Below are 115343 nucleotides of genomic sequence, written 5' to 3' on the forward strand. Positions count from 1 at the left end.
TGGACGCGGTAAAGGTTTACGTCGCTTATTTGATCACGGCGATTTGCACATTATGGTACTTTCTTTAGTGGCAAAAAAACCAAGCTACGGATACGAAATTATTAAAGATATCCAAGAAGCCTCCAGCGGTTTATATGTTCCAAGCCCTGGCGTTATCTATCCAACACTGACTTTGTTGGAAGAACAAGGTTTCTTGGAATCACAAATTGTTGAACGTAATCGCAAAAGCTTCACCATTACAGCCGAAGGTGCTGAACATTTAGCACAGAATAAAGACATTGAATCTGTCATTGCTCGTAAGTTGGCAAAAGCCCGTGAACTCCAACAAGGCAGTAATTTATCAGAAGATATTGAAGTGGCAGTAAGTCGATTTAAAGCCTTGCTACGCCATAAAATGGTTTTAAAGCAGCTGAGTGAAGAACAAACTCATCAAATTGCAACGATCATCAATGACGCAGTAAAACAGATTGAAGAAGTCAATGCGCTATTAACAGACAGCGATGATGAATAATCACGAGCATTGAATTAACTCATCCAATCATAAATACAAACAGCTTTGAGTCTGAAAATGGCGCAAAGCTGTTTTGTTCTCCTCTCCAGATAGATAATACGCACCATATTGGTGCAACAAATCTTTCTCTTGCACCAATCCAGCTCAATGATAGACTGTTTTTTAGTCGAATCGTTGCTATTCTTTTATAACAATCAGTATTTACTATGATTTAAAAAGTTGGCACGTTTTTCGCTTATAGTCCCTATAGAGAGCTTACTCAGTCATTAATGAATGAGTCATTAATGCAGTAAAGCCAGATAAACCAACCTGCGTATGACTTTAATTATCTACGTCTGTTGAATAGACCCGACCAGGAGAGCCGAGAATGTCCGCTGAACATGTTTTATCGTTGATCGAAGAGCACAATGTAAGATTTATTGATTTGCGTTTTACTGATACAAAAGGTAAAGAGCAACATATCACTATCCCTGCTCATCAAGTAGACGAAGACTTCTTTGAAGAAGGCCAAATGTTTGATGGTTCATCAATCGGTGGCTGGAAAGGGATCAATGAATCTGACATGGTGCTGATGCCAGACCCATCAACAGCGCTGTTAGACCCATTCTACGCAGATAATACCTTAATTATTCGTTGCGATATTTTAGAACCTGGCACTATGCAAGGTTACGATCGCGACCCACGTTCTATCTCTAAACGTGCGGAAGACTTCCTGCGTTCTAGCGGTATTGCAGATATCGTTCTGTTTGGACCAGAGCCAGAATTCTTTGTATTTGATGACATCCGTTTCGGTAACAGCATGCACAGCAGCTATTACCATATCGATGATATCGAAGCAGCATGGAATACTGGAACCAAATACGAAGGCGGCAACAAAGGCCACCGTCCTGCAGTTAAAGGCGGCTATTTCCCAGTACCACCCGTCGATTCTTCACAAGATTTGCGTTCCGCTATGTGTACAACAATGGAAGATATGGGCTTAGTCGTTGAAGCTCATCACCACGAAGTAGCGACCGCTGGTCAAAACGAAATCGCAACCCGCTTTAATACCATGACGAAAAAAGCGGATGAAACCCAAATTTATAAGTATGTCGTACATAACGTTGCGCACGCTTTTGGTAAAACAGCCACCTTTATGCCAAAACCATTAGTCGGTGATAATGGTTCCGGAATGCACTGCCATATGTCGTTATCTAAAGATGGCGTCAACCTATTTGCAGGTGATAAATACGGCGGTTTATCTGAAATGGCACTGTATTATATCGGCGGTATCATCAAGCACGCACGTGCTCTGAACGCATTTACTAACCCGACGACTAACTCATACAAGCGTTTAGTCCCAGGTTTTGAAGCTCCAGTGATGCTAGCTTACTCTGCGCGTAACCGTTCTGCGTCTATCCGTATCCCAGTGGTAGCTAGCACCAAAGCACGTCGTATCGAAGTGCGCTTCCCTGACCCAGCAGCAAACCCATACTTAGCGTTTGCCGCTCAGTTGATGGCAGGTCTTGATGGCATCATCAACAAGATCCACCCGGGCGATGCCATGGATAAAAACTTGTACGATTTACCACCAGAAGAAGCAAAAGAAATCCCAACGGTTGCGGGTTCTTTAGATGAAGCACTGGCAGAATTAGATAAAAATCGTGAGTTCTTGACCCGTGGTGGCGTATTTACTGACGACGCTATTGACGCTTACATTGAATTACTGCGTGCGGATATCCAACGCGTTCGCATGGCACCACACCCACTCGAATTTGAAATGTACTACAGTGCGTAACACGCCGTTCCACTGATAGTCTTTGTTGCCGTGAAGCACTTGCCCCATCTAAATGATGGGGCCTTTTCTCTACGAACTGAGTGGTGAACTGCAAATATTGGCGTCGACGTATCGGTTACTTCGTAAATAACGTATAATGCACCAAAATAGTGCAGGAGCAATATTACATGAAAACCGAGCATTTACCCGCCTCCGAATATCTTCTCGATTCTCTCATCAACAGTGTGTTAGTGCTGGATTATGACCTGATTATCCATTATGCCAACCATGCTGCTCTACAAGTTTTAGCCCAAAGCCCACGCAAACTGTATGGCACCCCGCTCCCTTTACTCTTTAATTATTGTTCATTAAATGATGAGCTGATGCTTAACAGCTTAAAAGAGGGGCACAGTTTTACCGAAAATGAAGTCACTCTGGTGGTTAACAGTCATTCTCATATGATGTCTCTTAGTGCTCAACCTCTATCCGACCAATTTATTCTCGTTGAGCTTTCTCAACTGGATAGCCAGCGACGTCTTAGCCAAGAGCTCGCGCAAAATGCCCAACAACTCGCAGCCCGAGAGCTGATTCGAGGGCTCGCCCACGAAATCAAAAATCCCCTTGGTGGATTACGTGGTGCTGCACAACTTTTGTCTAAGGCGCTGCCCGACCCGCAGCTTAATGAATATACCCAAGTGATTATCGAACAAGCGGATCGCTTACGCGCCCTTGTCGATAGATTACTTGGACCACAATATCCCGGCCCCAAAACCGAGCAAAGTATTCATCACAGCGTCGAAAATGTGGTGCGCTTAGTTTCCTTAGAAAAACCGGAGAATATCACCTTAATCCGTGACTATGATCCAAGCCTTCCTGACCTTGAATATTATCCGGATCAGGTAGAACAAGTACTCCTCAACATTACCCGTAATGCGCTGCAAGCGTTATCAGAATCCGGAGGGAATATTACCCTTCGTACCCGCACTGCATTTCAGGTTATGTTACAGGGGGAGCGCTATCGCCTAGCCGCACGAATTGATATTGAAGATAATGGTCCCGGTATTCCACTCACAATCCAAGATACCCTATTTTATCCAATGGTGAGTGGGCGCCCAGATGGAACAGGGCTAGGCCTATCCATTGCCCGTAGTTTGGTGGACCAACATTCAGGGAAAATTGAGTTTACCAGTTGGCCGGGACATACCGAGTTTTCTATTTATTTACCCATCAAAAAATAGGAGATAGCTATGCAGAAGGGAAAAGTTTGGGTTGTTGATGATGACAGTTCTATCCGCTGGGTACTTGAACGAGCATTAAATAATACGCAGCTCACCTGTACCTGCTTTGATAGCACCACAGCGGTACTTACCGCTCTCGAAAATGACTGTCCCGATGTATTGTTATCTGATATTCGCATGCCAGGTATGGATGGATTAGCTTTACTTTCTCAGTTAAAACAGTCCCATCCCCTGCTGCCCATTATTATTATGACAGCACATTCCGATCTCGACGCCGCCGTGAATGCTTACCAATCTGGTGCCTTTGATTATCTCCCAAAACCGTTTGATATTGATGAAACTGTTGCTCTTGTTGAGCGCGCTCTAAATCATAGCCGAGAACAAAACAGCGCAGCTGGCGGTAAACCGCAAGCAACAATAGTATCCTCCACCATGATTGGAGAAGCCCCAGCAATGCAGGAGGTGTACCGTATTATTGGTCGCCTTTCGCGCTCATCAATTAGTGTGTTGATTAATGGAGAATCTGGCACGGGAAAAGAGCTGGTTGCTCACGCGCTACACCAGCATAGTCCTCGAGCAAAAGAGCCGTTTATCGCGCTAAATATGGCCGCTATTCCTAAAGATTTGATTGAATCAGAGCTATTTGGTCATGAAAAAGGCGCGTTTACTGGCGCCTCCCAAGTTCGCCAAGGCCGATTTGAGCAAGCTAATCGCGGCTCATTATTTCTTGATGAAATTGGTGATATGCCCCTTGATGTGCAAACTCGATTATTACGTGTACTTGCTGAAGGGCAATTTTATCGGATCGGCGGATATACTCCTGTGAAGGTCGATGTGCGGATTATTGCCGCAACCCACCAAGACCTAGAAAAACGAGTCAAAGAGGGATTGTTCCGTGAGGATTTATTCCACCGACTGAATGTTATTCGAGTGCAATTACCGCCATTAAGAGAACGTACGGAAGATATTCCACGCCTTGCTCACTACTTTTTACAAAATACCGCCAAAGAACTGGGTGTTGAAAGTAAAATTCTCCATCCCGATAGTCTTAAGATTCTTCAACGTTATCACTGGTCAGGAAACGTTCGTCAATTAGAGAATGTATGTCGCTGGTTGACCGTTATGGCGGCTAGCCAAGAGGTTTTACCTCAAGACCTACCCGCGGATCTATTTAATAAGCAAGAAATAGTAAAATCGACCAAAACCTCTGAGGTCTCCCCCCAGAACATGGATGAACTCAATGTACCTTGGTTTAAATTGCTCGAACAATGGACAGATGCCTCTCTACAGCAAGGTAAGCAAGATTTATTTAATGAGGCAATGCCATTGCTAGAAAAAACCATGCTGAACTGTGCCCTGAAATATACGCATGGACATAAGCAAGAGGCCGCCCGCTTATTAGGCTGGGGAAGAAATACACTTACCCGTAAATTAAAAGAACTCGATATTGAATAATAGCCCTTATGGGCTATTATTATCTTTATTATAACTTCATAAATAGATCGTCGTTTAATTTTAAGCACCAAAACAATCAAATAAAATAGAATGATATAAATAAAACAAATCAAGTTCAGATTAAAAACAAAATCCAACACCATCATTATAAACACAAAAAGGATATAATATTTATTTTCTTAAATACAAATCAAATTAAGGGAATTAAAAAATGAACAAACAATATATTACGCACATTACCAATGACTCATTTTGACTGCAACAGAATATCCCACCAAATAATTAAAAATTATCAATAAATCATATCAAAACAAAAAATATAAAAATACGAAGTAAATAACTAAAAGTCTTCTAAAATTAATATAGCTCACAACAAAAGAGCCAAATAAATTATTTCAGGAGACGATAATATGAAAAAATACACATTCACAGTATTGATTGCTGGAATAACATTCCTTCCAAACTCTCTAACTTTTGCTGCTGATGGAACCATCGAGTTTATTGGTGATATTATTGATCAAGCTTGTGAAATAAAAACTGAATCAAAAAATATCCAAGTCCAATTAGGACGCATCCCAAAAGCAAACTTACCAAATGTTGGTAGTAAATCTATTCCCGTAAAATTTACGATTACACTCGTTAATTGCCCAGTATCAATAAATAGTGCGACAGTTTCATTCGATGCCACGTCTTTTCCCGGAGATAACTCAGTTATCGCGCTGAAAGCAATACCGAATGCTGCAAGTGGAGTTGGAGTCCAATTAACAGATAATAAAAGTGCCGTCATTACACTACTAACCCCCTCTAATGAGTATCCCATCCTACCAACAGTTGAAAATAGTTTAGATTTTACAGCCAATTATATTGCTAAGGCTATTCCGGTTGTCGCAGGATCAGCCAATGCTTCAGCGACCTTTTTAATTAGCTATAACTAAAACTAGTAGGGTTATACATAACTTGGATGGCAATAATATGAAGAATATTTGCACTTATTTTGTACTTTTTTTTACATTCATCACCACTTGCCATGCAGGAGTCATCATTGGAGGTACACGGGTTATTTATAATGAAGGAAGAAAAGATGCCAGTATTGACATTGAAAACCCAGATAATATCGCCTATTTAATTCAATCATGGATTGATGATGAAAATGGTAAGTCTCAATCAATTTTCTCCATAACTCCACCTTTATTTAAACTACCAAAAGAAAGCACTAATACTTTACGGATATTCTTGACTGAGGATATATTACCTAATAATAGAGAGTCTCTTTTTTGGTTAAACATTAAAAACATCCCCTCAGTAAAATTCAAAGAAAATTCATTACAAATCGCATTTAGAACTCAAATGAAACTCATTTATCGACCTCAAATATTAAAAGATGTCGATTTTAATCAAGAGCAGAATAAACTTATATGGTCAAAATCTAGCGATAAACTTACCGCTAAAAACCCAACCCCTTACTATATTAACTTTCAGCGTATAACATTCAATGGTAAGCAACTAAAAAATGTTTCTTATGTTGCACCTTTTTCAACAATCACATTTAGTGTTAATGACTTGATTCAACATGGCGTCGTCAAATGGGAATTAATCAATGATTTTGGTGCAACAACCAAAGCCTCAGAGAGAAAAATATAAACATTTATAATGAAAAATCTACCAATGGAATGTTATTTTTTAGTGCTGTTTTATTCATGCAGCATGACCATTTCATATGCTGAAAATAATTTCAATAACGATAAAAGTCAATCTTATGAGGATGATTCATATTTTGAATCTGATTTTTTAGAAGGGATAAATAAAGACAATATTGACCTATCTCAGTTTGATAATAACCAACAACTAGAGGGGAATTATTTTGTCTATATCTATATTAATAATGATTTCATGACGGCAAAAAAAATAATGTTTAAAAAAGAAAGCGACAATAAACTGCGCCCTTGCTTTTCTGCGGATGATCTTCGCAGTTTTGGTATCAAACTAAAACAATTTCCTGCATTACAGCGGGAGATCAACCACTGCATAAACTTAGCGACCATTCCTGATGCTAAAAGTGATTTTAACTTCAAAACACAACGCCTGTACTTAAGTATTCCACAAATAGCCTTAGAAAAAACACCTCGAGGTTTTATTGATTTAGCCAACATTGATAATGGCATAAATGCGACGTTTCTCAACTACAGTTATAGCGGGTCAAAAAATTACAGTCGTAAACATCAAGGAACCGCAACAGCAAACTATGCGAATTTACGCCCCGGAGTCAATTTAGGTGCTTGGCGTTTACGTAACTATTCTACATGGACTCATAGCGATAATAATGTGAATCAGTGGGATACGGTTTACACCTATGCCTCACGCAATATCAACAGTATCAAAAGCCAGCTCACCCTAGGGGATGGCGTTTCCCCTGCGATGGTTTTTGATACAGTTCCATTTCGTGGGATTCAATTATCGACCGATGATGATATGTACCCTGAAAGCTTACGAGGCTACGCACCAACTGTCAGAGGAATTGCACGCAGTAATGCCCAACTCACTATTCGTCAAAATGGCTATATTATCTACCAAACCGAAGTCCCTGCGGGTGCTTTTGAGATTAATGATCTCTATCCCACAGGCAGTAGCGGTGACTTGTATGTCACAATTAAAGAAACTGACGGAAGTGAACAACATCTCGTTGTTCCTTTTGCTTCACTTCCTATTCTACAAAGGGAAGGCTACCTATTTTACAGTGCAACTAGTGGGCAATACCGTTCTTATGATACCCATGTAGACAAAACTCATTTTACTCAACTTTCTTTAATTTATGGTCTATCTCATGGCGTTACTGCTTATGGTGGTTTGCAATACGCGGATCATTATAATGCTCAATCATTTGGGTTTGGCAAAAATCTAGGGGATTTTGGGGCATTATCTTTAGATATCACTTACGCAAATGCCTCACTCAATGACAATTCAAGCCATCAAGGGCAATCATACCGCTTCAGGTATAACAAAAATCTGAATGATATCGGTACCAATATCGCATTAGCTGGCTATCGCTACTCAACAGATGGTTACTATAGCTTATCGGAAACGTTAAATAGTTATCGAGATACCTACTATTTCCCAGAAATTGAACGGAAGCGAAATCGAGCTGAAACTACTGTAAGTCAAAATCTTGGAGACTCTTATGGTGCAATTTCTGGAAGCTATATTAATGAGGACTATTGGAATAGTCATCGAAAAACCCAATCAGCCAGTTTTAGCTATAACAACAGCTGGAATGCCATCAACTATAGTGCAAATTACACCTACAATAAAAATCGTGACTATTTTTCCTCAACGGACAGTGGCACAAGAGGAAAGATTAACCATCTATTATCGCTATCCATAAATATTCCTTTTAATTTTTTCGACAGTACCGCTTATATCAATATTAATACGACAAATAACAATCGCAGTTCTAGCTCCAGCAATATAGGCATTTCAGCATCGCAACTTAACAATCGTTTAAATTGGAGTATGCAGCAGGGCTTGATTAATGAAAACCATCAAAGCACAGGAAATATTAACGCCTCCTATAAAGGTCAAATGGGGATGGCATCTGGAGGAAGTAGCTACAGTAAAGATGATTACAACTTCTATTATGGTGTAAATGGTAGCTTGGTTGCTCACTCAGGCGGATTAGTTCTTGGACAGCAGCTAGGGGAAACAGCCGCTCTAATAGAGATCCCTGAAACCCCCAATGTATCTATTTTAAATAATGCCGGGGTCAGTACTAATCAACAGGGCTATGCCTTGGTCCCTTATGTTTCTCCTTATCATAAAAACACGCTAAGCATTGATGTTTCAGCACTACCAGATAATACAGAAATTGAACTTACTAGCCGAACCGTTATCCCAAGTCGAGGTGCATTAGTTAAAACTCAGTTTAATGCCAATTTAGGCTATCGAGCTTTTATGACCCTAACTATGGAAAATGGACATCCAGTTCCTTTTGGAGCGCAAGCAGTCTTTGCTGACAATAATCTGATAGATAGCATTGTTGATGATAAAGGAAAGGTATATCTCTCTGGACTCAGTGAACAAGGGGAATTTGATATTCAATTTAACAATCAATTTTTATGTCATGTTAAATATGATTTAACTGGTTTATCTGATTATCTCGGGCTTTATAAAACAGCTGCAACATGCCAATAAAGGAAGACATATGAACCGCACACAGATATTGAAAAAAATATGGCTACCAAGTGGTATATTTCTGTATTCCCAATATACAGCAGCCGCCTGTATTCAAAACCCTAATTTTATGAATCTCATGTTCAATATTCCCCCCCGAGTTTATAACATTCCTTATGATGATATAACGACACGAGATTTAGAAACTATCGTGATTCCGTATGGAACCGGCCCATTGGATACCAATTCACCTAGAGGGCGAGATTGTGGGGTGACTGATTTACATGGGCGATTTATTAATGGCTGGGTTCCGAATGCAAATTCTATAGCGCCCACAAATATTCCCGGTATCAGCATGTCGATTCGAACGGGTTCCGCACTTTGGTTTAACTCTTATGTCCCTGGTAGAAGCACACCAAACTGGAATATCATAGAAACCAGCTGGCATGTCATCATTAAAAAAACAGGCCGAGTTACACAACCGGGAACATTCACTCCGGGAAGGGCTGCTCAGTTATACCAGACCAATACAAAACCCGTGAATTCAACTTGGTATTTAACTACGCTCAATATTCCCAATAATGCCATTACCATTAATACTGTTAGCTGTTCATTAAAAAATCCAACTTATATTATTGATATGGGTGATTGGTATGACTCCCAATTTCAAAACATTGGGGATACCAGTACCTCAGTCAATATTCCTATTACCTTAAGTTGCAAGGCTGGAGCCAATATAAAAGCCACGATTACCAGCAGTGCTGGTTATGAAGACCCTCAAACAGGAAAACTAAAACTCGCAGGTGCAGACCAAGCCAGCGGTATCGCTATCCAACTGCTGGATAAAAATAATAATCCAATCCGTTTGAATAATAAAAATAACTTGCAAGATAATGTCCCTGCTGGGGATTATCTTTTTAATTGGAAAGCCCGTTACATAAAAACAGCTGCACCGGTCATACCGGGTACAGCAAATTCGAATGCCGTTGTTAATATTCGTTATGAATAGGACTCACAGATGAAAGTCATATTCCTAAAGTCATTATTGCTAAGTGGGCTAATAACTTGTTTCGATATCTATTCCGACGAGAATATTAACTTACTGTTTAATGGAAATATAAAAGCAACACCATGCCAGATTGAGCAGACAAACTATATCATTGACCTAAAAACAGTCAATATTGCAAATATCCGTAATAATCAAAAAGCTCCATGGGTCAACTTCAGTATCAATTTAAAAAATTGCCCTCTCAACACCCGTGAATCTGTCATGACTTTAACAGGAGTTCCAGAACCCACAAATTCAGACTATTTTCGTAATAGCGGGTCTGCCACTAACGTTGCTTTAGATTTAGCTTCTGGTTCTAGTCAAATTCGCGTCAAAAATGGCTCTCAAATTACAACGCCGATTAATCAACAAACCCATCGCGCAGAAATCCCATTCTCTGCACGAGTGACCAGCTTAAATACTGCGATGACTGCTGGGTCCTTTCGCAGCCATGTGGAATTTATTTTGACCTATAACTAACAAATTCTTAGTGGTGATCATTTTGAGAATAACGTATTTCTTAACAAGGCTTATTTTTAATGAGAGGTTCATATGAATAACAACCATACAATTTCTGAAATCATTGGGCATAAAATAAAATTTATTCGTGAACGAAAAAAATTACCCTTGCAAGAAGTTGCAGATGCAGTAGGTATTGATGAAATGCAACAGATTCGTTATGAAAAGGGGCAGTCTCGGATCCCAATTGATAAATTGAAACAATATGCTGACTATTTTGGCATTAACATGGTCACTTTTTTTATTTTTACTGAAGTTGAAAAGAAAAAAATTCGTGAACATGTCAAAAAAACAGAGAAATTTATTAGTTAACAAAATAAAAATAGAGCGGTACAGTCTATTTTAGAACGTGCACTAATGATTAATCTTATTTCAACATTGAAATAAGACAACAAAACACAATTATTATCCGGAACATTTTCATATACCATCTTATTTAGACCATTGATTTTCAAAAATCAACAATCATAAAAAATTCATCTAAGAACATTAAATCCCATAAATCTCTCATAACGTGTAATTATGCACAAAGTATTAATCAAATGTAAATATTAATATTTAATATTTATTTTTAATTAATGATTAAATGCAAATTATTAATATATTTGTTTATCGGAATTTTTCATTAAAAAATCCAACCTCTATGGTGAAATAGTAACAAAACAAGCCAATAAAAAACAATTTAATTATAATTAAATCTAAAAAACCAAAAACTTGTTTAAAGTTAAAATAAAAGACAAAATATCCATCAATTGAGTTAATCATTATTTCAATGAAGCTCAATTTATCAAATATAAATATCTCTTGGAGAAAATGAATGAAAAAGAATTTACTGGCATCATTAATTGCTGCATCTTCTATCTTTGCTGTAAATAGTGCATTAGCGGCAGATGGAACAATTGATTTCACGGGCGAGATCACTGACCAAGCATGTGAATTGGCATCAGGTTCTGATGCACTAAAAGTTAATTTAGGTAAAGTCTCTAAAAAAGCATTACCAAGTGCAGGAAGCACTGCAGCTGCAACTAAATTTACGATTAAATTAATTAATTGCCCAACAACGGTAACCTCTGCATCCGTTAAATTTGATGCAACCTCTTACCCTAATGATGACTCAGTTATTGAGCTTAAAGATGCCGGACAATCAGGCGTTGCTAAAGGCGTTGGTATCCAAATCACTGATGATGTAAACACAGTTATCCCTCTGTTCACCGCATCTAAAGCTTACCCACTAAAAGATGGCGTTGAAAATAATTTAGATTTCAGAGCTCGTTATATCGCTCAAACCGACAGTGTTGATGTCGGTTTAGCAAACGCTAATGCAACATTTACAATTAATTATAACTAATTAGCTATTAAGGTTTAAAAGGAATTAAACCTTAGTATTTATTCAATGGTGGTAATATGAAATTTATTGTTTATTCCCTTGTTACTTTATTTACAATAATTAATACGGCTTATGCAGGTGTTATTATTGGTGGAACTCGTGTTATTTATCCAGAGGGAAGTAAAGATGTGAGTATTTCTGTTGAGAACCCAGATAAGATTCCTTACTTAATCCAATCCTGGATTGATGGTATTGATGAAAAAAAACAATCTGATTTCACTATCACACCACCATTATTTAGATTAAACCCTGAAAAAACCAATGCATTGAGAATTTTTTTAACTGAGAACAAGCTCCCTACAGATAAAGAATCTTTATTCTGGTTAAATATAAAAACCATTCCTGCAACTGAACGTACTGAAAATTCATTACAGATTGCATTTAAAACTCAGATGAAATTAATTTATCGTCCTACAACGTTTAAAAATGTCAATTTTGAAGAAGAACAGAATAAGTTAACTTGGACAAAATCAGGAAAAAAACTTTCAGTTAAGAATCCAACACCTTATTACATGAATTTTCAGAGCGTCACTTTTAATGGTAAAAAAATTAATGATGTTTCCTACGCTGCACCATTAACAACGACAACATTTGAAGTTAATGATACCGCAACAAAAGGTACTGTTAAATGGGAAGTTATTAATGATTACGGCGCGGCCGAAAAAGCATCAGAAATAAAAATATAGACGATATAATTATTAGGTTACTTCTCAATGAAAATAAATAAAATATGCTTTGGCCTATTTTTATATTTAGGCTATACGGTATCATTGTATGCAGAAAAAAATACAGATAATAATGTCTATTTTGATCCGGATTTTTTAGAGCTTCCCAATAAAGATGCGGTTGATTTAACTCAGTTTGAAAATAACGAACAATTAGCAGGAAGTTACTATGTTGATATTTATGTTAATAGTAACCTAATTGGTGCCAAAAAATTAAATTTTGATAAAAACAACCAAAATAAACTAATTCCCTGTTTATCTCTGACAGATCTGAATGATTTCGGCGTAAAAACGACTGAATATCCAGAGCTACAAAGTGCAAGCAATGGTTGTGTGAATTTAGCCGTAATTCCTGACGCCACAAGTAGCTTTGAGTTTGATTCACAGCGGCTGTATTTAAGTATTCCTCAAATTGCATTAGACAAAAACCCGCGAGGCTATGTCAATTTAGCGGATATTGATAATGGAATTAATGCACTAATGCTGAATTACAGCTACAGCGGTTCTAAAAATTATGACCGCAAGAAAGGCGGCTCCGATAGCACCTCAAATTATGTGAATTTAAGACCTGGTTTAAATATCGGCGCTTGGCGTCTACGTAACTATACCACTTGGTCAAGCAGTGATAACCAATCTAGCAAATGGGATACCGTGTATACCTATGCTTCACGTGGCATTAATAGCATTAAAAGCCAGTTAACGCTTGGAGACAGTGTATCTCCATCGATGGTCTTTGATAGCGTACCGTTTCGTGGCGCTCAGTTAGCGACTGATGATGATATGTATCCAGAAAGTTTACGCGGTTACGCGCCGGTTGTTCGCGGAATTGCGCGCAGTAACGCACAAATTACTATTCGACAGAATGGCTATACGATTTACCAGACAGAAGTGGCCGCCGGTCCATTTGAAATCAATGATTTGTACCCTACAGGTGCCAGTGGTGACCTACATGTCACAATTAAAGAATCTAACGGTAGTGAGCAATACCAAATTGTTCCTTTTGCTTCTTTACCTGTATTACAGCGTGAGGGTTATTTATCCTACAGTGTAACGGGCGGGCAATATCGCGCCTATGATAGCCATGTAGATAAAACTCACTTTGGGCAATTTACACTTATTTATGGTCTTCCTTATGGGATCACCGCTTTCGGCGGAAGCCAGATCAGTGAAAACTACCAATCTTATTCTATTGGAGCAGGGCAAAACCTTGGACAATTTGGGGCGCTTTCTATTGACGTCACTCATGCGAGCTCAAAATTTACGGATGATACCAAAGAGCAAGGGCAATCTTACCGCTTCCGTTATAACAAAAACTTGAATGATATCGGAACCAATATCGCCTTAGCCGGATACCGTTATTCCACCAAAGGGTTTTACAGCTTATCGGAAGTTTTTGATACTTTTCGAGATACTCTCTATACCCCAGAAATTGAACGACGCCGTAACCGTGGTGAAATTACACTCAGCCAAAACTTAGGTGAAAACTACGGTTCTCTTTCAATAGGCTATGTAAATGAAGATTATTGGAATAGTGATAAGAAAACTCAATCGGCAACACTCGGGTATAGCAATAGCTGGCGAGGCATCAGTTATGGGATTAATTACACTTATAACCGTGATACCAGTACGTATGCCTACAATGGGAATAACCAAGGTCAAAATGAAGATGACCATCAACTCGCATTGAACGTCAGTATTCCAATTAACCTGTTTGATAGTACTTTTTACTACAACCTCAACACCAATAGCAGCAGTAACGGTCCTAACTCTGGAAATATGGGGCTTTCCGCAAGCCAATTGGATAATCGCTTAAACTGGAGTCTCCAGCAAGGTTATACCACCCAAGGGCAAGGATCGTCGGGCAATATGAATGCCACATATAAAGGACAATATGGCGAGGTTTCTGGAGGAAGCAGTTACGGTAAAGATAATTACAATCTCTATTATGGAACTAATGGCAGCTTAGTTGCTCATTCAGGTGGCATTGTGCTTGGGCAACAATTAGGTGAAACAGCAGCCATTGTGGATATTCCAGAAGCTGGCGATGTACCTATTCTGAACCAAGCTGGCGTAGTGACCAATAATCAAGGCTATGCTTTAGTGCCTTATGTTACCGCATACCGTAAAAATGCGATTGATATCGACACTTCAGCCCTACCTGATAATACAGAAATGGAGTTAACCAGCCAAACCGTTGCACCTAGCCGCGGGGCGTTAGTGAAAGCCAGCTTTGCCGCCAATGTGGGCTATCGCGCCATGATGGAGCTTAAATTTGCTGATGGAAAACCGGTACCATTTGGCGCTCAAGCCATCTTTAAAGATAGCAATCAATTAAATGGCATGGTCGGTAATGACGGTGAAATTTACTTATCCGGTTTAGCCGAAAGTGGCAGTTTTATTATCCAATATAACGATAAACAACAGTGTCAGGTTAATTATAACTTGGCGGATGTTTCGAATTATTTGGGGCTATATAAAACGACTACGGTATGCCAATAAGGGGGACTTATGAAAAAGAAATTAAAAAGATTCTATATACTCATCAGTAGTATGGTTGTTTTTTATTCTGCGTCAATTAATGCAGCCTGTGTCAAGAATCCTAATTTTAGTGGTGTAAATAGAACATTACCAAATGTCACATATACAATACAATTTGATAATACAAATTCATACACGCTTGGCTCATTAAAAACGAGTAGCTATGTGAGTGCAAGCACCAGCCTTGCTAGGACACCGAATGATGTTTACTGCCAAGGTCAAATGCGCACATATTATTTATCACCTTGGTCTGGGCGTTTCTCTGTAGATAAAGTATCAACTAATATACCTGGGATTTATTTAAAAACTTATGCTGGAGGGGCTGACAGGGTTCCATTTGCCGGTGCTATAGCTGAGACGTCATATATTATGCTTCCATCGTTTCTTTGGCAGGTAGATATTATAAAACAAGGTAATGTGACACAAAGTGCAGCAATCAATAGCGGTGCCCTAGCTGAGGTTTACCAATTTAATTATTCTAATAACTCCCGATTCAATGTATCAACCCTTTATATCCCTGCAAATGGAATAAGAATAAACGTTGTAAACTGCTCATTAAAAAATAGCCAATCTGTTTATAATATTGAACTCGGTGATTGGTATGATACTCAATTTAAAAATATTGGTGATACCAGTACCTCTGTCGATATCCCAATTGCATTAACCTGCATGGCTGGCGCGAATATCAAAGCAACAGTGACCAGTTCCGCTAGTTATGTGGATATCAATACCGGCAAGTTAGCATTATCTGGAGCGGATAAAGCGACCGGAATTGCGATTCAACTATTAGATAAAAATAATTCCCCAATAAAACTAAATACTACAAATAGTTTACAAAATAGCGTCCCTGCTGGTGACTATATGTTTAATTGGAAAGCACGTTATATTAAAACGGCAGATAAAATCACGCCCGGAAGTGCAAACTCAACTGCCACTGTCAATATTCGCTATGAATAGGAAAAATAATGAAAAAATTAATATTCTCTTTATTACTTGCGAATAGCTTATTAATTAATTTACCTGCATTCTCAGCAAGTACAGTAACACTAAATTTTAAAGGAAACATTAAAGCCGCAACCTGTAATATCTCGGGTGGGAATAATATTGATATTGATTTAAAAAGAATGCCCGTTGACTTATTTAGTCAACCTCAAAGTGGCTCAGATTGGAAGCAATTTAACATTGATATGAATAACTGTTCTTCTTATATTAATCAAATAGTACTGACCTTTAGCGGAACGGCTGACACCAATAATATCAATAGCCTATATAAAAATATGGGCACTGCTAAAAATATTGCAGTTCAACTTGAAAGTGGCAATGGAATAACCCCATTAGGTAATCAAAAAGTATTACAGGTACCTTTATCTGGACAAAATAGTCTCAGTATTCCTTTAAGAACCCGAGCATTTAGTGCATTAGGTAATGCGAGTACAGGTACTGTATCCGCCAATATTACAGCCACAATTACTTATTTATAAGGATGAGAATAATGAAAAAATTAGCACTCTCATTATTGCTTCTAGCGTCCCCTTTAACTGTCATAGCGCAAGCTGCCAATATCCACGTTCACGGTTATGTTACCGCACGACCCTGTGAGTTAGAGAAAGCCAATTATGTGGTTGACCTAAAAAAAGTGAATGTCTGGAATATTCGTGATACTCAAGCATCCCCATGGGTAGATTTTACGATTAAGTTAAAAAATTGCCCAGTGGATACCAAAGAGGCGATTATGGTCATTGATGGAACACCCGACCTTGTTGCAACAAATTATTTTATCAATAACGGTACTGCTAAAAATGTCGCTTTAAATTTAGCCCAGGGATTAAATAAAGCAACGGTAAAAAATGGCGATCAGATTTCCACTCCCGTTAACGAACAAACTCGCACCGTTGAAATTCCTCTTTCAGCTAGAATGGCTGGTTACGGTTCAGGAATGACGGGAGGCTCATTTAAAAGCCATCTTGATTTCACATTTATTTATCACTAAATATTCAACAAAAATCTTATCTCAATAATCCATATTAGATTAATTAGTTAAAGTTTATTCAGTTAATGAAAAGATCTCACAAAAAAATTGATTTTATATTAAATAGCCACCATGTAACCCGAGTAAATTTAAATTATGTGATTAAAATCAAGATATAAAATGCAATACCTGATAAATATATTATTGAAGTGACATTATTACTTTATCCTTGTTGATTATATTTAACAATCGAGTAGTAATGAATCATGGAGGTTAGATAATGAGCAATTACTACCCAGTATCTGCAATTATAGGTAATAAAATAAAATTACTGCGTAAAGAAAAAGGGTTATCCCTTATTGCTGTAGCTAAAGGCGTAGGGATTAGTGAGCAACAACAATTACGCTATGAACGTGGGAATAATCGAATATCGATAGATAGACTAAAACAATATGCCAACTATTTTAATATTAGCCTTAATCAATTTTTTTCATTCAATGAAAATGAAAAAGAAAAAATTAAATATGAAGTTAATAAAACATTAATATAGTTTGATTATCATTGAATAAACTTTGGTTATAAATATGCAGAAAAACATTTCAAGAATTGTTGGCGCTCGTATTCGAACATTGAGAAAGGATCGCCGCATGAGCATTCAGCAACTGAGTAAAAAACTGGGTATTAGTCAGCAACATCAGTCACGCCATGAACTCGGTGATATGCGTATCCATGTGGATACGATTTATTCTATTTCTGAAATATTAGAGCTTGATATTAATGAACTTATCAGCGATTTTACATCATCTAATTCCAATATCATTACAAATGATAAACGAGATAGAGAAAAAATACTTCAAGCTGAAATTTTATTATCACCAGAACAAAATTTTTCATTATATAAGTAAATTTTACATTTCACTGGAAGTTAATTAACTTCCAGAATGAAATGAATCGATTAATTTGGAATAAAAATGAATCCTTTTTTTATAAAACTAACGTCTATATTTATCTTTATTTATTCTGAATCAGCAATCTCTGCTTGTATCCAAAATCCGAGACTCAATAATCTCATAGTTAATGTTCCCTCGAGAACATACACAATTCAATATGATGATGCCTCAACAAAAGAACTGGGTCGACTTGTGGTTAAATTTGCTAATGGCAATATAAATACCTATTCAGGAACAAATGGTCAATGTGGCCGTGCACGCTTATATGCAAGTTATGTTAATGGTTGGGTGCCTAATGGAAATAAAGTTTCAGCAACCAATATACCGGGTATCAGTGTTGAAATTGTTGCAACAGCGATAGGAAGTATTAATGTCTACAGTCGCTATCCTATTCAAGGACGATTACCTTGGACAATTGTCGCCCCCCAATGGACCATGATTATCAGAAAAACAGGAGCAGTGACTCAATCCGGTAGCTTAAAAGCAGGTCATGTCGCTAAATTAATCCAAGATAATCCCAACCATATTAACTGGAATTTATCTTCATTAAATATCCCAGCAAATGCCATACGTATTAATGTTGCTAAATGCACAGTAAAATCTAGCAGCTACACTGTTAATTTAGGCACTTGGTATGATACCCAATTTAAGGGGATTGGCTCCGTCAGTAGCAATGTCAGCATTCCTGTTACCCTAAACTGCGCAGCCGGTACCAATATCAAAACGACGGTTACTAGCAGTGCTGGCTATGTCGATACTGCAACCGGAAAAATTAAACTTGCGGGAACGGGTTCCGCGACAGGGATTGCGATACAGTTACTGGATAGAAATAACTCACCGATCAGACTCAATACTAAAAATACCTTACAGAATGGGGTTGCTAGTGGCGACTATAATTTTAACTGGAAAGCTCGCTATATAAAAACCGCTGAAAAAGTGACTCCCGGTACGGCTAACGCCACCGCAACTGTCAATATTCGTTATGAATAATCTCCCCTAACTTCCTGCCATTATCATTATGACGTTAATAATGGCAGCCGCTTTTCCCACTCCTCATCTCAACTTTACCCTAATGAACTATTTAATTTAGACTATACTAAATAGACTTAATAAATATATTATTATTTTAAGATGATACATATTTGATGACCACTCCCTACCTCAAAAATCGATTTTAAAAATTTAACTCTAAATAATCACCATATCCGAGAGATATTGTTTAAAAAAAACATCCTAAATTTAACTTCAGGTTTATATTGTTATTTTAATATATTAATTATTAAATAAACAAACAAGCCAGAGTTAATCAACAAAATAAAACCGAAAAATAACCTATAGTGTGTTGATTTGAAATTTAATAAAAATAAATATAAATAATTAATATTTAAATTCAAAATTAGCAAAACTTGTTTATTTATTAAAATAGTCACAAAATATCCATCAGTTGAGTAAGCGTTTATTTTATTCGCTCTCAATTTTTGAAAAATACTTTATGGAGAGAAATGAATGAAAAAAAACTTACTCGCATCTTTAATTGCTGCAACCTCAATTTTCGCAATTAATAATGCACTAGCTGCCGATGGTACAATTGATTTTACGGGTGAAATTACTGATCAAGCCTGTGAATTGGCTGCTGGCTCAGATGCATTAAAAGTGAATTTAGGTAAAGTTTCTAAAAAAGCATTACCAAGTGCAGGAAGCACAGCTGCCGCAACTAAATTTACTATAAAATTAATTAACTGCCCAACAACAGTAACCGCAGCCTCAGTTAAATTTGATGCCGAATCTTATTTAGGTGATGACAGTGTTATTAAACTGAAGCAAGAAACTGGCGTAGCTACAGGTGTTGGAATTCAAATTACTGATGATGTAAATACTATTATTCCATTATTTACAGCTTCTAAGACATACCCGTTAAAAAATGGTGTTGAAAATAGCTTAGATTTCAGAGCACGTTATATTGCAAAATCAGATACGGTTACAACCGGTCCAGCAAATGGCACTGCAACATTTACAATTAATTATAACTAATTAAATTATGAGGTTTAAAAGGAATTAAACCTCATTTCTTTTACTTAATGGTGTTCGAATGAAATATATTATTAGTTTTTTCATCTCTTTATTTTTAATAACAAATATTGCTAATGCCGGCGTTATTATTGGTGGGACACGAGTAATTTATCATGAAGGAAATAAAGATGTTAGCATCAGCGTTGAAAACCCTGATAAAATCCCATATCTAATTCAGTCATGGATTGACAACATTGATGAAAAAAAACAATCAGATTTCACTATCACACCACCATTATTTCGGCTCAATGCTGATAAAACGAATGCACTACGTATTTTCTTAACTGAAAATAAATTACCCAATGATAAAGAGTCATTATTTTGGTTAAATGTAAAAACGATTCCTGCGACAGAACGTACAGAGAATTCATTACAGATTGCATTTAAAACACAGATGAAATTAATTTATCGTCCAAAATCATTAAAAAATGTCGACTTTGTTAAAGAACAAAAACAGCTGATTTGGTCAAAATCTGGCAATAAAATTACTGTGAAAAACCCAACGCCTTATTTTATGAATTTTCAAAGCATTACCTTTAATGGAAAAAAAGCTAATGACGTATCTTATGCTGCGCCTTTTTCTTCCACATCTTTTGAAATAAATGACAGCACCAACAATGGTACTGTCACTTGGGAAGTTATTAATGACTACGGTGCCGCATCTGAGCCGTCAGAAATAAAAATATAGTATTATAGATTTGTAGGTTCCCATAATGAAAATAAATAAAATATGCTTTAGTCTATTTTTATCTTTAGGCTATATCACATCCTTACATGCTGAAGATCGTATCCAAGCAGGAAATAACATCTATTTTGATCCGGATTTTTTAGAATTACCCAATAAGGATGTAGTTGATTTATCACAATTTGAAAATAACGAACAATTAGCAGGCCAATATTATGTTGATATTTATGTAAATACTAACTTAATTGGAGCAAAAAACATCAAATTTGATAAAAATAACAATAGCCAATTACTACCTTGTTTATCCTTAATGGATTTAAAAGAATTTGGTGTAAAAACTGAAGAATACCCAGAATTACAAGGTTCAGGTCAAAGCTGTGTAAATTTATTCGCAATTCCAGATGTAAAAAGTACATTTGAATTCGATGCACAAAGACTCTATTTAAGTATTCCTCAAATTGCTTTATCACGAAATCCACGTGGTTTTGTTGATCTTGCAGATATTGATAATGGTATTACAGCATTATTACTGAATTACAGTTATAACGGATCAAAAAATTATGACCGTAAAAAGAATGGATCAGATACTACATCTCATTATGTTAACTTAAGACCCGGTTTAAATATTGGAGCATGGCGTTTACGTAATTATACAACATGGTCAAACAATGATAACCAGTCCGGTAAATGGGACACTATTTATACCTATGCCTCTCGAGGTATTAATAAAATCAAAAGTCAGCTAATGCTGGGCGATAGCGTTTCGCCATCGCAAGTATTTGACAGCGTACCATTTCGCGGTGCACAACTAGCAACCGATGATGATATGTATCCAGAAAGCCTGCGTGGCTATGCACCCGTAGTTCGAGGAATAGCTCGCAGCAATGCCCAAATTACTATTCGTCAAAATGGCTACACCATTTACCAGACAGAAGTCGCAGCAGGACCGTTTGAAATTACGGATTTATATCCAACAGGAGGAAGTGGTGACCTGCATGTCACTATCAAGGAATCCAATGGAAGCGAACAATATCAAATAGTACCGTTTGCCTCTTTGCCTGTATTACAGCGTGAAGGCTATATGTCTTATAGCGCAACAGCAGGACAATATCGCTCTTATGATAGCCATGTAGATAAGACCCACTTTGGTCAATTAACATTAATCTATGGTTTACCTTACGGCATTACTGCTTACGGAGGTAGCCAACTCAGTGAACATTATCAGTCATATTCGATTGGTACAGGGCAAAATCTAGGGCGCTTCGGTGCACTTTCTGTCGACATCACTCACGCAGACTCAACACTGAGTAATGGTCAAAAAGAAAGTGGTCAATCTTATCGTTTCCGCTATAACAAAAATCTTAATGATATCGGTACCAATATTGCCTTAGCGGGTTACCGCTATTCGACTAAAGGTTTCTATAGTTTAGCTGAAGTATTTGATAGCTTTAGAGATACCAGCTACGCCCCAGAAATCGAGCGTCGTCGTAACCGAGGTGAAATTACACTAAGTCAAAACTTAGGGGATACCTACGGCTCAATATCAGCAGGCTATATCAATGAAGACTACTGGAATAGTAACCGTAAAACTCAATCAGCAACCTTGGGCTATAACAATAGTTGGCAGGGTATTAGTTATAGTCTCAACTACACCTATAACATGAATACCAATAGTTATTCGCATGCGTCAGGCAGTCAAAATAAAACTGAGAATGATCATCAATTCGCATTTTCAATCAGTGTGCCATTTACGGTATTTGATGATGCGTTTTACTACAACTTCAACAGCAATAGTAGCAGTAATAGCTCAAGTACGGGCAGCATGGGCGTATCCGCATCTCAATTAAATAACCGTTTAAACTGGAGTATGCAGCAAGGATTTACCAATAAAGATTCGGGTACATCCGGTAATATGAATGCTTCCTACAAAGGGCAATATGGTGAAATCTCGGGAGGGAGTGGCTACAGCAAAGAGAGCTACAATCTCTATTACGGAGCTAATGGTAGTCTAGTTGTACACTCCGGCGGCCTCGTGCTCGGCCAACAACTTGGTGAAACTGCGGCAATCATTGAAGTTCCTAATGCAGGGGATGTCCCTATACTAAACCAAGCAGGGGTCGTCACCAATAACCAAGGATATGCCTTAGTTCCCTATCTCAGTGCCTATCGTAAAAACACGATTGATATTGATACTTCAGCATTACCTGAAAATACCGAAATGGAACTCACTAGCCAAAGCGTCTCTCCAAGTCGTGGCGCCATAGCCAAAGCCAGTTTTTCAGCCAATGTGGGCTATCGAACCATTATGGTAATTCGCTTTGCTGACGGTAAACCCGTTCCATTTGGCTCACAAGCTATATTTGCCGATAACAATCAGCTTAATGGGATGGTTGGCAATGACGGTGAATTATATTTATCCGGCCTAGCTGAAAATGGCCATTTTATTATTCAATATAATGATAAGCAGCAGTGTCAGGTTAATTATAACTTAGCAGGTGCATCAAATTATTTGGGTTTATATAAAACTACTGCAACTTGTCAATAGTAGGTATATCATAATGAATAAAATAATATATAAATTAACTTTATTATTCTTGTGCCTGTTTTTTTATTCTTACTCATCCTATGCTGAGTGCATTAAAGGTACTTACACTGCCCATCACAACATACCAGACAGAACTATTTATGTACAATATGATAATTTACTTGCAAATGACTATGTATTGGCAAGGCATTATATTGAAGCATTTACTGATGACTATTATTTTTCAATGGAGTATGAAAGTGATTGTGGCGGATACTTAAATCTTTTCTATGTAAATAACTGGGTGGCTAATTCAAGTAAAATTGTACCGACTAATATTCCTGGGGTTGGAGTACGGATTAAATTTAATAACCCTAGCGTACCTGATTATATCCCTACAAAATCAATTACAGCATCAGGATCTTGGAAATTACCAGGTCCTGTCGGTTGGAACATTGAGATATTAAAAACAGGAACAATTGCTAGTTCCGGTACGATAAGAAGTGGACAAATTGTAAATTTAACACAATACAATACTAAAACAGGCACCAGTTTTTTAGGAGCAACGCTTAGCTTTGCAAATAATTATAGAATTTCTGTAGTTAATTGTTCATTAAAAAATAATCAGTCGATTTACAATATTAACATGAAGGATTGGTATGATACTCAATTTCCTAATATTGGTTCCACGAGCACTCCAGTAAACATCCCAATTACTTTAACATGTGCAGCGGGAACAAATATTAAAGCAACCGTAACAAGTACTAGTTATGTTGATACTGCCACAGGAAAACTAGGATTAACAGGAACAAATAGTGCGACAGGTATAGCTATACAATTATTAGATAAAAATAATAACCCGATCAAGCTAAATACTAAAAATAGCTTGCAAAATAATGTGCCTTCTGGTGACTATATTTTTAATTGGAAAGCTCAATATATAAAAACAGCTAATAGTATCACCCCTGGCTCAGCTAATGCCACTGCAACTGTCAATATTCGATATGAATAAAGGTAATTAAAATGAAATCGATTAAATTTATTTTTATTATTAGCTTATTTATCAGCTATCAAGCTATTGCAGCTAGCACGATAAATTTAAACTTCACAGGGAATATTAAAGCAGCAACCTGTAATATTTCCGGTGGGAGCAATATTAATATTGACCTAAATAAATTACCTGCTGGATTATTTAATGCAGCAAAATCAGGTTCTAGTTGGACTGCATTCAACATTAGTCTAAACAACTGTTCAACCTACATAAATCAGGTGAGATTGACATTTACTGGTACTGCTGATGCAGCAGATATCAATAGTCTTTATAAGAACCAAGGGACTGCAACAAATATCGCCATTCAATTACAAAATAGTAGTGGGACAACCCCTCTTGGTAATAATAAAGTTTTACTAGTTCCGTTAAATAATCAAACTACAATTAATATTCCTTTACGAACTCGGGCATTTAGCTCTGTCGGAAATGTAGTTCCTGGCTCTATATCTGCTAATATTACTGCAACTATTACCTATTTATAAATAAGGATGGATAACATGAAAAGACTAGCGCTTGCACTACCACTCCTTACATACTCTTTATTTACTATGGGTGAAGCTGTTAAAATAAATATATTTGGTTCAGTGACTGCTATGCCCTGTGAGGTTGATAATAAAAATTATCAAATAGATTTAAAGAAAGTTAACATATGGAATATTAAAAATACCCAAACATCATCCTGGGTTAACTTCTCCATTAAATTAAAAAATTGCCCTATAAATACTAAAGGAGCTATTATTACGCTAACCGGTACAATTGACCCAATAAATCCAGATCATTTTATAAATAATGGTACAGCGAAAAATGTAGCATTAAATTTAACGACAGGAACAAATAAATCGCTTGTGAAAAATGGTACAAAACTAACTGTTCCCATTAATAGTCAAACTCACAGCGCTGAAATTGCGTTTTCAGCGAGAATGGCCGGATACGGCAGCGGAATGACTACGGGTTCATTTAAAAGTCATCTTGAATTTACCTTATCTTATAATTAAAAAATTGTTTTAATTTCATTATAAGGAGTTAAGTATAATGAATAATTATTATCCAGTATCTAAAATGATTGGTAGTAAAATAACTTACTATCGAAAATCAAATGGAATAACTCTAAATCAATTAGCAAAAATGATTGGAGTGAGTCAACAGCAACAATCAAGATATGAACGAGGTCTTAATAGAATTAACTTAGATAGATTAAATCAATATGCAAATATATTTAAGATTAGTATATTTATATTTTTCGATTTTAATCGAATAGAGAAGGAGCATCTAAAAAACTTATCTAATGTTATAGAGAAAAAACCATGAAAAAATCTAATTTCAACATAATAGTTACATCGGCATTATTATATTCTACATGCGCATATTCAGCCTGTATTCAAAATCCTAACTTAAAAAACATTCATGTTAATGTACCTTCGCAGACACATACAGTTCAGTATGATGACAACTCTTCACGAGATTTAGGTGTATTTGTCATTAGGTTTGCCAATGATTATGTAAATACTTTCTCCGAAAAAAATGGGCTATGTGGGCAGGCAAGGCTACACGCAAGCTATATCAATGGCTGGACGCCTAATTTAAATAAAATTGCACCTACAAATATTCCTGGGGTCAACGTAGAAATTAGAGCATTAGGTATAGGAGCTTTAGATTTTTATGGGGAATATCCTGTAGCTAACCGTCTAACATGGTCAATTGAAGGTCCTAGATGGGTTTTTGTTTTGAAAAAAAGAGGCCGAGTGACACAATCAAACACACTTAGAAATGGTGCTATTGCTCGATTAATTCAAGAAAATCCCAATCATATAAATTGGAACATCAGTACATTAAATATTCCACTAAATGCAGTTCGAGTAAACGTCGCACAATGTAGTACAAAATCTAATAATTACACGGTAAATTTAGGTGATTGGTACGATACCCAGTTTAAAAATATTGGTGATGTAAGTGCTAGTGTTAATATACCAATCACCCTAAATTGTGCCGCTGGAACGAATATAAAAACGACCATTACTAGTAGTGCAGGCTATGTAGATACAGAGACAGGCAAGATTAAATTATCGGGTAATAATTCAGCTACGGGTATAGCAATACAGTTACTAAATGGTAATAATATTCCAATAAAATTGGAAACTAAAAATAACACAGTTAGTAAATTACCTGCTGGTGATTATAAATTAAACTGGAAAGCTCGTTATATTAAAATTTCAAATAAAATAACACCAGGAAAGGCAAATAGCACAGCAATCGTTAATATTACTTATGAATAGCGTTGGATAAAGTGTTCAATGAAAAATTAGAAGAATTTAATATAAAAATAAATCTTTATATTTTCAGATTTATATAATTATGAATATATAAAAACCATCATTAAAAGATTGTTATTGAATTCATATTAATTTAATAAAAAATGCTTTAATGATCTAAATCTATTCTTAATTAAAATCTCATCTGATAAAGTAATAAAAGTCATATCATTCTAAAAATTATTGATTAAAAAATACGCTAATATTTTCATTCATTTTTGTACATAAAACAGCAATTCACTTAATAAATGAGGTTATCTATGCCTAAATACTATCCTATATCAAAATTAGTTGGTGATAGAATTTTATATTATAGAAAAATACAAGGAGCTTCATTATTAGATGTTTCAATAGTGATTGGTATCAGTGAACAACAACAATCACGATATGAGAGAGGTATTAATAGAATTAGTTTAGATAGATTAGCACAATACGTGAGTTATTTTAGTGTTGATTTCAATGATCTATTATATATCAATCGCAACCAAATAATTCATTAGCTATAAAAATTAAATTTCATTAATTAAATTTACATGTATATTTATTTGGAGTTAATAACATGGGAAAACGAATATCCAAATCCGTAGGTCTAAAAATAAGAACACTAAGAGAAAGCCATGGAATGAGTGGAAAGAAACTCAGTGAACTTATGGGTATCAGCCAGCAGCATCAATCACGCTATGAAAATGGAGAAGTCAATATCCACGTAGATACTATTTACCTTCTCTCTCAAATATTCTCAGTAGAACCAATCTATTTCTTTTCGGAATTTGATAGACATAATAACCATAATGAAGAAAACGCTCTCCAAAAAAACTATTACACAGCAGAAGTAGTCGTATTCTAATCACAAGTAGAAATTTACTTCTTTAATCGGTGTCTAACTTTTTAGGCACCGATATGATTAGCGTTTTGATTCCTCAAGTAACCAGTTACGAAAAATATTCATCGCTGGCGTCATCGGCTTGGATTTCAAACGGCTTAGCCAATATCCCCCTAACGTGACAGAAATATCAAACGGTTGCACCACATCCCCCGCACTTAACTCACGCTCAAACATGCAGCTTGGGGCAATAGCTACGCTATCGGAAAATAAAGCGGCTTCAACCATTAAACGAGAAGAATCAAAAATCGGCCCTTTAACTCGCCATGGTTCAATTTTTGCTGCCAAAAACCACTTTTCCCATTCATCTTTGCGATAAGAGCGCATTAACGGATAGTTTTTCAAATCTGTAGGATGATTAAGTTGCTTGGCAATTTTTTCTGAACACAGCACCGTATGCGGTGCAGAAAATAACGGAGTATTGTCCACTAACGGCCATAGACCTTCCCCAAAGCGAATAGCAAAATCAACCCCTTCCCCTGCTAAATTCACCACGTTATTATGGGTCATGATCCGTAAATCAATATACGGATAGAGTTCAGAAAAACGAGACAAACGCGGCAATAGCCAACCAACAGCAAAGGTTCCTACTACAGAAATATTCAACACTTCATGATAATGACCATCGTCAAATTGTTGTAATAGCGCTTCGATTTGATCAAAAGAGCGGCTTAAAACGGGCAGTAGTGCCGATCCCTCATCAGTGAGAGCCAAGCCCCTTGGTAAGCGAATAAATAATTCCAGACCTAACTGTTCTTCCAGTAAACGAACCTGCTGGCTCACCGCTGCTTGAGTCACATTCAATTCCATCCCTGCACGCGTAAAACTCAGATGGCGAGCAGAGGCTTCAAATGCTCTCAATGCATTCAGCGGTAATCGGTGACGGGAATTGTCAGCCATAAGATTTTCTTTTGCCTCATCGAATTTTATCTCGTTTTTAATTATTGAATTAAAACCGCATACTCCACCACCAGAGTCACACTTTCTACGGTTATAGCGCAAATTTTATCGCTCTTTAATCATAACTAAAACTTGCATTTAAATGGATATCAGTATGAAAAATATTTTTCATCATGGGCAGACAGCTATCGCCCTTAGTTTGGCATTTGCTTCATTTTCAAGTGCTGCATTCACTCAACATGATGTGGATAGCATTATTAAGCCCCTGATGAAACAGCAGCAAATTCCGGGTATGTCTGTGGCTATTTCCGTCGACGGAAAACATTTTATTTATCACTATGGGATTCAATCCAAACAGACAAAAGCCCCTGTAACAGATAATACGCTGTATGAAATTGGCTCGTTATCAAAGACATTTACAGCAACCTTAGCGGCCTATGCCCAAGGGCAAGGTAAACTCGATTTTTCTCAAGCGGTCAGCCACTATGTGCCAGAATTAAAAAATACAGTGTTTGATAAAGTGACAGTGATGAATTTAGCCACACATACCTCTGGCTTATCCATTTTTGTTCCCGATGCCGTGACCAATAGTGCCGAGCTAATAAGCTATTACCAACAATGGTCTCCAGAAAAGCCTATCGGACAATATCGCTCTTACTCCAATTTAGGTGTGGGATTATTGGGAATTATTACGGCGAAACAGTTGAATACCACATTTCCTGAAGCCATGGAAAATACGATGTTACCGGCATTAGGACTGAAACATACCTATTTACAGGTTCCGCAAGATCAGCAGCAAAATTATGCACAAGGTTATAATAAGCAGCATCAACCTGTCCGAGTGACACCACAAATACTGGATAACGAGGCTTATGGTTTGAAATCCACAGCCAAAGATTTGATTCGTTTTTTAGATATTAATATGCAAGTGGTCGATGTGAAGAAACCTTGGCAGGAAGCGGTGGAAGATACCCATACTGGGGTGTATATGACGGATTCGTTTGTGCAAGATTTGATGTGGGAAAGCTATCCGTGGCCAGTTTCTTTGGCACAATTACAACAAGGTAATCGCGATGATATGGCGCTGAAACCTCAAAAAGTTGAAGCTATTCAACCGCCAATGCCACCGGAATCCCGCGCTCTGTATAACAAAACGGGTTCGACGAGCGGATTTGCCACTTACGCGGTATTTATTCCAGAGGAAAAAATTGGCATCGTGTTGCTCTCCAACCAATGGTATCCAATCCCTGAACGCATCAACGCAACCTACCAATTAATCGAAAAAGTGAAGAATTAGTCTCGAAGCATTTAAAGCACCAAGCGCGAAATATTCAAAATATAGAATGTTCTAAATAGTTCGTTCTGTCGCTAGGCGGCAAGAGAAGCTAAGCCCTAGGAGCATACATAAGTATGTGACTAGGGTTAGCGAACGTAGCCAACAACGCGACAGCACGAAATATGAAGAGTATTCAGATGACACGGGAGAATTGGCGCTGCCTCATCTGCCCCCGTAAATAAACATCAAAACACATACACACATTACGGATCAGCAAACGCCCTTGTGGCGTGACTGTTATTCCCGTTTCACTGATTTCCACCAGCCCATCATCCTCCATTGGCTTCAGTAACTCTAAATCTTCTTTAAAGTAAGATTTAAAATCAATGGGATATAGCGCTTCGATTTGAGCAAAGTTCAGTTGGAAGTTACAAATTAAGGTTTTGATAACATCTCGACGTAGGCAATCATCATCGGTTAATACCAACCCACGCCAGAGAGCATGCCCTTTTTCTTCCACTTGCGCATAATAGGTTTTTAAATCTTTTTGGTTTTGGGCATAGTTATCCCCCAGCATGCTGATCGCCGAAACCCCGAGACCTAATAGGTCGCAGTCCCCTTGGGTGGTATAACCTTGGAAATTACGGTGTAAAATTCCGTCACGCTGTGCCACTGCCAGCTCATCTTCAGGACGAGCAAAGTGATCCATACCAATAAATTGGTAGCCGTCCGAGGTCAGTGTTGCAATGGTTTCTTGCAGTATATCCAGCTTTTGCTCTGCGGTTGGTAGGTCTTCATCTTTGATTTTACGCTGCGCCGCAAATAAATTGGGTAAGTGGGCGTAGTTAAAAACACTCAAACGGTCTGGCGCTAGCTCGGCAACCTTTTTCAGAGTAAATGCAAAACTTTCTGGCGTTTGTTTTGGTAAACCGTAAATCAAATCGATACTGGTAGAGGTGAAACCAGTTTCTTTTGCGCGTTTGATTAACGCGAAAATAAACTCTTCATCTTGCTCTCGGTTAACAAGAATCTGCACTTCTTTATTGAAATCTTGCACCCCCATACTCAAGCGATTAAAGCCTTCACTACGTAAGTGATCAATCATATCGAGTTCAATTTCACGGGGATCGACTTCAATGGACATCTCCGCATTCGGTGCAAAATGGAAATGTTTTTTCAGCAAACCAACTAAGTGGCTCACTTGCGCTTTATCGAGGTAAGTTGGTGTACCACCGCCCCAATGCATCTGAGTCACGGTCCGGTTTTTAAGTAATGCTGCTCGCTGAATAATTTCTTTTTCAATGACTTGTAAATACTCATCCGCCTTATGTTTTTGGCGAGTCACCAGCTTATTACAGCCACAGAAATAACAAAGTTTATGGCAAAATGGAATATGCACATACAGAGATAACGGGCGCTCAGGATAGCGCTGAGTGGCTGCAATAAAGGCCTGCTCATCGTAGTCTTGATTAAACTCTAAGGCTGTTGGATAAGAGGTATAGCGTGGACCCGAATAGTTATATTTTTGGATTAACGCAAGATCCCAAACGATATTTTGCTCTGACATTCATATTCCTCAATTGACCACAAGCTCGAAAGCATCACTATTAATTATGTCTCTTTAGATTATTTTTTGGCGATTTATGTAAAGAGTCTATACCGAAAAGATTATAGCGATGTTAGGAAAAACAGATCTGATGCAACATCAAAGAAAAAGAAGATTAGCGGAGATAGTGATAATTTTCCTCCCGTAATTTACAGGAGGAAAATTGAGGTGGAGAGATTATTTACTTTTTAAGATGCGCATAATGTCATCAAACTTCTCTTCTTCCTCTTCGTCACCTTCTTCTTCCACATATTCAATACCGAGGAGTTTCATCAACTCATCAATGCGGTCTAAGCAAGTTTCGATATAGTTTTGCTCTTGCTCTGTGATGGTTTCACCCTCTTCGAGGCGTGCTAGTAAGCCATCTAAGCGATCATCGCTTTCTAGCATTTCCAGCTCTTTTTCTGGCGTCATTTTTTCTTTAACGACGACTTTTTCTTTCGCAACAGGGCGTGCAACTGGCTGGTTACCCTCCACAATTAATGGAATTGGCTTTTTGCTACCTAGGCGTGGGTCGGCCTGAGTATTTTGCCCATTTTTTTGACCATTTGAAGTGCCATCTTGGTTACGGCTACCAGACTTATGACCGCGATGTTTTTTCTCGCGCTTACGCTCACGACCTTCCGCGTTAATCTCTTCTTTTGTCTTGCGGTATTTTTTCTTCAGATTGCTGGTTGGTTTTTTTGGTGAATTCATGGTTTGCTACCTTGATAAAATCAGTTTCTGCTGCGGAATCTAGCAGGATCTCTTAAGCGGTGAAAGCACTACTTTGCAATTTAGGTGAATTTTCTCTCACTTTGCATTCGCAGCAGTACCTTAATGATTATACCTTAAATAATTTGAGTTGCATGCAAGCAACAAAAAAGGGAGAGCCAGCTGAGGGGGTATTAATCTTCTAAATAGCTTTTACCTAAAGAAAATGATCACCTGACCAATATTCTAACTAATTCAAGTTGTGGCTAATCGTCAATCGAGGTTATCTCGGGGAGCATACATAAGTATGTGACCCGAGTAGCCGAGAGAAGACAACAACGCCACAGCTTGAAGTATGACGAATATTAGGCGTCAACGAGGATCATTTTTAACAAAAACATCGCCGCCACTAAAATTACACACAGGCTCAGATCACGCCAGCGCCCAGTACCAATTTTCATCGCACAATAAGCGATAAAGCCCAGCGCAATACCTTCAGTAATTGAGAAACTGAATGGCATCATGACCGCAGTGATAAAGGCAGGAACGGATTCGGTTAAATCATCCCATTTTACCCGCGTCAAGCTGGAGGTCATCAGCACCCCGACATAAATCAGCGCACCCGCCGTTGCATACGCAGGAACCATGCCTGCCAGCGGAGAGATAAACATGGTCAGTAGGAATAAAACACCGACAACAATTGCCGTTAAACCTGTACGACCACCGACGGAAACTCCAGAGGAGCTTTCGATATACGCCGTCACTGAAGAGGTTCCCATCGCAGAACCAGCCACAGAACTTAAGCTATCAACATATAAAGCTTGTTTCATGCGGGGGAAAGTACCGCGCTCGTTAGTAATACCCGCCTTATCGGTAACCCCAATCATGGTGCCAGAGGAGTCAAACAAGTTAACTAACATAAATGCGAAAATAACGCCGGATAACGCGAGGTCAAATGAAGCAACAAATTCAACTTGCCCCACCACACTGGTAATACTTGGCGGCATTGAGAATATACCGCTATATTTTACATCGCCTAAAGCCAGACCAATCAATGTTGTGACCGCGATAGACACTAACACTGCGGCATGAATATTACGTGCAGCTAAAATGGCAATGATGAAAAAGCCTAATGCACCCAGCCAAACGTTATGGTGAGTCAAATTACCAATTGAAACTAAAGTATCTGGGTTTGCTACGATAATACCGGAGTTTTTCAATCCCATCATGGCGATGAATAAACCGATACCACTGGTGATCCCCACCCGTAAACTAAGAGGGATATTCGCGATAATCCAGTAACGAATGCGAAATAGTGTCAAAATAAAGAGGCCGACCGCTCCCCAGAACACCGCTCCCATAGCCACTTGCCATGAATATCCCATGGCACCGACCACCACAAAAGCAAAGAAGGCGTTCAACCCCATCGCTGGAGCGACTGCGATTGGCAAATTTGCCAACAGACCCATAAAGATACTACCAATTGCCGCAATCAAGCAGGTGGTAACGAATACCGCTTTGATATCCATTCCCGCGACAGACAGAATTTGGGGGTTAACAAAGACGATATAGACCATCGTCAGAAAAGTGGTAAACCCTGCAACGATTTCTGTTCTAGCAGTAGTTCCGTGTTCTTGTAATTTAAACACGCGCTGAAACAGACCCTGTTGTTGCGAAGAGCCAGAAGATTGATTACTCATTTAAACATGCCTTAAAAAAAGTTTTTTTCGGCTAATGGTACAACTAAATGACGAAAAAGAAAACGATTGCGTCATTTTAATAGGCAATTTTGTCCTAACTAACTGATACTGTAGAGATGAAGATAATTGTCTGGAAATTCAATTGTTGAATTTAATGGCGGCGATTATACCGCCATTTTTCAATTCACTAAGACAGTGCGATCAGTTTTTGATGTCGCCAAAATAATAGCCCTCGTTTGGCTGACCGCTGATGAACTGCATTTTTATCACTGAGTTTTTTGGCTATTTGATTCGCTATAATTTCGACCGATAAGCACATAACAAAATAGATAAATGCAACAAAGAGAAAAACTTCTAGCGGATAAACCATTTCGCGGTTATTCACCTGGGTAGCTAAGAATGACAACTCTGCCACTCCAACAATATAAGCAAGGGAAGTATCTTTAATTAATGCCACCCATTGATTAATAAACGACGGCACCATCATTCTTAACGCTTGAGGCAGGACGATATACCCTAGCACTTGCCAGCGGTTAAAACCGAGAGACATTCCCGCATGCCACTGCCCTTTTCCTATAGCAAGAATGCCTGCTTTCACCGCATGCGCTAAGTAGGCAGACGTGATCAACGCTAATGCACAGACTACCGCTGTGATCCCTGGGATCTCCGTTCCGAGTACAACTGGCAATAAAAAATATGTCCAAAAAATCAGCATAATAACGGGGATCGCGCGGAAAAAACCTAAAACCGCAGCGAACAAATTTACCCAAAAACCGCGCAACATGGCTAATGCAATACCACCTAATGTACCCAATACAACCGAAGCTGCACCCGCCACTAAGCTCATTATTAAGGTTAAAGCCGCCCCTTCTAGAGGCCCATCAGGATAAGCGCCAAACAGTAAATACTGCCAGTTATCTTCTATGACTGAAAAATCCATTTTATACCCCCTGAGCCAAATTACGTTGTTGTCGCCACTGTCCCCAACCTTCCATCAACGCAATGATTGCGATGTACAACACGGTAGCCAAACCAAAGGCGGCAAATGTTTGTAAGGATTGGCTGTCTACTTGGCGCGAAACATATGACAGCTCAGCAACACCAATCGCCATCGTCAATGAGGAGTTTTTTACCACATTCATATACTGTCCAAGTAATGGTGGCAGGGCAATTTTGACCGCTTGCGGTAAAACCACCAGCTTCATCGCTTGCCATGACGTTAAGCCCAGCGCGAATGCCGCTTGTTTTTGTCCTTGGCGTACACCACGAATACCAGAACGTACTTCTTCAGCAATAAATGGCACGGTGTACAGTGTCAATCCAACAAACCCAGCTAAAAATTCAAATGATGGCCAGCTTAGCATCACCCCAAAAAAGTGGACTTCATGGGGTGTATTCAACCATTCCATCATCGATGCAGGTAAAATTTCTCCTGAGGCGAAATACCAAAAAAAGAGCTGCACCAATAATGGCGTGTTGCGGAAAATTGAAATATACGCGCTCACAAACCAGCGCAATGGGGCAATTTGGCTATCTCTTGCAGAGGCAACAATGAAACCTAATAGTGTGGCTGCAATAATCGTGCAGACGGAAATCCAGACTGTCAGCAAAAAGCCATAGCCAAACCACTCTAAATATTGTGGTGCTAAGAGATGCGCAGACCAGAAGTCACCGCTAAAAAATGTCTCAAACATAATTGTGCCTCTACATAACTAACAACCCCTGCGTGATTGGCAGGGGTGTTTGGAAAATCTCAACAACCAATAATGATTAAGATTGAGGTTGCTGCTGACTCAGTGGTGCAAATTTAAACTCTCCGCGAGGTTGAGCGGCTTTAGTTTCAGGTCCAAACCAACGGTTATAGATTTCGTTCGCTTTGCCCTGTTTTTCCAATTTCAGCAATGTTTCATTCACGCTTTCAACTAAGCGAGTTTCCCCTTTGCTTGCTGCCAGTGCTTGATACTCTTTTGTCAGGCTAAAAGGTGATATTTCAAAATCAGCTTTGACTTTTTCCGGTAAGTTACCTAATAAACCCACCAGTTTGGCATCATCTTGAGTGATCGCTTGGACATTACCATTACGCAGTGCAGCAAAGGCCTGTGGAGTATCATCATATGAAATGACTTTGGTATTTGGGAAACGTTCACGCAGAGTCACTTCCTGCACAGTACCTTTATCCGCACCAATACGCAGAGGAGCAATATCTTCAGGGATTTTCAGTACACCTTTACGGGCAATAAATTTTTGTCCTGTCGCAAAATCAGGAATGGAGAAATCCACCTGCTTTGCACGTTCGTCTGTGATCGTGAAGTTAGCGCCGATCAGGTCAACTTTACCAGAGGTTAGTAGTGGAATACGGTTGGCAGGGTTGGTTGGGCGTAGTTCTAATTTTACACCAAGGTCATCGGCGATCGCTTGGGCGATATCGATATCATAACCGGCTAGTTTTTTGGTTTTAGGATCAATAAATCCGAATGGGGGATTACTGTCAAAAACTGAAATGCGGATCACTCCCGCTTGTTTAATATCATCTAATTTGTCTGCGCTAGCGACATTCGCTGTCAGCGCCAGACCTGCAACTAAAAGTGCGGAAGTAAGAATACGAGCTTTCATTGAATACCCCTAACGGTAAATTTTTGTAAATCGACCATCACAAGCTATCAACTATTTCTTAGCACTTGAAATAATATTAAATAATATATTTATATCAATTTGGAATATATGGAGATATAAAAAAAGGGGTGAATATCCATCGGAGTGACCCCTAAAATGAAGCAAGATTAAGACTCTTATTGAGCCAAGAAGAAAGATGGTAAGCACGAATAGTGGCTAAGCCAAATACCGCCAACCTAGCCACTACTCGACGAAATACATTTTTTATTTGTTGGTAAGCATTTTGTCTAAATTATCCCCATCCACATGGCGGAAATCCTGACCTTTAACATAGTAAAAAATAAATTCACAAATGTTTTGGCAGCGATCGCCGATGCGTTCAATGGAGCGCGCACAAAATAGTGCCGTCAATACGCTAGGTATGGTGCGCGGGTCTTCCATCATATAAGTCATTAGCTGACGAACAATTCCCTCGTACTCTTGGTCCACCTTTTCATCTTCACGATAAATTCGGATAGCCTCTTCCAAATCCATACGCGCAAATGCATCTAAAACATCGTGAAGCATTTGGACTGTGTGTCGACCTAATGATTCTAGGCTAACTAATAATGGCTGATGCTGATGAGAGAATTTCTCCAGTGCGGTTTGGCAAATTTTATCGGCCACGTCACCGATTCTTTCCAACTCAGCGATGGTTTTGGAAATTGCCATAATCAAGCGTAAGTCACTCGCCGTTGGTTGGCGTTTTGCAATGATTTTGACGCATTCTTCATCGATTGCCACTTCCATCATGTTGACTTTGTGGTCATTGGCAATCACTTCTCGCGCTAGGGCCTCATCCTGATTATGCATCGCAGTGATCGCCTTGGTGAGCTGTTCTTCTACCAGCCCTCCCATAGTCATCAACTCAGTATGGATATGTTCCAGTTCAGCGTTGAACTGCCCTGATATATGTTTGTTGTGATTCAGCGTATCCATCGTCGGCTCCATATCAACCGTAGCGGCCAGTAATATAATCTTCAGTTTGTTTCATTTCTGGGGTGGTAAACATTTTGTCGGTATTATTAAACTCAACCAACTCACCCAAGTACATAAATGCCGTGTAATCAGAGCAACGTGCGGCTTGTTGCATGTTGTGGGTCACAATCACCACGGTATACTCTGATTTTAATTCAGTGATCAGCTCTTCGATACGCCCAGTTGAAATTGGGTCCAAAGCGGAGCATGGCTCATCGAGTAATAAAACTTCTGGACGAATTGCGATACCACGAGCAATGCACAGACGTTGCTGCTGTCCGCCAGAAAGGCTGTAACCGCTTTGGTGTAGCTTGTCTTTGGTTTCATTCCATAATGCGGCTTTTGTCAGCGCCCACTGCACTCGCTCGTCCATTTCCACACGAGATAATTTTTCAAACAGACGTACACCAAACGCGATATTGTCATAAATAGACATTGGGAATGGCGTAGGCTTCTGGAACACCATTCCGACTTTAGCACGTAGCAATGCAATATCTTGCTTGTCCGTTAGGATGTTTTGGCCATCCAGTAAAATTTCACCTTCAGCGCGCTGCTCGCCATACAATTCGTACATTTTATTGAAAGTACGCAGCAAAGTTGATTTTCCGCAACCTGATGGACCGATAAACGCGGTGACTTTGTTTTTTTCAATATCCAAAGAGATATTCTTCAGGGCGTGAAACTTGCCATAGAAGAAGTTAAGGTCACGAACTTTAATTTTACTGTTTGTAATGTCGTTTGCATTAATCATGGTTACTTCTCTCTATAAATCTTTATTCGTCTGGGATTAGTGTTTTTTCTGTGCAAACACTACACGCGCAATAATGTTGATTAACAGGACACATAAGGTGATTAGAAGAACCCCTGCCCATGCCAGATCTTGCCATTCTGAGAATGGACTCATCGCAAATTTAAAAATCGTCACGGGTAAGTTAGCAATTGGCTCGCTCATGTCGGTGCTCCAGAATTGGTTCGACAGAGAAGTAAACAGCAGCGGTGCGGTTTCCCCCGCAATACGCGCGATTGCCAGCAAAATACCGGTGATAATCCCAGATACAGATGCTTTTAATGTAATCGATAAAATCATTTTCCACTTCGGTGTGCCCAGAGCATAAGCAGCTTCTCGTAGGCTATCCGGTACGAGCTTCAACATGTTTTCTGTCGTACGGATAACAATTGGAATTTGCAGTAATGCCAGCGCAATCACACCAGCCCAACCGGAGAAGTGCTGCATTTGAGCGACCACAATGGTGTAGACGAACAAACCCACCACAATCGAGGGCGCAGATAACAAAATATCGTTAATAAAACGGGTAACAGAAGCTAGCCATGATTTACGACCATATTCCGCTAAATAGATACCCGCTAAAATACCTAATGGTGTACCAATCACTGTTGCCCACAGGATTAATAAACCGCTTCCCATTATGGCGTTTGCCAGACCCCCACCTTCCGTATTGGGCGGCGGAGTCATTTCGGTAAACAGATTGAGGGACATACCATCAATCCCTTTGGTTACTGTTGAGTATAAGATCCAAACTAACCAGAACAGGCCAAATGCCATTGTGAGCATGGAGATAACCAGCGCCATTCTATTGATTTGGCGACGCCACGCTTGGCGGCGAGCACGTTCTTGCTGGTTAACGGCGATAGGTTCATATGTTGACATACTAGCGGCCCTCATTCTTCGCAAGACGCATTACCATCAGTTTGGAAATCGCCAGAACGATGAAGGTAATTACGAATAGAATTAAACCAAGTTCCATTAACGCAGCGGTATGTAAACCACTTTCCGCTTCTGCGAACTCATTCGCCAGTGCAGAGGTAATACTGTTACCCGGCATAAACAATGAAGGACTATCGAGCTGGTAAGTGTTACCGATGACGAATGTGACGGCCATGGTTTCACCGAGTGCACGACCCAAGCCCAACATCACCCCCCCGATAACCCCATTACGGGTATAAGGTAAAACAATATTCCAAATCACTTCCCATGTAGTACAACCAATACCGTAGGCTGACTCTTTCATCATCACAGGAGTTTGTTCAAACACATCACGCATAACAGAGGCGATGTAAGGAATAATCATGATAGCGAGGATAATACCTGCCGCAAGAATACCAATACCGAATGCCGGACCAGTGAACAGCTCCCCAACAATAGGAATACTCGACATCACGTTGCCGACAGGTTCTTGGAAATATTCTGCGAATAATGGAGCGAAGACGAAAAGCCCCCACATACCATAAACAATACTTGGGATTGCAGCGAGGAGCTCAATCGCAATACCTAATGGACGTTTTAACCAGTTAGGTGCTAACTCTGTTAAAAACAGCGCGATACCAAAACTGACGGGTACGGCGATGATCAGAGCAATCAATGAGGTAACAATGGTGCCGTAGATTGGTACTAATGCACCAAATTGCTCAGCAGGAGCATCCCACTCTTTGTTCCACAAAAACGAAAACCCAAACTTCTGCATACTTGGCCAGGATGCAAAAATGAGGGAAACAATAATACCGCCGAGCATGAGGAGAGTAATTAGCGCGGCAATCTTTACCAGTGCGCTAAAAATCACGTCACCCGATTTGCTTGGGGCTTTAAATGCCGTTATTTTTTCGGCCATGCGCTTTGTTCTCATTCCATACCTACTTCACAGTAGGGTTACGTTACTACGGTGAATAAGCAGATGCTGTTCCTCAACATCCGCTTACCATTTTCCAACCCGAGGCTCACTTAGAACAGTGATTTACCTTGGCTATCTTTAACTTCTGTTTTCCATGCTGCGCGTACTGCGGTCACGACTTCTTGAGGTAAAACTGCATAATCTAATGCTTCTGCTTGTTTACCACCTTTTTCGTAAGCCCAGTTGAAGAAATCAAGAGCTGCTTTACCTTTCACCGCATCCGCTTGTTGCTTATGAACTAAGATGAATGTGGTTGAAGTAATTGGCCACGCATTCGCACCTTCACGGTTAGTCAGGTCTTGTGCAAAGGATTTTGACCAATCAACTTTTTTCGCTGCTGCGCTGAAGCTTTCACCAGTCGGTGATACTGGCTGGCCATCCGCAGAGATTAGCTTAGTATACGCAAGATTATTTTGTTTTGCGTAAGCATATTCTACGTAACCAATTGAGCCTGGGAGACGCTGAACGAAGGCTGCAACACCATCATTACCTTTACCGCCTACGCTGTTTTTCGGCCAGTTAACTGTGGAACCTGCACCAACATCTGATTTCCAGCTTGAGCTGACTTTCGCTAAGTAGCTAGTGAATACGAACGTAGTACCTGAACCATCTGAACGACGAACAACCGCGATGTTTTGGTCAGGTAATTTAGCATTCGGGTTTAACTTGACGATGGCTGGGTCATTCCATTTTGTGATTTTACCTAGGTAGATATCACCTAAAGTTGCACCATCTAACACCAGTTGGTTAGATTGAATGCCTTTTACATTAACCGCTAAAACCACACCGCCAATTACCGTTGGGAATTGGAACAAACCGTCTTCTTTCAGTTTTTCATCTGTTAATGGCGCATCAGATGCACCGAAGTCGACAGTTTTTGCATTAATTTGTTTTACGCCACCAGAAGAACCGATCCCCTGATAGTTAATTTTGTTGCCTGTTTCTTTTTGATAAGAATCTGCCCACTTAGCATAAACAGGAGCAGGGAATGTCGCGCCAGCTCCGGTCAGGCTGGTGGCAGCAAAAGAAGACATTGCAGTCATAGATAAAGTTGCTGCCATTACGCTTGCTAGGGTGGTACGCATCATTTTCATAATCCCTCCGGGGATGTATAGAAACAATCAAGTAGTAAATTAAAGTGTATGTCACGGTAGGGAAAATAGGACAATTTAGTTACGGCAACATGTCACATTTATGACGGTTTTATGACATTTGAGGATTTTATCGACGAAGAGAAAGGAAAACCGAGAAAGAAAAATAACTATTCCATTATTTTTCAATTAATTATAAGTGATCATGTGAATATTACAGTTTTAAAAATGACCATGATATATTGTCATAAATGACAAAAATTTTTTCTATTTTTCTATTTTTCTATTTTTCTATTTTTCTATTTTTCTATTTTTCTATTTTTCTATTTTTCTATACAGAATACTTTTCTACACAGCATATCTCTAAGTAGTTCGTGTTGCAGCTAGGCGGCAAACGAGTTAAGCCCTAGGAGCATACACAAGTATGTGACTAGGATTAACGAGCGCAGCCAACAACGCTGCAGCGCGAAATACGACGAGATATCAGTCTTCGCGTTCCTTTAGAGGGAGCAAAGCTCTAATAGCAAACCCGCCACGCTCACTTTTACGGATCTCAATATTCCCCTCGTGAGCATCAATAATTCTACGAATTATCGCCAGCCCCAGCCCTGTCCCGGTGTTACTACGGGCTTTTTCCCCTTGAACAAACGGCTGAAAGAGGCGGTGAATATCTTCGTCTTTGATCCCAGCACCATCATCTTCCACTTGGAACCAAACATAATCTTCATTCTTACCACTACTGACTTTAATCCAACCATTTCCGTAGCGGTATGCATTGACGATCATGTTGGTTATCGCGCGTTTAATTGCTAGCGGATTTCCATTGAAAATAACAGGGCCCGGCACAAGTTTCGTTTCAATTTCTCCGACTACATTAACTTCTGCCACCACAGCTTCATTGAGGATGGTATTGAGATCACAGAATTCCATATCCATCTCTTGACCTGTTTTCAGGTAAGACATGAACTGACCGATAATCGCATCACATTCTTCAATATCTTTATTGATAGATTCAGCCAGATAGCTATCTTCAGGACTCATCATTTCAGTGGCAAGACGAATTCGTGTTAACGGTGTTCGCAGGTCATGACTCACCCCCGCCATAAGGACGGTACGGTCATTTTCGAGGGTTTTGATACCGGCAGCCATATGGTTAAACGAGCGGATCGCTGCTCGCACCTCTGTCGCCCCTTTTTCCTGCATTGGCGGTAATATATGCCCTTTACCGACTTCACCAGCATGATATTCCAACTCTAATAAGGGTTTATTTTGATAGCGAATATACAACCAAACCCCTGCAAATATAGTGAGGAAGACGGTGAGAGTATAGCGAAAGACTTGCGAGAATTGATTTTGACCAATTTCAGTAAGCGGGACTCGCACCCAAATATCTGGTGCAAGATAGGAAGTTAACCATAATATCGGATACTCACGCCCAAGTTCAAGATGTACACTGGCCTTGCCGCCTAAGTATTCCGACATATTTTTACTAAGAAAATCATACTCCTTTGCCCAATTCAGCCCTTCATTCATAGCGGCTGAATGTGCATAAAAAGTAATACCTAATTCATTATAGATTTTCTTACGCAGCGCAGGAGATACCCGCACAGAGGTTCCATCTTGTAGAACCATTTTCTCCGTCATCAATGTACGCACTTCATACGCCAACACTTTATTGAACTGTTGTAAGCTAGGCATAACAACAAAGTTCAAAACGACCATATAGCTGGTCACAAGGCTTGCAAACAGTAGTGCTACAAATAAAAATAACGAACGAGAAAATGTACTACGTCGTGAGAACCTCAGTCGCTTCATGCTTTGCTTCCATCAGGAACAAACACGTACCCCAGACCCCAGACCGTTTGAATATAACGAGGATGGGCAGGATCTTCTTCAATCATGCGGCGTAAACGTGAAATTTGAACGTCAATTGATCGTTCCATCGCACTGTATTCACGACCTCTCGCTAAGCTCATCAGTTTGTCTCGAGATAAAGGCTCACGCGGATAAGATACCAAAACTTTTAATACAGCGAACTCACCGCTGGTTAATGGCATATTCTCCTCGCCTTGGAACATCTCACGAGTACCGAGGTTCAGTTTAAATTTACCGAAAGTAATCACGGCATCGTCTTGAGATGGCGCCCCCGGTAATTCGTTCGCTTGACGACGTAATACTGCGCGAATACGAGCCAATAATTCACGAGGATTAAATGGCTTAGGAATATAATCATCCGCACCAATTTCCAAACCAACAATACGGTCAACTTCTTCACCTTTTGCCGTGACCATAATGATAGGAATTGGGTTGTTTTGACTACGTAATCGACGACAGATAGATAATCCATCCTCCCCAGGAAGCATTAAATCTAATACGATTAAATGAATAGATTCCCGCGTTAGGATCCTATCCATTTGCTCAGCATTCGCTGCGCTTCTTACCTGAAAACCCTGCTCCGTAAGGTAACGTTCGAGCAGAGCACGTAAACGCATATCATCATCGACAACAAGAATCTTATAACTTTCCTGCATTTGTAGCCCCCAAAGTGTAGATCCTTCGAATTATTTTGCTCATGAAAATAAACAAAAATAATATTTATGCCACTAATTTATCACTAACCTTAGTTTTAATGAATTTTTTTACTCTTTAATTGAATAATGGCTTATAGCTAATTTCTAATACAAAATAGGTTACTTGCCCGCCCGGCGTGCTAACCACAACTTCATCATCAACCCGTTTACCAATCAGCGCGCGGGCTACCGGAGAATCGATTGAAATCCATTGCTTTGCCGGATCGAATTCATCTGCACCAACTAAACGAAAAATTCGGATATTTCCGTTATCGTCTTCAAGTTTAACCCAAGCTCCAAAAAAGACACGCCCCTCCTGACGAGGATCGGGTTCGACTATTCTTAATTGATCTAATCTTTTGGATAAAAAACGGATGCGGCGGTCAATTTCCCGCAATCTTTTTTTACCGTAAATATATTCTGCATTTTCTGACCGATCCCCCTGAGCCGCAGCTTCAGAGACGGATTGAGTCACTCTTGGGCGCTCTTCTTTCCAAAGATATTTGAGTTCTTTATCTAAAGCGTCCCAACCTTCACGGGTAATTAACAGGCTCTTATTCATAACATTAAGGGTATATAAAACGAATGATTATAGGATGTTATAAAAATTTATCTGCGACTTTCCTTGCATTAGATGGAAATTCTGTCTGGAAATTATGCCAACCACCAAGTATAACTGTGCAGTAAATTTTCACCGTTCTTTGAGTAGGTATTTAAACACGACATGAATGAAACTCTAAGCCAAATTATTGCAGCTGAACTGCGAACCCAGCCACAACAGGTACTTTCCGCTATCACATTATTGGATGAAGGTAACACCGTTCCTTTTATTGCCCGTTACCGTAAAGAGGTCACTGGAGGGTTGGATGATACTCAGCTTCGACAGCTAGAGAGCCGTTTAGGGTATTTGAGAGAGTTAAATGACCGTAAGCAAACCATCCTAAAATCCATTGAAGAACAAGGTAAGCTTACCCCGGAACTCACCTCCGCAATCAATACCACACTAAATAAAACTGAACTTGAAGACCTTTACCTCCCTTACAAGCCAAAGCGTCGTACCCGCGGTCAAATTGCAATTGAAGCCGGATTAGAATCTTTAGCTGACACCTTATGGAACGACCCGAGCCAATCTCCTGAAGAATTAGCACAGCGCTATATCGATGCAGACAAGGGCGTTGCAGATGTGAAAGCTGCTTTAGATGGCGCTCGTTATATTTTAATGGAGCGTTTTGCCGAAGATGCGGCCTTATTGGCCAAAGTTCGCGATTATATTTGGAAAAATGCCCACATTGTCTCGGTAGTTGCTGATGGTAAACAAACTGAAGGCGTGAAATTTAGCGACTATTTTGATCACCATGAGCCTGTTTCTCAAGTTCCTTCTCACCGTGCTTTAGCCATGTTCCGTGGACGCAATGAAGGAATTTTGCAATTGTCACTAAACTGTGACCCGCAATTTGAAGAACCGCCAAAAGAGAGTTATTGCGAAGAAATTATTACTCGCCATCTCGATGTACGTTTCAATAATGCGCCAGCAGATCAATGGCGCAAAGCCGTTATCAGCTGGACATGGCGCGTCAAAGTCTTATTGCATCTAGAAACCGAAATCATGAGCACCTTACGTGAGAAAGCGGAAGAGGAAGCCATTAATGTATTCGCACGTAACTTAAGCGACCTGCTCATGGCAGCGCCTGCGGGTATGCGAGCCACAATGGGATTAGATCCTGGCTTACGTACAGGTGTTAAAGTTGCGGTTGTGGACTCCACAAGCAAAGTGATCGCGACCGACACCATTTACCCGCATACTGGGCAGGCAGCAAAAGCCGCCGCTATCGTAGCCGCGTTATGTCAAAAACATAATGTGGAGTTAGTGGCTATCGGTAATGGAACCGCCTCCCGAGAAACCGAACGTTTCTTTGCTGAAGTACAAAAACAGTACCCTGATGTCACCGCACAAAAAGTGATTGTGAGCGAGGCCGGTGCATCAGTATATTCTGCCTCTGAGCTTGCAGCCCAAGAATTCCCAGACCTAGATGTAACTCTACGTGGTGCAGTCTCCATTGCTCGTCGTTTACAAGATCCCCTTGCGGAGCTGGTAAAAATTGATCCTAAATCTATCGGTGTAGGTCAATATCAACACGACGTTAGCCAAACCCAATTAGCACGTAAGCTCGATGCGGTCGTTGAAGATTGTGTAAACTCCGTCGGCGTTGACCTGAATACCGCTTCTGTTCCATTGCTTACCCGCGTTGCAGGGCTCAGTAAGATGATTGCCCAAAACGTTGTAGACTGGCGTGATGCAAATGGCCAATTTAATAACCGAAAACAGCTCTTAAAAGTGCCTCGTTTAGGACCTAAAGCATTTGAACAGTGTGCCGGATTCTTACGTATCTCCAATGGTGATAATCCACTAGATGCCTCGACAGTTCACCCAGAAGCCTATCCTATTGTGGAAAAAATTCTCGAAACTGTACGTCAGCCACTAAAAGAAATTATGGGGAATTCCCAAGTATTAAATGGCTTAAGCCCACGTGAATTTACGACAGAGCAATTTGGTGTTCCAACCGTCACTGACATTATCAAAGAGTTAGAAAAACCAGGACGAGACCCGCGCCCTGAGTTCAAAACAGCGACCTTTGCCGATGGTGTCGAAACCATGAACGACTTAATACCGGGCATGATCTTAGAAGGTGCGGTCACCAACGTCACTAACTTCGGTGCATTTGTGGATATTGGTGTTCATCAAGATGGGCTGGTGCATATCTCTTCTTTATCAAATAGCTACGTTGAAGACCCACACAAAGTGGTCAAGGCGGGTGATATTGTTAAAGTCAAAGTATTGGATGTAGATATTCCACGTAAACGTATCGCTTTAACGATGCGTTTAGATGAACAAGCCGGAGACAGTAATAACGCGCCCCGCAGTTCTGCCCCTGTACAGGATAAAAATGCACGTAAGGCACCAGCACCACGAGGCAATTCGCGCCAAAACACCGCGAATACTGGTAATAGTGCGATGAGTGATGCACTTGCCGCTGCATTGGGTAAAAAACGTTAATAACCAAAATGCTCTTGCGATTCTTTGCAAGGGCATTCATTAAATCTCACCCGAAAATAATTAATCACATTGACATTAATTTTTTGTATTTAATATTATTGCTAATATTAAATTAGCTAATTCAATTGGCTATCTATTCTTTTGTTTTATTTAATGACTTTAATTAACAATATTAACATTGTCTTTATTGTCTTAAAAACTCCGCAAACCAAATCTATTCTTGATCCACATCATTTAATGATAGCGAAAAAAGAGGCTAAATATACAACATGGTAGATGATTATGATTCTCATTGTTAATTAGATTTATTTTTATTTCCCACGCTATTTCTTTTAAAGATAACCACTTTATAATAATAATTATCAATATTATTCTTAATAACACTATCTATTGATTGAAAATGATAATATTCATTTCAATCAACGGAATAAACAGTAATTGGAAGGTACTATGTCCATACTTCCCCAATGCAGTTACAAAATACTTGGCTTTTCACCAGAGATCAGCCCAGCTTATCGCCAAAAACTCCTCTCTCTTGGCTTGCTACCAGGCTCGGTATTTAAAGTGGTACGTATCGCCCCATTTGGTGATCCCGTACAAATTGAAACTCACCGAGTGAGCTTAGTATTACGCAAAAAAGATTTAGCGCTCATTAACTTAGATGAAGTGCAAATAAATTAATAATTTATTAGATTTGTTCTGATAAAGATTTTTATTTTTACGACTGGCATACACTATGAAACCATTAACTATCGGCCTTATCGGTAACCCGAACGCAGGTAAAACCACGTTGTTTAACCAGTTAACAGGGTCACGTCAGCGTGTCGGTAACTGGGCAGGGGTCACCGTTGAACGTAAAGTTGGACGTTTCCACACTCCTGAACACAAAATTGAACTGGTTGACCTTCCAGGGACTTATTCTCTCACCACGATTTCTGAGCAAACATCTCTTGATGAACAGATTGCTTGCTACTTTATTTTAAGTGGTGAAGCAGACATGTTAATCAACGTGGTTGATGCCTCCAATTTGGAGCGCAACCTGTACCTTACCCTGCAACTTGTTGAGTTAGGGGTTCCCTGCATCGTTGCACTCAATATGCTAGATATCGCTCAAAGCCAGCGTATTGAAATCGATATCAAACAACTTGAGAAACAGCTTGGTTGCCCGGTGATCCCGATGGTATCAACCCGAGCTACAGGTCTTGAGCAACTCAAGCAAGCTATTGATAGCCACCCACAAAATAGCCAACAGGCGTTAGTGCAATACCCAGCGGAGCTACTCAAAACTGTAGATGAGCTTTCTGAAAAAATATCGGCTCAACAATTTAGCCTACAACAACGTCGTTGGTTAGCTCTGCAAATTTTAGAAGGGGATATTTACAGCCGTCAGCGTGCTAATGTCTCTGAACAATTACTGGCAGAAACTCGCTCTAACCTCAGAAATGCCTTACAAGAAGAACCTGAATTATTGATTGCTGATGCGCGCTATCAATCCATTGCTAGCATCTGTAATGCCGCTATCAATAATAGTGCCGCCGAACCCAACCGCCTCACTCAAAACCTTGACCGATTTATCCTCAACCGGTGGTTAGGGGTACCGATTTTCTTGTTTGTCATGTATTTAATGTTTGTGTTAGCGATCAATATCGGTGGTGCGTTACAGCCCTTCTTTGAAGGCGCCTCTGAAGCTATCTTCATTCATGGAATTCAATGGATTGGAGCAACATCAAACTTCCCTGATTGGCTCACCATATTCCTTGCCCAAGGTGTTGGGGGCGGTATTAATACCGTTCTACCATTGGTGCCACAAATTGGGATGATGTACCTATTTTTATCCATATTGGAAGACTCTGGTTATATGGCCCGTGCTGCTTTCGTGATGGATAGGTTAATGCAAGCTCTTGGTTTACCGGGTAAATCATTTGTGCCGTTAATTGTCGGATTCGGTTGTAACGTACCGTCTATTATGGGCGCAAGAACGCTTGATGCGCCTAGAGAAAGGCTAATTACCGTACTGATGGCACCGTTTATGTCTTGTGGTGCTCGTCTGGCTATCTTTGCCGTCTTTGCCGCTGCCTTCTTTGGTAAAAATGGTGCAAGCGTTGTATTTTCCCTCTATTTACTTGGTATTGTAGTTGCCATCCTAACGGGGCTGTTATTGAAACATACCCTGATGCGCGGAGAAGCATCCCCATTCGTTATGGAGTTACCGGTTTATCATGTTCCTCACCTGAAAACATTGCTGATCCAAACATGGCAACGTTTGAAAGGCTTCGTACTGCGTGCGGGTAAAGTGATTGTTGTGGCGAGTATTTTTATCGGAGCACTTAATAGCTTTTCTCTTTCCGGTAAGCCCGTTGATAATATTAATGACTCCGCACTAGCCTCCGTGAGTAAGGTCATCACCCCAGTTCTGCAACCTATTGGGGTTCACAGTGATAACTGGCAAGCAACTGTCGGTCTAATTACCGGAGCCATGGCAAAAGAAGTGGTCGTCGGAACCTTGAATACCCTGTACACCGCAGAAGCAATTACCGCAGAACCATTCGATCCTGAAGCATTTGATTTACTCGATGAGCTTGGATCCGCCGTGACTGACACATGGAATAGCCTGAAAGATACGTTCTCAATCAGTGCGCTGTCTAACCCTATTGAAGCCAGTATGGGTGATGCAGAGATGGAATCTGGTTCAATGGGCACCATGGCGGCTAAATTCGGTTCTGATATTAGCGCTTATAGCTACCTGATATTTGTTCTTCTGTACGTGCCTTGCGTATCTGTAATGGGAGCAATTGCACGTGAGACCAATAAAAGCTGGATGATGTTCTCTATTCTTTGGGGACTCAACGTCGCTTATAGCCTTGCAACACTGTTCTACCAAACAGCAACGTTCAGTGAGCACCCACAAAGTAGCTTGATAGCGATAAGTGCCGTACTCCTATTTAATATTGTGTTGATTGCTGTTCTACGCCGTGTGCGCAGCCGCGTTACTCTCAATATTAAATCTAAAACCGTGCAACAATGTTCCGGTTGCTCCAATAATAGTTGTCACTAAGGAATTAACGTGATGGTCAGCTTGCTACAAGTCAGAGATTTAATTGCTTTATATGGGCAAGCTGACATCACGTTATTAAGCACTCAACTCAATGCCCCTGCTCCATTGGTGAATGCCATGGCAGAAAAGCTAGTGAGCATGGGGAAAGTAGAAAAAGTAGACATCAGTGCCTGTTTAACAGGCACTAGCTGCAAAGGTTGTCCAGAAATTAACGATTGTTCACACTTCGTATATAAAATTAAATAGTCTTATTGAATTTCCTATTGAGTTAAAGAATCCTGACCAATTTTAATATTCCTCATAAAATTCCTAACCCTCATTAATTCTCATCCTTTTTTAAAAGTATTTTTACTTTCGCTATTTAGAATGGAGGTTACTAAGCATTAACCATTTGATATATATAGAGAGGATGTATATGAGAAATCAATCTTTATCCACATTTAGCCGTTCATTTATTAATCCATTTAAATCTAGACAACCCGCCACCCCTTCAATCCCTCAAACCAATACTAAGCAAAATATTGAAGCAAACTGCCTCTCTCGTAGCCTAGCAAATGTATTTTTAATCAATGAAGTATCAAACCATAATATTGATTTTTTAAGAGAAAGTCAGAGTTTATCCAGTTTACCTTCGTACGATGAAGCCTGCTCAAATCAATTACCTGGGCTGCTGACATACAGTGAAGCAACCCATTTACCTACATATACCGAAGCCAATCGCCCCTATGCGGCTTACGATACAGCAAATAATTTATTACCTTCATACGATGAAACTATCAGTCAATTTTCTACCTTAAAAAATGAATCTCCCGCTTTTTTACACACAATCTCTGCAATTAAAGATCACTATTTATCAATTAAGCATAACCAGCACCTGTTTAAAATAAGCTTACCGGCTAATTTCCACGGTAAAGAAGACGCAATAAAGTCAATCAATAAACACCGAATTGGAGAAGAGAAAAATAAACTCATTACTGACAAGAAAGAACTTCAATTTCAAAAATATAATAAGCAGGTTCATGACCTCGCGATTAAATATTTTAAATACCTGAGTGATGTAAATTATAAAAATACATTTGAAGGCAGAGATATTTATCAACACCCAGCATTACAAAATTTATCGAATAAATTTGCAGGCAAGTTACAGTCAACACACAAAATCAGTAAACAAACTACCCAACACCTGTTAAAAGCGGCTCATGAAACCATTATTAATAATGGATATAGCGGCCTTGCACAGCTTATGCAACACCATGGTTTGATCACTGAAACCCAGCAAGCAGGCGTTTATTTGCCGCAAGTCGATACCTTCAACCACATAAAAACAGTCCTCAAGCAACAAAGTGCGGATAATGCTCCCGCGATTTTTCTTCAGTTTATTGCTGGACAAGAAACTTATGCCACTAGCATTCAATCTCATCGGGGGACTAATCAAAAAGTCTTCAAGCTCGTTAAAGCAGATAATAGTGTTTCAGAATTTAAAGATTTCGCCACGTTTATTGAAGCATTAGAAACAACCCTCAAAGCTAGTAACCTCAAAAATGGCTTACCGCTGGATCGCGTTATTTTCCAGCAATATCGTCAAAAAAATGAACCAATAAGCCTACTCGACTCTTAATTTTCACCTTCTGCATAAGTCACTCCCAATACGGTGGCTTATGCGCTTTTGAGTATTCCACAATCTGAAGTTTCTCTGATTTATTATCCTTAAGATGCTTTTTAAGACTCACTTCATTTGAAAGTTCATCATAATGTCACCTCACCTGCCTCGCAATAGCGCTCATGCTAACCGTAAGGAGCTTCCCAATCATGTTGATTTCATCAATACCATTCCAACAAAACACATTAATTAACGATACCAATAGTCAGAAATGTATCAAAACTTACTATTCCAATAACCAAATACTCATCAATTCCGCGAAACTTTCTTTATCAAGGGGACTAACCAGTACTTTTCTAATCAATGAGGTCAATAATAAAGGAATTAGTTTTATTAATTTGTTGAATAAAAGCCGCATCCAATCCCATGCCACGCCACAAATAAATGAGCAGATCACAACTCAAGAACCTGTTGATAATAAAAGTTTCTGTAAGAAAGTTTTTCGTGAATGCCTAACCGAAGTTCTGCAATTTCAAGATTTTTATACTTCGTTGAAATTTTATAAACAATATTATGAAATGAGTCGTGAAATCGACTTAAAAGGCAGTAAAAATGTACTCAAAAAAATAACAGAGCATCAACAGCAAGAAGCAAGTAAGCCCCTTATTCAATTAAATACAACTCGCCATTTCCAATCGTATAATCAGCAAGTACATAAGCTTGCACGGTACTATTACCAAGGAATTAGTGATGGTGTTTATAAGTACACAAAAGAAGGGGATAAATTCCGTCATGACCAAGAGTTTAAAACACTCGAAAATCATTTTACTGATCACTCCAAACTAAAAGAACTGGTGGAACATCCCACTAACGCGTTAGCAAATCGCTTTCTCATTGCCGCTCATGCTGAAATGCGCAACAAGGAGTTTGGTAATTTTGATCATCTGTTGACGTTATATGGCTTAATCACACATTCAGATATAAACACACCCTATTTACCTCAGAAAAAAACCGTAACTCAGCTTAATTCTGATTTGCAACAATATCGACAACCCTCAAATTCATCAGCCATATATCTGCAGTTTCTATTTTCCAACGATACACTAGCTGCTAGCATCCAACCCAATTCATCAGGATCTGGGATGAGTTATAAAATTTTTGATACCCATAAAGAGCTTCAACAATTTGATGATTTCGATGGTTTTATGCAAAGCCTAGAAACCAAAATTGCTCAATATAATCATAAAAATAATCTACCGAGCAGTTTGGTTTATGTGAAAGCATTTCATCCGCAAGTCAATGAAGATACCTTAGTGGGCTCCTACCTGACGTTATAGTCAACCCTATCCCCATTAACTAAAAATCAATTAAATGAGCGAGCTTATGGCTTATCTAATTGATTTGAAAACTCAATTAAGTATTTAGAAAACTCATCAGGATGGGAAATAAAGGGAGCATGGGCGCTTTGGCGTATCATGACTGATTTGGACTCTGGATACATCTCATCCAATATCCCAACAATTTTACGCGGAACTAAACCATCTAAATAGCCATATATACGCAAGAATGGTATCGCTAGGTTTTTCAGCTCTTCACGTAAATCTTCTGTACGCAAAGACTCCAATCCTGCATTGAGCACATCAACCGTGGGTATGGGTTGTGCCAATACGACGGATTTCAAAGTACGAGCATCATCACGGGCACTCTCTGTACCTAGGGTTTGTAACGCTAAAAAACGTTCTACAGTACGTTGAAAATCCGCAGAAAGTTGCTTTTCAAAATTTAAAAGTACATCAGGTTTTATACCCGCCCAATTATCTTCAGCCCCAAAGCATGGGGAAGATGCCACCGTGATAAGACCTTTTACTTCCTTGGAATGGTCAAGAGCAATGCGACTGGCAACCAATCCCCCCAACGACCACCCTAACCAAATTGCATTTTTAGGTGCCTGCGCCCATAAAGTTTCTGCCATTGACTGAATATTCATGGGGCTAAAATTTTGGCTACGCCCATATCCTGGTAAATCAACGAGATGAATGCGAAATTGTGAAGCGATTCGCGGAATGAGTGTTTGCCACACTTGTGCATTCAGCCCCCATCCGTGCAGTAACACAAGATCTTGCTTTCCGTCACCTACCGTCTGCCAATATAACTGCGCCATGATTACACTCTCTTGCTATAGCTTTTATTGTAATTTCTCAATTGAGGATGAACCTATGCTAACAATGGAAGGGGGCTGTTGGCTATGCCATCAATCACTAAAATTACCCCATCAGGGCATTTGTAGTTTTTGTCTCAAAAGCTTACCGATGATGCCTCGCTGTTGCTTACAATGTGGCTTACCTAGCGAACAGCCTCATATTCCTTGTGGTCGATGCTTAAGACATCCCCCCGCTTGGCAACGATTAATTGCTGTTAGCCCCTATCAAGCACCACTACGCAAGCTCATCCACCATTATAAATTTCAGCGGCAACCTCAGTTGGCCTCTGCATTGACTCGAATTTTTCTGTTGTTTTGGCAGATGGGCTACCGTCAGCAACGCTGGAATAAACCCGATTTATTGATGACGATACCCGCTCATCCGCGTCGACGCTGGCGTCGAGGCTTCGACCACATGGAACTCATTGGCGATAGATTAGCCAGATGGCTAAATATTGGCTATTCGCAAAATTCATTACTACGCACTCGTGATACACTGGCACAAGTTTCCTTAGCACGTCATCAACGCCACAAAAACCTAAATCAGGCATTTACCCTTGAAACTTCTGTTTATGGGCTACACATAGCTATTATTGATGATGTTATTACAACAGGCGCCACAATGAATGCCGCTGCACAATTGTTGATTTGTGCGGGAGCGCATACTGTTGATGCATGGTCACTGTGTCGCACCTTGTAGGATAGGTGTAAATGGGCGTATTATAACCAACTAAAGCAGTCAACTATTATATTGAGCAAGAGACTATGATTAATATTACTGAAGCAGCACAGGCTCACTTTTCCAAATTATTGGAAGGTCAAGAGCCAGGAACCCAAATTCGAGTATTTGTCATTAACCCAGGCACACCAACCGCCGAATGTGGTGTCTCCTATTGCCCTCCTGGTGCTGTAGAAGCCACTGATAAAGAGCTGAAGTTTGAAAAACTCTCTGCTTATGTTGATGAAATTAGCGCACCATTCTTGGAAGATGCGGAGATTGATTTTGTCACTGACCAATTAGGTTCTCAGCTCACACTGAAAGCCCCTAACGCAAAAATGCGTAAAGTCTCTGATGACGCGCCATTAATCGAACGTGTTGAATACGTTTTACAATCCCAAATCAACCCGCAATTAGCAGGTCATGGCGGTCGAGTTTCTTTAATGGAAATCACTGAAGATGGCTTTGCAATTTTACAGTTTGGCGGCGGCTGTAATGGTTGTTCAATGGTTGACGTGACTCTAAAAGAAGGGATTGAAAAAGAGTTACTGAAGATGTTCGACGGTGAACTGAAAGGTGTTAAAGACCTAACTGAGCACCAACGTGGCGAGCACTCTTTCTACTAATTTTCCCTGCTCTAATTTTGGCATCCGCAATTTATTGACGGATGCCAAATTGATTATCCCTGACGGGTTTTTTCCTAACTATCCGGTATTTTATGGACCATTTTGAGACACTAACACCTGAACAAGCTTACCAACATTTAGTCGATGGTAGTGCAATTCTTGTCGATGTTCGCGATCCCCAAAGTTTTCGTGCTGGTCATGCAACGGGTGCCTATCATTTAACCAATGAAACTCTTAGCCAGTTTTTAGAAAAAACTGATTATGAACAAACTGTTATGGTGATGTGCTATCACGGGCACAGTAGCCAAGGTGCAGCACAATATCTGATTAATATTGGTTTCGAATCTGTATATAGCATTAATGGCGGGTTTGAAGCATGGTCACGGACATACCCACAAGCCATTACGGCGCTCTAAACGAGAAACGCATCCATGATCCATATTATTTCGTTTGCTAACCCACGGATGGCACAAGCGTTTGTCGACTATATGGCGAGCCAACATATCCATCTGCAAATCCAACCTTCATCCGAACAACAACAATTTGAGGTATGGTTAGCAGACGACCAACAGGTTGAGCTGGTTCGCAAAGAACTAGAAATTTTTTTACAAAATCCGAATGACCCTCGTTATCTTGAAGCCAGCTGGCAAACAGGTCGCACTGATGCCCAGTTTCAATATCGTAATTATCTGACTTTTAGCTATTTAAAACAGCAATCCGGCCCATTGACTATCGCAGTTATCCTGCTGTCTATTATTGTGTATCTTTGGGTCACCATGGCAGACCCACGAGAGGTTCTGTCTTATTTAGGCTGGCCAATTGGCGACCAACAAAGTGAATTATGGCGGTGGTTTAGCCCTGCCCTCGTCCATTTTTCCATTTCTCATATTGGCTTCAACCTTGCTCTGTGGTGGTTTCTGGCAGGTCAGGTGGAGAAAAAAATGGGAACAGGAAAACTGTTGACGATCTTTTTAGTCTCCGCACTCTTTAGTAACTGGGGGCAATCGCTGTTTAGCGAAAACAATTTTGGTGGTTTATCTGGAGTAGTTTATGCTCTGGTCAGCTACGTTTGGATCACAGGTGAACGTCGTCCGGAAATCGGTATCGGCATCCCCCGTGGGCTAATGGTGTTCTCTATTGTTTGGCTATTTTTTGGCTATTTTGATCTCTTAGGCATGGATATCGCCAATGCCGCACATACTTCGGGGTTAATCATCGGTTTATTGATGGGAGTATGGGATAATAGGCTTAGTTTTAAACACCAAAGCTCCAAATAAAACATTTTCATAATTAGAGGCTAACGCTGTGAAACAAACCCAGAGACATGATGCAATTGTTGAACTTGTGCGTCTTCAGGGATATGTCAGTACTGAAGAACTCGTCGAACAATTTGAGGTCAGCCCTCAAACCATTCGTCGAGACCTCAATGAGCTTGCTGAACAGAATAAGATCTTACGGCACCATGGTGGCGCAGCTTTGCCTTCTAGCTCCGTCAATACCGCTTACAATGACCGTAAAATTATGTGGTCAGATGAAAAAGCACGTATTGCGCAGCATGTTGCTAGCCAAATTCCTGATGGCGCAACCTTATTTATCGATATCGGAACGACCCCTGAAGCCGTGGCTCATGCCTTAGTGAACCATAAAAATTTACGTGTCGTGACCAATAACTTAAATGTGGCGACTCTGCTGATGCCAAAAGAGGATTTTCGTTTGATCCTGGCCGGTGGAGAAGTGCGCTCCCGTGATGGGGGGATTGTTGGTGAAGCGACCCTCGATTTTATTTCCCAATTTAGATTGGATTATGGGATTCTGGGGATCAGCGGCATCGATATGGATGGCTCCCTGTTAGAATTTGATTACCACGAAGTGCGTACTAAGCGAGCCATTATTGAAAACTCTCGCTGCGTCATGTTAGTTACCGACCACTCAAAATTTGGTCGTAACGCTATGGTAAATTTAGGTAATATGAATCTGATTGATTACCTATTTACCAATCAAATGCCCCCTGACAGTATTTTAAAAGTCATCGAGCAGCATAACGTTCAATTAGAACTCTGCTAGTTAAAAATTCTCTCTCAATGATGGTAGCCCAGCTGCCATCATCTTTTTCTACCTTTTTCCTTTCTTTTCATCCCCTTGTCATTTCATTGCAATATTAACAATTTATTAAACAGATTAAATTTATACACAAAATGTTATTAGCATCACGCGCTTGTTATTTTTATGCATTACAGGTTGGCATACATACAAAATTTGATTACAATCAAATGAGCGAAAACGAACATTATAGAAAGTTGTTCGAACATCTCAGGGGGATGCATGGAAACTAAAGACTTGATTGTAATTGGCGGCGGAATCAACGGCGCTGGTATTGCGGCAGACGCCGCGGGGCGTGGATTATCTGTACTGCTGCTAGAAGCTCAAGACTTAGCGAGTGCAACTTCATCCGCAAGTTCAAAATTAATTCATGGTGGCTTACGTTACCTTGAACATTATGAGTTCAGACTGGTCAGTGAAGCTCTTGCGGAACGTGAAGTTCTGTTACGACTGGCTCCACATATCGCATTTCCAATGCGATTCCGTCTTCCTCATCAACCACACTTGCGCCCAGCGTGGATGATCCGTATTGGTCTATTTTTATATGATCACTTAGGAAAACGCGTTAGCTTACCAAGCAGTAAGAGCTTAAAATTCAACCAAAATTCCGTGTTAAAACCTGAATTAACCAAAGGTTTCGAATATTCAGATTGTTGGGTTGATGATGCGCGTTTAGTGGTATTAAACGCTCAAGAAGTGGTACGTAAAAACGGTGAAGTTCGTACCCGTACTAAAGTCACTCGCGCTTATCGTGAAAACGGTTTATGGGTTGTTGAAGCTCAAGACTTACGCACTGGCGAAACTCATACTTGGAAAGCCAAAGGTCTGGTCAATGCTACCGGTCCTTGGGTAAAAGAGTTCTTTGATGATGGCTTAAAACTGAAATCGCCTTATGGTATTCGCCTAATCAAAGGTAGCCACATCGTGGTTCCACGCGCTCATGATGAGCCACAAGCGTATATTTTACAGAACGAAGATAATCGAATTGTCTTCGTGATCCCTTGGATGGATGAGTTCTCAATCATCGGTACCACTGATGTCGAGTACAACGGCGATCCAAAAGATGTAAAAATTGACGAAAACGAAGTCAATTATCTATTAAAAGTGTATAACGACCACTTTAAAAAACAACTGACTAAACAAGATGTTGTGTGGGATTACTCCGGAGTTCGTCCTCTGTGTGATGATGAATCTGACTCCCCACAAGCTATCACTCGTGACTACACATTAGACATTCACGATGAAGAAGGCAAAGCACCTTTACTATCAGTATTCGGTGGAAAATTAACCACTTACCGTAAATTAGCGGAAGCAGCTGTGGGTAAACTAGCAGCTTACTATCCACATGCTAGCGGCCCATGGACTAAAAATGGCCAGCTGCCAGGCGGTGATATTGAAGGCTGCGACCGTGATGGTTATGCCCGCGTGCTGCGTCAACATTACCAATGGCTGCCAGAAGGTCTGGCACTGCGTTATGCAAGAACTTACGGTAGCAACAGTAAGCTCATTTTGGCGGGTGCAAATTCTCTTGCTGATCTTGGCGAAGCATTTGGCGCTAATGTGTATGAAGCAGAGCTGCGTTACTTAGTCGAAAATGAGTGGGTTGTAGAATTAGACGATGCAATTTGGCGTCGTACCAAATTGGGCATGTGGCTGAATGATTCAGAAAAACAGCGCATTGCACAATGGCTAGCAGAGCACACTAAAGTGGCTGTGACAGCATAATCTCGTCAAAGAGATAAAATCGTAAAAAACTCGTTGTTATACCAAAAGAGCCAATCCGTACCCACAGATTGGCTCTTTTACTTTTAAACCTAATCCAATACTCTCATATTCTCATTAATTCTTTGCTGGATATGTTTTAGTGTTTGCTGAGTAATTTTATTTTCATATCTATCCTTAACAATACGAGTAAATTGTTGAGCTACTTGGCATATCTTACTAATAATCTCATTCGCATTAACTTCGCTGATATCCGCATCCCTAGCTAAACCCAGCAATGAGCCACGATCTATCTCCAGAGCTTGCCCCATAATATCCATTTGATGATACCCACCAGGACCTTCACAAAAAGTAACATCATAGGCTGGTGCAAGCTTCCATTCCCCTGATGAGGACATAACATAGGCAAAATTCTTTGGGTGATCATCTCGATTATTGAAGATAACATTGAAAACTGCACGTTCGAAAGCAAGCTTTTTCTCTCGTACATCATTCGTACATTTATGGGTTGCTCGTAAGAAAGTAAGATAATCAATAGACCCAGGAATTGTATAGTCAGCACCAGTATAAGATGCAAGGCTTTGCATCGGTACTCTCAAATTATTTTCCCTATCAAAACGTTTAGACGCAAATGCTGTTAACCCGTTTTTCAACGTAAAAAGTAAAGTATCTGGGGTTTGAATTCCACACATTCGCAAGCATTCTGCATAAACCATTTCGATTGCACAAACTTCAGGGTGTTCATGGTTTGCAGGAAACTTCACTAACCAAGCCTCTAAATTAGGGGAACTGACAGTGGTGAATAAGTTAGATTTAAGATCTCGATAGATTAATGCTTTCGGTCTAGCGCCTTGAGGGGAACCACCAATTTGTAATAATTGCTGGAGAAATTGTTCCCCTTCCCCATTTAATACATCTTGTACTTCCGCAGCTAGCTGCTCAAGAGAAATATCAATTTCGCCATTCTCAAGTTCAGAGGAAATAGGTTCAAATGACATAGCACCAATCGCATTATCACCGATATAAGCTAAACGCTCTAATGCACCTATTCTAGCGGCATTCAGACCTCGACGTTTAAACAAGCGGTCCATTAATAACATACCCCACCCATCCGGTAGCGCATCATAAACAGGGCCAGGTAACCCTAATTGATGAGATGGAAAATTGGTGCGAAGTTGAGTTTCTTGTAATGGAAGAAGTAGGGATGAAAGTTCCAATCCTTTGTTTTTAGCCTCATGACTATATTCAAATGCGATCAGAGGACGTCCCGTAATATTGGTTGTTGAAACAAGAGTTCCCCATAACCAATGCTCTCCCCATCCGTTATAATACACATCAACTCGATTAAGCATTTTCACCTATCCTTTTTTCACCCGTTGACGATTTTTACTCTCGTCATAGCGAATAATATCATCAACACTATTTAAGTTAGGTAAAAACAGCCCTTCAAGCTCTTTACTACGTCCAAGCACCATTGCAACTCGGATAATATTCTCAAAGCTGACATTTTTCCCTGCCTCTAGATTTGAAACTGTATTTACACTCACTCCAGCACGTTCAGCGACATCAAGCTGAGTCATTTTTAATGTCAGTCGCTCTAAACGTAATCTTTCACAGAGTTTTTTGACAATTTCACTCGGTTTACTCAGTCTTAAATCCAATATATTATGCCTTAAATTAAAATATTGCCGTTAACACACAATATTATGGATTTAAAGGTCAATTACTGCAAGTTTACTTTTCATACAACCTAGGCTTGCATCTTCTTCGCACCCTGCCTATAATTCGTCCGCAATCTTGCACTTTTCAAAGAGAGTCTTCCTGACGATGAACTAAGTCCTGCCAGAAAATATTTCCAATGCCTTCTTTAAGGTATTCATTTTTCTGTTCCTGGCAGACATAACGTTCTGATCTCTTCTTTTGCGAAGGATAGCATCCCGTTGTCTGCCCTCTATATTCTGGAGGTTTCTATGACGATGGTTTGCCACTTTTCACAACTCACCGTTGAATTTCATCAATCGCCCCTATTTCCACCATTAACGGGTTCGCTATTTAGCCAAAAAACCGCCCTAATTGGTCACAATGGTCGTGGAAAATCAGTATTGATGCGCTTACTTGCCCAACAACTCGTTCCCAGCAGCGGTAACGTTAATTGGCACATGCCATTTATCCATGTGGATCAGCTCACCCGCTTACCCGGCAACACTATTGCGCAGGGGTTAGGCGTCGATGAACTACATCAAGTATTTGCTCGTATTGAAGCGGGTCACGGTACATTGGCAGATTTTGAGCAAGCTGAAGACCAATGGCATCTTCCTGCCACATGGCAAAGTCTATTGGATTCTGCACAGTTACCAGTTTCCATGGAAACCCCGATTGAGCAACTGAGTGGCGGAGAACGAACTCGCTTAGCTCTATGCCGTGCATTTTTACATTCTGAACACTACCTATTATTGGATGAACCGGATAACCATCTCGATAGTGCTGGGCGTCAATGGCTAAGCGAAAAGCTTAGTCAGCACAAAGCGGGTAGCCTAGTGATCAGCCACAACCGTAATTTGCTCAATAAAATGGATACTATCTTTGAATTAACTGAGAAAGGACTACAAGAGTACGGCGGTAATTACACACTGTATGATGAACAAAAAACCTTGATAATCAAAGCCATTGAAGCGCAAGGGGAGCATTTAGATAAACAAATTCGCCAAGAGAAAAAACAGCAGCAAGCCACGTTACAAAAAGCCGCTCAACGACGTAAACAGGGAGAACAAATCCGTAATAGCGGCTCTCAATCTCTGTTATTACTGGATATGCAAAAAAACCGCGCAGAGAAAAGACAATCCAATGTTGCTGAACGCCATCAGCGTGTTCTGGGTAATTTACATAATCAATTACAAGAAAACCAAGATAAAATTAACCACACAAAACCCCAAAAAATGGTATTGAATTACCAACGTGAAGGCGGAAAAATCACGGTATTTGTCTCTCAAATAATGCTGCCTTACGGCTATAACCAACCTTTATCATTCACTGCGTATAGCGGCGAGCACTGGCATATAAAAGGCAGAAATGGTTGCGGAAAATCGACACTCTTAAAAGTATTAGCGGGAGAGCTTACTGCAATTTCAGGTGAACATCGTATCAGTGGGGAGTTTTGTTATCTGGATCAGCATCTTAACTTATTAAATAAGTCTTTACCTGTTGCTGAAGCATTACATCAATATCAACCTGCTATCCCCCTAGAACAATGGCGAACTCAACTCGGTATGTTGCGGATTCGAGGAGATAAATCCTTGCTACCCTTGAATAAACTCAGCGGTGGAGAACAACTCAAAGCGACATTATTAGCGCTTATCCATAGCCCAAAACCACCCGCAGTATTATTGCTGGATGAGCCAGATAACCATTTAGATTTGGATTCTAAACAACTGCTTGAGGAACTTTTGCAAGACTACCAAGGCACACTATTGCTCGTTTCCCACGATGACACTTTTGTGGAACAGTGCAATATCACGCATACCTTAGATTTAGCGGATTAACAGCATCAGGGCTGGCGTTCACAGCCCTGCAACTTAATGAATAAACGTATTTTTTACCCGAGCAGACACCAAAAAGTAAACAATGCCAATCAAACAATACAAGCTGGCATAGAATAAGCTCATCACATAGTTAAAATCGATTTCTAAGTCAAAAGCGAGTGGAAATGCGATGCGAGCAATCGCGATAATAAATACATAAAGCAACATGGTAATAATAAACAATAATTTGGTGCTACTTTTACCTTTAAACGCAGCGATAAAAGACCATAACATCAAGGCAATCACCACGCCCAACCCCGCCTGAACACTATAAAAAGTGGGCGCAAACCCCGCAATATAGAAATCAGAATCTGAATCCGTCGCAAGAGACCAAACCCCTTTAACCAAAGTAATATCTTGTAGCATCATCGAGATTAAATTGCACAACATATACAGCTGGCCCAGTAAGGGTAAAATCAGCCAACCACCAATACCTCGAGGCTGAACCTTTAGCTCATTTTTCAGTGTAGAATAGGAAACCGGCGAAGGTTCTCCACTTGATGATGAATTTACTTCCATTCTGATAACCTTTATTTTTCTTGTAATTGTTCTTCTATAAACGCCTTTAAAACTTGCGCCTGATTATGCTGGGTATCTTTAGCGCTATACAGCAACGTTAGATTGCCATGCCTCGCTTTTTCCACCAATACTTGCCACGCTGTATTAGCCTGTAATTCTTGACGATATTTCTCAATAAACTGATCAAATTGATCGGTATGTTGATGGAACCATTTACGCAACTCATTTGAGGGTGCAACCTCTTTATGCCATTCGTCACACTGTAAATCGGTTTTTTTAATACCTCGTGGCCATAATCTATCGACTAAAATTCGATAGCCGTCCTGTGAACTACTCGCGTCATACACCCGTTTGCAATAAATCATCGGAATTATTCCTCTTTCTATTTCACCACTATCCCGTTGATGAATACCTGTGGGCACGATAAATTACTCCCTATATATTCAATAAAATTAACATACTCCCACGGTTAAAAATGTAGCGACTCGCAATTTTTATCAAAATTTGACCTAAAAGGGTCATAAATAAGAAGATGATGAATATGACCCCTACACAAACTATCCAATTATTGTTGCCCCCTCACTACCGAGTTGATGATTTTTTTGCCTTTCACTTACGTGATCCGCAAAATATTGCCGAGATCGTGACAGAAAATACCTTACGCAAAGGCATTATCTGGCAACAATATCCCGCACAAATTACCTTGGCGATTGAAAATCATAACGCCACTTTTTCATTAGACATCGACGCTTTACAAGTCAGTGCAACGCCACATGAAAAGCTCACTTTAGCCACACATTTATTAGGGCTCAACCAACCCGTGGAGCTGTTTGAAGATATTTATTTATCCCATCCGATACTGGGCAAACTGATCACTCCCCAGCGGGGCGTTCGTGTCTATCAGTCTGCCAGCACCTTTGAAGCCTTAGTTTGGGCGATTATCGGTCAACAAATCAGTGTATTAGCTGCTATTGCCATTCGTAGACGCTTTATTCAAGCCGTAGGAATGCAACACTCTTCAGGAATTTGGTGTTTTCCAACCGTACAGCAGGTTGCCCAAGTGGATGACAATATTTTGCGTAAAACGGGGTTTTCGACTGGAAAAATTATTGCACTGCGCGGCGTCTGTGAAGCCATTGAAAACCAGCAGCTCGATCTTGATCTTACCGTTACACCCGATAATGTCGAAGACGTTACAGCGCAATTGCTGGCAATCAAAGGCATTGGACCTTGGACAATAAGTTATGCGCTACTGCGTGGGTTTAACTATCTGGATGGTTCTCTACATGGGGATGTAGCAGTTCGACGTAACCTGCAAACTTTATTAAACCACACCGAGCAGCCTAGCACCAAAGAGACCCAACATTGGTTAGTGCAATTCGCGCCATGGCGAGCATTGGTTGCAGCCCATTTATGGCGATATCAATCTGCCGCAGGCTATTAATGAAAAAACCCCAATCCGGTACTCCGAATTGGGGTATATATCTCACAATTAATGGCAGTGATTAACGTAGCCAGTTGGTTTTCACTAACTGCACGACTTCATCACCACGACCGCTCATAATCGCTTTCAGCATATATAAGCTAAAGCCTTTCGCTTCTTGTGCTTCAATTTCTGGCGGCATAGAAAGCTCTTGTTTCGCGGTTAGTACATCCACGACTACTGGGCCATCATGGGCAAAAGCTTCCTTCAGCGCGCTATCCAGATCTTCACTCTTCTCAACTCGAATGCCTTTAATTCCTGCGGCATTAGCAATTGCTGCAAAGTTTGGATTTTGTAAGTCAGTGCCCGCTGTCATAAAGCCAGCCACTTTCATTTCCATGGCAACAAAACCTAATACGCCGTTGTTATGAATGATAATTTTAACTGGCAGGTTCATTTGTGATAGAGAAATAAAGTCTCCCATCAACATGCTGAATCCACCGTCACCACACATCGCAATAACTTGACGGCTTTTATCTACGGCTTGTGCACCAATTGCTTGCGGCATCGCATTCGCCATCGAACCGTGGTTAAACGAACCAATCAGGCGACGTTTACCGTTCATTTTCAGGTAACGAGCAGCCCATACAGTTGGCGTTCCCACGTCGCAAGTAAAGATAGCATCATCGTTTGCCAACTCACTGAGTTTGGTTGCCAAATACTGTGGATGAATTAAACCTTCATGCCCCGGTTTAGCCAAATCATCTAACCCTTTACGCGCCTCAGCATAATGCTTCAGTGCACCATCCAGATGTTGACGATTCTGTTTAGCTTGTAAATGAGGCTGTAATGCCGTTAGCGTAGCTTTAATATCGCCAATCAGCCCCATATCAAGGTGACAATGGGAACCTAAGCTGCCAGCATTAATATCTATCTGAATGATTTTTGCATCGGTTGGATAGAACGGGCGATAAGGAAATTGCGTTCCCAGCAGCACCACGGTATCCGCATTCATCATCGCATGATAACCCGATGAGAAACCAATTAAGCCGGTCATTCCCACGCTATTTGGGTTATCCCACTCAATATGCTCTTTACCGCGTAATGCATGAACCACTGGCGCATTTAAGGTTTCAGATAACTTAATCACTTCATCATGAGCACCCGCGCAACCATTACCACAAAATAGGGTAATATTTTCAGATTGATTCAAGGCCTCAGCTAATTTTTCAATTTCAGAGCGCTGAGGCATGATCAATGGCGCTTGTGGTTGATACCACGTTTCTTTTGCCGATTCAGGAGCGTCTTTTAATGCGATATCCCCCGGAATCACCACCACTGAAACACCTTTGTTCAAAATAGCTTTGCGCATTGCGATACCCAAAACCTGCTGAATTTGCTCAGGGTTAGTGACCATTTCACAATAATGGCTACATTCGCGGAACAGTTCAGTTGGATGAGTTTCTTGGAAATAGTTACTGCCAATTTCGCTTGATGGAATATGGGCTGCAATGGCTAATACAGGTACACGGTTACGGTGGCAATCATATAGCCCGTTAATCAGGTGCATATTTCCTGGTCCACAAGATCCTGCGCATACAGCTAGATTACCAGTCAGTTGTGCTTCCGCACCCGCGGCAAACGCTGCGACTTCCTCATGGCGAGTCCCCAGCCACTCAATCGCGCCTTGCTTACGCAAGCTATCAGTTAAACCGTTTAATGAGTCCCCAGTTACACCCCAGATACGCTTAACGCCGGCATTATCCAGTACTTTCGCAACATATGATGCAATACTCTGTTTTTTCATAATGGCACTCTTTTTAAGTCAGATTAAATTTAGCTTATTCGCTATAACAATGATGCATTTAGCAGCCAGTGCTGATATTCATATTTATTCAGTTGAATGCTTTGGATTCTAACTAAATCAATTACCCATTCCTACTTGTGACACTCATTCTAAATCAGAACGAGATATTCCTCCGTGAATATCGAAAGAAGAATGAAATAACAGGACAAATTCAAGGTCGTAAAAGGACAAGCGCGTTTCAAAAAAGAACATTCTATTTAATTAATATTTTTACTCTGAAATCGGCAATCTATCGATATCTATATATAAAAATAACAAAATATTTTATAGCATAATTTTTATTATGCGCATGGTCACATAACAGACTGAAATATAATAAATTAGCCAAAAATAAATAAAGTTAATACTGTCTAAATTTACCCACTTAAAATACCGACAAAACTGAAACAAAATACCGAAATTTTACATCTTGTCGATATTATCGTATAATGGATCCATATTTGACTATCTACAGGTGATATTTTTGCTCTATTTTAAAAACACAAAAAATCAATATTCCCCCATTAACATGCTTCGCTATAAAAATTTCATATAGCTTATCCAATAAGCTTTTAAGCAATAAATTTCCATTCTATTAGTTTAGATACTGCATTTAATTATCCATACTAACTTTCATTATTTGCAGATTGTCCGAGCAAGTCGGATCGGGAAACCCACATCTTAAATATTGCTAACAATATGGCAAAAAATTCAAATAAGAGGATGGTTCCATGAAAATCAGAAAGAAAAAAGAAAAGCCATTAAATATCAACGACATTACAATCATTGATGATGGAAAATTGAAAAAAGCAATCACCGCAGCTTCGCTGGGTAATGCGATGGAGTGGTTTGATTTCGGTGTCTACGGCTTTTTAGCCTATGTACTGGGTCAAGTCTTCTTTCCGGGCGCATCACCGAGCGTTCAGATGATTGCCGCGTTAGCGACATTCTCCGTGCCTTTCTTGGTCAGACCCCTTGGTGGACTGGTCTTCGGGGTTCTCGGTGATAAATATGGTCGCCAAAAAGTCCTTTCCATGACGATAATTATCATGGCGGTCAGTACCTTCTGTATCGGTTTGATCCCGTCTTACGAAACTATCGGTATTTGGGCTCCAATCTTATTATTGATTGCGAAGCTTGCTCAAGGTTTCTCAGTCGGTGGTGAATATTCCGGTGCGGCCATCTTTGTCGCTGAATACTCTCCTGACCGTAAACGTGGCTTTATGGGAAGCTGGTTAGACTTTGGTTCTATCGCCGGTTTCGTCATGGGTGCGGGTGTAGTTGTCCTGATTTCCAGTATTGTGGGTGAAGCGAACTTCCACGATTGGGGCTGGAGAATTCCTTTCTTCTTAGCATTGCCATTAGGGATCATCGGTCTCTATCTACGTCACTCTTTAGAAGAAACACCTGCATTCCAACAACATATTGAAAGTTTAGAACAACAAGATAAAGCCAATATCCAAAACCCACCGAAGGTTTCATTTCGTGAGGTTGTCTCTAAATATTGGAAAAGCTTGATGATTTGTGTCGGCTTAGTGATCGCGACAAACGTGACTTACTATATGTTACTGACGTATATGCCGAGCTATTTATCCCATAACCTGAATTATTCTACCGACCACGGTGTGTTAATTATTATTGCGATCATGATTGGTATGCTATTTGTTCAACCACTGATTGGTTTAACCAGCGATAAAATTGGTCGTCGCCCATTTGTGATTATCGGTAGTGTAGGTCTGATTTTATTTGCTTACCCCGCGTTTATGATGATTAATAGCGGATCCGTAGGCTTGATCTTCATTGGATTATTAGGTTTAGCGGTATTACTCAACTGTTTTACTGGGGTTATGGCGTCGATTTTACCGTCGATTTTCCCGACACATATTCGTTATAGTGCATTAGCCATCGCCTTTAATATTTCAGTGCTTATCGCAGGTGCAACACCAACCGTTGCTGCATGGTTAGTGGAATCAACTAATGACCTTTATATGCCAGCCTACTACCTGATCGTGATTGCTTTCATTGGTTTATATACAGGTTTACGTATGCCTGAAACGGCCAATAAACCATTACGTGGTGCAACACCTGCCGCATCAGATAGAGCTGAAGCAAAAGAAATTTTGAGCGAGCATTTTGACAATATCGAGCAGAAAGTTGAAGATATTGAACAGCAAATTAGTGAGCTGGAAAAACAGCGTCAATCGCTAATTAATCAGCATCCAAAATTAGATTAACCATTACTAAGAGGAAAGGTATGTCGGCACGTCACCTTGTTTGGTTCCGCGGCGACTTACGAGTCACCGATAATAAAGCCCTTTCCTCTGCCTGTCAGGACTCTGATTCCCAAGTAATCGGCGTGTTCATTGCAACACCCGATCAGTGGGCTAGCCACGGAGTCTCGCCAAGGCAAATCACGTTTATGCACCAAAACCTTATTGAGCTACAGCGCGCACTTGCTGAACGCGGCATCCCACTGGTTTGCCACACGGTTTCGACATTTGCAGATTCCGCGAAATGGCTATTAGAATATGCCAAGCAGCAGCAAGTGAAGGCGCTGTTTTTCAATCAGCAATATGAATTGAATGAGCGCCAACGTGACCAATGGGTTACTCAACATGCCCAATCCCTAAACGTTTTTTCTTATGATGATGCGGTCTTAATTTCGCCTGGTGTAGTTCAAACACAAAAAGGTGAAATGTATCAAGTTTATACGCCATTTCGTCGCGCCTTTCTCAGCCAATTAATGATGACTGATTACCGCTCACTTCCCGCTCCCAAAGCACGAAGTGAGCCCATTATCATCGATAGTTCTCAGCCACTGTTTCCACATACTCCGGTAGAAATCGCGCCACAGTTTATTGCTGGAGAACAGGCCGCACTGGCAAAATTGAGATTATTTTGTCGTGAAAGAGTACAAGACTATCAGCGAGATAGAGACATTCCTTCCATTGATGGCACCAGCCAGCTATCCCCTTATTTAGCCATTGGCACTCTTTCACCTCGTCAGTGTGTAAATCGGTTACTCGCTGAAAATCCACATATTTTTGATTCCCCTGACAGTGGCGGGTTTAGTTGGTTAAATGAGCTAGTTTGGCGTGAATTTTACAGCCATTTATTGGTCGCGTTCCCTCGCCTTTGTCGTCATCAACCATTTATTGAGTGGACTCAGCATATTCAATGGAACCCTGATGAAGACGCATTCACCGCATGGAAAACGGGACAAACAGGCTACCCGATTGTGGATGCAGCCATGCGCCAACTTAATCAGACGGGTTGGATGCATAACCGACTGCGAATGATTGTGGCGAGTTTTTTGGTGAAAGACCTACTGATTGATTGGCGTAAAGGGGAGCACTATTTTATCAGCCAGTTAATTGATGGCACATTGGCAGCCAATAATGGCGGTTGGCAATGGTCAGCCTCTACTGGCGTCGATGCTTCCCCGTGGTTTCGTATTTTTAACCCAACCACGCAGGGCAAGAAATTCGACCCACAAGGCACCTTTATTCACAAATGGCTGCCTGAACTTCGAAATGTTCCAGAGCAATTTATTCACGAACCCCACACATGGGCTGAATCTAATCAGGTCACTCTGAACTACCCAACCCCGATTGTCGACCATAAACAAGCGCGGCTGAATACGTTGGAAGCGTTTGAGGCAGGGAAGCGGGGGAGTATGACAATAAGGTAAATTTTATTGATGCCCCCGGAGAGTTCACTCATGAATCGCCAGCCCCACTATCTTTTAAAAAATCAGTGGATTGTCATACCTCCGCAATAAGGCTCTATCCTTTATGCCATACAAACTGTGCTTCTCTATATTCGTAATTAATGAATATAACCAGAAGAAAACTAAGTATGTTTATATTAAAGTGCAATGATGCCCCGTTCATTGCGCTATCAATCTTAATACGCGTTCGGGCGAAGTTTAAAGGATTGCAATACACGATCCCAAATTTCAACCATTTGCTCGTCGCTATACTCTTTCACAGTCAATATTCCTGAATTGTGGAGCAAAATCAGCACTAAAGGTTTCAGGTAAGTGACATTTTTTTCATTCGCATTGTATTGAAAACGGTATTTTTTATCGCCATCTTCTTCACCCGAAATTAGCCATTCTTCACCGGCAATCATATTGTATTGCACTTGACCTTTTTTCAACGTGGATGCACCCAACTGCCGCATAACTGGCTTAATCTCGGATGAACGCTCAAGCAAGCTTTCATCTTCACTCCCCAACAAATTGTCCATCACAATGGCCCACGAAAATTGACTGTTTTTAAATAGCATGGACAATTTATATTTGTGGTCACTTCCATCATCCTGAATAAAACCGTAAGGAATACACATCCCTTTTTCGGTCGGAATTTCATTTTTTGGGCGACCGTGTAAGCGAGAAATCAACGATCGCATAGCGGCTAGTTTTTGGAATTTATTCGTATATGGTTTGTTTTTCTCATCGTACTCTAGCTGTTCATCTTTATATTTAGAGCTAGAAACATCTTTAATCTTTGATTTAATAATAAAAGCCACATTATCAATGTAGACATGAGCTTCTAATAAACGAAGGACATCAGGATAAGCATAGCTTTCATTTCTTTCAAAAATAACCCCGTTATCTAATCGCACAATATCTTTCAAAAAGGGTCCATCTGATTCCTCACTCACGCGCTGTTTTTTTAATTCTTCTTCTCGTAACTCAATGCGTTGTTTAAACGAAGGCGGGTAAATAAACTGACTTTCAATCGTCATATCATCAATGGTAATCACCGATGAAAGTTCTTGTGTTAACGCTTTCGGATAATTAAACGTATAGCGACCTAAACAGTAGCTCGGCGCATCATCAAACAGAGAATTAATCACAGCGGAATCTTGTTCATTGAGTGTGTAAGAATAAGAACGGTTTACGACTGAACAGGCGGTTAACACCATGAGCAATAAGGCTCCCAATGACACGATAATTATCTGTTTTTTCATGCGATTACTTTTACCTCATCCCTACTTCTGTGCGTCACTGCCCCCACAAACCTTCACGTGGGTTAATGCGCTGACTCGTCTATAAACACCAATCTATCAATAGGTTCCGTCAGCCAATAAATAGGCTATGGCTCAAGGAAAGATACATAACTGGCGCAATGACGCTCCGTTCATTGCGCCATTAACCTTAATACGCGTTCGGGCGAAGTTTAAAGGATTGCAATATACGGTCCCAAATTTCAACCATTTGCTCGTCGCTATAATGAACAACCTTACTCGATGAATGCATCAGTATGCTAACGGAAGGATGTAGATAGCCAATATTTTTTTCATTCGCATAATATTGAAAATAATAAAATTTATCGGATTGGTTATCATAACGGGGGTCTCGACCTAACGTTAGCCACTCCTCACCCGCCACATTATTGAATTGTGTTTTTCCTTTCCGTAAGGTTTTACCGCCATATTGAGAGAGAACAGACTTTATTTCATCAGCTCTATCCAGCATGCTTTCTTTTTCGCTTTCTATCGTGTTATCCATATCAACCGCCCAATAAAATTGAGGGTTTTCAAAAACCATCGAGATTTCTTCTTGGTGCGGATTTCCATCATCCTGAATAAAGCCATAAGGAATGCAAATTCCTTTTTCGGTCGGAATTTCATTTTTTGGGCGACCGTGTAAGCGAGAAATCAACGATCGCATAGCGGCTAGCTTTTGGGGTTTATTCGTATATGGTTTGTTTTTTTCATCGTACTCTAACTGTTCATCTTTATATTTAGAGCTAGAAACATCTTTAGTCTTTGATTTAATAATAAAAGCTACATTATCAATGTAGACATGAGCTTCTAATAAACGAAGGACATCAGGATAAGCATAGCTTTCATTTCTTTCAAAAATGACCCCGTTATCTAATCGCACAATATCTTTCAAAAAGGGCCCATCTGACTCCTCACTCACGCGCTGTTTTTTTAATTCTTCTTCCCGTAATTCAATGCGTTGTTTAAACGAAGGTGGGTAAATAAACTGACTTTCAATCGTCATATCATCAATGGTAATCACCGATGAAAGTTCTTGTGTTAACGCTTTCGGATAATTAAACGTATAGCGACCTAAGCAATAGGTTGGGGCATCATCAAACAGAGAATTAATCACAGCGGAATCCTTTTCATTAAGCGGGCGTGAATAGGTTTTATTGGGTACAGAGCACGCCACTAAGGCGCTCAATAAAACTAAACCTAAAAAAACAATAAATTTATTTCTTATCATGGTTTAACCTCATCCGTTTGCAAGATTCGGCATAAGGAGCGCAAGGTAAATTTTATCGCCGGGGACAAGTCTCCATCGCCATAACTACCATCCCCTTTCATGGGTGGAAATTGATACGCGTTTTGATGGTCAACGTTCATTTCTAAAATTTCTTTAAATCGACCTTTAGCCTGTAAATTGATGGCGTATTTAGGCACGGTGCCATCACCGGCCCCCCCCTCATAATCCCTCGATGAAGTATTCTTCCACTTAAAACTGGATTTAAGTAACGTATACTCCCGTTTATCGCCATACGCCTCCGTTGCTCGACTGTCATCAGACACCCATAGCCACGAGGTCTTATCCCGTAATTTCCATGTCAACGTTTCATCTGAACGGCGAGAATCTTTCGAGTCATTCGCATCAAAATACGCCCCATAAAATTGGTAAGTGTTATCATGATAAGCACTGTCCATTTTTGTCATAAATGGTTTGACTATATATCTAATAATATTTTTATAAGCACTAAAGTTATCATCAATAGTAAATTGCTTTTTATCTAAAATATCCGGTTCATACATCTGCCACCATATTTTTTCCTTGAGGTAAATTTCGTTAAACGGATCACCATTCTGCGGTAACAACAAATCCGTCACGCCATCAGCGCTACCTTTTTCAATCCGTAACCACGGCTGACCATGGTTATATTTCGACGAAGGTAAAAGTTGTAAAGGTGCTGGTGACTGAGCCAATACCGACATTAAGCGTGTTGCACTCATGCCAAGCACTAGCCCCATAGGAAAAGAATGCTCCCCTATTTTCATCATTTTGTAGGCTGTTGGAGAACCTAAATCTGGCATCACACCATGAACTATCCCAAGGATTTTATCTCTGTATGGCGTATCTAATAATTCGGAGGCATAACGCGCCACCAATCCGCCCATAGAATGCGTTACCAGAATGACCTTTTCATGCCCTTCTTCAAACGCCAGTCCATGTCCAATATCCCCATTCTTTTTCGTCCGATATAGATTTAAAACATCATCAATATATTTGGCGAGGTCTTGCGCAGACTGAGCGTTGTCTTGTAGCCAGTTATAGCCAAAAGCGTGAAGAGGGAGTAGCAAGCGGCGATATTTGCCTGCTTCATCAATCGAAAGCGGGTTTGTATCATCCGGAGACAATTTTTTGCCTAAAATATGCTGAAAAATAGAGTCCGAACCATTACCCGCAAAATATTCAGCCGCCTCATCCGCAGAGCCAATTCCATTACTTTTTGCCTTGTTATAATAATCTTCCCATATCAGCAATTCTTTCTGTAATTTGTCGAGAGGCTCGGCATACGAAAATTGTAAAACACTTCCCCAGCCACGTTTTTGCCGAGAATTCGCAAAATAAGTCGATTCATTATCGTTATTATCGACATCTTGGGTCGAATCTGTTTCTGTGGCTTCAGGGGCGAGTAATTTTTTCCGTTTATTGCCGGAAGTCAAAAGCCAACCAAAAGCATCCATCGCCATTCCAAGCTTATTCGTTCGAATGCGCCAGATTGATTTTTTATCTTTCTTACTCCGTAAGTTAGACCCCATGATCCCAGGTAAAAAAATTACGGGAACAACTTTGATTGAAGGTAAATGGAGGTAAGCTTTAGCATTTTGTGATCGATGTTGCCTTGTACATTCCCAAGAAACTTGTTTCTTCTCATCAAATTTACAAAAACTATGTTGGATATTTTCATTTTGCTCATCCTGATTCATATCACATCCTTATAATTTAGGTTATGTAGGTCAACATAACCTAAATATTAAAGAACTGCATTAGGATTATCGGACAGATTTTTATATGACATTCCCCCAAATTGATCACTGTTTAAAACTATTTACTGGGTATGATAGTTAAACAACAACCATAGGAGGCAGTGATGCAAGTAATTTTACAGGTGGATTTCCCATACCAAGGACCGTGGGGTGACGAGATGACGGCTGCAATGGATGGACTGGCGCAGTCCATCAACCAAGAGCCGGGGTTTATTTGGAAAATTTGGACGGAAAACCAGCAAACTCAGCGTGCCGGTGGGATTTACTTATTTGCAAACCAAACGGATGCGCAAGCCTACCTTGAAATGCACAGCGCTCGACTCAAATCCTTTGGTGTACCTGAAGTGAGTGGACAAATTTTTAGCGTGAATACTGCCCTCAGCCAGCTCAACCAAGCACAATTTATCCAGAAATAGCATTCAAATAGAGAGGGCGTTTTTTACTCTCTCTTATCCCATTTAAAAATACCGAGGTTTATTCGATAAAATCGAATTCATCAACATCCACAGATTGATGAATAACGCGGGAAATAAAAATAAATGGGGTCTGTGGCATGTAATAAATAGAATGTTTTTTAAATTCAAAACGCCTCATTCCCTCATATACCCAATGGCACTCTCTGCCTATCCATGGGGAAGCGGCTAATAAGTCGAACGTTTTTTTCAATTCATGATGATACTTTTTGGCTTGATTTACACCAAACTGCCGTATGGTGTAATGAGCAATTTGATAAATATCCTCTTCAGCAATCTTAGAGATTTTATACATTTAAGTCCTTTTCAGCTCTGGCAAAAATATCATCCATGCTACTTTCACTCTCGGGAGAATTTAGCCCATCCAATACCATTTTACGTACATATTCAATACGTTGCTCTCTTTCTTCCAGCATACGTAATGCATCTCTGATCACTTCTGACGTATTGCCATAACGCCCCGACTGGATCATGTCACCAATAAAACGGTTGAAATGCTCGCCCAATGTCACACTGGTTACCCTAGCCATAAACTCACCTACCATTACTTTGTATTACTCTGTCATACAACTATAGCAACGAATTTATTTTACTGCTAGCCAGCTCAACCAAGCGCAATTTATCCAGAAATAACCGACTGAAATAGAGAGGGATTTCCCCCCTCTCTTACCCCATTAAAAATCCCCGTGGCGACGTTCCACCAGCGTTAAAATACTGTACAACGCCACCACTTCATTGCGCTGGTTAAACACCTGAACATCCCACTCCACAACCCCATTGGGCTTATCTTCGGCTTTTTTCTGCACTTTTTTGATGGTTTTCTTGCACGTTAAACGCACTTGGATAGTGTCACCAATTTTTACGGGTTCAATAAAACGCAGATTTTCCATACCATAGTTAGCGATCACCGGACCGACGCCCGCATCCACAAATAACCCAGCGGCCGCGGATACCACAAAATAACCGTGGGCAATACGCTCGCCAAACATCGACTGCTCAGCACCGAGTTTATCCACATGAACATAGAAATTATCACCACTGAGACAGGCAAAATTCACAATATCCGCCTCAGTCACGGTACGTCTAGCGGTGAGCAGCGTGTCACCGATCACCAAATCTTCAAAATATTTGCGGAACGGATGCACCACATCGGCAACGGTATCGGCTCCGCGCATCCACTGTTTGCTGATGGCGGTTAACATGGATGGGCTGCCTTGGATAGCGGTGCGCTGCATATAGTGTTTTACAGCTCTTAAACCACCTAATTCCTCCCCACCACCCGCACGCCCCGGTCCACCATGCACCAACATCGGCAATGGAGAGCCATGCCCCGTCGACTCTGCCGCTGCCGCTTCATTCAAAATTAACATTCGACCGTGCGCGCGAGCGCTAGCGCGGATCACCGATTGTGCCACTTGGCTATCTGCGGTGACTAACGTTCCAGCCAAACTACCTCCACCGAGAATTGCCAGCTGCACCGCCTGCTCTAATGAGTCATAGCTCATCAAAGTGGCAACCGGACCAAACGCCTCCGTTTCATGCACTGCTTGGTGGATAAATGGTTGTGCGCAATACAGTAATGTAGGCGGATAAAATGCCCCATTTTGGCTATCTGCCCCCATCACTTGTAAGTTGGTGAAACTACCACCGCACAGCAACTCACAGCCATTTGCTCGCAAATAATCCACTTTTTCTTGCACATCTTGGCGCTGTTCTAAATTAATCAGCGCCCCCATACGCACGCCATCCACCGCAGGATCGCCCATGGTCACGCCAGATAAGCGTTTCAGTAGCGCATGTTTCACATTTTCCAACTGAGATTTTGGCACGATAATCCGGCGAATTGCGGTACATTTTTGCCCTGCTTTCGCGGTCATTTCACGGGCAATTTCTTTGATCAATAAAACAAACTCCGGGCTTTCAGGTAGAACGTCGCTACCCAAAATCGCACAGTTCAGTGAGTCGGCTTCCATGGTAAACGGAACGGATTTTTGATTAATACGCGGATGGGATTTTAGCTTTTGCCCTGTCCCTGCCGAGCCCGTAAAGGTCACTACATCTTCAAAATCGAGGTGGTCAAACATATCCCCGACTCCACCGCAAATTAATTGGATTGCCCCTTCGGGAACCAACCCACTGTCTACCATCAATTTCACCATGGCTTGGGTGACTTGAGCGGATGCCGTCGCGGGCTTGATGATAGCAGGCATTCCCGCCAACCACGTTGGTGCTAGTTTTTCCAACATTCCCCAACAGGGAAAGTTGAACGCATTGATATGCAAAGCAACACCACGGCGAGACGTTAAAATATGGCGCGCAATAAATTGCCCTTGTTTAGAGAGCGGGATCATTTCATCTTCTGACCAAACAGTGTCATCAGGCAGCTCACGGCTGGCTAACCCCGCATAGGCGAACAACGTCCCAATTCCCCCCTCAATATCGACCCAACTATCTGCTTTTGTCGCGCCGGTTTGTGCAGAAATTGCATATAACTCATCCTTATGGGCTAAGAGATATTTTGCCAATGCCTTAATCATTTCCCCACGTTGCTGGAACGTTTGGTTGGCTAATGCTTCCCCACCGATTTCACGACCATATTGCAGGCTCTTGGCTAATGGCAGTCCTTCCGTTGTGACGGAATACAACCCCTCGTTGGTCAGCGCATGATAGATTTTGCGTCCCTCACCTGCGCCATTGACCCACTTCCCCATTATATAACTCGTTAAATGTTGCATATTTCCCTCTCCAGAAAAACGACAATAACTTATTTTGATAACAAATATGTATCATATATCCAATCATAGATGCCAATCTAAATTTAACAAATAAAAAACATTCTGCCGTTATAAATACGATTACCATCAAAACCACACAAAATATGAATAATTTAATTTATTGATATTTAACAATTAAAATAAAATCACTGTGATGGCAATCGCAAAAACCACACAAATGGCATTGATCTTATTGTTAACTATTCCTAGCATTAATGTTAAATAAATGTGTTTCATATTTTTATGTTTAAAATATTTTTTTGAATCACTTTAATGGAAGAGATCAATGAGCGAGCAAAATCAGGCACTCTTCGAGGCCAAAATCGAAGCCGATATTTCCATCGAGCCCAAGGACTGGATGCCCGATGCCTATAGACAAAACCTGATCCGCCAGATTGGGCAACATGCACACTCTGAAGTGATTGGCATGTTACCGGAAGCCAACTGGCTCACTCGTGCGCCAACTTTACGCCGTAAAGCCGTACTGCTCGCTAAAATTCAGGATGAAGCGGGACATGGTTTGTATCTGTACAGCGCCGCAGAAACTTTGGGCTGTACCCGCCAAGACCTCTACCAAAAGATGCTGGATGAAAAAATGAAATACTCCTCCATCTTCAACTACCCGACCCTGAACTGGGCTGATATTGGTGTAATTGGCTGGCTCGTCGATGGTGCCGCCATCGTTAACCAAGTCGCCCTCTGCCGAGCTTCATATGGCCCCTATGCCCGTGCAATGGTGAAAATCTGTAAAGAAGAAAGTTTCCACCAGCGCCAAGGTTATGAAGCCGTGATGGTGCTTGCACAAGGCACTGATGAGCAAAAAGCCATGCTGCAAGATGCCATTAACCGCTTCTGGTGGCCGGTACTGATGATGTTCGGTCCCAACGACTCCGATTCCCCCCATAGCGCCCAAAGCATGGCGTGGAAAATCAAACGTTTTAGTAACGACGAACTACGTCAGAAATTTGTGGATAACACCGTGCCGCAAGTGGAAGCCCTCGGCATGACTATCCCAGACCCTGACTTACAGTGGGATGAGCAACTCGGGCATTACCGTTTTGGTGAGATTGACTGGGAAGAACTTTTTCAAGTGATTAGAGGTCAGGGCATTTGTAACCAAGAACGCTTAGAGGCCAAGCGTAAAGGCTGGGAAGACGGCGCTTGGGTTCGCGAAGGTGCCATGGCGCACAGCCATAAACAACAAGCGATGAAATCCGCCGCCTAACCACACGAAATAAAAAGGAATACACCATGAGCAATCAAGACTGGCCATTGTATGAAGTATTTGTGCGTAGCAAACAAGGTTTAGCCCATCGCCACGTAGGCAGCCTGCATGCGGCAGATGATCAAATGGCGCTGGAAAATGCCCGTGATGCTTATACCCGTCGTAGTGAAGGTTGCTCGATTTGGGTGGTAAAAGCGGCACATTTAGTGGCCTCCCAACCCGATGAAAAGAGCCAATTTTTCGACCCTGCGGATACCAAGGTGTACCGCCATCCCACTTTTTACACCATCCCTGATGGCATCAAAAACATGTAAGGAGCACGGAATGAATCAGCAACAGCAGCTCCAACATTATGTTTTACGTCTCGGGGATACACCGTTAATTCTCGCCCAGCGCTTGTGTGAATGGTGCGGCCATGCACCCGAAATCGAAATTGACCTTGCGCTCTCCAACATTGGATTAGATTTACTCGGTCAAGCGCGCAACTTTCTCAGCTATGCCGCCGAACTCAAAGGCGCTGGTTGCAACGAAGATAAGCTAGCTTACCTGCGAGATGAGCGTGAATTCAGTAATTTATTGCTCGTAGAACAACCCAATGGGGGATTTAACGATACGTTAGTCCGTCAGTTTTTTATCGATGCCTACCACGTTCCACTGTATAGCGCATTAACCCAAAGCCGCGACCCACAACTCGCCGCTATCGCCGAAAAATCCTTAAAAGAAGCCCTATATCATCTACGTTTTAGCCGTAATTGGATGGTTCGTTTAGGGGATGGTACGGCACAAAGTCAGCAAAAAATTCAGCAATCTATTCACCGTCTATGGCGCTTCACTGGGGAATTATTTCATGGGGACGAGATTGAGATTGATCTGAGCGAAGCGGGAATTGCTGTCGACCCACGAGCCTTACGCGATATTTGGCTACAAACCGTCACAGAAACCTTGGAAGAAGCCACTCTCACTTTGCCAGAACAAGCAGCCTACCGCTTAGGTGGCAAACAAGGTAGCCATACCGAGCACTTAGGTCTGATTTTAACTCAACTGCAATTTGTGCAGCGCGCTTACCCTAATAGCCAATGGTGATGAAGATGGAACAGAGAATGCAACTTCAAGCCCCCGATATTCACCAAATCTGGCAACAACTGCACCAAATTCCAGATCCGGAGTTGCCCGCTCTTTCCATCACCGATCTGGGTATGGTTCGCCATGTTGTGCCGACGGAGCAAGGCTGGCAGGTGGGATTTACCCCGACCTATTCCGGCTGCCCCGCCACCGAGTTTTTAATCAATGAAATCAAAACTGTTCTTGATAGTGCAGGATTTCAAAATGTGGATGTGGAAGTGGTACTGACCCCCGCGTGGACCACCGATTGGATGAATCAAGATGCCAAAAGACGCTTGCGGGAATTTGGCATTGCGCCACCGCAAGGTACCGCCTGCGAACATCCTGAGCATACGGGTGCTATCTGCTGCCCACGTTGTGATAGCCAACACACTGAAAAAATTAGTGAATTTGGCTCAACAGCCTGCAAAGCGCTGTATCGCTGCACTGAATGCTTAGAACCTTTTGATTATTTTAAATGTATTTAAGGGCACACTCATGACTGTATTTCACCGTTTAAGTATTGCCGCCATCGAACGTGACACGCCAGATGCGGTTGCTGTCACCTTCAATATTCCTGAAACCTTGCGGGAGCAATACCGTTACCGCCCAGGCCAGCATCTCACGTTAAAAGCTTCAGTTAATGGGGAAGATTTACGCCGTTGCTACTCCATTTGTAGCGCTCCCGATGAAGCAACGTTAAAAATTGGGGTCAAAGCCATCTATGAGGGGCGTTTTTCCAACTTTATCAACCAGCAGCTCAATGTTGGGGATAATTTGGAGGTGATGATCCCCCAAGGGCAATTTGGTTATCAACCCGATAGCCACCATGCTGCCCATTACCTCGGGATTGCGGCAGGCTCGGGGATCACGCCACTTCTATCCATCATTAAAGCCACCCTACACATTGAGCCGAAAAGCCGCTTTGTGTTGATTTATGGAAACCGCAATAGCCGTACCGTGATGTTTAAAGAAGCCATTGCGGATTTAAAAAACCGTTTTGCCGCCCGTTTCCAAGTTCTGTATCTATTCAGTCAAGAACCCCAAGAAAGCGAGCTACTCAGTGGACGCATTGATGCCAAGCAACTCAATGCGTTAGGGGAATCTCTCCTAAATTTTAGTCAATTTGATCGCGCTTTTATTTGCGGTCCTGAGTCCATGATGGATGAAGCTCAAGAGACGTTAATTCACCAAGGCATGCCCCAAGAGCGTGTCCATACCGAGCGCTTCAATACCTCTGGTGCAAAATTCAAACCGACTCATGCCACCAGCGAAAGCCGCCAAGTCAGTATTCACCTTGATGGACGTACTTTGGACATCAGTATGGATAGCCAAGATGACAGCATTCTTGATGCCGCCTTACGCCAAGGGGCAGATTTACCCTACGCCTGCAAAGGCGGTGTTTGCGCAACCTGTAAATGCAAATTGCGTTCAGGAGAAGTGGAAATGGGGGTGAATTACAGCCTTGAACCTGACCAGATAGCCGATGGCTATATTCTCAGTTGCCAAGCATGGCCAAAAGGCGATGGTGTGGTGCTGGATTTTGACGTTTAAGGATGGAAACCATGGAAAATAATTGGATTTTATCCCAACAACAAAACCGCGTTCTGACACTCACCCTTAATCGCCCAGAGGTACGCAACGCCCTGAGCACCCCGTGCTTAGAGCTGCTAGTTAAACATTTAGAACGCGCCCAAGAAGACCCAAATATTGGGGCGATTGTGATCACGGGTAACCCACGTTTTTTTGCAGCGGGGGCTGATCTTAAAGAACTTCAGCAACAAACGGTCGCCAGTGCCATCACCGATAAACGCCCGCAAGTCTGGCGCCGTTTCTCACAGATTACTAAGCCGATTATTGGTGCAGCCAACGGCTATGCATTAGGTGCTGGGTTTGAATTACTGCTCGCCAGCGACATGATTATCGCGGGGGAATCCGCGCGTTTTGGTCTGCCTGAAATTACCTTGGGTTTGATCCCCGGAGCAGGCGGTACTCAGCGTCTGATTCGCACCGTCGGTAAGTCATTGGCTATGCAAATGGTGCTGACAGGTGAACCCATTGATGCCAAACACGCCTTACGCGTGGGGCTGGTCAGTGAAGTGTGCGTGGACGAGTTAGCCCTCGAACGTGCGCAAACTATTGCCAAACGCATTGCAAGTCACGCTCCACTGGCAGTCAACGCCGCCAAAGCCGCGTTAATCAATGGGCAAGAAACTCACCTTACTGAAGGCTTGAAACTAGAGCGCCAATATTTTGTCGCTCTTGCCGGAACGGACGATCGCCAAGAGGGGATCAACGCCTTTTTCGAAAAACGATCTCCCCAGTTTACAGGACGCTAATCATGATAAATGACACCGTGATCACCGAAGAGATGATCCTTACTGCACAGGAAAATGGCGTGCTCACCATCACGTTGAATCGCCCTGATAGGCTCAATAGCTTTAATGATGAAATGCACCGCCAACTGAGTGATGCCCTCAAAATTGCCGAACGGGATGAAACGGTGCGCTGCCTCGTGATCACCGGCGCGGGTCGCGGATTTTGTGCGGGACAAGATCTTAACGATCGCAATGTTGCCGTGGGATCTGCAACACCTGATCTCGGTTTTTCTGTCGAAACTTACTATAACCCATTGATCCGCCGATTAACCGCGCTACCCAAGCCGATTATTTGTGCCGTTAATGGTGTTGCCGCAGGAGCCGGAGCCGCGATTGCCCTTGCTGGAGACATTGTGATTGCCGCCAAAAACGCCAGTTTTATTCAATCTTTTTGCCGACTTGGATTGGTTCCCGATTCTGGTGGCAGCTGGTTTTTACCCCATTTAGTCGGGCAAGCCCGAGCGATGGGTATGGCTATGTTAGGGGACAAAATTAGCGCTGAGCAAGCTTTACAGTGGGGGATGATTTGGCAAGTCACCGACAATGACCAACTGACTCAAACCGTGGACTCCCTCGCTCAGCACCTTGCCACTCAACCAACTTATGGGTTAGGTCTGATTAAAAAAGCCATTCATCGCGCTGCCACCAATACCCTTGATGAACAGCTGGATCTTGAGCGAGATTTACAACGCTTAGCAGGTCGCAGTCACGATTATCGCGAAGGTGTGGGCGCTTTCTTAAATAAGCGCGAACCGAAGTTTCAAGGAAAATAACCATGAAAACTTCACTCAGCACATCGATACAAAATGTCGCTGTGATTGGCGCAGGTACCATGGGCATAGGCATTGCGCAAGTGGCTGCCAGCGCAGGTCTGCAAGTACAAATTTTTGATGTAAATTCGCACGTGTTGCAGCAATCTTTAGCGGCGCTCTCTGCACGTTTACGCAAACGCGTCAGCCAAGGAAAAGCGGAATCCCATACAACAGAAGCGACCCTTGCCCGTATTCAGGTTGCCCATCACTTATCTGAATTGTCAGCCGCTGATTTGGTTATCGAAGCGGTCGCTGAGAAACTGGAAATTAAACAAGCTATTTTCGGTGAACTTGAGGCCATTTGTCGTGAAAATACGATTTTTGCTAGTAATACCTCCTCATTATCGATTACCGCGATTGCTAACCAATTAATTCATCCAGAGCGCATGGCCGGATTACACTTTTTTAATCCGGCTCCGGTAATGAAACTGGTGGAGGTGATCCGTGGTTTAGAAACGGCTGACGTGGTTATCGATACCCTAAAAGCACTCGCCCTATCTTTTAACAAGGTGCCCGTGATTTGCCGTTCGACACCCGGATTTATTGTTAACCGCGTGGCGCGCCCTTTCTACGCGGAAACCTTACGCGCATTAGAAGAAAAAATTGCCAATCCCGCGACGCTGGACAGTGCCATCCGTGATGCGGGGGGCTTTTCCATGGGACCGTTGCAGCTCACGGATTTAATTGGTCATGACATTAATTACTCAGTAACCCAATCCGTCTTTCACGCTTTTGGCTATGACCCACGCTTTCAAACCTCATTGGTGCAATTAGAATTGGTGCAAGCGGGGCATTTAGGGCGTAAATCGGGGCGTGGATTTTATCGGTATCAACCGGATAATCATTACGATCACAATAAATCCCAATCAAAACCCAATGCTGAGCCACCCATTACATTAACCCACCCACTGAATATTATTGCCTCTGGAAATTGGCAAATATTTCCAGAATTTAAACGCATTTTGCAGCAAAACGGGATCACACTCGAAGAACCAAAACAAAATACGTTCCAATCACCCTCACTGATTGTTAACGGGGTTGTTATTATGTTAACAAATGGTGAACTAACTTCTAAACATGCGCAAATTTTAGGTAAGCCCGTCGTGCAATTTGACCTATCGGCGGATTATGTTGCGGCAACGACTATCACCCTCAGTTGCGCTACCCAAAATAGCCACCAACAGAACCAAGATGCTATCGCGTTTTTCCAATCTATTGGGAAGCAAGTGATTGTATTGCCAGATTATCCGGCATTACTGACCATGCGCACGGTTGCCATGCTGTGTAACGAAGCGTTGGACGTGGTGAATAAAGGCATTGCAACCGCCGAGGATACGGACAATGCCATGCGTTTTGGCGTGAATTACCCTAAAGGACCTTTGGCATGGGGAGCCCAAGTGGGTTGGGAGTCTATTTTGCAGGTACTTCAACAACTCAGCGAGTTTTATGGGGATGCTCGCTATCGCCCAAATCCGCTATTACGAAAGCTCGCTGCGGGCTATGCCACTTTATCATTCAAGGAGTTGCCATGAATTCACTGCCGACTATTACCCTCGCCCAACAAGCGGCACATGCCATGTATCGCGATGATACCTGTGCAAAAGCCATGGGCATGCACATTGACGAGGTTGCTGAGGGATATGCGCAACTCACCATGACCGTGACCGCCAATATGCTCAACGGTCATAAAACCTGCCATGGCGGGCAACTGTTTAGTTTGGCAGATACCGCCTTTGCTTACGCCTGTAATAGCCAAGGTTATGCGGCGGTAGCTTCCATGTGTTCCATTGATTTTCTGCGTCCAGGTTTTGAAGGGGATACCCTCACCGCAACCGCAAAAATGCAGCACCAAGGTAAGCGCAACGGATTATATGCCGTGGAAATTGTCAATCAAGATGGCAAGCCGTTGGCGTTATTTCAAGGGCGTTCACACCGTTTAGGTCATCGTTTAGTTGGAGAACAATCATGAATGACGCTTATATCTGCGATGGTATTCGTACCCCAATTGGTCGCTATGGCGGTGCATTATCCTCCCTTCGCCCCGATGACCTGTCGGCGATCACCTTAAAAGCCTTAATGGCACGAAACCCACAACTGGATTGGAGCCTGACCGATGACATTATTCTCGGCTGTGCCAACCAAGCAGGGGAAGATAACCGTAATGTGGCACGCATGGCGGGGCTACTATCTGGCTTACCCATCTCTGTATCAGGTACCACCATCAACCGTCTGTGTGGCTCAGGCTTAGATGCTATTGCACTTGCTGCCAGAAGTATCAAAGCGGGAGAGTCTGGGTTAATGGTGGCGGGAGGCGTGGAGTCCATGAGCCGCGCGCCGTTTGTGATGGGAAAACAAGATTCAGCATTTTCCCGTCAGGCAGAAATTTTCGATACCACCATTGGCTGGCGGTTTATTAATCCCGAAATGAAGAAACAATTTTCCACCGACTCCATGCCGGAAACGGCGGAAAATGTTGCGCAAACCTACAATATTAGCCGTGAAGACCAAGATGCTTTTGCATTGCGGAGCCAGCAGCGTACTGAGGCTGCGCGGGTAAAAGGGATTTTTGCGGAAGAGATTGTTCCCGTTACGGTGAAATTGCGCAAAAGTGAGCAACAGATTAGTGAAGATGAGCACCCACGCCCAGAAACTACCCAAGAACAGCTACAAAAACTGAAAACGCCTTTTCGTGATAATGGTTCCGTGACTGCCGGCAATGCTTCAGGGGTCAATGATGGTGCTGCCGCATTAATTATCGCATCAAAAGCCATCGCCAAGCAGCAAGGGCTAACGCCACGTGCTCGGGTCATCGCGACGGCAACTTGTGGCGTCGAGCCACGTTTGATGGGAATTGGTCCACTACCTGCCACTCAAAAAGTATTAAAAATCGCAGGGTTAACCATCGAACAAATGGATGTGATTGAGTTAAATGAAGCCTTTGCCGCTCAAGCACTCGCGGTATTACGTGGGTTAGGTCTTCCTGATGACGCACCACAGGTTAACCCCAATGGTGGCGCAATCGCCTTGGGTCATCCTCTGGGAATGAGTGGGTCACGCTTAGTGATCTCCGCCGTCAATGAGCTACACCGCAAACAAGGTCGCTACGGTTTATGCACCATGTGCATCGGTGTGGGTCAAGGCATTGCAATGATTATTGAACGAGTCTGAACATCTTAACCAATATAAAAAAGCCTGATAGCTCGACACCTGTACAGGCAAATATCAACGCATTTAATCGCTTCATTCCCTAAATGTGCTGGTAACTATAATAACGAGGACTGGCAATTATGAGCATGACACAACAAGACAATATCGACGCAATCGAGTTTGCTTCTCGCGATGAAATCGAGGCGCTGCAACTCGCTAGAATGAAGTGGACACTTACTCACGCCTATGAAAATGTGCCGATGTATCGCAAGAAATTCGACGATGCTGGGGTTCATCCTGACGATTTTCAGCAACTGAGTGATATTGAAAAATTTCCCTATACCACCAAACAAGATTTGCGTGAAAACTACCCGTTCGACACCTTTGCCGTGCCGATGGATAAAATTATTCGCATCCATGCCTCATCGGGAACAACAGGTCGCCCAACTGTTGTTGGCTATACCCAACAAGACATTGATAATTGGGCAGATTTAATCGCTCGTAGCCTACGTTCAGCGGGAGCAACTCGAGGAGATAAAATCCATGTCGCCTACGGTTACGGGCTGTTTACAGGCGGACTTGGCGCCCATTATGGTGCGGAGCGTCTTGGCGCAGCAGTGATCCCCATGTCCGGTGGGCAAACCGAAAAACAAGCGCAACTGATTGCTGACTTTAAGCCTGATATCATCATGGTCACCCCCTCATATTGTTTAACAATTATCGATGAGCTCGAGAAAATCATGGGCGGAGACGCTAGTAAGTGCTCACTGAGATTAGGCGTGTTTGGGGCTGAGCCTTGGACTGAATCCCTGAGAACAGAAATTGAAACTCGCTTAGGTATCAAAGCATTGGATATTTATGGGCTTTCGGAGGTCATGGGGCCCGGCGTTGCCATGGAATGTGCGGATTCAGGGTGCTCAGGCCCCACTATCTGGGAAGACCATTTTTATCCCGAAATTATCTGCCCCAATAGCCTGAAAACCTTGGGGGATGGTGAACATGGTGAGTTAGTGTTCACTACTCTCACAAAGGAGGCTATGCCCGTTATTCGCTACCGAACTCGCGATTTAACGCACCTGAATTTAGGCAGTCATCGTCATATGCGCAGTATCGGGAAAATCACCGGTCGCTCTGACGATATGATGATTATCCGTGGGGTCAACGTATTTCCCTCTCAAATTGAAGAGCAAATCATGCAATTCAAAGAGTTATCTCCCCACTACCAGTTGGAAATTGGTCGCCAAGGGAATATGGATAACTTGTCGGTACGTGTGGAATTGAAGCATCCGGAACAATTGACGTTCGATGAACGCTGTAATATCTGCCATAACCTCAAACACCGTATCAAATCCATGGTCGGGATCAGTACCCGCGTCAGTATTGTGAACTGCGGTGATATTCCTCGCTCCCAAGGGAAAGCTCAACGCGTAATTGATACGCGAATTGCAATTTAAATCAAAAGATTAAGATATGGCTGGCAACAGCCTGTCTTAAATCCGGTTTCCACTCAGTGCACCATACGCTATTTAGCAAGTACAAGACAATCGTCTAATTTTTGTCTAAGATTTGTGGGCATCTGATACATTAATTTTAGGGATAAGCGAATAATGGAAACCAAGCTCAATCAGTTTATTCAGCACGCCATTGAGAGCCAGCCGATCAGTGGCACCTCATTGATTAGCTCCTTATATGGCGATGCCCTGCATCATCGTGGCGGAGAAGTCTGGTTAGGCAGCCTCACTAAATTACTTGAGCCAATGGGCTTTTCAGACCGTTTTGTGCGCACCTCCGTTTTCCGTCTACAAAAAGAGGGCTGGTTAGATGTCGAAAAAATTGGGCGTCGCAGCTATTACCGAATTTCTGAACGAGGACAGAGCCGTTTTCGCCGCGCTGAAAGCAAAATTTATTTAAGCGAGCAATCTGAATGGAATGGAAAATGGGATTTACTGTTATTGGAAAGTGCCGATAAAGACGAAAAAATCCGCCTCAAAAAAGAGTTAAGTTGGCTGGGATTTGGGCAATTTAATACCTCATTAATGGCAGCGCCTAACAGTAATCAAAGCGATATTCCTGCACTTTTGAGTGAATTAAATGCCGCAGAAAATGTTGTCTATTTCCATGCAGATTATCCCTTTAACCGTTCCGAAAAAAATCTAAAATCCCTCGTCTTTGATGCATGGTCACTGCCCGATATTTCCGAGCATTACCATCAGTTTATTACCTTATTCCGTCCCGTGGCCTTGTTACTAAAAGAGTATTCCGAGCAAGTCATTTCGCCAGAGCTGTGCTTCCAGTTGCGTCTATTGTTGATCCATTTTTATCGCCGCGTCGTGTTAAAAGACCCATTACTGCCGGATGAGTTGTTACCCACCCAATGGGAGGGGCATATCGCTCGTCACCTGTGTACCAATATTTATCAACGTATCGACCAAGGTGCTACGCAGTACGTCACACAAATATGTGAGACCACTTTTGGCGAACTTCCTCAACCCTCGAGCGCTTATTACCGACGTTTTGGCGGGGTTTTGAAAGAGCTTTCTGCCGCATAATCTTTGCCTGTTGGCATTAAAGGAGTCTGTATGCCGTTTTATCAGATTGATGGGATCACCCCTGTTGTTAGCCCTGAAAGCTTTGTACACCCTACCGCCGTTATCATTGGCGACGTCATTATTGGCAAGAATGTCTACATCGGTCCTAATGCCAGCCTACGCGGGGATTTTGGACGCTTAATTATTAAAGATGGCGCCAATGTGCAAGATAACTGTGTGATGCACGGTTTTCCGCAATTTGACACGGTAATTGAAGAAAATGGGCATATTGGTCATGGCGCGATTTTGCACGGCTGCCATATTAAGCGCAATGCGTTAGTGGGCATGAATAGCGTGGTGATGGATGGCGCGGTGATTGGCGAAAATTCGATTGTTGGTGCCTGTGCCTTTGTGAAAGCCGATGCTATTTTCCCCGATAACAGTTTGATTGTCGGCACACCAGCCAAAGTGTTGCGCAGCCTATCGGAACAAGAAATTGCGTGGAAAAGTAAAGGAACTGAAGACTACCAAACGCTGGTAACTCGCTGCCTCAATAGTTTTCAAGAAGTGACCCCGTTGGCAGAAGAGGAAGCGGATCGTAAAAAACTGATCTTCGATGATGTGATCCCAAAATCCAGATTATAAATTTCCCTCATAATCCATAAAAAAGTAAGCGCGTGCTAACTTCTCACGCGCCTATTTATCTTAGTGCTTGTTCGCCTTACTGCCAAAAGGTGGTTTCGCAAACCATACCGTCACAATCAGCGCAATAAACACCCAACCGCATAACCAGAAGATTTCGTTTGCCGCAATAATCAACCCTTGGCTGGTAATTTGCTGAGCAATGAAACCGGATGTTTGTTCCGTGGTCATCCCGTGGGCGGCCATTCCTTGGTACATGTCCAGAGATTCCGGATTGTAATCAGTAATAAACTCAGTGAGCTGACTATGATGGACAGCTTCCCGATCGCTCCACATCGTGGTGGTGATTGACGTGCCAATTGAACCCGCCAATGTCCGGAAAAAGTTAGCTAAGCTGGATGCAGAAGCCAGTTTTTCGGGAGGGAGCCCCGATAAAGTGAGCGTTGTGAGCGGCATAAAGAAACACGCCACCGCCATCCCCTGCACCAATTGCGGCCACACCACGGCTGAAAAGCCCATTGAAGGTTCGAAGGTATAAGCGCGCCAGAAGAAACAGATGGCATAGAATACGAAACTGAAGGTGACTATCCAGCGGATATCTAAGAAGTCAGACAGTTTCGCCACCGGTGCCGAGAACAACACGGGTAGCAATCCGATTGGCGCTAATGCCAATCCTGCCCATGTCGCGGTATAGCCATATACCTCCTGCAATAGCTGAGGCAACAAAACTATCGCACCAAAATACGCCATATAGGCCAAGCTGACGGAAATGGTTCCGATAGTAAAATTCCGTGACTTAAACAGCGATAGCTCCACAATCGGATTTTTAGAGGTGAGTTCCCAAATAACCATAAAGACCAGCGCAATCGCAGAGACCACCGCAAGGATGACAATCTCATTAGATGCCAACCAACCGAGCTCTTTTCCTTTATCCAGCAATACTTGTAAGCAACCCACACCCACGGATAATAGCGCTAAACCGATCACGTTAAATGGCACCTTAACAACGGTCGACTCCATGCCTTTAAGAATGATCGAACCCACAATGATCACGAAGATCCCCAGAGGGATATTCATAAAGAAGATCCAGCTCCAATGGAAATTATCGCTGATATAACCGCCGAAAATAGGACCAAAAACAGGGGCTAAAATAATGGTCATCGACCAAAATGCCAACGCCATGTTCTGCATTTTAGGTGGATAACAGCGCATGATCAGGCTCTGTGAGAGCGGAATAACTGGACCTGCAACCGCACCTTGCAACACGCGACATAAAATCAGCATGCCGAGGCTGTCGGAAAAACCACACAGTAATGAAAATAGCGTAAATAGCGCAGTAGCCCACAGGAAGACCCTTATCTCCCCAAAGCGTTTCGCAAGAAAGCCCGAAATCGCAATAGAAATGGCATTCGATACCCCAAACGAGGTGATAACCCACGTTCCTTGGGATACCGAAACACCTAAGTTACCCGCAATTGTCGGGATAGCCACGTTGGCAATCGTTGAATCGAGTACCTGCATAAATGTGGCGAGGGACAACGCGATGGTTGCCCACACTAATTTAGCCCCTTTGAGCGGTTTAATCTCTGCCATGGGGCTAATCCGCGTTATTGCTAATGATGGTATCGATCACCTGATCAACCTCGTTCAGCTTCAAGACCAAGACATCACTCTCAAAGGCCGGTACTGTGCGCTGAACCTCCGATAACACGGGCCCATTTTGATCTTTAATATCAATGGTGACATTCATCGATAAACCAATACGTAACGGGTGCTTAGCCACTTGTTCTGGGTCTAATTCCACACGTACTGGTAAACGTTGTACTACTTTAATCCAGTTACCCGTGGCATTTTGTGCAGGTAGCAACGAGAACGCGCTGCCGGTTCCCATGTCTAATCCAACGACTGTTCCCTTGTACACAATATCGCTACCATAAAAGTCACTGCTAATGGTCACTGGCTGACCGATACGCACGCTCTCTAATTGCGTTTCTTTATAGTTAGCATCGACCCAAACTGGCTGTACAGGGACAATCGCCATCAGAGAACTTTGTGAACTCACTTGCGAACCCACTTGAACGTTACGACGAGAGACATAGCCCGTCATTGGGCTTTTAATTTCAGTGCGCTGTAAATTGATCCAGGCGCTGCGCACGCTATCTGCCGCTTGTTGAATCGCTGGCTGATTTTTCAAAGCGGTATTGCGCAATAATGCACGATTCGCATTATATTGTTGAATAGAGATATCCAACGCGGCTTGGGCAAGTTGCACCGCTTCTTGGGAGTGCTGTAAATCTTCTTTTGAAATTGTTCCGCTGCGGCCTAATGCAATGCGCCGCTGGTAATCTTTTTGGGCTTGCGCAAGGGAGACACGGTTTTGTTGGATTTGCGCCTGATACTGATCCCCATTAATGTACAGCTCTTTGGTTTTGCGCACTGTGGTGGCTAAATCATGTTTAGCTTGTTCGTAGGAAAGCTTGGCATTGGTTTGATCCAACACGACCAATACATCGCCGGCTTTCACCAAATCTGTATTTTCGAAATTAACCTGAGTCACATTCCCTGTTGTTTGCGCAACAATCGGAATTTGCAAACCAGAGACATAGGCGTCATCGGTATATTCTTGGAAACGTAAGACTAAAAACCAATACACACCATAAGCGACAAATAATAGAACAATAATAATGGTGGCAATCACCATCCATAACGTTCTTTTATTTTTCATTTTCGTTTCTTGCGGTGTTTCAGTTGAATTTGTTGATTGTTCCATAATAATTCTCAGGCAAAAGATTCAGTAATATTTCTATCCACTATATTTACGAACTCACTGTAATAATGCAATAGCCAATTATTTTTAAATTCAATTGATTATCGCGTTAAAATTTATATTTTAAAATTGACGAGAATCATAGTTTATTCAATTAGATATAAAATAATAAATGACTAAATAGCCTAATATCCACGAAAAAAAACAATCTAAATAGGATATTAATATTCATCAGTAGAAATAATTCACAAATAAGAAATCCAATTCCGCATTTAATTTATTCTAAAAATGATGAGTTTATTAAATTATTCTATTGCCTGACTCTAATTTGAATATATCGAAATAAGATAATCAAAATAATTTTACTCGCCAATAATGAATTCTATCTAGAATGCCTTGATAGCCTCTTATTGGTACTAACAATCCCCCTATTTTTCCGATGATTTTCTGCAAAAAAAAGTTAACCGAGATCAAACTTCGCCTAAAAAATAGCTAGCTAATTATTTATTTCAGATGTGTTTCAATGGTAATATTCGCAAGACTTATGATTATTATTATCATTTAGATTTACTAGGGATAAATATGAAAATGCGTTCTCAATATTCACTACTTGCTGCGGGTGTTTGCGCAGCTATTGCCTCGTTTGGCGCCACAGCACAAGAAGAATCCGACAAAATGATTGTCACCGCATCCGGATACTCACAGCAGTTACGTGATGCACCAGCCAGTATTACCGTTATCACCGCAGAACAATTACAAAATAAACCGGTACGTGACTTAGCTGATGCCGTTAAAGATGTTGAAGGTGTGAGCGTCGTTGGTAGTGCAAACAAACAAGATATTAATATTCGTGGATTATCTGGCGAATACACTCTAATTCTGGTGGATGGTCGTCGCCAAAATAGCCGTGAATCCCGTCCAAATGGTAGCGGTGGATTCGAAGCGGGCTTTATGCCGCCCGTTGAAGCGATTGAGCGTATTGAAGTCATCCGTGGACCAATGTCATCGCTGTATGGTTCAGATGCCATGGGCGGTGTTATCAATATCATCACGAAAAAAGTGACCAATGAGTGGCATGGTAGCGTCACAACTGGAGCCATCATCCAAGAAAATAGCGAAAGCGGCGATTCCATGGATGGTAACTTCTACCTGTCAGGGCCATTAATCCAAGATAAATTAGGCCTGCAACTGTATGGCGGCGGTGATTATCGTAAGGAAGATAAAATTCCTGATGGACACAATAAGAAAGACAATAAAAGCTTAACGGCCAAACTGACTTTCACCCCGATGGAAAATCAAACTTTCTTATTTGAAGCGGGAAGAACCACCCAAGAACGTTACTCGGAACCCGGAAAATCTTTAGCTGAATACTCCATGTTCAATGGTAAGCGTCGCGATAATACCAAATCAGAGATCCACAACGACCGTAACCATATGGCGTTAACCTACAAAGGTGACTGGGATATCATCCAAACGGAAGTGAGCGTTTATCAAGAACAAACAAAGCGTAAAACTAAGTCTGAAACCAAAGATACGAAAACTGGGCTGTATAATTTTGCATACGAAGCCCGTGTTCCTGAAATCACCAATACTGTTGTTGATGGTAAAGTGGTGGCGTTCTTACCGGATAATATTTTGACGGTGGGCAGCCAATACCAACATGCAAAATTGAAAGATACTTCTGCAACCGGAGCGAAAACCACTGAAAATGTTTCTCTCACCGCAGATCAGTATGCCCTGTTCTTAGAAGATGAGTTTACCGCTACCGAGAATCTGATCTTAACCGGTGGGCTACGTTTAGATCACCATGAGTTTTATGGTAATCACTGGAACCCTCGCGGCTATGCGATTTACCATTTAACCGATGAAATCACCCTTAAAGGTGGGGTATCACAGGCTTTCCGTGCACCAACCTTGCGTGAAATCAGCCCAACTTATGGGACATCAACAGAGAAAGGGCTGGGCATTATCTACGGTAATGACAACCTAAAACCAGAGAAAAGCTTTAACCAAGAAATCGGTATTGCTTATGACCATGAGTCTGGCTTTAATGCGAGCTTAATGTTCTTCAATACAGACTTTAAAAATAAACTCACTAGCTATTACACTGGTGAAAAAGACCCAATCACTAATTTGAATCTGTACACCTATGACAACGTGGGTGAAGCCAATATCAAAGGGATTGAAGTGGCTGCGGGTATTCCATTCGCTGAAGATTGGAACCTGAGCCTCAACTACACCTATACCGATTCAGAACGTAAAAGTAATGATGAGAAGCTGACCAGCGGCGAATCCCTCAAAGGCTACCCACTGGACAAAACGCCAAAACATTTAGCCAATGCTAAATTGGATTGGCAATACAATCCAGAGCTGAATCTCTATACCCGAGTTCACTATGAAGGCGAGCAAATTTGGGCTGCACAACGTAATGGTTCATCCGTTCCTCGTTATCGTGATGCCTATACCACCATGGATGTGGGGGCAACCTATCAGTTGTTCAAAAATACCAAATTGAACCTTGCGGTATTAAATCTTGGCAACGAGAAAGGTCCAAAAATCGATGCGGATAATGGCGGTAACTGGGATGTTGAAGATGGACGTCGCTACTGGGCGAATGTCAACGTAACATTCTAATCCCTGAGTGCGGGTATGACGCTAGCAGCCAATTACCCGCCGACTTCTTCTTGTTCGATGGCAATTTCGATGATGAAAAAACTGTTTATGGCGAGCCTATTGATGTGTATCGCAACCAGTCCTTGGGCTCGTCCTAACCCGAATATTCCTAGCATTGATGAAAGTGCAAAGCAGGTTTATGACCTTCAGCACCACGACCTGCGCAATGGTGAGCGAGTATTTCGTATTTATAGCGCCGTCCCCCTGAACATAACGGGTAAGCGTCCAGTATTATTTATGTTAGATGGCAATGGGCTATACCCCCACGCCGTCAATCAAGCTGCGAACAAATTTACCCCAGAAACCCTGCCAATCATTATTGGCATGGGGTATCCCAACCATGAAGCTTTCCCTAAAAAAGAGCGTACCTACGATTACACCCCGAAAGTATCCGGTGAGGCATTCAAACAAGGGGGGGGCTCCGATGCCCTTTATCAATTTTTAACGGATACGGTTCGACCATGGGCAGAGCAACAATTTCCCATTGATACCCAACGCCAAACGTTATTTGGGCACTCTTTCGGTGGCTTATTTACCTTAATGGCATACCAAAACCATCCCACTGCTTTCCAGCATTTTGTGTCCGCTAGCCCGTCATTATGGTGGGGTGAAGGAAAAATGGTGGATTTAGCGAAACTGGCTAACATAGCGAATGCTTCCCCCATCCACATTGCGCTGGGTGGATTAGAAGAAAAACCCGATTTAACCCGACTAACAGATGAACAAAAACAGAATTACCAAACTCGAAAAAGTTGGATTACATCGCGCAAAATCTGTGAAGAAATTCAGGCTCACCAGCGAGCATGTTCTTTTACTCTTTTTGAGGGAAAAACCCATGGCGGCGTGATCCCTGATGCGATAAACCAAGCGCTGGAAATTACCGTATCTCAGCCTTAAATCCGGGTTATTGTGGACTAATGGGTTTTAGCATATCGTTATACAGATTCGCTAAAATCCCATTGTTGGTAAATTCTTTACGGATCCACTGAGTCACTAACCCCGTTGCAGAGTGCTGAGTCGCTAGCAACATATGTGAATCCTGCCGTGGATTTTGTATTTGTTTCGGAATTAATAGCCCATTTTTAACATGCTCTTTGACCATATAATCGGGCAAAAATCCGATCCCTTCCCCTAAGATTTGGCATTGGCACTTGGTATTAAAATCGGGTACTTGTATCGCTTCCTGCCCATGCAATAGCCAGCCAACCCGCTTATTAATCGTATACGCCGTATCTTCCACCATAATATTGGGATACAGCCGTAGCTGGCTTTCAGCTATGGGTTCAGGCATTAATGCCAGTGGATGAGTAGAGGCAATTGCAAATTGCCAATGAATCGCACCAATTTCCATATAATCAATCCCGCCACCATCCATCAACGTACCGGGAGCGCCAATCGCAATGTCGGCGATATTATTAATAATCGCATCCCAGACCCCATTATAAACTTCAGTTGTCACTGTAATCTGGCAAGTGGGAAATTGTTTTTTTAATATCTGTAACAGTCTGGCAGTGTGATAGGGCGTGTAGAGAAGCTGATTAATACAAATTCGGACGCGCGCTTCAATCCCTTGTTCAATGGAGTAAATACTCTTTTTAATCGAATGAAAATCATTTAATAAATCAGTGGCTTTGCGGTAAAAATAGAACCCAGCCTCCGTTAACTCAATATTGCGAGTATCACGAATAAACAGCGCAACATCCAAATAGGTTTCAATGCGCTTGATGGTATAGCTCACTGCCGAGGTGGTAATCCCCAATTCTTCCGCCGCTTTACTAAAGCTGCCATACTTTGCTGCGGTGGTGAATGTCAGTAAGTTTTCTTCGATAAAAATTGAGTTCATCGCGTTTCCTGTATTGAATAAAAAACGTTCAAAAATGCATTTTATGTGAATACTATTCAATAGCCTGAAAAATCGATTATTTATTCACCATTTTTTATAGAGTAACAGAAATATTTACTTTGATGGAATGTTTAATTTTTAATGTTTAGACTTAGCTAAAATGACATTCAGTCAAAAACGGAAAAACAAATATAACCAACTCATATTATTGAATTAAAAACATTAAAATCACTTTGCATAACTTTGTCGTTACCTACAAAATCATTACAATAATAACATTTATTAAACTTCTAATTTGATGTGTATCACAGAACTGATCAAATCATTTTGGACTCACCATAACACGTCAATTTTCACCCAAAAAAAGCCGGGAAAAAGCCCAAAAACCGGCATTTAAACGATTAAAATGATGCTTTCACGCACAAAAAGCACGCATTATTAAATTCAATTCAACAATCAGCCCTCCTATTGATGAATGATATTTAAATGGATTCTATTTATTAGCCCCTATTGGTATGCTCTGTTTATCAAATATTCATCGATTTAAAATCGATAAATAAAAATTAAAGCCCTAATACAGGAGAGCGTTATGACAGCCAACGCACTAGTTCAAGAATTTCTTAACGCAGCAGAACAAGGTCAATTAGCGACATTAAAAAATTGTGTCGAGAAAGGTGTGGATATTAACGCGACGAACCGACAAGGTCGTACAGCAATTGTGAATGCGAGTTTAAATAAGCATTATGATTGCATCACTTATTTAATCAGTATTGGTGTGGATATCAATAAACAAGACCAAACCTGTTTTAATCCATTTTTGTTAAGTTGCCTAACCAACGATTTAACTTTATTACGTCTTGTATTACCCGCCAATCCTAATCTTGATTTATTAACACGTTTCGGTGGTGTGGGTATTACCCCAGCCAGTGAAAAAGGCCATGTGGAAATTGTTCAGGAATTACTGGAAAAAACAGACATCAATGTCAATCACACTAACTTTGTTGGCTGGACACCGTTATTAGAAGCCATCGTATTAAATGATGGAAAAGAGAAGCAACAGCAAATCGTGAAATTACTCTTAGAACATGGTGCCAATCCACATATGACTGATAAATATGGTAAAACACCATTAGAGTTAGCCCGTGAAAAAGGTTATCACGAAATTGAAAAATTGCTGGTCGCGGCAGGTGCTTAATCCCTAATCGAGGAAGCATGTGAATAATATCGCGCCCCATCGACAGATATTATATGGACTAACGGCTGACCCCCATTTTTATCACCTGTTAAATCAGCCGTTAGAAACAGGACATATTGAGCAGGTATTTAATAAAGCGATTAATTTTTCCATTAATAATTCTTTATTCACGTTACTTTGCTCACAATTAGATAACGCACCAAACAGCTGTCGATTATTAATTAAAGACTTTTCTCTATTTGATATCCATGATGGAGACCTTATCACCATCAATAGTCAGTATATGACTATAGGTGAAAAATACTCACTAAGTTTTGAATTATGTAAAAAATGGCAACCACCACCTATTGAATATAATCCTAATAACCAAAAGGATATTAAATACTTTTTATTTTTAAAAAAACAAATAAACGATTTAGATTTAATTTTAAAAAACCATCCAGGTACCTTGTTTAATTATCAAGGCGATAATGTATTTTATTTTTCAATGGCGAGAAAATTAATTCAATTACGCGTTGAATTAATTGAATTAATAAAACAAAAAAAACGTTCCGACGTTATTTCTGTTATTTCGCAATTTGTCGGGTTAGGCATTGGATTGACGCCGACAGGCGATGATTATCTCGTGGGATTAATGTCTATTTTGCTCTTAAAGCACCATTTTTTGAGCGACATTTATTCCGAGTTTTATCAAGGAATTACACCGGCAAAAGCACAAACCACGCCGATTAGCGCGGTCACCTTAGAAAAGGCGCTATGCCATGAGTACCGAGAAAATATGTATCGGCTTATTCAATCCATTGTTGATGGGAATAACGACGATATGCAGGCGAATTTTTTAGCGATTTTAAATATCGGGTCGAGTTCAGGTTGCGACATGCTATTTGGCGTTCGTGATGCCTTGTATCTCACTCATTATTTTGGAGAAACAGATGTCGACTAAAGTTGTCATAAAAAAGAATACCTATTTTGATTCCGTATCCCTGATGTCAATTTCAACGAAAGCCAATCAACTTGAAAATGTTGAGCAAGCATTCGTTGCGATGGCAACTGAGATGAATAAAGGTGTATTAAGCAATGTTGGCTTATTGACCCCAGAATTAGAAAACGCGAAGAATGGCGACTTAATGATCGTGATTAAGGGCCCTAGTGATGAAGCAAATGAAGCCTCACTACTCGCCATCGAAGAGTTATTCAATAAGAAGAACCAAGGTGGCTCTACCCACGAAGCGAAATATGCCACACTCAATTCAGCTAAATCACATATCCCAGAGAGCAATCTTGCCATCATTTCCGTGAATGGTCAGTTTGCGGCTCGTGAAGCTCGTATTGCGTTAGAAAATGACCTAAACGTGATGCTATTTTCTGACAACGTCTCCATTGAAGATGAATTAGCGCTTAAGCAATTAGCCAGCCGCAAAGGCTTACTGATGATGGGACCCGATTGTGGCACCGCCATCATTAATGGCACGGCATTATGTTTTGGTAATGATGTTCGTCGTGGCAACATTGGGATCATCGGCGCATCAGGAACGGGAAGCCAAGAACTCAGCGTGCGTATTCACGAATTTGGCGCAGGAGTTTCCCAGCTAATCGGTACCGGTGGACGTGATCTTAGCGAAAAAATTGGCGGGATCATGATGATTGATGCCCTAAAAATGCTGGATGCCGATGATGAAACCCATGTTATTGCCTTAATCTCGAAACCACCAGCCCCTTCCGTCGCCAAAAAAGTGCTCGAGCAAGCAAAAAAATGCCATAAGCCCGTTGTGGTCTGTTTCTTAGGTAGCCAGCCATTACCGGATGATGAACCGGGACTGACCTTTGCTCAAGGTACCAAAGAAGCGGCACTGAAAGCGGTTCTGTTAACCGGTATTAAAAAAGAGACGCTAGACCTGCATCCACTGAATTTACCGCTGATTGATGAAGTCCGAGCCATACTGAAACCAGAGCAAAAATATATTCGCGGACTGTTCTGTGGCGGCACATTGTGTGATGAAGCGATGTTCGCAGCACTCGAAAAATATGACGATGTGTACAGCAATATTCAGCCAAACCCTGATTTCCGCTTAAAAGATGTCAATAAAAGTATCGCCCATACCTTCCTAGATTTTGGCGATGATGACTTCACCAACGGTAAACCGCACCCAATGATTGACCCAACAAACCGTATCGGGCGTTTACTGCAAGAAGCCCGTGATCCTGAAGTCGGTATCATCATGATGGACTTTGTGCTTGGCTACGGCTCCCATGAAGACCCAGTTGGCGTAATGATTGATGCGATTAAAGAAGCCAAAAATATCGCGAAGAAAGACGGTCGTGAACTGGTGATTTTAGGCTACGTTCTCGGTACTGACCAAGATTCACCGTCAATGGATGCACAAGTCAAAATGCTCACCGATGCAGATGTCATTTGGGCAAGCAGCAGCACCAATACCGGTTTATTAGGACGTGAGTTTGTTTGGAAAGGGGAAAAAGCATAATGACTTCATTATTTAAGCAACCATTAAACGTAATTAACATTGGCATCGAAATGTTTAGCGATGACCTGAAAAAACAACATGTTCCTGTGACCCATTTAAGCTGGACTCCCCCTGGTCAAGGTAACGTTGCGGTGATCCGCGCTCTAGATAGCATCGAAAATAACGCGGCATTACAGGAAAAAATTGAAGCGGCTAATGCGCAAGCTCTTGAGCGAATTATCCAATCCCAACCTGTATTAGTCGGTTATGACCAAGCGATTAATGTGGTTCCGGGTATGACTAAAAATACCATCCTGCATGCGGGTCCTCCGGTTGCTTGGGAAAACATGTGTGGCGCAATGAAAGGCGCTGTCACGGGTGCGTTAGTCTTTGAAGGGTTAGCTAAAGATTTAGCCGATGCAGAACGTGTTGCTGCATCTGGAGATATTATTTTCTCTCCTTGCCATGAGCATGATTGTGTCGGTTCGATGGCTGGCGTGACTTCCGCCTCCATGTTCATGCACATCGTTGAAAACAAAACCTATGGTAACCGCGCTTTCACCAACCTCAGTGAGCAGATGGCGAAAATTTTACGGATGGGCGCTAACGACCAAAGCGTTATCGACCGTTTAAATTGGATGCGCGATGTATTAGGTCCAATGCTCCGTGACGCAATGAACATTATTGGCGAAATTGATTTACGTTTAATGCTCGCACAAGCCCTACATATGGGGGATGAGTGCCATAACCGTAATAATGCGGGAACCACATTGCTCATTCAGGCACTAACAACAGGGATCATTCAGACTAATTTCTCTGTGGCTCAACAAAAAGAAGTGTTTGATTTTGTTGCCAGCAGCGATTATTTCTCAGGCCCTACGTGGATGGCGATGTGTAAAGCGTCGATGGATGCTGCTCATGGTATCGAATACAGCACCGTCGTCACCACCATGGCACGTAATGGTTATGAATTTGGTTTACGCATTAGCGGGTTACCGGGTCATTGGTTTACGGGACCTTCTCAACAGGTTATCGGTCCCATGTTCGCGGGTTATAAACCTGAAGATTCCGGCTTAGATATTGGGGATTCTGCCATCACAGAAACCTACGGTATCGGTGGTTTTGCCATGGCAACAGCACCGGCAATTGTTGCTCTTGTCGGTGGTACCGTTGACGAAGCTGTAGATTTTTCTCGTCAAATGCGTGAGATTACTCTTGGTGAAAACCCAAATATTACGATCCCACTACTTGGTTTCATGGGAATTCCAACCGCCATTGATATTACCAAAGTTTCTGCAAGCGGCATTTTACCTGTCATCAATACCGCCATTGCCCATAAAGATGCCGGTATCGGCATGATTGGTGCAGGTATTGTTCATCCACCCTTTGAGTGTTTTGAAAAAGCCATGCTTTCTTATGCTCAAAAATATGCATAACCACCAGCAATAGCTAAATAACGCCCGACTTCGGTCGGGTAAAAAAATAAATATAAAGTGACGTATACCCTGATTAGTCTTAATGGAAAACAGCGCTGTAGCTCAAAATATCGATGGAATTAACCCCAACATAATTTGAATTGCAGCTAGGCGGCAAGTCAATGAAATCCAAGGCACATACCAATATGTGACTAGGGCGAATGAACGCAACCAACCACGCTGCAGTTCAAAGAATGACGGGTATGGGGAGTATATAATGAATCTATTGAATATTAAGTGGAAACGTGGGGACTTGGCCGCCTACTTTGGGTTGATGACCAATAACCTAACCAACTTACTCACCATGATGGGATTATTAATTTTCGTTGTTGGAATTCCCTCTGAAATTGTTTACGGCCGTATTGCTCCTGCATTTGGTTTTGCTGTTTTACTTGCCAGTATTAGCTACGCTTACTTTGGTCAGCAGATGATCAAGCAAACCGGTCGTAATGATGTCACCGCGTTGCCATCCGGACCGAGTGCTCCCTCTATTTTCACCGTCACGTTCTTGGTTATCATGCCGGTGTACCAGACCACACAAAATGCTGAGTTTGCGATTCAAATCGCGCTAGTTTGGTGTTTCGTGGAAGCGATGATCCTCGTAGGAGGTTCATTCTTAGGTGAAACTATCCGTAAGATGATCCCGCGTACCGTGCTGTTATCCTGTCTTTCCGGACTGGGATTACTGTTACTGGCGATGAACCCAATGCTGCAAGCATTTGAAGCGCCAACCGTTTCATTCATCGTATTACTGTTAATTTTCATCAACTGGTTTGGTAAAAAGCCGATCTTTGCCCGTATTCCTACCGGCTTATTACTGCTGATTGCGGGTACTGCATTAGCATGGATATCGGGTTTACAAAGTACTGAAGCCATTAAAGATTCCATGGTGTCATTCGGCTTTAACCCACCAGGCATCCATATTGATAGCTTCTTACAAGGCTTACCTCATGCATTACCTTACTTAGCCTCAGCCGTACCACTAGGCTTAGCAAACTATATTTTTGACTTGGAAAACATCGAAAGTGCTCACGCGGCTGGCGATGAATACAACACTCGTAAAGTTATGCTCGCTAACGGTTTATCCTCGACTGTTGGCTGTTTTATGGGTAACCCATTCCCTGTCACCGTGTATGTGGGTCACGCGGGTTGGAAAGCGATGGGCGCCAGTGTTGGTTATACATTGGCATCCGGTATCACCATGTTCCTTGTTCCACTATTCGGGATCGGCGCATTCATGTTAGCCATCATCCCAATGACCGCTATTGTGCCAATTCTGGTGTTTATCGGCGTGGTCACCGCCAACCAAGTGGTGCGGGAAACACCGAAAATTGAAGTGCCCGTTATCTTTATCTGTCTATTCCCATGGATAGCCAACTGGGCATTGACCATGGTTAACAGCGTGATGAATGCGGCAGGAACCTCTGCAAGTGCCATTGGTGTTGAGACACTGTTACACAAAGGTGTTTATTATCAAGGTCTTGTTCACTTAGGTAACGGTGCACCGTTAGCCAGTATGCTGTGGGGCTGTATTGCGATCTTCGCTATCTTAAATCAGCCATTACGTGGTGCAATTGCCGCGGCAGTTGGCGCCGTACTGGTATTCTTCGGTATCATCCATTCACCTGCGGTAGGTATTGCAACCGGTCCAGCCTTGATGTTTGTTTACGCTTACCTCATGATGGCCGCTTTGTTTGTACTCAAACACTTTTTGGATAGCCGCAAATCGGTAGAACAACAACAACCTGAACATGCTGAAAAAATCAGTAAATCAGCGTAATCAAACCAGCCTTTAATCGTCGGTGTGCCTAGCGCACCGACGTATTCGCTAAATTCTCTGTATCAGGATATATCACAATGAAAGAACTCGTGGTTGTTGCCATCGGGGGCAACAGTATTATTAAAGATAACAACAGCCAGTCTATCGAAGCGCAAGAAAAAGCCGTGCAAGAAGTGGCTCTACATATTTGCGATATGCTCGAAGGCAATTACAACATTGTTTTGACCCATGGCAACGGACCTCAAGTTGGTCTTGATCTACGCCGTGCAGAAATTGCCCATCGGGAAGAAGGCTTGCCATTAACCCCATTAGCCAACTGTGTGGCAGATACCCAAGGTGGGATTGGTTATTTAGTTCAACAAGCACTCACTAATGCGCTGATGCAACGCCATCAACGACAAGCGGTCACGATGATCACCCAAGTGGAAGTTGATCAGCACGATCCTAATTTTGATGCACCCACCAAACCGATCGGCGCATTTTTTACTGAAGCCCAAGCTAACCAGTTAAAGCAAAATAACCCTGAATGGCATTTTGTGGAGGACTCTGGACGAGGCTATCGTCGCGTGGTTGCTTCACCAGAACCTAAACATGTTATTGAATCACAAGCGATTCGCACGCTAGTCGATAACCAATATGTGGTGGTTGCCGCTGGTGGCGGTGGCATTCCAGTCATTAAGAACAGTCATGGACAATATCAAAGTATCGATGCGGTCATTGATAAAGATTTATCGACTGCGTTACTGGCTGAGGAATTAAAAGCGGAGATTTTAGTGATCACCACGGGCGTGGAAAAAGTGTGTATTCACTTCGGGAAACCGCAACAACAAGCCCTTGGGGAAACGTCCGTGAGTGATATGCAACGCTATATGGAAGAGGGGCATTTCCCTGCGGGAAGTATGCTACCAAAAATCGAGGCGAGTTTGTCATTCATTAAACAGGGTGGAAAACGCGTGATTATCACCACACCTGAAAAATTGCCGGATGCATTACGCGGTGAAACTGGCACTCATATTGTTCAGGGGTAATTCGATTCGCGTTTCCTACGGTTGATAAGTAGGAAACGCATTTATCATTTTTTAGTTAATGACCACGGTTTTAGCGAGATAATCCACAATATCTTGTAAACGTCGCCATTTCATCCACACTTCATCACGCAATGGCTGCTCCGTATAAATTTCAACCGCGGCAATCAACTCTAACAGCTCTAAAGAATCAATGTGTACATCCGCGATAAGCTCAGCATCCATTGAATATTGTTTCGTAATCCCTGAATAAGTCCGCATTTGCTGAATATGATTTTCTAGCCATTGCTGCGCAGTAGCATGTTGTGTGGTCATTAAGTTACCTTATGAGAAGTGTTTTCCATTGTCGTCATACTTCTCTTTGGCGACTTGGTCACGGGTTAGCGCCCCCATTTCCGTCAAGGTTACAGGCTTGCTGGTTTTGGTCTCCGCCAGTTGCCACGTTTTTTTGATTTGCCCAGTGACTTCATCTTCCACTTCCACCGCTTCAAATCGGTTAGCGAATACCGTATTTTGTGTTTGAATCTTCATGTCTGTATTCTGGCTGTAGGCTTCTTGTAACGATGAGTCACGGGTTAATGCGCCGCGTTCACTTAATGTCACAGGCTTAGTTTCCTTTCCAGATAACTGCCATGAATGTCGAACTTTTCCTGTTGCGGGATCATTCATCGATACGCGAACATATTTATTCGCAAAACTTCCACCCAGTTGCTTTTCTTCCACCAATGTCGGAGCCTCGGTGACAACTTCCTGAATATGACGGATGATTGGCACGTCTAACGTTGTTGTAAAACGCGCTGGCGATTTAACAACTGGTGCACAAAGCTCCACATTCAATACCGATCGAAATGACGAAGGCAACCCAGCTTTTTCAATTGAATCTTTTTCAACTAAGACTTTTTCGATAACCGTTTTTTCGCTAGTGACTTCTGCCGATTTGACGTTATTGATGCTCGTTATTTCTTGCGGCGACGTATAATAATTACTTGTATTATAAGTATTATACATATTTTCATTATGTGTAGTGGTGGCTGGTAATAATGACTCTTTAGGGGCAGATGCAGGGAAATATTGTCGGCCATCAACCGTGTCCTCCTCTGGAGCTGATACCGGTAAAGACGGTGCTTTTGGCTCCCCTAAATCCATTTTGATTTTGAGTGGGCGAATAGTTTCTATTTTTTCTTCCAAAGATAAAAACATATTGTGGATTTGGCAGGCTTTATCGACAAAAGCTTCACGTTTATGCTGCTCATATTCACGAATTGCGCCAGCGGCTCGCTGTTCACAACCATAGTTCAGTGAGCTAACCAAAAAGCTATCGATAGGGTGGCTAGCAATTTCGTCTTGGCTAAAGTAGGTTTCTAAAACTTGCTTAATAGAGGGATCAACATACTGCTGCTGATATCGTTGAGCTAATACTTGCAGTTTACCCTGCCCCAATTTCAATAATGCCGATTCGATTTTTTTATCAAATACTTTTTCTTCATGGCTTAATACGCGTTTTGCATGGGAGTTTTTTTCTCCCATTTTATAAAGTGTTGTAATTAAATCAGCCGCTGAATCTAATAATGAGCTTATGCCGCTTAACTCTTCAGGCTTGAGCAATGTTAAAAGAACTAAGTTATTCTCTGGGCGATAATTGATTTCCTGCTGTGCCAAATTACCACTTGCCCCCGCACAGATTACCGACAGAATCATATTCCGTGTAATTTCAGGGTAGCGACTCTTTAATAATTTATGAATATTGAGCGATTGCTCAATATGATTATGCTGATGCAATTTATTACGGTCTCCCGCAATAGAAATCATATTATTCATTTCTTCACTAATTGGAAAAACACGCTCATTTTGCGCTGTATGTACTGACGCAATTTGTGACGCCATTTCACTGGTATCAGCGATTTTACGGGGATCGGATGGTGAGTTTACCAATCGATTATTTGATAGCGCGGTGCTTCCAATAGGCATAAATATTCCTCATAATTACTTATGATTAAACTTTAAAATTTATTAATTACCTAAATCACATATTGATTAGGCTATTGTTGTTCTGGTTTAAATCTTTAATTAACTGAATTAATAGCTGAACTAATGTTTCAAAGTGACTATTATCCTGACGGAACGTTTCTAAAAGCCTTGAAACGCTACTATTCACTGCGTTTTTTTGAGCATCAATCGCCGTCTGTAAGCTCTGTAGTTCTTGAGACATAATATCGCTACCATTCCAAGTTGCTGAGGAGTGGGTAACCGAATAATACATTTCAGCAATGGGCTTCATATCAGGATATATTTTGATCTCATTATTCTTGTATTCAACAATAAACCCTTGCCCAGAAAGCTTTTTATCCCAAAACTCAAACTCTTCTTGAGTTCCTTTAATGGCAGTTAACGGGGTCGCGTTACTGAAATCTGCCGACCAGCCGCCAAAATAGGCCCCAGGGTCACTACCTGAGTAACTCTTACCCGAGTATTTACTGATCATTTTATCCATATCTTGTAATAGGGCTTCTGGCTTCAGTTGAATTTTCCCATCACTTCCCGCCGTAATATACTGGCTCATCTTACCCACTGCCGTATTCACATCTTGCATATACTGAGTCGAGGCTTTGACCACTTCACCGTATTTCTTTTGGTACCCAGAATGGATATTCTCGATTAGGTTGCTGATACCCTGAACATGTGGACGCCCATCCACCACGGCATCTGCAATATGACGAGAAGCTTGATTATAACGGTCAACTGCGCGTTTACTTCGACGTTTCACATCTTTGATTTGATCATTGAGTCGCTCAATATCCGAAGAAACTGCTCTTTCCTGATAAGGCTCAAGGGCAACGTCATAACCCAACTGTTGAAAATGCTGAGTCGCTTGTTGATATACATCTCCCTGGGCATCCAGCGGAGATAGGCCAGCGTCACGTACTGACGTGTTCACCTGCGTTTGTGACTCCACGGGCTTCCCCCCTTTTAACAGGGGAGAATGGGCATAGCTAGTTAGAGAAAAAGTATCCATCATCATAATTAACCTTTTTTATCCCCTAACAATGCTTTGGAATGTTCTTTGCTGTTCTTCTTTGATCTCATTGACGCTTTTACGCATCTCTTTAACGAGATCACTATTTTTGTCGACTTGTTTATCTTTATCGGCAGATACCGAGCGAGCCATATCCGCGACAGATTGTTGAGTCATTTTGTTGGCTTCTTCCGATTTAACATTGACTTGATTAGCGGAGGTTGCCATCTGCCCAGCGTTGTCAGATAAACGAGAGCCTTGTTCTGCAACCCCCATATGGACACGCGTTTTATTCATAATGCGCTCATGCTCATCTCGCTCCGCTAACCCTAATTTATTGGTTCGCTGGGCGGCTTCAGCTCCACGTTGGTTTGCCAATGCTTTTTGTGCTGGTGTTGCACTATCCACCATATCCACATCTACGCCATCTTTAGTTTTTAAAGATAAATTGTTTCCTTTCAGTCCATTAGCTGAAGAGAGGGAACCGGCATTTAACTCATTTAAGCGATCAGCCGCCGCACCATTTTGGTTCGCTTTGACTAGATTATTTTTAATCGATTGTGTTTGTTTATGAAGAGAACGCGCTTGGAATGCAGCGCCTGCGGTACTAATGGCTAATGAGGTAAAGAAACCCGTTAAAGCACCCGCAAACATCTCTTTACCTTCTTTAATGGTAGATTCCGCAGCGGATTCCACCATTTTGGCATTTAGCATTAAGAAATCAGCACTAATACGACGATCAGAAATATTTAATTCAGCCACAACCTTGCGGATTATTTTCATCAATTCCACGATCAAGTCGCTGCTGATGATCCCAACAAATTCACTGTTCTTCACGGCTTGAACGGATTTAGTTTCTTTTGAAGAAACTCCCGTAACGCCTTGGTTATTTAAAACATCTTTAAAGAAAGACCCAGCTAAAATCACATAAATTGCCTGTGAAAATTGCTTAATTACGGCTTCATCATCCAACAGCATATTTTTTGCTGTTAACTCAGTACTTTCATTGACCACCTTAGTTAAGGTGGTTTCAACCATGTCAGGAGTCAAAGAGATAAAAGTGCGTAAATCATTTAATAACAGCGCTTTTTCTGGGGAATCTAATTGGTCTAATGCATTAGTGAGTGCCTCAGCATTCACTGTGCCACTTGGGATTTTTAGGGCGACTCTTTCACCCGAAATTTCAGCTGCATTCGCTGTAATATCACTGATAGTAACTGATTTTGGTGTATTTTCTGCTGCTGTAGATGGTGTAGATGCTTGAGCATTTGTCTGCCCAACTGGCTTGGATAATACTGGAGAAAATAGGGATTGAGTTACGGTTGTCATAAGATTATCTCCAAAAAATTAAGCGAAGCGTGCTGTTTTTAGCATGTCGACTTTGTTACTGTTTGAGCGATTCAAAGAATTCATCATGGTGGTGAACATTTCATCTAACTGTTCATAGTTTTTTGAAACAGACTTAATTAGTGCATTTAGCAATTCTTCAAGAGCCTGTATCACCTCACTATTTAACATCATGCCCGCTAACATCTCTTTCATATCTCTATGCTGCGCTGCGGCACTTAAACGTAATCCGCCTGTCGTTGCCGCATTTGCAACAGATAACCCAGCGCCTGTCCCTTTCATTCCCACTTCCAAGCGAGCCATCGTTACACTCTGTGTTTTACTGTTTGCAGCCACATCTTTTACGGTTTTTGCAATGTCTTTAACATCATCGACTTTGCTACCCACTTGCTCGACAGACTTAGCAATCTCTTGGGCGTCATCAAATTTATCTGCTAGCTTGGTTAATTTCGTGAGCTTAACCATTTCATCGGCATTATCAGCGGCTGATTGCCCAACTTTGGCACCTTTAGTTGCCATATTTCCGAGAGCATTAGTGAAACTTTTCGGCATAGACTTAATGGCGCTTTTTAATATAGTTCCCACATTTTTTGCCAACATCTTGGTCACGTTGGTGACCGTATTGGCGATGTTCTTCACAAATGAGGACATTGAAAGCAATGAAATTGCTAAAAAGGCAATCGCTGCAAGCACCATACCGACAATGCTACCGATACGTTTGGCTTCCTCTTCAGGAACCCCAAACGCCACTAGCATATCGGTGACGGCACTGGATATTTCAGCGGCAAGCATCTGCATTAAGCTCCCTTGCCCCGTTTCTTCTAAAACAATATCTGTCACCGCTAATGCGATACCAATCGCAGCTACCGCTAAGGTTAATGGGGCAGCCGCGCCAAAGGTCGCTACCGTCGCAATCACCGAAATTGCTAGCATTACGTAACTGAAAATCTTGCTCGCACAAGAGGCTGCTTTATTGGCATCCGCCGCTTTGCGCTCCGCTTCTGCCGCTTCTTTAGCTTTTTTATCGGAGTCTTTACGCGCCGCTTCACTAACTTTCATCATCACCTCTTCTTGCTCTTTGAGGTTGCGAATCGAATCTTCATTCATCGCTTTCTTGAGCGTAGCGGTGAGCATGGTGAGTAAAGCAATGGTGTTTTCCCATTTATCCCCATCGACCTCTGTAGGGCGTGGCGCAGTTTCAATAAATTGATTTAATTTTTGGCGCTCTATATCTGCATTTTGAGCTAATTTAGCTGCATCTTCTGCGATAACTTCCAATTTGCTCTGTAACACGTTGATATCATCATGACATGTAGTCACTTGGCTATTTAATGTCCGGAGGTTCTCCGTGAGCTGGTGATTCTGCACCTGTAATGGTTGGATTTGATGAGTCAGCTCTGCGATGTTTGCTTGCAGCATTAGCTGTGCGCTGTCGGTTTCTGGTGTGTTTGGTAATGAAGAGAGTTGGGCTAAAGACGCTTTATTTTCATTGAGTTGAGATTGTCGCTGCGCCAATTCATCTTGATTCTGTTTTATCGATAATTGTGAAGTCTGTTGCTGTGTCTTTAAGCTATGTAACGCATTTTTTGCGGCAAGTAACTGGTTTTTTTGCGTGTCGAACTCGGCTGCGGAGCCATTAAGTTGCTCTGTTGCTACGGCAAATGAGTCGAGCAACAAAGCCCCTTTTTCTCGTAACGCAGCCGATTCAATATTCAGCAATTGTAAGCGGTTGCTTAACTCCGTTAAGTTTCCAGCAAACAACAGTTGGCGTAACGTTGCAAACGTATCGATTAATACCGCGTTGGCATTGAATCCCTTTTCCTGCTGAGCCTCTGGTGACATTTTCATTGCCGACATTTTTGGTCTCACCAATTGAGGAATATGTTCAGCGCGCTGACGCTTCATTTGCTCTGAAGAGGCGAGTTCTCCACAAGCCTCTTCTAAAGCTAATAGCGCCTTAGCACTCTCCTCACCTAAACCTAATGGGTGATTCCCTTGCAAAAATGTACGGATATTATTTATTCGCTCATTACCCGCTGAATTTAGGGTATTTGGCGTTGTTACCTGACTCATATTATTTCCTTTACGCAGTATTCGAATCTGTTGATTCGGCGTCGACTTTTTCCCGGTTTTTCTTTAAAGCGCTCAAATACGCTTCGGATTTTTTCTGTAAATCCATATCCGTGCTGTTCTCAATGACACTTTCAAAACAGTGAATGGCTGCGCTACTTTTTTTCAACAGCAAATTACACTGCCCCGCATGGAACAGTGGTCGGTAATCATTCTTGGTCAATACAAATGCCAACGCATATAACTCCGTCGCTTTCTCATAACGTTTCGTTAATTGATAAACCGCGGCAAGTCCCATGACATAATCGGTATTGTAGAAATCATAGATGCTTAAGAATCGGAAAAAGGTTTCCGCTTCATCTAATTTACCTTGCTGATAAAACTCATAAGCATAAGCATAGATACCGTCCATGGTACTTTGAGGAATACCGTGGATATCTTTATAGGTAGCACCTTCCATTAAGGCGCTGGTAATACTGTCGAGTAAAGCTTCCATATCAACGTCTTTTAAATCGTCGGTTGCGGTATGATTCATATTCTCACCTTGTTATTAATGTGTGGCATATGATGCAAACCCTGATGATTGCATCATAATTAATCAAATAATCTGTTTCTTATAAAAAACGATTTAGCAAAATAATAATTAATTTACACCCTTATCAAATTATGAATGTGATTCGGTTTTAATTAGTTTTTCCAATGTTTCGTCAACATCTATTCCCAGTTTTTCTAATTCAACACGAATTAACCAGGTAATTATTTGCATAACACTCTGTAATCCTTGGTCATCAATAAAACTGTCTTTTTTATATGTTCGCCATATTTGGCGAGCCAATATAATATCTCTTACAACGGGAACACCTTGCTGCTGTGCATATTTAATAATGGCTTTTGCTTGTACTCCGCGCATTTTTGCCATTAAAAAAGGTAGTGGCGCAATGTTTGAATCGTAATAAATTAACATCGCAATATGCGTAGGGTTCGCCATAATAAATGTCGAATTTCGCACGTTTGATTTCACTTCCTCAGAGAGGATTTCTTGGTGTAAACCTTTTCGAGCGCTCTTGATATGCGGGTCACCCTCATTATCTTTAAATTCTTTTTTAACTTCTTGTTTTTCCATTTTTAAGTTTTTAATAAACAAGAAAAACTCTGCAATAGCATCAATCACAACGATGAAAACCGCCACCGCCAGAAACACAAAAACAAATAAAATACAAAGTGTTACCCAACTACTCATCATGCCGTTGATGGTGGTTCGATAGAGCATAAAAATCTCTTGTCGCCACACCACAAAAAAAGTTGCGGCTGAAATACTGAATACCAATAAATATAAAATAGCTTTAATAAGTTCCTTTAGTGAGTTTAAAGAAAATATTTTCTTAAACCCCGCAATTGGATTTAACTTAGTAAAATCAATTTTGATTGCTTCTGTTGCCAATCGAAATCGACTCTGTAATAAAGAAACAATCGTCCCCGATAAAAAGCAGGCAATTAAAATAGGCAAAACCAAACTTAAAAATATTTTTGAAAACTGCCAAAGTAAATTATCAATATGAATATCGTATGGATGCAATAATATTCTTTTCATTAGCCCGCCAAGTTCATATAAGCTAGCGGCGCCATCAATAACTAATGCACCGACAACTAATACAATGGCTGCAACCGTATCCTTACTTTTAAAACTTTGTCCTTTTTTAGCAGAGTCTTTTATTTTTTTGTCGGTAGGCTTTTCTGTTTTTTCAGCCATAGCAATCTCTACTTACATTAAGGATCAAGAAATACGCTATTCAATGGCGACATTGAAATCATATTCACTAAGATGTCCGGTACTTCATTTTGGAAATAAAGTAAAAAAACAATAAATGCAATAATCGATTTAATGGCGAGCGATAATGAAAATGCATTTAATTGTGGGCAAAAACGGGAATATAACCCGAGCGCGACTTCCGAAATAAATAACGTCACAATAATGGGTGCCGTTAAAATAACACCATTCACCACGGCTTTGTTTAACCATTCAGCCAACGGCAAGCTGTTAAAAGACGTAAACCCATGAGCAAATGGCAATAATTGGTAACTTTGCGCAAAAACATTAGCGAGCTGGTACATACCGCCTTGAGCTAAAAAAACCATACACACGATATAGCTGATAAAAACCGCGAGCTCAGAAGCTTCGCTACCGCTTGCCGGATCCACGATACTACTGATGGTTTCCCCTCGCTGGGTATCAATCAGTTCACCAATAATGTTGGCAATCATAAACGGTAAGCCCAAAATCAGTGCCAGTACGATACCAATGCAAATTTCATATAAAAATACTTCACTAAGACTCATTTGTGCCCAATCAATGTCTCTCGCCGATAAATAGGGCCACATTCCTAGCGCCAAATACGCTACAACGCAGTTCTTAATGATCCCCCCGTTGAGCAGCTTGTTGCTCAAAAAAGGCAGAAAAAACATGACAGGGGCAATGCGTAGCCAAGCTAAAGAAATTTTCATTAACCCATGCTGAAAATTAAAATAGACAGAGGATGCCAGAGAAATCATCTCCTGATTCATCCAAATAGCCCTATGGATGGCAACGCTGCCGTCATAACTTCAAGGGCATAATTCATGACTTTATCTGCTAACCAACCCGAGATCATAAATAAGCAACCAAAAACGGCTAATAATTTGATACCAAAAGGTAATGTCTGTTCTTGAAGCTGTGTCACTGTCTGCAAAAGACCCACCAGCAATCCAACCACAGTCGCGACAATCACGGGAATGGCAGACAAAATAACAATCAGCAACATCGCCTTATTGCTCACATAAACGATTGAATCCATCATCCATTCCCCTAAGTTAATGCTGTGCGAGTTCGAAGTACTGCATAACTAACCCTTTCGAAATTAATGACCAACCATCGATCGCCACAAACAGGATTAACTTTACGGGTACTGAAATAGTTACAGGGCTCATCATCATCATACCGAGCGCCAACAAAATACTGGAGATCACTAAGTCGATGACCACAAAGGGTAGATAGATATAAAAACCGATCTCAAACGCAGATTTAATTTCACTGAGAGCATAAGCCGGTAATAGTGAAAATAATGTTGGCTCGGCTTGTTCTTCACTCACTTCTGCTTCACTTTTTCCTTGTTGAACTGACTCAAAAAAAGTGACTAACTGCGGGTCGGAATATTTCACTAAGTAATCTTTGTAACGCCCTAAGCCGTTATCAACAAAGTTATCAATTGACTCCACATTGCTAAAATCAACACGTTCACTGCGCATATGATTATTCACATCTTGCAGAATCGGCATCATCACAAAAATGGACAGTAACAATGCAATCCCATTTAATGCCATCGTGGAGGGGACTTGCTGCACTCCCATAGCATTACGCACCATAATCAGTACGATTGAAATTTTTAAATAGCAGGTCCCCGCTGCAATAATAAAAGGCAGCAATGTGGAAAATGCGATTAGGACTAATAATGGAATTTCATTCGGAACCGTCGGCATACTTATAACCTTTTATCGCCTAAGCTCACCAACCGAGTGATTTCCAAGCCTAACTCTTCACTTTCGCCAATGTAGGTCAATTCGCCTTCGGCAAATAATTGTTTATTGGCGTACACTTTTACTTCTCGTTCTTTATTTTCACCAATCGAGAAAATTGTGCCTGGTTGCATGTGATTTAATTCAGCAAGACTGACCTCTGAATGTCCTAAGACAAAAGTCAGTTTTACGGTCAAGTCGTTCACATTAAAAGGACGAGCTGCTTCATCAACGAATGCTTCTTCCATTTCAGTATTTGTCGGCTCATCTTCTGGAGTCATTAAATGTTCAATCATAAAAATACCTTCTTGTTGCTTTTGAAACTGGGCAAATAAACGTCCGTCAATCGACATATTCAGTTGTAATTGCTGAATATAAAGCACGTCATGCAGCGCAATAGACTGCAACGCTTTTCCGCTGATATGGCTATATCCAAGGATCCAATCTGCCTGTAACTTAAATTTTTCTAGCGCACCATTGCTGTGCTTTGACTCGCTCATTCCTTCGAGAGGCTCGGATAGCAACACGTTACCAAGGGTTTTCTCTTTAACCGATAACCAAGGCTGCTGTAGGCGTTCATCATCGACAATCTCGACAGAACTACAACGGAATTGATTGGAGAAAAATGTCTTTCCGGTATTTTCATA

At 41.5% G+C, this 115343-nt stretch carries 109 protein-coding genes (1 of these 109 running past the window's edge); 68 read left to right on the forward strand and 41 right to left on the reverse strand.

The window, feature by feature from the left end:
• The 29 genes from PR761_RS08880 to PR761_RS09015 form a co-directional block, all read left to right on the forward strand.
• The coding region (locus PR761_RS08880; protein ID WP_272519352.1) for a PadR family transcriptional regulator at positions 1–511 on the forward strand (511 nt) is incomplete at its 5' end.
• 367 nt (positions 512–878) lie between these two features.
• A complete protein-coding gene (gene glnA / locus PR761_RS08885) occupies positions 879–2288 on the forward strand; it encodes a glutamate--ammonia ligase (protein ID WP_006813783.1) in 1410 nt (469 codons plus the stop codon).
• Between the two features lie 167 nt (positions 2289–2455).
• On the forward strand, positions 2456–3505 hold the full coding sequence (glnL, locus tag PR761_RS08890; RefSeq protein WP_006813784.1) for a nitrogen regulation protein NR(II): 1050 nt from the start codon (positions 2456–2458) through the stop codon (positions 3503–3505).
• Positions 3506–3514: 9 nt separating this feature from the next.
• Positions 3515–4960 (forward strand): nitrogen regulation protein NR(I), encoded by a 1446-nt coding sequence (gene glnG, locus PR761_RS08895; RefSeq protein WP_006813785.1) that lies wholly within the window; start codon positions 3515–3517, stop codon positions 4958–4960.
• A 410-nt stretch (positions 4961–5370) separates the two neighbouring features.
• On the forward strand, positions 5371–5895 hold the full coding sequence (locus PR761_RS08900; protein WP_006813786.1) for a fimbrial protein: 525 nt from the start codon (positions 5371–5373) through the stop codon (positions 5893–5895).
• A gap of 37 nt (positions 5896–5932) precedes the next feature.
• Positions 5933–6601 carry a fimbrial biogenesis chaperone gene (locus PR761_RS08905; RefSeq protein WP_112835961.1) on the forward strand — a complete coding sequence of 223 codons (669 nt, stop codon included), beginning with the start codon at positions 5933–5935 and terminating at the stop codon, positions 6599–6601.
• Between the two features lie 63 nt (positions 6602–6664).
• Positions 6665–9145: a fimbria/pilus outer membrane usher protein gene (locus PR761_RS08910; RefSeq protein ID WP_006813788.1), complete on the forward strand. Its 2481-nt coding sequence runs from the start codon at positions 6665–6667 to the stop codon at positions 9143–9145.
• Positions 9146–9155: 10 nt separating this feature from the next.
• On the forward strand, positions 9156–10133 hold the full coding sequence (locus tag PR761_RS08915; RefSeq protein ID WP_006813789.1) for a fimbrial protein: 978 nt from the start codon (positions 9156–9158) through the stop codon (positions 10131–10133).
• Positions 10134–10142: 9 nt separating this feature from the next.
• Complete coding sequence (locus PR761_RS08920) at positions 10143–10652, forward strand: fimbrial protein (RefSeq protein WP_006813790.1); 510 nt, start codon at positions 10143–10145, stop codon at positions 10650–10652.
• A 72-nt stretch (positions 10653–10724) separates the two neighbouring features.
• Positions 10725–11003, forward strand: a complete 279-nt coding sequence (locus PR761_RS08925; RefSeq protein WP_006813791.1) for a helix-turn-helix domain-containing protein — start codon at positions 10725–10727, stop codon at positions 11001–11003.
• Between the two features lie 505 nt (positions 11004–11508).
• Entirely contained in the window at positions 11509–12039 is a 531-nt protein-coding gene (locus PR761_RS08930) for a fimbrial protein (RefSeq protein WP_006813793.1), read from the forward strand.
• A gap of 56 nt (positions 12040–12095) precedes the next feature.
• Entirely contained in the window at positions 12096–12764 is a 669-nt protein-coding gene (locus PR761_RS08935) for a fimbrial biogenesis chaperone (protein ID WP_006813794.1), read from the forward strand.
• A gap of 27 nt (positions 12765–12791) precedes the next feature.
• The gene (locus PR761_RS08940) at positions 12792–15302 is read left to right on the forward strand and encodes a fimbria/pilus outer membrane usher protein (RefSeq protein WP_154610900.1); all 2511 of its coding nucleotides are present in this window, start codon (positions 12792–12794) and stop codon (positions 15300–15302) included.
• Positions 15303–15311: 9 nt separating this feature from the next.
• A complete protein-coding gene (locus tag PR761_RS08945; protein ID WP_154610901.1) occupies positions 15312–16298 on the forward strand; it encodes a fimbrial protein in 987 nt (328 codons plus the stop codon).
• Between the two features lie 8 nt (positions 16299–16306).
• Positions 16307–16822, forward strand: coding sequence for a fimbrial protein (locus PR761_RS08950; protein WP_154610902.1), 516 nt, complete (start codon positions 16307–16309; stop codon positions 16820–16822).
• An 11-nt stretch (positions 16823–16833) separates the two neighbouring features.
• The gene (locus PR761_RS08955; protein ID WP_195848284.1) at positions 16834–17331 is read left to right on the forward strand and encodes a fimbrial protein; all 498 of its coding nucleotides are present in this window, start codon (positions 16834–16836) and stop codon (positions 17329–17331) included.
• Between the two features lie 259 nt (positions 17332–17590).
• Positions 17591–17860, forward strand: coding sequence for a helix-turn-helix domain-containing protein (locus tag PR761_RS08960; protein ID WP_006813799.1), 270 nt, complete (start codon positions 17591–17593; stop codon positions 17858–17860).
• Positions 17861–17894: 34 nt separating this feature from the next.
• Positions 17895–18215 carry a helix-turn-helix domain-containing protein gene (locus PR761_RS08965; RefSeq protein WP_006813800.1) on the forward strand — a complete coding sequence of 107 codons (321 nt, stop codon included), beginning with the start codon at positions 17895–17897 and terminating at the stop codon, positions 18213–18215.
• A gap of 66 nt (positions 18216–18281) precedes the next feature.
• Positions 18282–19250 (forward strand): fimbrial protein, encoded by a 969-nt coding sequence (locus PR761_RS08970; protein WP_006813801.1) that lies wholly within the window; start codon positions 18282–18284, stop codon positions 19248–19250.
• Between the two features lie 516 nt (positions 19251–19766).
• Entirely contained in the window at positions 19767–20291 is a 525-nt protein-coding gene (locus tag PR761_RS08975) for a fimbrial protein (RefSeq protein WP_006813803.1), read from the forward strand.
• A gap of 58 nt (positions 20292–20349) precedes the next feature.
• Positions 20350–21018, forward strand: a complete 669-nt coding sequence (locus PR761_RS08980; protein WP_154610904.1) for a fimbrial biogenesis chaperone — start codon at positions 20350–20352, stop codon at positions 21016–21018.
• Positions 21019–21043: 25 nt separating this feature from the next.
• A complete protein-coding gene (locus tag PR761_RS08985) occupies positions 21044–23560 on the forward strand; it encodes a fimbria/pilus outer membrane usher protein (protein ID WP_126436256.1) in 2517 nt (838 codons plus the stop codon).
• A 10-nt stretch (positions 23561–23570) separates the two neighbouring features.
• Positions 23571–24551 (forward strand): fimbrial protein, encoded by a 981-nt coding sequence (locus PR761_RS08990; protein WP_119246407.1) that lies wholly within the window; start codon positions 23571–23573, stop codon positions 24549–24551.
• An 11-nt stretch (positions 24552–24562) separates the two neighbouring features.
• Positions 24563–25072 carry a fimbrial protein gene (locus PR761_RS08995; RefSeq protein ID WP_006813807.1) on the forward strand — a complete coding sequence of 170 codons (510 nt, stop codon included), beginning with the start codon at positions 24563–24565 and terminating at the stop codon, positions 25070–25072.
• Between the two features lie 6 nt (positions 25073–25078).
• A complete protein-coding gene (locus tag PR761_RS09000; protein WP_006813808.1) occupies positions 25079–25585 on the forward strand; it encodes a fimbrial protein in 507 nt (168 codons plus the stop codon).
• A gap of 37 nt (positions 25586–25622) precedes the next feature.
• Complete coding sequence (locus tag PR761_RS09005) at positions 25623–25898, forward strand: helix-turn-helix domain-containing protein (protein WP_006813809.1); 276 nt, start codon at positions 25623–25625, stop codon at positions 25896–25898.
• Positions 25895–26863 carry a fimbrial protein gene (locus tag PR761_RS09010; RefSeq protein WP_006813810.1) on the forward strand — a complete coding sequence of 323 codons (969 nt, stop codon included), beginning with the start codon at positions 25895–25897 and terminating at the stop codon, positions 26861–26863. The genes PR761_RS09005 and PR761_RS09010 overlap by 4 nt, the downstream gene beginning before the upstream one ends.
• A gap of 296 nt (positions 26864–27159) precedes the next feature.
• Positions 27160–27399 carry a helix-turn-helix domain-containing protein gene (locus PR761_RS17130; RefSeq protein ID WP_006813811.1) on the forward strand — a complete coding sequence of 80 codons (240 nt, stop codon included), beginning with the start codon at positions 27160–27162 and terminating at the stop codon, positions 27397–27399.
• 59 nt (positions 27400–27458) lie between these two features.
• A complete protein-coding gene (locus PR761_RS09015; protein WP_006813812.1) occupies positions 27459–27746 on the forward strand; it encodes a helix-turn-helix domain-containing protein in 288 nt (95 codons plus the stop codon).
• A gap of 57 nt (positions 27747–27803) precedes the next feature.
• On the opposite strand, the gene PR761_RS09020 is transcribed toward PR761_RS09015, so the two are convergent.
• On the reverse strand, positions 27804–28682 hold the full coding sequence (locus PR761_RS09020; RefSeq protein ID WP_039854591.1) for a LysR substrate-binding domain-containing protein: 879 nt from the start codon (positions 28680–28682) through the stop codon (positions 27804–27806).
• Positions 28683–28836: 154 nt separating this feature from the next.
• On the opposite strand from PR761_RS09020, the gene ampC reads away from it, so the two are divergent.
• Positions 28837–29979, forward strand: coding sequence for a class C beta-lactamase (gene ampC, locus PR761_RS09025; RefSeq protein ID WP_154610905.1), 1143 nt, complete (start codon positions 28837–28839; stop codon positions 29977–29979).
• Positions 29980–30151: 172 nt separating this feature from the next.
• Here ampC and hemN read toward each other — a convergent pair whose 3' ends face one another.
• From hemN to greB, 14 genes are all read right to left on the reverse strand, one after another.
• A complete protein-coding gene (hemN, locus tag PR761_RS09030) occupies positions 30152–31525 on the reverse strand; it encodes an oxygen-independent coproporphyrinogen III oxidase (protein WP_154610906.1) in 1374 nt (457 codons plus the stop codon).
• 216 nt (positions 31526–31741) lie between these two features.
• Complete coding sequence (gene yihI, locus PR761_RS09035) at positions 31742–32260, reverse strand: Der GTPase-activating protein YihI (RefSeq protein WP_006813816.1); 519 nt, start codon at positions 32258–32260, stop codon at positions 31742–31744.
• 362 nt (positions 32261–32622) lie between these two features.
• Complete coding sequence (locus PR761_RS09040; RefSeq protein WP_006813817.1) at positions 32623–33957, reverse strand: NCS2 family permease; 1335 nt, start codon at positions 33955–33957, stop codon at positions 32623–32625.
• A gap of 187 nt (positions 33958–34144) precedes the next feature.
• Positions 34145–34897 carry an amino acid ABC transporter permease gene (locus PR761_RS09045; RefSeq protein ID WP_112835924.1) on the reverse strand — a complete coding sequence of 251 codons (753 nt, stop codon included), beginning with the start codon at positions 34895–34897 and terminating at the stop codon, positions 34145–34147.
• 1 nt (position 34898) lies between these two features.
• Entirely contained in the window at positions 34899–35651 is a 753-nt protein-coding gene (locus PR761_RS09050; RefSeq protein WP_006813820.1) for an amino acid ABC transporter permease, read from the reverse strand.
• Between the two features lie 76 nt (positions 35652–35727).
• Entirely contained in the window at positions 35728–36570 is an 843-nt protein-coding gene (locus PR761_RS09055) for an ABC transporter substrate-binding protein (RefSeq protein ID WP_115163858.1), read from the reverse strand.
• Between the two features lie 264 nt (positions 36571–36834).
• Positions 36835–37548 (reverse strand): phosphate signaling complex protein PhoU, encoded by a 714-nt coding sequence (gene phoU, locus PR761_RS09060; protein WP_039854596.1) that lies wholly within the window; start codon positions 37546–37548, stop codon positions 36835–36837.
• Positions 37549–37561: 13 nt separating this feature from the next.
• Positions 37562–38338: a phosphate ABC transporter ATP-binding protein PstB gene (gene pstB, locus PR761_RS09065; protein ID WP_006813823.1), complete on the reverse strand. Its 777-nt coding sequence runs from the start codon at positions 38336–38338 to the stop codon at positions 37562–37564.
• A gap of 36 nt (positions 38339–38374) precedes the next feature.
• The gene (gene pstA / locus PR761_RS09070) at positions 38375–39256 is read right to left on the reverse strand and encodes a phosphate ABC transporter permease PstA (protein ID WP_039854598.1); all 882 of its coding nucleotides are present in this window, start codon (positions 39254–39256) and stop codon (positions 38375–38377) included.
• Between the two features lies 1 nt (position 39257).
• Positions 39258–40214, reverse strand: coding sequence for a phosphate ABC transporter permease PstC (gene pstC, locus PR761_RS09075; RefSeq protein WP_006813825.1), 957 nt, complete (start codon positions 40212–40214; stop codon positions 39258–39260).
• Between the two features lie 110 nt (positions 40215–40324).
• Positions 40325–41368: a phosphate ABC transporter substrate-binding protein PstS gene (gene pstS / locus PR761_RS09080; RefSeq protein WP_006813826.1), complete on the reverse strand. Its 1044-nt coding sequence runs from the start codon at positions 41366–41368 to the stop codon at positions 40325–40327.
• 480 nt (positions 41369–41848) lie between these two features.
• Complete coding sequence (gene envZ / locus PR761_RS09085; RefSeq protein ID WP_039854601.1) at positions 41849–43180, reverse strand: two-component system sensor histidine kinase EnvZ; 1332 nt, start codon at positions 43178–43180, stop codon at positions 41849–41851.
• Positions 43177–43896 carry an osmolarity response regulator transcription factor OmpR gene (gene ompR / locus PR761_RS09090; RefSeq protein ID WP_006813829.1) on the reverse strand — a complete coding sequence of 240 codons (720 nt, stop codon included), beginning with the start codon at positions 43894–43896 and terminating at the stop codon, positions 43177–43179. Before ompR ends, envZ begins: the two co-directional genes overlap by 4 nt.
• A gap of 115 nt (positions 43897–44011) precedes the next feature.
• The gene (gene greB, locus PR761_RS09095) at positions 44012–44497 is read right to left on the reverse strand and encodes a transcription elongation factor GreB (protein ID WP_006813830.1); all 486 of its coding nucleotides are present in this window, start codon (positions 44495–44497) and stop codon (positions 44012–44014) included.
• A gap of 162 nt (positions 44498–44659) precedes the next feature.
• Between greB and PR761_RS09100 the strand changes: the two genes are divergently transcribed.
• The 6 genes from PR761_RS09100 (at position 44660) to PR761_RS09125 (ending at position 52982) form a co-directional block, all read left to right on the forward strand.
• Entirely contained in the window at positions 44660–46990 is a 2331-nt protein-coding gene (locus PR761_RS09100; protein ID WP_154610907.1) for a Tex family protein, read from the forward strand.
• 450 nt (positions 46991–47440) lie between these two features.
• Positions 47441–47671 (forward strand): ferrous iron transporter A, encoded by a 231-nt coding sequence (feoA, locus tag PR761_RS09105; RefSeq protein WP_006813833.1) that lies wholly within the window; start codon positions 47441–47443, stop codon positions 47669–47671.
• A 55-nt stretch (positions 47672–47726) separates the two neighbouring features.
• Complete coding sequence (gene feoB, locus PR761_RS09110; RefSeq protein ID WP_006813834.1) at positions 47727–50045, forward strand: Fe(2+) transporter permease subunit FeoB; 2319 nt, start codon at positions 47727–47729, stop codon at positions 50043–50045.
• 12 nt (positions 50046–50057) lie between these two features.
• Positions 50058–50291: a FeoC-like transcriptional regulator gene (locus PR761_RS09115; RefSeq protein WP_006813835.1), complete on the forward strand. Its 234-nt coding sequence runs from the start codon at positions 50058–50060 to the stop codon at positions 50289–50291.
• Between the two features lie 169 nt (positions 50292–50460).
• Positions 50461–51663, forward strand: a complete 1203-nt coding sequence (locus PR761_RS09120; protein WP_154610908.1) for a hypothetical protein — start codon at positions 50461–50463, stop codon at positions 51661–51663.
• A gap of 191 nt (positions 51664–51854) precedes the next feature.
• On the forward strand, positions 51855–52982 hold the full coding sequence (locus tag PR761_RS09125) for a hypothetical protein (protein ID WP_006813837.1): 1128 nt from the start codon (positions 51855–51857) through the stop codon (positions 52980–52982).
• 44 nt (positions 52983–53026) lie between these two features.
• On the opposite strand, the gene bioH is transcribed toward PR761_RS09125, so the two are convergent.
• On the reverse strand, positions 53027–53806 hold the full coding sequence (gene bioH / locus PR761_RS09130) for a pimeloyl-ACP methyl ester esterase BioH (protein WP_006813838.1): 780 nt from the start codon (positions 53804–53806) through the stop codon (positions 53027–53029).
• A gap of 55 nt (positions 53807–53861) precedes the next feature.
• On the opposite strand from bioH, the gene PR761_RS09135 reads away from it, so the two are divergent.
• The 6 genes from PR761_RS09135 (at position 53862) to glpD (ending at position 59014) form a co-directional block, all read left to right on the forward strand.
• Positions 53862–54545, forward strand: coding sequence for a hypothetical protein (locus PR761_RS09135; protein ID WP_039854606.1), 684 nt, complete (start codon positions 53862–53864; stop codon positions 54543–54545).
• A 65-nt stretch (positions 54546–54610) separates the two neighbouring features.
• Complete coding sequence (gene nfuA / locus PR761_RS09140) at positions 54611–55189, forward strand: Fe-S biogenesis protein NfuA (protein ID WP_006813840.1); 579 nt, start codon at positions 54611–54613, stop codon at positions 55187–55189.
• Between the two features lie 92 nt (positions 55190–55281).
• A complete protein-coding gene (gene glpE / locus PR761_RS09145; RefSeq protein ID WP_006813841.1) occupies positions 55282–55605 on the forward strand; it encodes a thiosulfate sulfurtransferase GlpE in 324 nt (107 codons plus the stop codon).
• Positions 55606–55620: 15 nt separating this feature from the next.
• Positions 55621–56466 (forward strand): rhomboid family intramembrane serine protease GlpG, encoded by an 846-nt coding sequence (glpG, locus tag PR761_RS09150; protein WP_006813842.1) that lies wholly within the window; start codon positions 55621–55623, stop codon positions 56464–56466.
• 28 nt (positions 56467–56494) lie between these two features.
• Positions 56495–57253 (forward strand): DeoR/GlpR family transcriptional regulator, encoded by a 759-nt coding sequence (locus PR761_RS09155; RefSeq protein WP_006813843.1) that lies wholly within the window; start codon positions 56495–56497, stop codon positions 57251–57253.
• 258 nt (positions 57254–57511) lie between these two features.
• Complete coding sequence (glpD, locus tag PR761_RS09160; protein ID WP_006813844.1) at positions 57512–59014, forward strand: glycerol-3-phosphate dehydrogenase; 1503 nt, start codon at positions 57512–57514, stop codon at positions 59012–59014.
• An 89-nt stretch (positions 59015–59103) separates the two neighbouring features.
• On the opposite strand, the gene PR761_RS09165 is transcribed toward glpD, so the two are convergent.
• Both PR761_RS09165 and PR761_RS09170 read right to left on the reverse strand, forming a co-directional pair.
• On the reverse strand, positions 59104–60363 hold the full coding sequence (locus tag PR761_RS09165) for a type II toxin-antitoxin system HipA family toxin (protein WP_039854609.1): 1260 nt from the start codon (positions 60361–60363) through the stop codon (positions 59104–59106).
• Positions 60364–60369: 6 nt separating this feature from the next.
• Positions 60370–60672, reverse strand: a complete 303-nt coding sequence (locus tag PR761_RS09170; RefSeq protein ID WP_039854611.1) for a helix-turn-helix transcriptional regulator — start codon at positions 60670–60672, stop codon at positions 60370–60372.
• Positions 60673–60981: 309 nt separating this feature from the next.
• Here PR761_RS09170 and PR761_RS09175 point away from each other — a divergent pair, with 309 nt between their 5' ends.
• Positions 60982–62550 carry an ATP-binding cassette domain-containing protein gene (locus PR761_RS09175; RefSeq protein WP_006813847.1) on the forward strand — a complete coding sequence of 523 codons (1569 nt, stop codon included), beginning with the start codon at positions 60982–60984 and terminating at the stop codon, positions 62548–62550.
• A gap of 33 nt (positions 62551–62583) precedes the next feature.
• Here PR761_RS09175 and PR761_RS09180 read toward each other — a convergent pair whose 3' ends face one another.
• Both PR761_RS09180 and PR761_RS09185 read right to left on the reverse strand, forming a co-directional pair.
• Positions 62584–63108, reverse strand: a complete 525-nt coding sequence (locus PR761_RS09180) for a DUF2569 family protein (RefSeq protein ID WP_112835915.1) — start codon at positions 63106–63108, stop codon at positions 62584–62586.
• A gap of 11 nt (positions 63109–63119) precedes the next feature.
• Positions 63120–63473 carry a DUF488 domain-containing protein gene (locus PR761_RS09185; protein ID WP_039854614.1) on the reverse strand — a complete coding sequence of 118 codons (354 nt, stop codon included), beginning with the start codon at positions 63471–63473 and terminating at the stop codon, positions 63120–63122.
• 167 nt (positions 63474–63640) lie between these two features.
• Here PR761_RS09185 and PR761_RS09190 point away from each other — a divergent pair, with 167 nt between their 5' ends.
• Positions 63641–64552, forward strand: a complete 912-nt coding sequence (locus PR761_RS09190; RefSeq protein ID WP_218018301.1) for a DNA-3-methyladenine glycosylase family protein — start codon at positions 63641–63643, stop codon at positions 64550–64552.
• A 61-nt stretch (positions 64553–64613) separates the two neighbouring features.
• Here PR761_RS09190 and poxB read toward each other — a convergent pair whose 3' ends face one another.
• Positions 64614–66338, reverse strand: a complete 1725-nt coding sequence (gene poxB / locus PR761_RS09195; protein WP_006813851.1) for a ubiquinone-dependent pyruvate dehydrogenase — start codon at positions 66336–66338, stop codon at positions 64614–64616.
• 770 nt (positions 66339–67108) lie between these two features.
• Between poxB and proP the strand changes: the two genes are divergently transcribed.
• Positions 67109–68611 (forward strand): glycine betaine/L-proline transporter ProP, encoded by a 1503-nt coding sequence (proP, locus tag PR761_RS09200; protein ID WP_006813852.1) that lies wholly within the window; start codon positions 67109–67111, stop codon positions 68609–68611.
• A gap of 20 nt (positions 68612–68631) precedes the next feature.
• A complete protein-coding gene (gene phrB, locus PR761_RS09205; protein ID WP_112835913.1) occupies positions 68632–70068 on the forward strand; it encodes a deoxyribodipyrimidine photo-lyase in 1437 nt (478 codons plus the stop codon).
• A 215-nt stretch (positions 70069–70283) separates the two neighbouring features.
• Here phrB and PR761_RS09210 read toward each other — a convergent pair whose 3' ends face one another.
• From PR761_RS09210 to PR761_RS09220, 3 genes are all read right to left on the reverse strand, one after another.
• Positions 70284–71354, reverse strand: coding sequence for a T6SS immunity protein Tli4 family protein (locus PR761_RS09210; RefSeq protein WP_006813854.1), 1071 nt, complete (start codon positions 71352–71354; stop codon positions 70284–70286).
• A 187-nt stretch (positions 71355–71541) separates the two neighbouring features.
• On the reverse strand, positions 71542–72621 hold the full coding sequence (locus PR761_RS09215; RefSeq protein ID WP_006813855.1) for a T6SS immunity protein Tli4 family protein: 1080 nt from the start codon (positions 72619–72621) through the stop codon (positions 71542–71544).
• Positions 72618–74357 carry a lipase family alpha/beta hydrolase gene (locus PR761_RS09220; protein WP_154610986.1) on the reverse strand — a complete coding sequence of 580 codons (1740 nt, stop codon included), beginning with the start codon at positions 74355–74357 and terminating at the stop codon, positions 72618–72620. The genes PR761_RS09215 and PR761_RS09220 overlap by 4 nt, the downstream gene beginning before the upstream one ends.
• Before the next feature lie 164 nt (positions 74358–74521).
• Between PR761_RS09220 and PR761_RS09225 the strand changes: the two genes are divergently transcribed.
• The gene (locus PR761_RS09225) at positions 74522–74833 is read left to right on the forward strand and encodes a monooxygenase (protein WP_006813858.1); all 312 of its coding nucleotides are present in this window, start codon (positions 74522–74524) and stop codon (positions 74831–74833) included.
• A 58-nt stretch (positions 74834–74891) separates the two neighbouring features.
• Here PR761_RS09225 and PR761_RS09230 read toward each other — a convergent pair whose 3' ends face one another.
• The 3 genes from PR761_RS09230 to paaZ form a co-directional block, all read right to left on the reverse strand.
• Positions 74892–75185, reverse strand: coding sequence for a type II toxin-antitoxin system RelE/ParE family toxin (locus PR761_RS09230; protein WP_126436226.1), 294 nt, complete (start codon positions 75183–75185; stop codon positions 74892–74894).
• Positions 75178–75420: a type II toxin-antitoxin system ParD family antitoxin gene (locus tag PR761_RS09235; RefSeq protein WP_039854619.1), complete on the reverse strand. Its 243-nt coding sequence runs from the start codon at positions 75418–75420 to the stop codon at positions 75178–75180. Before PR761_RS09235 ends, PR761_RS09230 begins: the two co-directional genes overlap by 8 nt.
• A gap of 144 nt (positions 75421–75564) precedes the next feature.
• Positions 75565–77625, reverse strand: coding sequence for a phenylacetic acid degradation bifunctional protein PaaZ (gene paaZ / locus PR761_RS09240; RefSeq protein WP_154610985.1), 2061 nt, complete (start codon positions 77623–77625; stop codon positions 75565–75567).
• A gap of 325 nt (positions 77626–77950) precedes the next feature.
• On the opposite strand from paaZ, the gene paaA reads away from it, so the two are divergent.
• The 13 genes from paaA (at position 77951) to paaY (ending at position 89500) form a co-directional block, all read left to right on the forward strand.
• Positions 77951–78889, forward strand: a complete 939-nt coding sequence (gene paaA / locus PR761_RS09245) for a 1,2-phenylacetyl-CoA epoxidase subunit PaaA (RefSeq protein WP_006813862.1) — start codon at positions 77951–77953, stop codon at positions 78887–78889.
• A gap of 26 nt (positions 78890–78915) precedes the next feature.
• Positions 78916–79203, forward strand: a complete 288-nt coding sequence (gene paaB / locus PR761_RS09250; RefSeq protein ID WP_006813863.1) for a 1,2-phenylacetyl-CoA epoxidase subunit PaaB — start codon at positions 78916–78918, stop codon at positions 79201–79203.
• A 10-nt stretch (positions 79204–79213) separates the two neighbouring features.
• Positions 79214–79972: a 1,2-phenylacetyl-CoA epoxidase subunit PaaC gene (gene paaC, locus PR761_RS09255; protein WP_039854626.1), complete on the forward strand. Its 759-nt coding sequence runs from the start codon at positions 79214–79216 to the stop codon at positions 79970–79972.
• A gap of 5 nt (positions 79973–79977) precedes the next feature.
• Positions 79978–80478 (forward strand): 1,2-phenylacetyl-CoA epoxidase subunit PaaD, encoded by a 501-nt coding sequence (gene paaD, locus PR761_RS09260; protein WP_112835907.1) that lies wholly within the window; start codon positions 79978–79980, stop codon positions 80476–80478.
• A 10-nt stretch (positions 80479–80488) separates the two neighbouring features.
• Complete coding sequence (paaE, locus tag PR761_RS09265; RefSeq protein ID WP_112835906.1) at positions 80489–81544, forward strand: 1,2-phenylacetyl-CoA epoxidase subunit PaaE; 1056 nt, start codon at positions 80489–80491, stop codon at positions 81542–81544.
• A gap of 11 nt (positions 81545–81555) precedes the next feature.
• Positions 81556–82329, forward strand: coding sequence for a 2,3-dehydroadipyl-CoA hydratase PaaF (paaF, locus tag PR761_RS09270; RefSeq protein WP_115164842.1), 774 nt, complete (start codon positions 81556–81558; stop codon positions 82327–82329).
• Positions 82330–82331: 2 nt separating this feature from the next.
• Positions 82332–83141: a 2-(1,2-epoxy-1,2-dihydrophenyl)acetyl-CoA isomerase PaaG gene (gene paaG / locus PR761_RS09275; protein WP_006813868.1), complete on the forward strand. Its 810-nt coding sequence runs from the start codon at positions 82332–82334 to the stop codon at positions 83139–83141.
• Positions 83142–83143: 2 nt separating this feature from the next.
• Positions 83144–84712, forward strand: a complete 1569-nt coding sequence (locus PR761_RS09280) for a 3-hydroxyacyl-CoA dehydrogenase (protein ID WP_006813869.1) — start codon at positions 83144–83146, stop codon at positions 84710–84712.
• The gene (gene paaI / locus PR761_RS09285; protein WP_112835902.1) at positions 84709–85149 is read left to right on the forward strand and encodes a hydroxyphenylacetyl-CoA thioesterase PaaI; all 441 of its coding nucleotides are present in this window, start codon (positions 84709–84711) and stop codon (positions 85147–85149) included. Before PR761_RS09280 ends, paaI begins: the two co-directional genes overlap by 4 nt.
• The gene (gene pcaF, locus PR761_RS09290) at positions 85146–86348 is read left to right on the forward strand and encodes a 3-oxoadipyl-CoA thiolase (protein WP_006813871.1); all 1203 of its coding nucleotides are present in this window, start codon (positions 85146–85148) and stop codon (positions 86346–86348) included. The genes paaI and pcaF overlap by 4 nt, the downstream gene beginning before the upstream one ends.
• Before the next feature lie 119 nt (positions 86349–86467).
• On the forward strand, positions 86468–87781 hold the full coding sequence (paaK, locus tag PR761_RS09295; RefSeq protein WP_112835900.1) for a phenylacetate--CoA ligase PaaK: 1314 nt from the start codon (positions 86468–86470) through the stop codon (positions 87779–87781).
• A 153-nt stretch (positions 87782–87934) separates the two neighbouring features.
• Complete coding sequence (gene paaX, locus PR761_RS09300) at positions 87935–88876, forward strand: phenylacetic acid degradation operon negative regulatory protein PaaX (protein WP_006813873.1); 942 nt, start codon at positions 87935–87937, stop codon at positions 88874–88876.
• Positions 88877–88906: 30 nt separating this feature from the next.
• On the forward strand, positions 88907–89500 hold the full coding sequence (gene paaY, locus PR761_RS09305; protein ID WP_126436218.1) for a phenylacetic acid degradation protein PaaY: 594 nt from the start codon (positions 88907–88909) through the stop codon (positions 89498–89500).
• 60 nt (positions 89501–89560) lie between these two features.
• Here paaY and PR761_RS09310 read toward each other — a convergent pair whose 3' ends face one another.
• Complete coding sequence (locus PR761_RS09310; RefSeq protein WP_006813875.1) at positions 89561–91090, reverse strand: DHA2 family efflux MFS transporter permease subunit; 1530 nt, start codon at positions 91088–91090, stop codon at positions 89561–89563.
• Between the two features lie 4 nt (positions 91091–91094).
• Positions 91095–92267, reverse strand: coding sequence for a multidrug efflux MFS transporter periplasmic adaptor subunit EmrA (gene emrA / locus PR761_RS09315; RefSeq protein WP_006813876.1), 1173 nt, complete (start codon positions 92265–92267; stop codon positions 91095–91097).
• A gap of 585 nt (positions 92268–92852) precedes the next feature.
• Here emrA and PR761_RS09320 point away from each other — a divergent pair.
• Both PR761_RS09320 and PR761_RS09325 read left to right on the forward strand, forming a co-directional pair.
• Positions 92853–94898, forward strand: coding sequence for a TonB-dependent receptor domain-containing protein (locus tag PR761_RS09320; protein ID WP_181875026.1), 2046 nt, complete (start codon positions 92853–92855; stop codon positions 94896–94898).
• A gap of 15 nt (positions 94899–94913) precedes the next feature.
• Positions 94914–95834 (forward strand): alpha/beta hydrolase, encoded by a 921-nt coding sequence (locus PR761_RS09325; RefSeq protein WP_154610984.1) that lies wholly within the window; start codon positions 94914–94916, stop codon positions 95832–95834.
• Between the two features lie 7 nt (positions 95835–95841).
• Here PR761_RS09325 and PR761_RS09330 read toward each other — a convergent pair whose 3' ends face one another.
• Positions 95842–96780: a LysR substrate-binding domain-containing protein gene (locus PR761_RS09330; RefSeq protein ID WP_154610983.1), complete on the reverse strand. Its 939-nt coding sequence runs from the start codon at positions 96778–96780 to the stop codon at positions 95842–95844.
• 589 nt (positions 96781–97369) lie between these two features.
• Here PR761_RS09330 and PR761_RS09335 point away from each other — a divergent pair.
• The 6 genes from PR761_RS09335 (at position 97370) to PR761_RS09360 (ending at position 104720) form a co-directional block, all read left to right on the forward strand.
• Complete coding sequence (locus PR761_RS09335; protein WP_006813881.1) at positions 97370–97975, forward strand: ankyrin repeat domain-containing protein; 606 nt, start codon at positions 97370–97372, stop codon at positions 97973–97975.
• A 19-nt stretch (positions 97976–97994) separates the two neighbouring features.
• On the forward strand, positions 97995–98918 hold the full coding sequence (locus tag PR761_RS09340) for a DUF2877 domain-containing protein (RefSeq protein ID WP_126458117.1): 924 nt from the start codon (positions 97995–97997) through the stop codon (positions 98916–98918).
• Complete coding sequence (gene fdrA / locus PR761_RS09345) at positions 98908–100458, forward strand: acyl-CoA synthetase FdrA (protein ID WP_154610982.1); 1551 nt, start codon at positions 98908–98910, stop codon at positions 100456–100458. Before PR761_RS09340 ends, fdrA begins: the two co-directional genes overlap by 11 nt.
• Positions 100458–101873 carry a DUF1116 domain-containing protein gene (locus tag PR761_RS09350; protein WP_006813884.1) on the forward strand — a complete coding sequence of 472 codons (1416 nt, stop codon included), beginning with the start codon at positions 100458–100460 and terminating at the stop codon, positions 101871–101873. The genes fdrA and PR761_RS09350 overlap by 1 nt, the downstream gene beginning before the upstream one ends.
• Positions 101874–102129: 256 nt before the next feature.
• A complete protein-coding gene (locus PR761_RS09355) occupies positions 102130–103692 on the forward strand; it encodes a hypothetical protein (RefSeq protein WP_006813885.1) in 1563 nt (520 codons plus the stop codon).
• Positions 103693–103769: 77 nt separating this feature from the next.
• Positions 103770–104720, forward strand: a complete 951-nt coding sequence (locus tag PR761_RS09360) for a carbamate kinase family protein (protein WP_006813886.1) — start codon at positions 103770–103772, stop codon at positions 104718–104720.
• A gap of 51 nt (positions 104721–104771) precedes the next feature.
• Here the strand turns inward: PR761_RS09360 and PR761_RS09365 are convergent, their stop codons facing one another.
• The 11 genes from PR761_RS09365 to PR761_RS09415 form a co-directional block, all read right to left on the reverse strand.
• On the reverse strand, positions 104772–105032 hold the full coding sequence (locus PR761_RS09365; RefSeq protein WP_006813887.1) for an acyl carrier protein: 261 nt from the start codon (positions 105030–105032) through the stop codon (positions 104772–104774).
• Between the two features lie 9 nt (positions 105033–105041).
• Complete coding sequence (locus tag PR761_RS09370; RefSeq protein WP_115163844.1) at positions 105042–106685, reverse strand: hypothetical protein; 1644 nt, start codon at positions 106683–106685, stop codon at positions 105042–105044.
• 55 nt (positions 106686–106740) lie between these two features.
• Positions 106741–107670, reverse strand: a complete 930-nt coding sequence (locus PR761_RS09375) for an IpaD/SipD/SspD family type III secretion system needle tip protein (RefSeq protein WP_160113245.1) — start codon at positions 107668–107670, stop codon at positions 106741–106743.
• Positions 107671–107748: 78 nt separating this feature from the next.
• Positions 107749–109059 carry an IpaC/SipC family type III secretion system effector gene (locus PR761_RS09380; protein ID WP_006813890.1) on the reverse strand — a complete coding sequence of 437 codons (1311 nt, stop codon included), beginning with the start codon at positions 109057–109059 and terminating at the stop codon, positions 107749–107751.
• A gap of 18 nt (positions 109060–109077) precedes the next feature.
• Positions 109078–111150 carry a type III secretion system translocon subunit SctE gene (gene sctE / locus PR761_RS09385; RefSeq protein ID WP_230083577.1) on the reverse strand — a complete coding sequence of 691 codons (2073 nt, stop codon included), beginning with the start codon at positions 111148–111150 and terminating at the stop codon, positions 109078–109080.
• 10 nt (positions 111151–111160) lie between these two features.
• Entirely contained in the window at positions 111161–111682 is a 522-nt protein-coding gene (sicA, locus tag PR761_RS09390; protein ID WP_112835884.1) for a type III secretion system translocator chaperone SicA, read from the reverse strand.
• 129 nt (positions 111683–111811) lie between these two features.
• Positions 111812–112897 carry an EscU/YscU/HrcU family type III secretion system export apparatus switch protein gene (locus PR761_RS09395; RefSeq protein ID WP_006813893.1) on the reverse strand — a complete coding sequence of 362 codons (1086 nt, stop codon included), beginning with the start codon at positions 112895–112897 and terminating at the stop codon, positions 111812–111814.
• A 17-nt stretch (positions 112898–112914) separates the two neighbouring features.
• The gene (gene sctT, locus PR761_RS09400) at positions 112915–113709 is read right to left on the reverse strand and encodes a type III secretion system export apparatus subunit SctT (protein WP_154610981.1); all 795 of its coding nucleotides are present in this window, start codon (positions 113707–113709) and stop codon (positions 112915–112917) included.
• The gene (locus PR761_RS09405) at positions 113706–113978 is read right to left on the reverse strand and encodes an EscS/YscS/HrcS family type III secretion system export apparatus protein (RefSeq protein WP_039854915.1); all 273 of its coding nucleotides are present in this window, start codon (positions 113976–113978) and stop codon (positions 113706–113708) included. The genes sctT and PR761_RS09405 overlap by 4 nt, the downstream gene beginning before the upstream one ends.
• Before the next feature lie 16 nt (positions 113979–113994).
• On the reverse strand, positions 113995–114660 hold the full coding sequence (locus PR761_RS09410; RefSeq protein WP_006813896.1) for an EscR/YscR/HrcR family type III secretion system export apparatus protein: 666 nt from the start codon (positions 114658–114660) through the stop codon (positions 113995–113997).
• 2 nt (positions 114661–114662) lie between these two features.
• A protein-coding gene (locus PR761_RS09415; protein WP_006813897.1) for a FliM/FliN family flagellar motor switch protein crosses the window boundary here: on the reverse strand, positions 114663–115343 show its 3' portion. Its footprint extends 249 nt past the window's final position; only the last 681 of its 930 coding nucleotides appear in the window; its start codon lies beyond the right edge, outside the window; its stop codon occupies positions 114663–114665.

This window comes from Providencia sp. PROV210 (assembly GCF_028479445.1).
GTDB classification, from domain to species: Bacteria; Pseudomonadota; Gammaproteobacteria; order Enterobacterales; family Enterobacteriaceae; genus Providencia; species Providencia rustigianii.

What these genes read in the sequence shown, in the direction of transcription:
- phrB (WP_112835913.1), top strand. Translation starts at nt 68,632, where the DNA reads ATGTCGGCACGTCACCTTGTTTGGTTCCGCGGCGACTTACGAGTCACC.
- PR761_RS09335 (WP_006813881.1), top strand. Translation starts at nt 97,370, where the DNA reads ATGACAGCCAACGCACTAGTTCAAGAATTTCTTAACGCAGCAGAACAA.
- PR761_RS08955 (WP_195848284.1), top strand. Translation starts at nt 16,834, where the DNA reads ATGAAAAAATTAGCACTCTCATTATTGCTTCTAGCGTCCCCTTTAACT.
- PR761_RS08960 (WP_006813799.1), top strand. Translation starts at nt 17,591, where the DNA reads ATGAGCAATTACTACCCAGTATCTGCAATTATAGGTAATAAAATAAAA.
- PR761_RS09120 (WP_154610908.1), top strand. Translation starts at nt 50,461, where the DNA reads ATGAGAAATCAATCTTTATCCACATTTAGCCGTTCATTTATTAATCCA.
- PR761_RS09165 (WP_039854609.1), bottom strand. Translation starts at nt 60,363, where the DNA reads ATGCTTAATCGAGTTGATGTGTATTATAACGGATGGGGAGAGCATTGG.
- PR761_RS08930 (WP_006813793.1), top strand. Translation starts at nt 11,509, where the DNA reads ATGAAAAAGAATTTACTGGCATCATTAATTGCTGCATCTTCTATCTTT.
- proP (WP_006813852.1), top strand. Translation starts at nt 67,109, where the DNA reads ATGAAAATCAGAAAGAAAAAAGAAAAGCCATTAAATATCAACGACATT.
- PR761_RS09280 (WP_006813869.1), top strand. Translation starts at nt 83,144, where the DNA reads ATGAAAACTTCACTCAGCACATCGATACAAAATGTCGCTGTGATTGGC.
- PR761_RS09350 (WP_006813884.1), top strand. Translation starts at nt 100,458, where the DNA reads ATGACTTCATTATTTAAGCAACCATTAAACGTAATTAACATTGGCATC.
- PR761_RS09330 (WP_154610983.1), bottom strand. Translation starts at nt 96,780, where the DNA reads ATGAACTCAATTTTTATCGAAGAAAACTTACTGACATTCACCACCGCA.
- glpG (WP_006813842.1), top strand. Translation starts at nt 55,621, where the DNA reads ATGATCCATATTATTTCGTTTGCTAACCCACGGATGGCACAAGCGTTT.
- glnL (WP_006813784.1), top strand. Translation starts at nt 2,456, where the DNA reads ATGAAAACCGAGCATTTACCCGCCTCCGAATATCTTCTCGATTCTCTC.
- phoU (WP_039854596.1), bottom strand. Translation starts at nt 37,548, where the DNA reads ATGGATACGCTGAATCACAACAAACATATATCAGGGCAGTTCAACGCT.
- sicA (WP_112835884.1), bottom strand. Translation starts at nt 111,682, where the DNA reads ATGAATCATACCGCAACCGACGATTTAAAAGACGTTGATATGGAAGCT.
- PR761_RS09365 (WP_006813887.1), bottom strand. Translation starts at nt 105,032, where the DNA reads ATGACCACACAACATGCTACTGCGCAGCAATGGCTAGAAAATCATATT.
- PR761_RS09220 (WP_154610986.1), bottom strand. Translation starts at nt 74,357, where the DNA reads ATGAATCAGGATGAGCAAAATGAAAATATCCAACATAGTTTTTGTAAA.
- PR761_RS09000 (WP_006813808.1), top strand. Translation starts at nt 25,079, where the DNA reads ATGGATAACATGAAAAGACTAGCGCTTGCACTACCACTCCTTACATAC.
- paaE (WP_112835906.1), top strand. Translation starts at nt 80,489, where the DNA reads ATGACTGTATTTCACCGTTTAAGTATTGCCGCCATCGAACGTGACACG.
- PR761_RS08900 (WP_006813786.1), top strand. Translation starts at nt 5,371, where the DNA reads ATGAAAAAATACACATTCACAGTATTGATTGCTGGAATAACATTCCTT.
- paaF (WP_115164842.1), top strand. Translation starts at nt 81,556, where the DNA reads ATGGAAAATAATTGGATTTTATCCCAACAACAAAACCGCGTTCTGACA.
- PR761_RS09230 (WP_126436226.1), bottom strand. Translation starts at nt 75,185, where the DNA reads ATGTATAAAATCTCTAAGATTGCTGAAGAGGATATTTATCAAATTGCT.
- PR761_RS09210 (WP_006813854.1), bottom strand. Translation starts at nt 71,354, where the DNA reads ATGAAAAAACAGATAATTATCGTGTCATTGGGAGCCTTATTGCTCATG.
- PR761_RS09020 (WP_039854591.1), bottom strand. Translation starts at nt 28,682, where the DNA reads ATGGCTGACAATTCCCGTCACCGATTACCGCTGAATGCATTGAGAGCA.
- PR761_RS08965 (WP_006813800.1), top strand. Translation starts at nt 17,895, where the DNA reads ATGCAGAAAAACATTTCAAGAATTGTTGGCGCTCGTATTCGAACATTG.
- emrA (WP_006813876.1), bottom strand. Translation starts at nt 92,267, where the DNA reads ATGGAACAATCAACAAATTCAACTGAAACACCGCAAGAAACGAAAATG.
- PR761_RS08950 (WP_154610902.1), top strand. Translation starts at nt 16,307, where the DNA reads ATGAAAAAATTAATATTCTCTTTATTACTTGCGAATAGCTTATTAATT.
- PR761_RS08920 (WP_006813790.1), top strand. Translation starts at nt 10,143, where the DNA reads ATGAAAGTCATATTCCTAAAGTCATTATTGCTAAGTGGGCTAATAACT.
- bioH (WP_006813838.1), bottom strand. Translation starts at nt 53,806, where the DNA reads ATGGCGCAGTTATATTGGCAGACGGTAGGTGACGGAAAGCAAGATCTT.
- PR761_RS08980 (WP_154610904.1), top strand. Translation starts at nt 20,350, where the DNA reads ATGAAATATATTATTAGTTTTTTCATCTCTTTATTTTTAATAACAAAT.
- PR761_RS08975 (WP_006813803.1), top strand. Translation starts at nt 19,767, where the DNA reads ATGAAAAAAAACTTACTCGCATCTTTAATTGCTGCAACCTCAATTTTC.
- PR761_RS09355 (WP_006813885.1), top strand. Translation starts at nt 102,130, where the DNA reads ATGAATCTATTGAATATTAAGTGGAAACGTGGGGACTTGGCCGCCTAC.
- feoB (WP_006813834.1), top strand. Translation starts at nt 47,727, where the DNA reads ATGAAACCATTAACTATCGGCCTTATCGGTAACCCGAACGCAGGTAAA.
- greB (WP_006813830.1), bottom strand. Translation starts at nt 44,497, where the DNA reads ATGAATAAGAGCCTGTTAATTACCCGTGAAGGTTGGGACGCTTTAGAT.
- PR761_RS09325 (WP_154610984.1), top strand. Translation starts at nt 94,914, where the DNA reads ATGACGCTAGCAGCCAATTACCCGCCGACTTCTTCTTGTTCGATGGCA.
- glpE (WP_006813841.1), top strand. Translation starts at nt 55,282, where the DNA reads ATGGACCATTTTGAGACACTAACACCTGAACAAGCTTACCAACATTTA.
- PR761_RS09225 (WP_006813858.1), top strand. Translation starts at nt 74,522, where the DNA reads ATGCAAGTAATTTTACAGGTGGATTTCCCATACCAAGGACCGTGGGGT.
- PR761_RS08945 (WP_154610901.1), top strand. Translation starts at nt 15,312, where the DNA reads ATGAAAAAGAAATTAAAAAGATTCTATATACTCATCAGTAGTATGGTT.
- paaX (WP_006813873.1), top strand. Translation starts at nt 87,935, where the DNA reads ATGGAAACCAAGCTCAATCAGTTTATTCAGCACGCCATTGAGAGCCAG.
- glnG (WP_006813785.1), top strand. Translation starts at nt 3,515, where the DNA reads ATGCAGAAGGGAAAAGTTTGGGTTGTTGATGATGACAGTTCTATCCGC.
- PR761_RS09215 (WP_006813855.1), bottom strand. Translation starts at nt 72,621, where the DNA reads ATGATAAGAAATAAATTTATTGTTTTTTTAGGTTTAGTTTTATTGAGC.
- PR761_RS09125 (WP_006813837.1), top strand. Translation starts at nt 51,855, where the DNA reads ATGTTGATTTCATCAATACCATTCCAACAAAACACATTAATTAACGAT.
- PR761_RS09010 (WP_006813810.1), top strand. Translation starts at nt 25,895, where the DNA reads ATGAAAAAATCTAATTTCAACATAATAGTTACATCGGCATTATTATAT.
- PR761_RS09040 (WP_006813817.1), bottom strand. Translation starts at nt 33,957, where the DNA reads ATGAGTAATCAATCTTCTGGCTCTTCGCAACAACAGGGTCTGTTTCAG.
- paaY (WP_126436218.1), top strand. Translation starts at nt 88,907, where the DNA reads ATGCCGTTTTATCAGATTGATGGGATCACCCCTGTTGTTAGCCCTGAA.
- PR761_RS08905 (WP_112835961.1), top strand. Translation starts at nt 5,933, where the DNA reads ATGAAGAATATTTGCACTTATTTTGTACTTTTTTTTACATTCATCACC.
- PR761_RS08995 (WP_006813807.1), top strand. Translation starts at nt 24,563, where the DNA reads ATGAAATCGATTAAATTTATTTTTATTATTAGCTTATTTATCAGCTAT.
- PR761_RS09185 (WP_039854614.1), bottom strand. Translation starts at nt 63,473, where the DNA reads ATGATTTATTGCAAACGGGTGTATGACGCGAGTAGTTCACAGGACGGC.
- paaC (WP_039854626.1), top strand. Translation starts at nt 79,214, where the DNA reads ATGAATCAGCAACAGCAGCTCCAACATTATGTTTTACGTCTCGGGGAT.
- pstS (WP_006813826.1), bottom strand. Translation starts at nt 41,368, where the DNA reads ATGAAAATGATGCGTACCACCCTAGCAAGCGTAATGGCAGCAACTTTA.
- PR761_RS08935 (WP_006813794.1), top strand. Translation starts at nt 12,096, where the DNA reads ATGAAATTTATTGTTTATTCCCTTGTTACTTTATTTACAATAATTAAT.
- PR761_RS09380 (WP_006813890.1), bottom strand. Translation starts at nt 109,059, where the DNA reads ATGACAACCGTAACTCAATCCCTATTTTCTCCAGTATTATCCAAGCCA.
- ampC (WP_154610905.1), top strand. Translation starts at nt 28,837, where the DNA reads ATGAAAAATATTTTTCATCATGGGCAGACAGCTATCGCCCTTAGTTTG.
- yihI (WP_006813816.1), bottom strand. Translation starts at nt 32,260, where the DNA reads ATGAATTCACCAAAAAAACCAACCAGCAATCTGAAGAAAAAATACCGC.
- envZ (WP_039854601.1), bottom strand. Translation starts at nt 43,180, where the DNA reads ATGAAGCGACTGAGGTTCTCACGACGTAGTACATTTTCTCGTTCGTTA.
- PR761_RS09190 (WP_218018301.1), top strand. Translation starts at nt 63,641, where the DNA reads ATGATGAATATGACCCCTACACAAACTATCCAATTATTGTTGCCCCCT.
- PR761_RS09405 (WP_039854915.1), bottom strand. Translation starts at nt 113,978, where the DNA reads ATGGATTCAATCGTTTATGTGAGCAATAAGGCGATGTTGCTGATTGTT.
- paaA (WP_006813862.1), top strand. Translation starts at nt 77,951, where the DNA reads ATGAGCGAGCAAAATCAGGCACTCTTCGAGGCCAAAATCGAAGCCGAT.
- PR761_RS08970 (WP_006813801.1), top strand. Translation starts at nt 18,282, where the DNA reads ATGAATCCTTTTTTTATAAAACTAACGTCTATATTTATCTTTATTTAT.
- pstB (WP_006813823.1), bottom strand. Translation starts at nt 38,338, where the DNA reads ATGATTAATGCAAACGACATTACAAACAGTAAAATTAAAGTTCGTGAC.
- paaG (WP_006813868.1), top strand. Translation starts at nt 82,332, where the DNA reads ATGATAAATGACACCGTGATCACCGAAGAGATGATCCTTACTGCACAG.
- PR761_RS09055 (WP_115163858.1), bottom strand. Translation starts at nt 36,570, where the DNA reads ATGAAAGCTCGTATTCTTACTTCCGCACTTTTAGTTGCAGGTCTGGCG.
- poxB (WP_006813851.1), bottom strand. Translation starts at nt 66,338, where the DNA reads ATGAAAAAACAGAGTATTGCATCATATGTTGCGAAAGTACTGGATAAT.
- PR761_RS09320 (WP_181875026.1), top strand. Translation starts at nt 92,853, where the DNA reads ATGCGTTCTCAATATTCACTACTTGCTGCGGGTGTTTGCGCAGCTATT.
- PR761_RS09410 (WP_006813896.1), bottom strand. Translation starts at nt 114,660, where the DNA reads ATGCCGACGGTTCCGAATGAAATTCCATTATTAGTCCTAATCGCATTT.
- PR761_RS09180 (WP_112835915.1), bottom strand. Translation starts at nt 63,108, where the DNA reads ATGGAAGTAAATTCATCATCAAGTGGAGAACCTTCGCCGGTTTCCTAT.
- paaZ (WP_154610985.1), bottom strand. Translation starts at nt 77,625, where the DNA reads ATGCAACATTTAACGAGTTATATAATGGGGAAGTGGGTCAATGGCGCA.
- PR761_RS08910 (WP_006813788.1), top strand. Translation starts at nt 6,665, where the DNA reads ATGACCATTTCATATGCTGAAAATAATTTCAATAACGATAAAAGTCAA.
- paaK (WP_112835900.1), top strand. Translation starts at nt 86,468, where the DNA reads ATGAGCATGACACAACAAGACAATATCGACGCAATCGAGTTTGCTTCT.
- pstC (WP_006813825.1), bottom strand. Translation starts at nt 40,214, where the DNA reads ATGGCCGAAAAAATAACGGCATTTAAAGCCCCAAGCAAATCGGGTGAC.
- PR761_RS09370 (WP_115163844.1), bottom strand. Translation starts at nt 106,685, where the DNA reads ATGCCTATTGGAAGCACCGCGCTATCAAATAATCGATTGGTAAACTCA.
- PR761_RS17130 (WP_006813811.1), top strand. Translation starts at nt 27,160, where the DNA reads ATGCCTAAATACTATCCTATATCAAAATTAGTTGGTGATAGAATTTTA.
- sctE (WP_230083577.1), bottom strand. Translation starts at nt 111,150, where the DNA reads ATGAGTCAGGTAACAACGCCAAATACCCTAAATTCAGCGGGTAATGAG.
- paaD (WP_112835907.1), top strand. Translation starts at nt 79,978, where the DNA reads ATGGAACAGAGAATGCAACTTCAAGCCCCCGATATTCACCAAATCTGG.
- PR761_RS09135 (WP_039854606.1), top strand. Translation starts at nt 53,862, where the DNA reads ATGCTAACAATGGAAGGGGGCTGTTGGCTATGCCATCAATCACTAAAA.
- feoA (WP_006813833.1), top strand. Translation starts at nt 47,441, where the DNA reads ATGTCCATACTTCCCCAATGCAGTTACAAAATACTTGGCTTTTCACCA.
- PR761_RS09310 (WP_006813875.1), bottom strand. Translation starts at nt 91,090, where the DNA reads ATGGCAGAGATTAAACCGCTCAAAGGGGCTAAATTAGTGTGGGCAACC.
- PR761_RS09115 (WP_006813835.1), top strand. Translation starts at nt 50,058, where the DNA reads ATGGTCAGCTTGCTACAAGTCAGAGATTTAATTGCTTTATATGGGCAA.
- PR761_RS08925 (WP_006813791.1), top strand. Translation starts at nt 10,725, where the DNA reads ATGAATAACAACCATACAATTTCTGAAATCATTGGGCATAAAATAAAA.
- hemN (WP_154610906.1), bottom strand. Translation starts at nt 31,525, where the DNA reads ATGTCAGAGCAAAATATCGTTTGGGATCTTGCGTTAATCCAAAAATAT.
- paaB (WP_006813863.1), top strand. Translation starts at nt 78,916, where the DNA reads ATGAGCAATCAAGACTGGCCATTGTATGAAGTATTTGTGCGTAGCAAA.
- paaI (WP_112835902.1), top strand. Translation starts at nt 84,709, where the DNA reads ATGAATTCACTGCCGACTATTACCCTCGCCCAACAAGCGGCACATGCC.
- glnA (WP_006813783.1), top strand. Translation starts at nt 879, where the DNA reads ATGTCCGCTGAACATGTTTTATCGTTGATCGAAGAGCACAATGTAAGA.
- PR761_RS08915 (WP_006813789.1), top strand. Translation starts at nt 9,156, where the DNA reads ATGAACCGCACACAGATATTGAAAAAAATATGGCTACCAAGTGGTATA.
- sctT (WP_154610981.1), bottom strand. Translation starts at nt 113,709, where the DNA reads ATGAATCAGGAGATGATTTCTCTGGCATCCTCTGTCTATTTTAATTTT.
- PR761_RS09175 (WP_006813847.1), top strand. Translation starts at nt 60,982, where the DNA reads ATGACGATGGTTTGCCACTTTTCACAACTCACCGTTGAATTTCATCAA.
- PR761_RS09395 (WP_006813893.1), bottom strand. Translation starts at nt 112,897, where the DNA reads ATGGCTGAAAAAACAGAAAAGCCTACCGACAAAAAAATAAAAGACTCT.
- PR761_RS09015 (WP_006813812.1), top strand. Translation starts at nt 27,459, where the DNA reads ATGGGAAAACGAATATCCAAATCCGTAGGTCTAAAAATAAGAACACTA.
- PR761_RS08940 (WP_154610900.1), top strand. Translation starts at nt 12,792, where the DNA reads ATGAAAATAAATAAAATATGCTTTGGCCTATTTTTATATTTAGGCTAT.
- PR761_RS09005 (WP_006813809.1), top strand. Translation starts at nt 25,623, where the DNA reads ATGAATAATTATTATCCAGTATCTAAAATGATTGGTAGTAAAATAACT.
- PR761_RS09360 (WP_006813886.1), top strand. Translation starts at nt 103,770, where the DNA reads ATGAAAGAACTCGTGGTTGTTGCCATCGGGGGCAACAGTATTATTAAA.
- PR761_RS09100 (WP_154610907.1), top strand. Translation starts at nt 44,660, where the DNA reads ATGAATGAAACTCTAAGCCAAATTATTGCAGCTGAACTGCGAACCCAG.
- fdrA (WP_154610982.1), top strand. Translation starts at nt 98,908, where the DNA reads ATGTCGACTAAAGTTGTCATAAAAAAGAATACCTATTTTGATTCCGTA.
- pstA (WP_039854598.1), bottom strand. Translation starts at nt 39,256, where the DNA reads ATGTCAACATATGAACCTATCGCCGTTAACCAGCAAGAACGTGCTCGC.
- PR761_RS09050 (WP_006813820.1), bottom strand. Translation starts at nt 35,651, where the DNA reads ATGTTTGAGACATTTTTTAGCGGTGACTTCTGGTCTGCGCATCTCTTA.
- nfuA (WP_006813840.1), top strand. Translation starts at nt 54,611, where the DNA reads ATGATTAATATTACTGAAGCAGCACAGGCTCACTTTTCCAAATTATTG.
- glpD (WP_006813844.1), top strand. Translation starts at nt 57,512, where the DNA reads ATGGAAACTAAAGACTTGATTGTAATTGGCGGCGGAATCAACGGCGCT.
- ompR (WP_006813829.1), bottom strand. Translation starts at nt 43,896, where the DNA reads ATGCAGGAAAGTTATAAGATTCTTGTTGTCGATGATGATATGCGTTTA.
- PR761_RS09045 (WP_112835924.1), bottom strand. Translation starts at nt 34,897, where the DNA reads ATGGATTTTTCAGTCATAGAAGATAACTGGCAGTATTTACTGTTTGGC.
- pcaF (WP_006813871.1), top strand. Translation starts at nt 85,146, where the DNA reads ATGAATGACGCTTATATCTGCGATGGTATTCGTACCCCAATTGGTCGC.
- PR761_RS09235 (WP_039854619.1), bottom strand. Translation starts at nt 75,420, where the DNA reads ATGGCTAGGGTAACCAGTGTGACATTGGGCGAGCATTTCAACCGTTTT.
- PR761_RS08985 (WP_126436256.1), top strand. Translation starts at nt 21,044, where the DNA reads ATGAAAATAAATAAAATATGCTTTAGTCTATTTTTATCTTTAGGCTAT.